We start from the raw sequence: 98,503 nt of genomic DNA on the forward strand, positions 1-98,503 counted from the left end.
CCGTACTGGGCTCCCTGCGCGGGCGAGCCGTACGCCGAAGCGCCCGATCCCTGGCCGCCCCCTCCGGGCAGGTCGGCATAGCGTGCGCCCGAACCCTCGGTGAGATAGGGACGATGCGGGTACGCGGCCAGGTCCGGCCCCGGAACCGACGCGTCGTAGGAGTGGCTGGGCGCTGAAGCCTGATCGCCGGGGGAGGTCACGCCGCGGGGGCCTCCGGCGGCTGCGGCGTCCGGAGCGGGCTGGCCCGGTGACGTGGCAACCGGCACCGCCGAAGGTGAGGGGACCGACACGTTTAAGATTCTCTGCCTTACTATCCAGTCACATCAGTATCCGCGGGCAGAGTTCACCGATATTTCCCCATATGTTGATATGAACCACCTCGGCCGCGGGAACCGGTCTGGCTGGGACGACACGCCGTGAACCTCTGCGCCGCCGGTAACCTGGGCTGCCATGACGGCACGGCCGGCCGCGGGCGGCGGCAGATGGGTATCGGTCGCGCCCGAGCGGCTCGCGGGGTGGATCAGAGGGTTCGAAGAACGGCACGGCCCCTTCGAGGCGGCCGCCACCGCTCTCGTCGTACGGCTGACCGCCGCCGACGGCTCGGCGGCCGAATGCCACGTGCCCTTCCCGCCCCTTACCCTGGCGGCGGACCCCGACGGAGGCGGTGGCTCTCCCGGCGGCGCCGTGGACGGGCTGGTCGTCCACGCGACCCGGCCGCGCACGGTCGGCGTCCTGCTCGTACGGCTCGGCGGATACGCGGCCGGGGTGTTCGAGGGGCAGCGCCTGGTGGCGTCCAAGGTGGGCTCGCGGCTGGTTCACGGGCGCAGCGCCGCCGGAGGCTGGTCGCAGCAGCGTTTCGCCAGGCGCAGGGAGAAGCAGTCGGCTGAGGCGCTGCGGGCCGCCGCCGACGTGGCGGCCCGCGTGCTCGTGCCGCGCGCCGGCGAGATGGACGCGGCCGTCTTCGGCGGGGACCGGCGGGCCGTCGACGAGCTGCGCGCCGACCGGCGGCTCGCGCCGATCTTCTCGCTGGAGGAGGGCGTGTTCCTGCCGGTGCCCGACCCCAAACTGGCCGTGCTGGAGGACGCCCCCCGGCAGTTCCGCGCGGTGCGCATCCGCGTCCTCGACGCCGGAGCCTGACACCGGCCCTGACACCGGTCCGGCACCGCCTCTGGCAGCGGCCGCGGAAGCCGCACGGGAACGCGGTGGCCGGGAGCGGCGGGCGCGGGGCGGGCGGCAGGGCGTCGCAGGGGAGGCGGCCAGCGAAAAGAGTTCGGGTTCCCCGGGGGCCCACCCCTACAATGACGGGTATGCGCGCTCCCGATTGATCGACTTCCCTGCCGATCCTGACCGTGCCTTCCCGGGAGTGTTCCCCTTAACATGATCATCGCAACTGACATCGAACTGCGCGCCGGCGCCCGCCTGCTCATCGAGAACGCCTCCTTCCGGGTCAATCCCGGGGACAAGATCGGCTTGGTCGGCAGGAACGGCGCGGGCAAGACCACTCTCACCAAGGTCCTCGCCGGGGAAGGCGTCCCGGCCGAGGGCTCGGTGACGATCACCGGCAGCGTCGGCTACCTGCCGCAGGACCCCAAGGCGGGCGACATCCAGGTGCTCGCGCGCGACCGCATCCTGTCGGCCCGCGGGCTCGACGAGGTGCTCCGTGAGCTGCGGGAGGCCGAGGCCGGGATGGCGTCGGCCGACACCCGCACGCGGGACAAGGCGGTGCGCGCCTACGGCCGGCTGGAAGATCGGCTGCACGTACTCGGGGGTTACTCCGCCGAGGCGGAGGCGGCGTCGATCGCCTCCAGCCTGGGGCTGCCCGATCGGGTGCTGGGGCAGCCCCTCGCGACGCTCTCCGGAGGACAGCGCAGGCGGGTGGAACTGGCCAGAATCCTGTTCAGCGGAGCCGAGACTCTCCTGCTTGACGAGCCCACAAACCACCTCGATGCCGACTCAATCGGATGGCTTCGTGATTTTTTGCGTTCGCACCAGGGCGGCTTGGTCGTCATCAGCCACGACGTCAACCTTCTTGATGCGACGGTAAACCGGGTTCTGCACCTCGACGCCAACCGCTGCGTGATCGACACCTACAACGTCGGCTGGAAGGCCTATCTGGCCCAGCGGGAGACCGACGAGAAGCGCCGCAAGCGCGAGCGCGCCAACGCCGAGAAGCAGGCGTCGGTGCTGCTGTCCCAGGCCGACCGCATGCGGGCCAAGGCCACCAAGGCCAAGGCCGCGCAGGACATGGAGCGCCGGGCCAAGCGCATGCTGGCCGGTGTCGAGACCGTACGGCAGAGCGACCGGGTCGCCAAGCTCCGCTTCCCCGAGCCGGCGCCCTGCGGCCGGACCCCGCTGACCGCGCAGGGCCTGTCGAAGTCCTACGGCTCGCTCGAGGTGTTCACCGACGTCGACGCGGCAGTGGACCGCGGCTCCCGCGTCGTCATCCTCGGGCTCAACGGAGCGGGCAAGACGACACTGCTGCGGCTGCTGGGGGGCATTGAGAAGCCCGACACCGGTGAGGTGCGCCCGGGGCACGGGCTGAAGCTCGGCTACTACGCCCAGGAGCACGAGACGCTCGACTCCGACCGCACCGTGCTGGAGAACATGCGCTCGGCGGGCCCCGACCTGGCCGACGTCGACCTGCGCAAGGTGCTCGGGTCGTTCCTGTTCTCCGGGGACGACGTGGACAAGCCCGCGGGGGTCCTGTCGGGCGGCGAGAAGACCCGTCTGGCCCTTGCCACGCTGGTGCTGTCGAGTGCCAACGTGCTCCTGCTGGACGAGCCGACCAACAACCTCGACCCGGCCTCGCGCGACCAGGTGCTCTCGGCTCTCAGCTCCTATGTGGGGGCGATCGTACTGGTCACCCACGATGAGGGCGCGGTCGAGGCGCTGCGCCCCGATCGGGTCATACTCCTTCCTGATGGTGTCGAAGACGCGTGGAGCGACGAATTTTCCGATCTTGTGGCACTTGCCTGATCTTAATTTGAGCGGGTAGGGATCTTTTCCCGCGGAGTAGGTAGCCGATCGCGCCGAAATGACTGATCATGGCCTAAGTAACGCTGCGGAAGTCTGGCACTACAGGAGGTACTCGTGGCTGAGACTCTGAAGAAAGGCACCCGGGTGACCGGGGCCGACCGCGAAAAGCTGGCCGGTGATCTCAAGAAGCGCTATTCCGCGGGTGAGAGCATCCGCGCCCTGGCCGCTTCGACCGGCCGGTCGTACGGGTTCATCCACCGCATCCTCAGCGAGTCCGGTGTGACTCTGCGCGGACGCGGCGGCGCCACCCGGGGCAAGACCAAGCGCTAGAGATCCGCCTCACAACGCGCGACCGCAGCCGCTCGTTCCCGCAGCCGAACGTTTGCGTCCGACCGTACAGAACCATATTCGGTAGGCTCGGGCGTGATCGTGGGACAAGAGGGTGAGCCGCGCACGGCACGGGACGCCGCACCGGACCGGCCGTGCGAGGCGCCTCGAGCGGAGGCAGGAACGGCGATGGCGGAAGCGGCAATTGGGGGGAACGAGGAGCCGGTCTCCACGGCGGGCGGCGACGAGGACGGGGTCCTCGAGGTCGGCGCCATGGGGGCGAACGACTCCTCAGCAACGGAGACGATCTCGACAGCGGAGCTGAACGAGATCGGGCTGCGCTTCGAGGTGGACGGCGAGATCGCGACGATCGTTCTGGACCGGCCCGACAAGCGGAACGCTCAGACGTCCGCGACGTGGTCGGCACTGGCCCGGATCGGGGACAACCTGCCGGAACAGGTGAGAGTCGTCGTGGTCCGAGGCGAGGGGCCGTCCTTCTCGGCGGGGCTCGACCTGAGCATGTTCAAGCCCGAGGGGGTTCCCGGGCAGGATTCGCTCGCGGCGGTCGCCACTCTCGACGACACGGCGTTCGACCAGCGGATCGCGGAGTTCCAGAGCGGTTTCACCTGGCTCCGCCGTCCGGAGATCGTGTCGATCGCCGCGGTTCAGGGTCACGCGATCGGGGCGGGCTTCCAGCTGGCGCTGGCGTGCGACCTGAGAATCGTCGCCGACGACGTGAGGTTCTGCATGAAGGAGCCGGCCCTCGGGCTGGTTCCGGATCTGACGGGCACCAAGCCCCTCGTCGATCTCGTGGGGGTCTCCCGCGCGATCGAGATCTGCCTCACCGCGCGCATCGTCGGCGCGGTCGAGGCGGTGCAGCTCGGGTTGGCCGAGATGGCGGTTCCCGCCGGTGAGCTGGCTCAGGCCGTACATGATCTGGCGACGGCCCTGCTCGCCACCGACCGCGCGGCCGCGACGGCGACCAAGCGGCTGCTGCAGGGCGCTCCGGCTCGCACGCTCGCGGAGCAGTCGGCCGCCGAGCGGGTCGAACAGGTGGCGCGGATCAGGGCGCTGTTCGCCTCCAGCTGACTCAGGAATCGGCGATATCCTCCTCGGTGCTTCAGGAGCGGGAGGATTGACGATATGGCGATGACTGGTGGCTACGGGCCTCAGGTGATGCGGTCTCTCCGGCGTGACAGCTCCGTGACGAAGGAGCGCCTCACGCCGGGGACCGTCGCCCGGATAGCCAGATATTCCAGCCCGTTCAAATGGCAGATCGCCGCGTTCCTCGCGCTGGTCGTCGTCGACGCCGTGATCGTGATCGCCAACCCGCTGCTGATGAAGGCGATCATCGATGACGGCATCGTGCCCCGGCGGGGCGACATCGTGATCGGCCTGGCCGTCGCGATCGGCGTGCTGGCCGTCCTGGACGCGGGGCTCGGCCTGGTCCAGCGGTGGTACTCCGCGCGCATCGGCGAGGGCCTGATCTACAACCTGCGCACCGAGGTCTTCGACCACGTGCAGCGCATGCCGGTAGCGTTCTTCATGCGCGCTCAGACGGGCGCCCTGGTCTCCCGGCTCAACACCGACGTCATCGGGGCGCAGCGGGCGCTCACCACCACGCTGTCGTCGGTGGTCTCCAACGTCGTGAGCCTGATCATGGTGCTCGGCACCATGCTGGTGCTGTCGTGGCAGATCACCGTGGTCGCCCTGATCCTGCTGCCGATCTTCATCCTTCCGGCCAAGTGGGTCGGGCGGCGCATGTCCAAGCTCACCCGCGAGCAGATGCAGCTGGACGCCGAGATGAGCTCGGTCATGACCGAGCGTTTCAACGTGGCAGGCGCCATGGTCGCCAAGCTGTACGGCAGGCCCGAGGACGAGGCCGTGCACTTCGCCCAGCGGGCCGGCCGGGTCCGCGACCTCGGCGTCGTCGTCGCGATGTACGGCACCGTCTTCCGGGTCGCGCTCGGCCTGATCGCGGCCCTCGCGACGGCGCTCGTCTACGGGCTCGGCGGCCAGCTCGCGGTGGCCGGCGTCTTCGAGCTCGGCACCCTGGTGGCCATGTCGTCCCTGCTCATGCGCTTGTACGGCCCGCTGACGAGCCTGTCCAACGTGCATGTGGACGTGATGACCGCGCTGGTCAGCTTCGACCGGGTCTTCGAGGTCCTCGACCTCAAGCCGATGGTGGCCGAAAAGCCCGGAGCCGAGCAGCTGCCCGCCGGACCAGTGACGATCGAGTTCGACGACGTGCGGTTCCGCTACCCGGCGGCCTCCGACGTGTCTCTGGCGTCGCTGGAGTCGGTGGCCAGGCCCGACACCGGCCCGTCGCAGGAGGTGCTCAAGGGCGTGACGTTCACGGCGCGCCCCGGCCAGATGGTGGCCCTCGTCGGGCATTCGGGAGCCGGCAAGACCACGATCACCTCGCTCGTGTCCCGCCTGTACGACGTCGACGAGGGCACGGTGCGGATCAACGGCCTGGACGTGCGCGACCTCACGCTGGCGAGCATCAGGGACACGGTCGGCGTCGTCATGCAGGACGCACACCTGTTCCACGACACGATCGGCAACAACCTCCGCTACGCCCGCCCCGGCGCGACCGACGAGGAGGTCTGGGAGGCGCTGCGCGCGGCTCAGATCGCCGACCTGGTCAAGGGCCTTCCCGAGGAGCTGGAGACGGTCGTGGGCGACCGCGGCTACCGGCTGTCCGGAGGGGAGAAGCAGCGGATCGCGCTGGCTCGGCTGCTGCTGAAGGCGCCCCAGGTGGTGGTGCTCGACGAGGCGACCGCGCATCTCGACTCCGAGTCGGAGGCCGCCGTGCAGAAGGCGCTCAAGACCGCCCTGCTCGGCCGTACGTCGCTGGTCATAGCCCACCGGCTGTCGACGATCCGCGAGGCCGACGCCATCTTGGTCATCGAGGACGGCGAGGTCGTCGAAAGCGGCGGCCACGACGAGCTGCTGGAGCGTGACGGCGCCTACGCCGAGCTCTATCGCACCCAGTTCGCGGGCGGCTCGGACTCCCCCTCAGGCGAGTCCGAGCTCGCGGCCGAGCTCCAGGCGGGGGCCGTCGTCACAGGTAGCCCAGGCGCGTGAGCTCCTCGCGGCACACCTTCTCGACGAGCTCGGCGTCGGCGGCGGCCAGCGCCTTGCGCCATCGGCCCGGTTTGGTGGCGGACGCGCCGTACATGCCGATGGTGGAGACCTTGGTCTCCAGGAACTCGGCCACGGCCTTGCTCACCGAGCCCGGTGAGTCGAGCAGGTCCTCGTAGCGCAGGGTCAGCAGCTGTTCGCCGGGGAGTTCCTGCCGCAGGGCGGCGCTGAGCCGTACGGCGCTGCGCCAGCGCAGGGCGCCCTTGCCCGCCGGAGGCATGGCCGTCCACTTGTCGCGATGCTCGGCCGACCTGACGCCGAGGAAGGGGTTGGGGAACTCCGAATCCTCGGTCAGCATGTGGGGCTTGAACCAGGCCAGCGACGCGGGATCGCCCAGCATGTCCGCGACGACGTCGCGGCCGTCCCTGACGATCTGGATGATGCGGGCGTCCGGGAACGCCTGCAGCAGCACCGGCGAGCTGAAGAGCAGGTCGGGACTCGCGTCGCCGAACCGGATCAGGTCGGCCGCGCTCACGCACGGGCCGCCGCCGGTGACGCGGCCCGCCTCCCGGCAGATCGCCGTGCACTCCGAGCACGCCCCCGGCACCACGTGCCAGGCCTCCGCCAGCACGTCGCGGATCACGGTGGGAGCGCCGTCCCTGCGCGCGATCGACGGCCTGCGCGCGAACGCGTAGACCACCCGGGCGACAGGCGCGCGGCCGATCGTCATGTGGAACCCAGGTGATCGTTTGAGGGCACGCCCGAGGAGGTCCGCGCCGGAATGCGGGGCGGCGACCACGAACACCGGCTGACGGACCTTCACGCCGTTGACCACGAGAATGTGCGTCGGAGGTCGCATAGTTACGGCTAAGTCTGACACCCTTTGGGGGGTGAAAGGACGCATCCTGGCCTGGGCGAGCCATGACGCCTCGGCAACGGTCCCGCGCCTCGGCCCGTCGTCGCCGGCCGGCCGTCGTTCGCCCGGCCGTACTCTCGCCCTCGGGAGGCGTGACGATGCCCGCGGTTAGGCCGCCCCGGCGGTTGCGGCCAGGGGACACCGTGGCGCTGGTGACGCCCTCGGGTCCCGTCGATCCCGTACGGCTGGCCCGCGGCAGGCGTGTCCTGGAGGGCCTAGGCCTCGACGTCGTCCTCAGCGGCGACCTGGACGCCCGGCAGGGCTATCTGGCCGGGCCGGACTCCGTCCGCGCGGCCGGGCTGCAGGAGGCGTGGTGCGACCCCCGGGTGTCGGCGGTGATCTGCGCACGAGGCGGCTACGGCGTGACCAGGCTGCTCGGCCTGCTCGACTGGGACGCCATGGCCGCGGCCGGTCCCAAGATCCTGCTCGGGTCGAGCGACATCACCGCGTTGCACCGGGCCTTCGCCGAGCGGCTGGGTGTGGCCACCCTGTTCGGGCCGATGCCCGCCAGCGCGACGATGGGTGACGAGGAGGGGCCGGAGCCGGCGACGCTTGCCCATCTCACCGGCACCCTGTTCGACGGCGGGGCCGTCGGCCCGGTGACGGGGACGGCCTCGCTGGGGCCTTCCGGGCGGGTCGAAGCACCCGTCACGGGCGGCAACCTCACCCTGCTCGCCGCCCTGTGCGGCACGCCGTACGCCATGCGCGCGCAGGGGCAGATCGTGTTGCTGGAGGACGTGAGCGAGGAGCCGTACCGGATCGACCGGATGCTCACCCAGCTCATCCAGGCCGGGTGCCTCGACGGGGCGCTGGGCTTCGTGCTCGGGTCGTGGGTGGACTGCGGCGACCCGCTTCCAGTGGTGGCCGAACGGCTCTCCGGGTTCGGAATGCCCGTCATAGCAGGCCTTCCCATCGGACATGGATCACCACAGTTCGGTGTGTGGCTGGGGGCGGATGGTGTTATTGATACCAAATCGTGCTCTCTGACTGGCATGTTCCGCTATCCGGACAAGGCACCCTGAAAGCCGCCTGGAATCTTCCGGGCAACGGTGGAGGGATGGTGCATTGGGACTCTTGCGGCGACTACTCGGCCGGACGCAACCCGATCGCCCCGCTCCGAGGTCCGTGGAAGACGCCGACCTCGACTCGTTGCTCGCGCTGGTCGCCGAGACCATGGGGTTCAGCTGTGCCTTCGCCCCCGACGGCACGTCGCTGACGCTCGGCTCTCCTGACGCGGCCACGGGGGAGGGGCGGGTGGTCAACCTCGTCGGGCTGCGCCGGGAGTCCGCGCGCCGCGCCCGCGAGGACTGGCCGATGCTGGTCTCCGAACACCTCGCCCATGCCGTTTCCGGTGAGCCGTTCGACGCCTGCAACCTCACCCCCATCCGGCCGCTGCTGCGCACCCGGGTGCACGCCGCCGACGACCCCGCGATCCCCGACCCCTCCCGGATCATCGGCCGCCACCTGAGCGCCGACCTGATCGAGGTGCTCACCGTCGGGGCACGCCCCGTCCGCCCGGAAGAGGCCTTCTGCTGGCCCATCCCCCCAGGTGAGGCGCTCGATGTCGCCCTGGGCAACGCCCTCGTGGACGAGCGGCCGACCACCGAGTGGCTCGACCTCGCCGGCACCCGCGTGTCGGTGCTCAGCGCGCCGAGCGCCGCCGCCCATCTGCGCCGCCTCGCCGACCACGTGCTCGTGCCGTCCGACGGCGTGCTCGCCGCGCTCCCGCATCGCGGGGCGGTCGCCGTGCACCCGGTCGCCGGCATCGGCGTGGTGCGGGCCATCGAGCGGCTGCGGCTGTTCGCCCAGCGGGAGTACGAGTCCAGCGACGACCCGGTCAGCCCCCACGTCTACTGGTGGCACAAGAACCGGCTGACCCGCATCCAGGCCGACCTGGTCACCCACGACGGGCAGACCCGCCTGGTCGTCGCCCCTCCGCCCGAATTCGCCCGCCTCCTCGCGCGGATCGCCGGAAGGTCCGACTGAAGCCGGGACGCGCACGCCCGTCATCTCGGGCCGCCGGGGACGTCGTCGTCCGGCAGAAGAGGCAGTCTCAGGACGAAACGGGCCCCTTTCGTAGAGTCCTCCACGCGTAATGTTCCGCCGTGCGCGTCCGCGACCTCACGCGAGATGGCGAGGCCGAGGCCGCTGCCTTTGGGGTCACGACGACGGGCGTCGTCCAGGCGGACGAAGCGGTCGAACACCCGCTCTCTGTCCTTCGGTGCGATGCCCGCGCCGTCGTCGGTCAGCGTCACCACCGCCTGCCCGTCCGCGGCGGTGACCGTCACGGTGATGCGCGAGGCGGCGTGCCGTTGCGCGTTGGCCAGCAGGTTCTCCACGACCCGGATCAGCTGGACGCGGCTGGCCCGTGTCCGGACTCCGGGCGAGACCTCGATGTGGACGGGGAAGCGCCCGGTGCGACTGGCCGCCACCTCCGCCACAAGGTGCCCGAGGTTGACCGGCGCGCGCGGCGGCGGATCGGCGGAGCGCAGGCGGGACAGGACCAGCAGGTCGTCGACGACCGCCTCGAGGTGGTCGGCGGTCGACAACGCGTCCTTGATGGTCTCGCGCGGATCGGTGTCCCCCGGATACAGCACCGCCTCCTCCAGGCGCGCCCGCATGCCGGCGATGGGGGTGCGCAACTCGTGTGACACGTCGGACGCGAATCGACGCTGCCGTTGCGTCATGATCTCCAGGCGGGCGAGGGTGTCGTTGACGGCGCCGGCGAGCGTGGCGACCTCGTCGTCGCCGGAGGGCACCGGGACGCGAAGGCTGAGGTCGCCGGACGTGATCTTGGCCATGGACACACGGATGGACTCCACGGGACGGAGTATCTGACCTCCCAGGTTCCATGCCACCCAGGTCTCGATGAGCAGGAGCACGGCGCCGCAGACCGCGGTGTCGATCTCCAGCCGGTTGTCGGACAGCAGATACGACTCGAGCAGTCCCGCGTACACGTACAGGGAGTCGCGGGTGGGAGCGACCCGGACGGCCGTCAGGATGAGCGGTCCACCGTTTCGCGATGTCTGAGTGAAGCTCTGCACCCGGTTGTCGGCAGGCGGACGGAACATGCTCAGCCGCCCGCCATGGGCGGCTCTGCTCGCGTCGACGACCCGGCCACGGGGGTCGAGCACCTCGATGAGGTTGACGCCGCCGGTGGCCGGGATGACCCCCGGGATACGGCCGGCTCTGATTCTGGCGCTCCACTCGGTGGCGACCTGCTGGGTCCTGCCGATCGCCTCGGCGGCGACGTTCTTTTCGATGAGCATGTCGACGGTCACGCCCAGAGTGCTCACGAAGAGGAACGAAACGGTGACGAACATGATCGCGTAGTGCCTGCGGATGGAACCGGGACGCCGTCGAAACGGGTGGAGGCGCCTGACCTGGGCGAACTTCGGCACGTGAGGCGTCCGGCTCGCGAGCGCGCCGGGTCCGTCAGCCGGTTCCCGTGCCCCCGCCTCAGGCGCCGCGCCGAATTCCGGCGTCATCAGGGTTCTCCGCCGCCCGAGGTCTTGGCCGGGCCCTTGGGACGCCGGGCCTTGTGGTCCGCGAGCCAGTAGCGGAGCAGCGCGGCCGCGCTGACGACGACCCAGAGGAACACACCGCACAACGCGATCAACAGCGTCTTCCAATGTTCGAGCTCGGCCACGCTCATGGTGCCCTCTTCCTCCCGGATCCTGGCGACGTCGTTTTACGGCTTCGCGAACGATGCGGGGCTGACAGGACGAGATTAGGCGGCGATTTGTCCGCCGGAACAGCGTGTACCGTGGGTGCGTTACTCCTCCCAAGGCCGGGTAAATCAACTTTGCGCTGATCGATGGACAGCGAAATGGCGGGCGCTCGAATAGGGGAAAGCGCGCCGCGTTTCCAGCCGGTTCGCATCGGCCGCCGCCACAGATCCGTCCCGGCCGGCCGGGCAAATGATCACGCTGACCGTCCCGAAGATCCGTCGCTTGCTCGCCACGCTCGTGCTGTCCCCGTTGCGGGCTGTCCAGCAGATCCTGCGCTGGTCACACTGGCGACGCCGCCATCAGGCCATCGCGAGACGACGCCACTACCAGCGCAGATTGCCGACTGCCGGGAAGCCTGGACGGCGGTCAGTACAGGCTGGGCCGGCGTGGGGTGGTGCGCTGCTCGTAGTGGAGGTACTCCGCTGGCAACTCAGCTGAACTGGACCCACGTGACGGACCGAATAGGGCGGCAATGGCAGTGCAAAGCAGTAGAGGCCCGCACCACGCCAGCCAGATCGCCCAGAACGGCACCGGGCCGTCCGCGAGCGGGAGCCATGTGATGACGCTGAGCACGGTGCCCCAAAACAGCAGCGGCCTGAGGCCGCCCGCTATCTCAAAATCGCTCTTGGCCTGGTCGGGCATCGTGCACGGGCCGCTGGGCTTCCGGTAAGCGGGCTGGGAGTACAGCGGTGCAGGGTGCCGTGGCGGCGGCACGACCGGCGGGGGCGCGACGGCAGCCGTCGGAAGCATGGGGGGCGACGCCTGCTGCGCCTCAGTCGGAGTGCCCGGCTGGGCCGAACGGGCCGTCATGAGCCGTGTCCACGCCTCCAGGTAGCGCGCGGACACGTCGGCTGGTTCGGTCAGCTCCGCAGTCAGGACATCGACGATCGCGGTCAACCGGCCGGGCCGACGCGGTAGCGCGTCCTGGGCGAAGAGAGCGGCGAGCGTACTCTTGGCCATCGCGTGGCGTGGCGCGACCTGGGCCATCCGCAGGGCGATGTCCCGGTAGCTCAGCCCGCTCCTGACCCGCAGCGCGCGCAGCGCATCCATGAATTCCCGCTCGGTCCGGATGACCTTGGGCGCGGCGCAATCTGTCCTGGCTGGATGCTCGTCCTGGGCTTGCATACGAGCAGTATGTGCTGCCGCCGATGGGATAGGCCAGCACTGGGATGTCCGTTCCTGTCCCGACTTGTCCGACACCGCGCGGCACTCGACGTCGGGGACTAACTGAGCGCGTGGGCCGTACGGATCAGGTGGATGTGGGTGAACGCCTGCGGGAAGTTGCCGAGCTGGCGTCCCTCGGCCACGCCGTACTCCTCGGCCAGCAGGCCGACGTCGTTGGTGAGCGCGAGCAGCCGCTCGAACAGGTCCATGGCCTCGTCCTTGCGGCCGATCAGGGTGAGGGCCTCGGCCAGCCAGAAACTGCAGGCGAGGAAGGCCCCCTCCGCCCCAGGCAGGCCGTCGACGTCGTTGCTCTCCGAGACGGGGTAGCGCAGCACGAAGCCGTCGACCTTGAGCTCGCGCTCGATCGCCTCGATCGTGCCGACGACACGAGGGTCCTCGGGGGGAAGGAAGCCCACGATGGGGATCAGGAGCAACGCCGCGTCGAGCTCGCGAGAGCCGTACGACTGGGTGAAGGTGCCGCGCACGGGGTCGAAGCCCTTGTCGCAGACCTCGGCGTGGATGCGGTCGCGCATCGCCCGCCAGCGTTCTACCGGTCCGGTGCGGCCCAGCTCCTCGACGACGCGGACGACCCGGTCGGCCGCCACCCACGCCATGACCTTGGAGTGCACGAAGTGCCGCCGGGGGCCGCGCACCTCCCACAGCCCCTCGTCCGGCTGGTTCCAGTTGTGCTCGAGGAAGTCCATGAGGCGCCGCACGATCGACCAGGCGTGGTCGTCCGGCGGCAGGCCCTTCTTGCGGGCCTGGTAGAGGCAGTTGACCACCTCGCCGTACACGTCGAGCTGGAACTGGGTGGCCGCGCCGTTGCCGATCCGCACGGGACGCGAGTCCTCGTATCCGCGCAGCCAGTCGAGCGTCATCTCGGGAAGCCGCCTCTCACCGGCCACGCCGTACATGATCTGGAGGTCTTCCGGACGTCCCGCGATGGCGCGCAGCAGCCAGTCGCGCCAGGAACCCGCCTCCTCGATGTAGCCGGAGTCGGTCAGCGCGTCGAGCGTCATCGCGGCGTCGCGCAGCCAGCAGTAGCGGTAGTCCCAGTTGCGGACCCCGCCGAGATGCTCGGGCAGCGAGGTGGTGGGGGCCGCAACGATGCCGCCTGTCGGGCTGAAGGTGAGCGCCTTCAGCGTGATGAGCGAGCGGACCACGGCGTCCCGCCAGGGACCGTCGTATTCGCAGTGGGAGACCCATTCCTCCCAGATCAGCCGGGTTTCGTCGAGCTGCTCGTCCGGGTCGACGACCTCCGGCTCCGGCTCGTGGGAGGGATGCCAGGTGAACACGAACGTCTGCCGCTCCCCGGCCGAGACCGTGAACGTGCCCGTGTGGCGGTAGCCGCCGCCCTTCAGATGGGCCGAGGAATGGATCCAGACGGAGTCGGGCCCGCCGATGGCGTGCAGGTGGCCGTCGAACCGGCGTACCCAGGGGATGATGCGGCCGTAGTCGAACCGGATGCGGATCTCCGCCGTCATCTCCACCGTGCCGGACACGCCTTCCACGATGCGCACCAGATCGGGGTTGGCGTGCCGGGGCGGCATGAAGTCGACGACCTTGACCGTTCCGGTGGGCGTCTCCCAGTAGGTCTCCAGGATCAGCGTGTCCTTGACGTACTCCCGCCGTGTGGCCATCTCATGCCCGGTGGGCGCAAGCCGCCAGAAGCCGTTGGACTCGTCGCCGAGCAGCTTGGCGAAGCACGAGGGGGAGTCGAACCTGGGGAGGCACAGCCAGTCGATCGAGCCGTCTCGGCCCACGAGGGCGGCCGACTGCATGTCCCCGATGAGGGCGTAGTCCTCGATCCGCATGCGGGCCAGGCTACCCGGCGTGCCTTCGTCCGGTGATCCGCCCGTGCTTCCGGTTCGTCTTCCCGTCAGGCGGGCTCGGCCTCCGGCGCCGTCACGACCGGCGGCGCGGGCCGCCACATGCGCATGAAAATCTGGGTCAGGGGGCCGATGGACACGGCGAAGACGATCGTCCCGATGCCGACGGTGCCTCCGAGCAGCCAGCCGGCGGCCAGGACGGTGAGCTCGACCAGCGTGCGTCCCACCCGGATGGACAGGCCGAGCCGGGCCAGGCCCGTCATGAGGCCGTCGCGGGGGCCGGGACCGAACCCGGCGTTGATGTACAGGCCCGAGGAGGCGGCGATGAGCACGATGCCGGCCACGAGGAACGCCCACTCGGCGACCGGGTGGGACTGCGCCGCCACGTGCGACATCAGGAGGTCGGCGCAGCTGCCCACGATGACGACGTTGCTGATGGTGCCGAGGCCGGGACGCTGACGCAGGGGGATCCACAGGAGCAGCACGAGGGCGCCGACGAGGTTGATGCAGAGGCCCATCGACCATCCGGTGCGGAACGACATGCCCTGATGGAAGACCTCCCAGGGGTCGAGGCCGAGCCCGGACTGGACGAGCAGTCCGATGCCGGTGCCGTAGCCGATCAATCCGATGTACAGGCGGACGAGCCGGGACGGGAGGGACCCGTACCGGGGTAGCGAGAGCTCACTCATAATGGTTTACATCTTTCAGTCCATTTGCTTGCAAAAAAAGGGCCAATCCGGAAAAGTGGCCTTATGGACCGTCATCTTAGTGCGCCTCAACTGGCACGGCTCCTGGAGGTCCCGCCCGGAGCCCGGCCGTACTACAAGGCGCTTGCGGGAGCCGTACGGGGACTGATCCTGGACGGGCGGCTGCCGGTCAAGATGCGCGTGCCGGCAGAGCGGCACCTCGCGGAGGCGCTGGGGGTGAGCCGGACGACCGTGACGACCGCCTACGACCGGCTGCGCGAGCAGGGTTACCTCGAGAGCCGCCAGGGGGCGGGCAGCTGGACGGCTCTGCCCGGGCCGGCCGCGCTCGGATCGGACAACCCGTGGATCGCCCCCGACGACGACGGGCTGCTGCCGCTGCACACCGCGGCGCCCGCCGCCACCCCCTTCCTCGCCGACGCGATCGCCGAGGCGGCGCAGAGCTACCACCGGTACGCGCTGGGCATCGGATACGACCCCGCAGGGCTGCTCACCCTCAGGGAGGCGATCGCCGAGCGGTACTGCCGGCGCGGGCTCGCCACCCGGCCCGACCAGATCATCGTGACCACGGGGGCCCAGCAGGCCATCCACCTGACGCTGACGCTGCTGGCGGGGCAGGGCGACCCCGTGCTGGTCGAGTCGCCCACCTATCCGCATGTCCTCGACGTGGCGCGCATCCGCGGCGCGCGCCTGGTGCCCGTCGGCCTCCAGGACGACGGATGGCACATGGACCTCGTCACCGGCGCGATGCGCCAGTCGGCGGCCAGGGTCGCCTACGTCATCCCGGACTTCCACAACCCGACCGGTCATCTCATGACGGACGCCGACCGGTCCGAGCTGGTGGCGGCCGCCCGGCGGAACGACACGATGCTGCTCGCCGACGAGACCTGGGCGGAGCTGGCCATCGACGAGGTCGCCCCCTGGTCTCCGCTGGCGTCCTTCGACACCGACGGGCGGGTCGTCAGCATCGGCTCGGCGTCGAAGTTGTGGTGGGGCGGCCTGCGCATCGGATGGGTGCGGGGCACGGCCGCTCTCGTCCGCCGCCTGGCCGTGCTCCGGGCCGCCGTCGACATCTCCAGCGCCGTCTTCGAACAGCTTGTGGTGGCCGAGCTGTTCGGCGGCATCGAGGACAGCCGCGCCGAGCGCCGTCGTGCGCTGGGCGAGTCCCGCGCGGCCCTCGTCGCGGCCTTAGGCGCGCATCTGCCCGCGTGGAGTTTCACGGTCACGCCGGGCGGGGGCTCCTTGTGGGTGCGGCTGGACGCGCCCGTGGCGACCTCCGTCGTGGAGGCCGCGGCCTCCCGCGGCGTACGGCTCGCGCCGGGCTCGTGGTTCGGCGCCGAGGGCGCACTGGAGCGTTACCTGCGGCTCCCGTTCACCCAGCCCCCCCAGGTGCTCGAGGAGGCGATCAGCCGCATCGCGAGCGGGCCGAGCCGGCCCGGGTATCGCCCGGCGACCCCGCTCACCCCGACGCTGTAGCCCCGACGTTGGAGCTACGTCCTGAGCTCGGCGGGGCGGGGAGTCGTCTCGCCCATGAGGGCGCGGATCTTCTTCGTGAACATCATCATGGCGACGCCGGCGAGGATGGCCGCCAGGGCCAGGCCCAGGTAGTAGGCCGGCATCGGGATCACCGTGGTCAGCCGGTAGGTCTGGCCGCCGATCGCGTCCCCCAGGGAGATCGCGAGGTACCAGACGCCCATCATCTGGTTCTCGAACGCACGCGGCGCGAGCTTGTTGGTCACCGACAGGCCGGTCGGGCTGAGGAACAGCTCGCCGATCGTCTGGATGAGGTAGACCGAGATCAGCCAAATGATCGATACGCGTACCCCGCCCGACGCGACGCCGGACGCGACCGACATGACGACGAAGCTCAGGCCGACGAGCAGGAGCGCCACGCCGAACTTCAGCGGGGTGCTGACCCGTTCGCCCGCCTTCAGGAAGAAGTCGGCGAACACCGGCGCCAGGAAGATGATCGCGAGGGAGTTGACGTTGTTGATCCACCCCGGGGGCACGTGGAAGCCCATGACGTCGAGCTGGGTGTTGTTCTGCGCGAAGAGGGTGAGGGCGCTGCCGGATTGGTCGTAGATGAACCAGAACACGGCCGCGCCGAGAAAGAGCCACACGTAGGCGGACAGGCGGACGCGCTCCTCCGGCGTGACCTCGTGTGAGCGGAAGAGGAACAGGAAGTAGGCCAGCGGGACGGCCGCCGTTCCGATCGCGAGGACCAACGAGAACCTGTCGATGGTGAACGTGCCGCTGAACGCCCACAGGGCCAGGGCCGCCACCACGACCGGGACCGTGATCGCCAGGATGGCGCGGAAACGTCGCCGCTCCTCGGGCGTCAGCCGGTGGTCGGGCTCCTCGCCCGCCCCGCCCAGGTGCCTGCGACCCAGGACGTACTGCGTGAGGCCGATCGCCATTCCGGCGGCTGCGGAGCCGAACGCGAGGTGCCAGCGGTCGCCCTGCTGGAGCCACGGTACGGCCATGATGCCGACGAAGGCTCCGAGGTTGACCCCCATGTAGAAGATCGTGTAGCCCGAGTCGCGGCGGGCGTCGTCCTCATGTCTGTAGAGCTCGCCGACCAGGGCCGCCATGTTGGGCTTCAGCATGCCGCTGCCGAGGGCGACCAGGACGAGCCCCAGCCAGACGAACACCCCCGCGGACGGCACCGACAGGCTCAGGTGGCCGCACATGATGACGATCGCGCCGTACAGGACGGTCTTGCGCGGCCCGAATAGCCGGTCGGCCATCCATCCGCCGGCCAGGGCCAGGAGGTAGACGGAGGCGATGTAGACGCCGTACACACCGACCGCGGTAGTCTCCGACAGGCCCATGCCGCCGCGGATGGCCGGAGCCGACAGGAACAGGACGAGGATGGCGCGCATGCCGTAGTAGCTGAAGCGCTCCCACATCTCCGTGCCGAACAAGGTGGCCAGGCCCCGTGGGTGGCCGAAGAAGGACTTCTCCCGTACGGGCGGCTGTGTCATTCGTTCTCCCCCGAATTACGTGCAGTAGCACGTTACCCCCAACCTGCCCATTCTTTGCTTTTGAGTGGTATTTCATACCAAATCATGGCATTTGGGGATTTACCCACATAATCCACATAATCCTCATGAGCTACTTCAACCCCACAACCCCCCCTTGCGCGTGATCATGCAGAAGTTCGGGAGAAGGGGTCGTGGCCTGCGATTCCCTCCATCGTGATCATGCAGAAGTTCGTGGGTTATGTGTTTGACCAGGGCTTTCCATCTTCGTGATCATGCAATTGGGATCGCGGTGGGCGAGTGACCTCGTGCATGATCACGATCGGCGTAAGCGCTGGTCATGGGACCTTTGGCCGAACTTCTGCATGATCACGGTGAGCGTTTGCGCAGGTCGGCCTAGCCGTACGCGAAGTTCTGCATGATCACGGCGGAGAGCTGTGCAGGTAGGCCGGGCTGTATGCGAAGTTCTGCATGATCACGATGGAGGGAATCGCAGGCCACGACCCCTTCTCCCGAACTTCTGCATGATCACGCGCAAGGGGAGTGGGGAATTGTGCGCGAAGGTGTACGCGAATTCCTGTGTGATCACACCCAAGAGGGGGGCTTTGCTTTTTGGGGTGGGTGTCAGGGGAGGGGGGATTACCTGTCGGTGCGTACGGTCATTGGCCATGACGAGACGTTTGATTGCGACTCCTATTCTCGCGATGGCGATTACGTTGGCGGCGGGTGCGGCCCCCGCGACGGCTTCCAGTGACCTGGCGATCCGGTCGATCAACGTAAAACCCGGCAGCCCCGTGGTGGGGCCCTCCGGCTCCGTCAAGGTGGTGATCGAGGTCGTCGCCCGGGGCGCGACCTCCGTCGCCGTCGTCCTCGAGCCGGGTCGCACGGGCCCGGTGAACTCCGGTGGTCCGAGGGTTCCGGCGGCTCCCGAGATCACGCCGCCGCTCGCCCCGCCCCGGCCCCCTGCTCAGCCGCCGGTTCGGCCGCCTGTTCGGCCGTCCGCTCAGGCCCCGGCCCCGCTTCCCGCCCCGGTTCCGCTCCCGATCCCGATGCAGGGGCCGGCTCCGGCGCAGAACCCGGCGCAGAATCCGGTCCAGGGCCCGGCGCAGAATCCGGCGCAGGGCCCGGCGCAGAATCCGGCGCAGGGCCCAGCGCAGAACCCGGTGAAGAGCCCAGCGCAGAACCCGGTGAAGAGCCCAGCGCAGAACCCGGTGAAGAGCCCAGCGCAGAACCCGGCGCAGCAACCGGCCCAACTTCCCGCGGCCCAGGCTCCCGCTCAGGCGCACGTGCCGCACCCCGCCCCGGCGTCGACCCCTGGGCACGCCCCCGCGCAGACTCCTGCGCAGGCTCCTGCGCCCGCGACCGCTCCGGGCGCCCCGTGGGGCACACCCGCCCCGCGTCCCGCCGGAGCGGCGGCGCCGCCCTGGACGCGCCCGGCGGTCCGCGGTCTCCCCATGTCCACGACGAGCGCGAACCGCAGCCGCTCGGAGTGGGAGACCTGGATGTTCCTGCCGGAGAAGCCGCTGTCGCGGTGGTACCCGAGCGGACAATGGACGGTCACGGCCACCGCGAGGGATGCGACGGGAGCCGTCGCCGTCTCCCGCACCATGTTCTTCCTCAAGCGGGAGACCACGCTCGAAGGGGTGAACGTCGTACGGCAGGCGGGGGGTGTCCGCGTCACGGGGACGTTGCTGCGCGTCGATCCGCTCGGCCGGGTCGACTACCGGCCGTTCCCCGGCCAGCCGGTCGTCCTGCGCTTCCGGCCCGCCGGTTCCCAGATCTGGCGCACGATGAGAACCACCGTCACCGACAGGAACGGATGGTTCGCCGGACGCCTCAACGGGCAGGGCGACGGGCTCTGGCGTGCGGAGTATGCGGGCACCAGGCACTACGCCGGTGACATCAGTGCCGATAGAAACCCATAAACCGCGATAAATCAACCCATGCGCCGATAAACCGCATAAATCGCCGCAAGGAAATGCCCGATCCCGCCAGGGGTCGGGCATTTCATCGTCTCTCTCGTGAAATTTCCAGACTTGTACGGCTTTCGCCGACGCGATTCACGATTAAAAGCCAAACATCCGGCGGTCATGGCCTCCGAATATCGATGCCCCGCGTCCATAGTGAGGTGAGCCCGGGACTCGAACCACCCGGCTCCCGAGGACGACCGTGGGGGTACCGATGATCCGCCTGCTGCTCGCCGAGGACATGCATCTGATCCGCAAGGCACTGATCGCCCTGTTGTCCTGCGAGGACGACATCGAGGTCGTCGCGGACACCGCACAAGGGGAGGAGATCGTACGGCTCGCCTGCCTGCGCCGCCCCGACGTGGCGCTGGTCGACATCGGCATGCCCGGCATCGACGGGCTCACCGCGGCCGCCGAACTGCGCCGGCGATTACCCGCCTGCAAGACGGTGATCCTCACCGGACTCGGCACCCCACTTGCCCTGCGGCGGGCTCTGGACGCGGGCGTCCGGGGATTCGTCGTCAAGGACGCCCAGCCCGCCCACCTCATCGACTGCATCCGCCGGGTGCACCGCGGCGAGCGGGTCGTCGATCCCGAACTCGCCGCCGCCGTGCTCGACGCGGACGCCAACCCGCTGACGGCCCGCGAGCTCGACATCCTGGAGACCGCCGCCGCAGGTGCCACCGTTGGCGAGATCGCCGAACGGCTCTCGTTGTCACCGGGAACCGTCCGCAACTACCTGTCCCGCATCCTGACCAAGACGGGAGCACGTTCCCGGGTCGAGGCGATCCAGATCGCCTCGGAGTCAGGCTGGCTGTGGCCGGCGCGGGAGATCGGCATCCTGCGCTACCGGCCCCGCAGATAGCGGTTGACGGCCCGCCCAGTGGCCGACCAGATCGGCGTACAGCGGCGAGGCGGCCGTCAGCTCCTCGTGCGTCCCCAGCCGGACGCGGGAGCCGTCCATCACCAGCACGCGCCGTGCCCGCGCCGCCGAGGAGATCCGGTGGGCGACCACGATGAGCGTGCCTCCGCGCGCGGCGAAGGCCGCCTCGGCCCGCGCCTCGGCGGCCGGATCAAGGTGACAGGTGGCCTCGTCGAGCACGACGAGCCGGGCGGGGGAGAGATATGTCCTGGCCAGCGCGATCAGCTGACGTTCACCGGCCGACAGCTCCGCCGGGTCGATGACCGTGTGAGAGCCGTACCTTTCCGCCACACCGGCCAGCCCGAACACGGCGACCGCCTCGTCGACCTCCGCCTCGGTCGCGTCAGGCGCGAGGTAGGTCAGGTTGTCGACGAGGACGGCGCGGAAGACGTAGGCCTCCTGCGGGATCAGCGCCCGTGAGCGCTCCTCGGCCTCCGCCGCGGGGACGCCGCCGATCGTCACCGCGCCCTCCGACGGCCGCAGCACACCGGCGACCAGCCCGGCGAGCGTCGACTTGCCGATGCCGCTCGGCCCCACGACCGCGAGGTGCTCGCCCTCCGGCACGACCAGATCGAGGCCGTCGATCACCGGCTCGGCGGCGGGGCCGTAGGCGAAGGCGACCCCGCGCAGCTCCAGTCCCGCGCCTTCGGGCGGCCGCCGCGGCCCCGCCACCTCGTACGGCACGGCGCCACCGAGGATGCGGTCGAGCGTGACCGCCAACCGTACGCCGCTGACGCCGAGGCCCTGGACGAGCCCGGCCAGGGCGGGGGTGAGCGACTGCATGACGTAGGTGAGCGAGCCGAGCACGACGCCCGCCGTCACCCCCCGGCCGAGCAGCCAGGGCGTGGCGCCCAGGAGCAGCAGGATCGGCAGCCAGCCGCCCAGGGCGAGCGCCAGCGTCCGGGCGGCCGTGACCCGGGCGAGCGCGCGGGCGGCCCGCGCCTGCGCCGCGACGTCGCGTCCCACGGCGGCGGCGACCCGCGGCTCCGCCCCGCAGGCCACGACGTCGCGCAGCCCCTCCGCCATGGCGGCGACCGACGCCGACACGTGCTCGTCGGCCACGATGAAGCCGCGCTGCCGGCGGGCCAGCGCGGGCAGGGACGCGAGGAACGACACCAGGCCGAGCAGCACCGGCGTCAGCACCAGGGGCAGGACCGCAGGAGCGAGCGTCGCCATGCCCAGTGCGACGCCGGCCAGCGTGAAGACGAACGACCTGACCACCGTGATGATCGCCGCCAGGGCGTCTCTCGCGAGCTCGACCTGGTGATTCATGCGGGCGACCGCCGACGTGTCGCCGCCCCCGAGGACACCCGACCCAGCGCCCGAGTCCACGACAGGGCCGGCCCCGAGACCGGAGACGGCGCGGGAGACCACGTGTGTCAGCAGATCGTCGCGGAAGGGCTCGACCACGGCCGCGATGCCGAGCAGGATCTGCCGCGCCGCGACGGCCGCGACCAGCCACCCGGCGGCGAGCACCCCCAGCCACGCCAGCCCGGTGACGGGCCGCCCCGCGGCGAAGCCCTCGTCGATCGCCCGCGCGACCGCGTGCCCGGCGGCGAACGCCGGCACGACCTCGGCCACCGACCAGGCGGCCAGGCGCACGATCACCCGGGGCTCCCGCAGCAGAGCCCGGCGAAGCAGGCCCCCCGCAGCCCCCCTCATGACGCCCCCTGGAAGACCGCCCGGTAATCCGGGTCGTTCCACAGCGACTCGTGCGTGCCGTGCGCCCTGACCCTGCCGCCGTCCAGCCAGACGACCTGGTCGGCCCGGGCCGCCGTCGCCACCCGGTGGGTCACGATCAGCCGGGTGCGCCCGGCCAGGGAGCCGGTGAGCGCACGGCTCACCTGACGCTCGGTCACCGTGTCGAGGCTCGACATGGCGTCGTCCAGGATGAGCACCCGCTCGGCCTGGGCGAACGCCCGGGCCAGGCCGACCCGCTGCACCTGGCCGCCCGACATCGGGGCCCCGGAGAGGGGCGTTCCGTACCCGCCGGGCATCAGCCGGATGAACGCGTCGGCGCATGCCGCCTGTGAGGCCGCCCGAACCCGTCCGGCGGCCGAGCGCCACCCCGGCCCGATGCCGCCGGAAGACGGCAGGCCGTTCCCGGGGCTCGTGCCGTCGCGGCGCTCCGGAGGCAGCCCGAACCCGATCGCGTCGCCGAGCGTCGCGCCGAGCAGCACCGGCCGTTCGAACGCGTAACCGATCGCCCGCCGCAGATGCTCGCGCCCGATCTGCGGCAGCGGGACGCCGTCGAGCAGCACCGACCCCACGTCCGGGTCGAGCAGCCTGCCCGCCACCGCCGCGAGCGACGACTTGCCCGAGCCGGACCTGCCGACCACCGCCACGCAGCATCCGCCCGGCACCACCAGATCGACGTCGCTCAACAAGGGCGAGCCGTTCACGCGCACGCTGACCCGGCGCAGTTCGAGCCGCCCGCGTCCCTCCGCCGGGCGGCGGGAGCCGTACGGCAGGGCGGGCTCGGCCAGCAGCCGGTCGATGCGCCGGGCGGCCGACCGTGCCCGCGCGAGCCTGCCGGCGTAGCCGACGGCCGACCCGAGACCGGCGCCGAGCACGGCGTAGCGGGCGCTCGCCAGCAACTCGCCCATCGAGAGGTGGCCGCCCGCGAGCCTGAGCCCGCCCACCGCCAGCACGGCCGTCTCGAGCAGCGGGATCACCACCGCGGCCTGGACACCTGCCCGCGCATGCAGCCGCCACAATGACAGCCCGTGCTCGCGCAGCCGGGGAAGCGGTGCGAGCACGCGGTGCACCTCCTGGTCCTGCGTGCCGGCCGCGATGATGGTCCGCGCCCCGGCGAGCGCGCCGACCAGCCGGGCCGCGATCTCGGCCTGGGCCTCCTGGTAGCCGGAGGCCGCGACCGTGGTCTTGTGCATGAACGCCCGCACGACCCCCAGCACGACCAGCAGACCGGCGGTCAGCGTGGCCCCCAGCAGCGGATCGATGAGCACGAGGGCCACGACGCTTCCCGCGGACGGGATGACGAGCGAGGCGGCGGTGACGACGGCCTCCGGCCCGCGAGCCGCCTCCTCCACGTTCACCCCCGCACGCGTCACCAGGTCGCCGGTCGTGAAACGCCTGGTCGTCGTGGTGCCGGCGGCGAGGACACGCGCGGTGACACGGCGGCGCAACCACTGCGCCGCCTCCGCCCCGCTCACGCCGGACGCCAGCACGCCGAGCACGTCGCACGCCACGACCAGCGCCACCAGCCAGGCCACGAACACCACGGCGGCGGGCACGCTCGCATTCGGTGCCGCACCGGACACAGGCGTACCGGTGAGAGCGTCGAGCGCCCGGCCGAGCGCCATCGGGAGCAGCAGCTCCGCCGCAGCCCCGGCGAGCGCGGTGAAGGCGAGCAGCACGAGCCAGCGTCCGCTGTGCCGTGCGGCCCTGGCGATGAGCGCGTCCGCCGTTGACACGGGTTGCCTCCCTGCGACGGGCCGCTGAACGGTCCCCGGACAGAAACTCGTGACGGAAAAGAGCCTGGGCGGCCACGGGGGCCGCCCAGGTCTGTCGTGCTAATCGTCATCAGCCTCCGCGGTCACCGCCGCTGCGGCGACCGGCCCCGCGGTCGTCAACCGCAGAGCAGGCTGAGGCTGCTGTTCTCGTGCGGGGTGCAGGCCAGCAGGCTCAGGTTGCTGCCGCCGCCACCGTGACCGTGGCCGTGACCACCGGGCGTCTCCAGGGTCTGGAGGTCGAGAAGTGCCATTACGAACACCTCCTTCCACTGCTCGTCGGGATGGTGCACCCGGCCGGCTCACGCAGGGGCCCCTGCGCCCGCAGCCATCCGGGGGGCTCGAAGAAGGGGAGATGCACCGGCTGGTCGTGCAGCACGGTGCCGAGTGCGAGCAGCACTCCTGCGCTCCCCGTGGCGAGGTCCATCGACAGCCGGAGCAACTGGGCTCCGGGGAAGGCCAGGCCGTCCCTGTAAGGCAGCTCGTGCCAGGCCAGGCGTGCGACCTGCGCCGCCGCCTCGGTGCGGTCGTGGACCGGGTCGGCACCGAGACAGGCGATCATTCCGGCGCGTCCGGCGAACAGGCCCGGCTGGATGAAGTACGGCAGCGTGCCGACCGGGCGGATCGCGTCGAGGAATTCGCGGAACGCTTCGTCGTTCCGGTGCGCGAGGAAGCGGGCCAGCACCAGGCCGATGCCCGCCGATCCCTCGTCGAGGTACGGATTGGTCCGCCAGCCCTGCTGCACCTGGAGTTGCCCGTCGTCTCTGCGCACGCACCGCCGCAGGTCCTGCCGCAGGGCGGTCGCGGCCACATCGAGCAGCCGGTCGTCGCCGGTGCGCTCGTAGACGTGCAGGAACATGAGCGCGACCCCGGCCGAGCCGTACATCAGACCGGCGTGCGGGTGCACGCCGCCGCTGATCTCGGGCACGTCGCCGGGGCCGCCGAGCCGGCCGGCCGCCGACTCCGCCATCAGCAACGCCTGCTCGAGCAGCGTCGCGTCGCCCGTCACGTCGTGGAAGTGGAGCAGGGTGAGCGCGACTCCGGCGATGCCCTGGTAGAGGCTCAGATCGAGGCGCTCCCAGCCCGCGCGGTCACGTGGCCGGGACCGTTCCAGCACGTCGAGCGCGTCGTCGCGGCGGCCCAGCCCGTCCAGAGCCCAGGCCACGCCCAGCGATCCGTTGTAGAACCCGATGCCGGCCTCGGGGTCGGCGGCATGCGCGACCAGCCAGTCCTCGTGTTCGGGGAAGCGGCCCGCGCCCGCGGCCCGCAGCGCGTGCAGCACGCCGGCGGCCCCGTTGGCGAGGCTGACGCCGCCGCCGGGCTGGAACTGCACGATGTCGCCGGGGAACAGCCGGTCGTCACGCTCGGGCGTCGCGCTCGCGAGGATCGCCACGGTGACGGATTCGCGGATGGCGGGCCAGCTCGCGGCAAGCGCGCTCGCCGGGGGCTGCTCCACCGGCCGGGGCGGCTCGTGCCCCAGGATCGTCCGTACGGCGCCGCCGATCAGGCCGGGCGGCACGGGGAAGGTCTCCTCGATCAACCGGCCGAGCTGGACCACCTTGGGCCGATGGAGCGGCAACATCATCGTGGCCATCGGGGCGAACATGCCGAGGTGGAGGCAGGCCAGCGCGTACTCGTCGGCTTCGACGCCTAATCGGTCCGGCGGCGGGACGAAACCGGGATCGGCCAGCGTCGGGCGCCTGCGCTCCTCCACCGGTGAGGCGACCTCGAAGTCGATGAGCACCACACGGTCCCCGTCGACCAGCACGTTGAACGGGTGGAGGTCGCCGAAGACCACGCCGCGTTCGTGCAGGGACGCGACCGCGCGGCGCACGCCCTCCAGCATGCCGGCGGCCCACCGCGTGTAGTCGGCGAGCATCTCATCGGTGTGGTCGGCCCTGGTCAGGGGGTGCTTCTGCGCGACGAGCCGGCTCAGTGCCGTGCCGTCCACGTGCTCCATGACCAGGAAGTGGTGCTCCCCGACCGTGACGTGGTCGAGCAGGGCGGGCACGGCGTCCAGACCGGCGAGGCGCTCCATGGCGGCGGCTTCGTGGCGCAGGCGGGTGACCGCGTCACGACCGGCCGCGTCGAGGCCCGCGTGCGGGCGCGCCTCCTTGAGCACGACCTTCTCGCCCGTGCGCACGTCATGCCCCAGGTAGACGCCGCCGCCGTTGGAGAAGTGCAACACGCCGTCCACCGCGTACGGCAGACCGTCAATGGTGACGGCTCCCCGGGCCGCCAGGTGCGGCTCGAGGAACTCCGGCAGGCGCACCCAGGCGGGCAGGGAGAAGGCGGGGCCGCGCACGTCGGGCACGAGCTCGCCTCGGTCGTTCTCGATCGCGAGGACGCGCTCGCCGCTCTCGCTCACGCAGTGCCGCTCGGCGAACCCGCCGTACCGCACGTAGAGGGGGCCGTCGCCGTACCGCAGGTCGCTCAGGATGTACGGCCCGGCCACGCCCTGGAGGATCCCGGACAGCTCCTTGAGCACCAGCTCCAGCTGCGCGTCGTCCACCGGGTAGACGGTCACGAGCTTGCCGCTCGAACCCCGGCCGGCGTATTTGGAGTTGCGGCTCACCATCACGCGGCGGCCCCGGAGGAACTTGAACGCGAGCGAATGGGCGACGCAGTAGTCCCATACGGCCGCCAGCACCTGGTCGGTCTGCTCGGCCCGGGAGGAGACGTGGATCTTCCATCCCTGCTGGGGCAGGCGCACCCCCGGCGGCGCGTAATGCAGCCAGGTGTCGGTCGCCACGTGGTCCCAGCCCTCGGGCACCGGCGTGCCGGCGATGGCGAAGTCCGGATGCTCCGCGCGTTTGCGCTCAAGGCTGTCGTAGAAGAAAGGATCCGCGAGGCAATAAATCTCATACGCGTTAATCACAAGATGTCCCCTTAGGCCGCTCGCTTCAAAGAATTCCGAAAATAGGGGGATGGGCCAAGTTACGTAAGTCAACACCTGCATATGTGTACGTCACGTAGCCGGTCGTGATTCGTGTCATGGGAGGGGCGTGATGAGGGTCATCGACAGGCCGGGAGCGTGCGGGAACTCACAGGCGGGCGTACGAGATGTCCTGGCCTCACGGTCGAGCAGCGCCGCTGGGGGGTGGGGAGGTCAGCGAGGAGCGCGGACGGGAAGCTCGGCCACCAGGCGGAACCAGCCGTCCGGGCCCGCGCTCGCGTCGAGCGTGCCGTTCAGCGCGGCGGCCCGGTCGCGCAGGTTGGCGATGCCGTGTCCGTCCTCTGACGGGGCCGCCTGCGGGTTCGCGCCGTCGTTGGCCACGGTCAGGAGGGCGGACCTGCCCTCGGACCGCACCGTGATGCGCAACGTGATGTGGCATCGGCGGGGCCGGCTGTGGCGCAGCATGTTCGCCACCGCTTCGCGCACCATCACGGCGAACGCCGCGTCCACCTCGGGGGCCAGGTCGACGTGCTCCAGGTCGAGCACGCAGTGCATGCCTCGCGCGGTCAGCACGGCCCTGGAGTCGGCCGCCTCCGCCCACAGGGAGATTCCTTGGTAGGACCGGGTGACGTTGCGGATGTCGGCCGCGGCCTGCCGTACGGACTCGATCACGCCGGCCAGCGCGGGCCGCACAGGCGAGTCCTCGTCGGCGAGCCGGTAGGCGAGTTCACCCTGCAGCGACGCCAGCCACAACCGGCTGCCGACGAGATCGTGCACGTCGCGGCCGAACTGCTCACGCGCCTGCGCCGCCGCCTGGCGCAAGGCGTCCGGGCGCCGGTTCGCACGGCAGGCGCGTAACCCTGCGAGGAACGCGAGGCCGCCGCTCAGCAGCGACCCCGTCACGACCGCGAGAGCGAGCGCGGTTGAACTGGGCAAGTGAGAATCCTCCGGTCATCCGGGCCAGAGGAGGGGGCTCGCTTTCGGGCGCACGGATTGATCCTCGCATGGAAGTCGATAAATATGCCCACTTAATTGCGAAGGAATTTCACCGCAATTCTCTGGAGCATGCCGGAATCGTCGCCGTGTGCGTAATTAGGGAAATGCTCACGCGAGCGCGTGGACGGCCGCCGCGAACAGGCCGGGCAGCCGCTGGGCCGCGGGGACGATCAGCCGGGCGGACCCCGGATGGTGGCGCGCCCGCAGGAGTGCCGCGGTCAGCAGCCGATGCCGCAGCGACAGGCGCCGCCAGGCCGCCTCGTAGGCGGCGGGGCGACCGGCCCGAAGGCAGCGCACCAGGGCCCGGGACGAGAGAAGGGCGAGCGACAGGCCCTCTCCGGTGATCGCGTCCACGTAGCCGGCGGCGTCGCCTACGAGCAGCGCACGACCGCGCACCCGTGAGCGCACCCGCTGGCGCAGCGGCCCGGCGCCGCGTACGGGCGTGACGGCCGGGCCGTTCAGCCGGGCGACGAGGTCGGGGAAGTCCGCGAGATGGTCGTGGTAGGCCTGGCGCCGGGAGCTCAGCACGGCGACGCCCACCAGGTCGTCGGCGACGGGCGTGACGTACGCCTCGCCTGCGGCCGCCCAGTGCACCTCGACGAAGTCCGTCCACGGGGTCATCCGGTAGTGACGCCGCTGGCCGTATCTCCGGGGCAGGGAAGGGGGCGGGTCCAGCCCGAGCAGCGACCTGGTGGGCGAGTGCAGGCCGTCCGCGGCGACCAGCCACCGCGCCCGGACGTCCGGCGTGCCACCCCCGGTGGCGCGGACCGCGACGTCCACCGCGCTCGGGCTCTGGCGCAGGCGCTCGACGCGGCCGGAGATGACGCGCACGCCGAGCTCGGCGGCGCGGCGGGAGAGTGCGGCGTGCAGGCAGGTGCGGCGCACGCCGATGCCGGGCCCGTCGCGGAAGACCGCCTGGGCGCGATGGCGGCCGTCGACGTAGCGGATGCCGCGGAAAGGCCGGCCGTCCGCGACGACGCCCATCGAGCGCAGCACGGCCGCGCCCGTCGGCATCAGCCCCTCGCCGCACGCCTTGTCCACGGGGCCGCCGCGCGGCTCCACCACGACCGCCTCCATCCCGGCCAGCGCGGCGTGGATGGCGGTCGCGAGCCCCGCCGGGCCGCCGCCCGCGACCAGTACGTCGATCATTCCGGTGTCCTGACAGGCGGCCTGCCCAGCGCCTCCATGGCCTCCTCCTCGCACCGGATCCTGACCACCATCAGGGCCGCGTTCAAAACGGTGAAAAGCGCGGCCGTCACCCAGGCGGTGTGCACCAGGGGCAACGCCGCGCCCTCGACCGCCACCGCAACGTAGTTGGGGTGCCGCAGCCAGGTCAGCCGGTACGGCCCGCGGGTCACGAGCGGCAGGCCGGGCACCACGACGACCTGGGTGTTCCACTGGCGGCCCAGGGCGGTGATGCACCACCAGCGCAGGCCCTGCGCGGCGACGACGAGGGCGAGCATGGGCCATCCGAGCGTCGGCACGAACGGCCGGTCGGCCGGCCACACCTCCAGCAGGCAGCCGGCCAGCAGGCCCGTGTGCAGGGCCACCATCCAGGGATAGTGGCCGCGCCCGGCGACCACCCCGCCGCGGGACAGGCTCCACCGCAGGTTGCGGCGGGCGACGACCAGCTCCGCCAGCCGTTCGGCGCCGACGACCAATACGAGCAGTGCGTACCAGAGCGACACGTCCGGAACCTCCGGGTCGGCTACCAGCGCAGCAGGACGAGCTCGGAGCAGAACCCCGGGCCCATGGCGATCATCAGGCCGGGCGTTCCCGGCGGCGGAGGTCGCAGGGAGAGGGTATCCCGCAGGACGTGGAGCACCGACGAGGACGACAGGTTCCCGATGGAGGCCAGCGAGCGCCACGTCAGGTCGAGCGCCCCGTCGGGCAGGTCCAGCGCCTCCGCGACGGCCTCGAGGACCTTCGGCCCGCCGGGATGGCAGACCCACGTGGTGATGTCGTGCGTGGTCAGGCCGTGCTCGCCGAGGAAGCGGCCGACATCTCCGGCGAGGTAGGTGCGGACCACGTCGGGCACGCTCGCGTCCAGCACGACCTTGAACCCGGTGTCGCCGACGTCCCAGCCCATCACCCGGTCGGAGGCCGGGTAGAGACGGCTGCGCGTGCCGGTGACCTCCGGTCCCGACGCCCGCGCATGCGCGTCCCCGACGGCGACGACGGCCGCCGCGCCGTCCCCGAACAGGGCGCCGGCCACCAGGTTGGCGATCGACCCGTCGTGGCGTTGCAGGGTGAGCGAGCACAGCTCCACCGAGAGCAGCACCGCCACGTGGCCGGGCCAGCCGCGCAGGTAGTCGTGCAGGCGGGCGATCCCCGCCGCGCCCGCCACGCAGCCGAGCCCGAACACGGGCACTCTCTTCACGTCGGGCCGCAGGCCGATGCGCCCGGCCAGTCGCGCGTCGACGGAGGGGGCCGCGATGCCCGTGACCGAGGTGCACATGATCATGTCGACGTCGCTGGGTGAAAGGCCCGCTGCGTCCAAGGCCGCGGTCACGGCCTCCGCTCCGAGTTCGACGGCCGCCTCGATGAAATGGTCGTTGGCCATCCCGAATCCGTCGAGCTTGCCGTACTGGTCGAGGGGCAGTACCAGATTGCGGTGCTCGACGCCGGCGTTGGCGTGGAGGCGGTCCAGGACCCGCCGGTTCGAGCCGGGCGGGAGGCAGACCCGGGCGAACGTGTCCGTGATCTCTCGCTGGGGGTACCGGTTCGGGGGAAGGACTCCGCGGACGGACACGATTCGCGTCATATGCATAATCCCCCGGGAGAGCTTTCGGCATCTTCCTTCGTGTTCCTTTTGCCCGCCCAAACCCTTCCCTATGCCCACCCTTTACCTTGGTGTTGATCGCCCCGGGGAGGCGTGATCATGCAGAAGTTCGCGCGCAGGCCATGTGACCGGCCCCGACCGTGTTGGTGATCATGCAGAAGCTCGGGGAATGTGGCCCCGACCAGCACCCCCCCGGGGCGTGATCATGCAGAAGTTCGCGTCCATGCCACTTGGCCTGTGGAGACGCCGATCGTGATCATGCAGAAGTTCGCGCGCACCCGCGCTCACCTGCGCATATCTCATCCGTGATCATGCACAGAGGGGTGCCTTGCCGTACGGCAAGGCCTTCTCGGTGCCCATGCCTATCAGGTGTGGTCGCCCATTGGATTTGGCCAACTGCATGATCACGAGCAGAGTTCGTGCAGGCCAAGGGCCACATCGGCGAACTTCTGCATGATCACGATCGGTCAAGTGCCTGGTGGCGGCGCCGCGCCCGAACTTCTGCATGATCACGCCCAAAGGGGTGATCATCACCTAAAGGTGGGGGTTAGGCTCGGGGCGTGGTGAAGGGGAGGGGTGGGCTCGTACGCGGGCTGGTCCTGGCATGCCACCCCGGCCCCACGGGAGCCGTCACCACACTGGTCACCGTGCTCGCCGTCGCCTCGGGCCGTGACGCGGCGGGATGCGTTCTCGTCGCCGCCGCCATTCTCACCGGCCAGTTGTCCATCGGCTGGTGCAACGACGCCGTGGACGCCGCCCGCGACACGGCCGCGGCCCGGGCGAGCAAGCCGATCGTCGCCGGCCTGGTGGGCGTGCGCACGGTGTGGGCGGCCGCGGCGGTCGCCCTGGCCGCCTGCGTCCCGTTGTCGTTCGCGAACGGCCTGGTGGCGGGCACGGTCCACCTCGTCGCGGTGGCGGGGGCATGGGCCTATGACCTGTGGCTGAAGGCGACCGTGCTCTCGTGGCTGCCCTATGCGGTGGGGTTCGGCAGCCTGCCGGTCTTCGTGCTGACCGGCCTGCCCGCACGGCCTTGGCCGGCATGGTGGGTGGTCGCCGCCGCGGCCCTGCTCGGCCTGGGGGCCCACCTGGCCAACGTCCTTCCCGACATCGGCGCCGACATGGTGACGGGCGTGCGGGGATGGCCGCAACGTCTCGGCGTGTCCCGGGTGCGCCTGCTGATCCCGGTGCCGCTGGTCGCCGCGTCCGTGCTTCTCGTCTTCGCGCCGCAGGGCCCTCCCGGCGCGGTGGGATGGGCGGGGCTGGCCGCGGTCGCCGTGTTCGGCGTGGCCGGGGCGGTGCTGGGCCGGGTCTCGCCACGGGTGCCGTTCGCGGCGGCGATCGCTTGCGCGGCCGTCGACGTGGGTCTGCTCGTCGAGGCCGGTATCCGGCCGTGATCGTGACTTCGTTGTGACCATCCCTGACGTAAGGCCGGAACGCACAAGGTGATCTTTCGCAGGGTGACCGCCGCGCGTCACGGGGAGGCCGATGGCGCCCCAGCCTGCTCTCCCTGCTCACCGCCGCCGAGAACGTCGAGGTGGCGCTGCACATGGAGCAGGCGATCACGTTGTCGTAGGGCAGCGACGCCGGAGTGCTGTGGCCACCCGATACCGTCGGAGGGTGACGATCGTTCGCTCCCTCCTGCTCTTCGTGCTGGCCGCGATCGCCGAGATCGGAGGCGCCTGGCTGGTCTGGCAGGGATGGCGGGAACACCGGGGGCTCTGGTGGATCGCCGCGGGTGTCATCGCACTAGGCGCATACGGATTCGTCGCGACATTTCAGCCTGATTCCCACTTCGGGCGAGTCCTTGCGGCGTACGGAGGCGTGTTCGTGGCCGGGTCACTCGCCTGGGGCGTGGTGGTGGACAAGTTCCGGCCGGGCCTGTGGGATCTGGTCGGCGCCGGTATCTGCCTGATCGGCGTGGCCGTCATCATGTACGCGCCCCGGGGCTGACCACCACAGGCACCGAGAGGCGCGTCTAGTCCTGGTCGAGGCAGAGGCAGAAGGGGTGTCCGGCCGGGTCGAGGAGCACTCGGACGTTCTCCTGCGGTTGGGCCGCGGCCGGCGAGGCTCCCAGGGCGACCGCGTCGGCGACAGCGGAATCGAGATCGCCGACCTGAAAGTCGAAGTGCATCATCGGGCGCTGTTCGCCGTCGGCGGGCGGCCAGACGGGGGCCTGATAATCGGCGGCCTGTTGGAACACCAGATAGACGCCACCCTGCGGAGCGGGGACGATCACCGTTCCCGGCTCCTCGTGGCCGATGGGCCAACCGAGCAGCTCGGAGTAGAACCGCGCCAAGGCTCCGGGGTCGGGCGCTTCGATGGCGGTGCCCCACCACATGCCGGCCGCGCGTGATCGCATGCTCGTAGCTTGCCGCAGCGGTTCGGGTATGTCTACCAGGGGCATCCATGCCGCGATGCGGCGCCGCTCCGCGAAATCGCCGGCGGCTGCCGTGCGCGGAGGACAGGGCGGGGAAGCCGGCCTGCGAGGGCGAGGGGCCGCGAAGATGACGCGCCCGCAAGGGGTGACACGGACGCTCCGGTGATCGATAGTTGCCCCAACAACTCCGGTGATCTCGCCGGCGACACCACGTGGAGACACTCATGGCGCGCGCGACTCCGGACATCACGGTTCCCGACCTCACCGGCAGGCTCGCCGTGATCACCGGGGCCAACAGCGGCCTCGGTCTCGGCCTCACCCGCAGGTTTGCGATGGCGGGCGCCGAGGTGGTCCTCGCCGTACGCGACCGGCGCAAGGGCGCCGACGCCATCGCACGGGTCCTCGCGGACGCGCCGGGCGCGCGCCTGAGCATCCGCCACCTCGACCTCACGTCGCTGGCGAGCGTCGCGGCGGTGGGCGCGGAGCTGCGCGGCGAGGGACGCCCGATCGACTTCCTGGTCAACAACGCCGGTGTCATGGCTCCGCCCATGCGCGTGGCCACGGAGGACGGGTTCGAGCTGCAGTTCGGCGGCAACCATCTCGGGCATTTCGCCCTGACCGCGCACCTGTTGCCGCTGCTCAAAGCGGCCGAGCGGGCCCGTGTGACGACGGTCAGCAGCCTCGCCGCCTGGTGGGCCCGGTTCGACTTCGGCGACCTGCAGAGCGAGCGATACTCGCCGCAGCGCGCCTACGGGCTGTCCAAGCTGGCCAACCTCATGTTCGCCCGCGAACTCGACCGGCGTAGCAGGGAGTTGGGGTGGGGGGTGCTGAGCAACGCGGCGCACCCCGGAGCGACGATCACCGGTCTCCAGGTCACCGGTCCCACGTACGGCGGCGCGGCGGTCGCCAGGACCCGGCTGCTCAACGCCTTCCTGTACCGCATTCCCGGCATGTGGCAGGAGGTGCCCACCGGCGTCCTGCCCATCCTCTATGCGGCGACCAGCCCCGACGCCGAGGGTGGCGCCTACTACGGGCCGGGCGGGTTCGGCGAGCTCACCGGCGGCCCGGCACCGGCGAGGTTCCCGCGGCGAGCGCTGAACGACGCCGACACGGCGCGGCTGTGGGACGTCTCCGAGCGGCTCACCGGGGTCGCCTATCCCGCCGTCAGGGTGTGAGAGACCCGGTCAGGGCAGGAGGGACAACTTGCGCACGATGCCGTCGACCGTCTTGCGCGGACCGATGACGCTGACGGCGTAGTACCCGAGCTCGGCGGAGGCGGAGACCTGCTCCAGGTATTCGTCGTAGACGCGTGTGGCCTGGGCGAGGTCCGGCATGTCGGCGACGAACACTCCTTCTGCCGCATCCGCCCTGGCCCTGATCTCGGCCAGCTTCGACGGCGGCGCGGCCAGAATCGTGCAGCCCGCCCACGGAAGGCCGGGGTGGACGTGCCCGCTCGCGTCCTTGGCGTCCGGGCCGAGCAGCCCCGCCACCGCCGCTCCCGTCGCCGCGGCCACGCAGACGGCCGCGTTGACGATCCGGCCTGCCGGCAATGTCTCGTCGACCACGACGACCCACTTCAACCGGGCTGACCGGGTCGGCTCGCCCGTCAGGATCTCTTCGGGTGCATACCCGACCGGCTCGCTCACGTTCGTTCCCCCTTAGCCGATGTACGGAATATTCCCTGAAGGGTAGGAGGACATACGTGCTCCAGCCAAGCAATCCGTATTTAATTCGGATAGCCTGGCGATATGGCGGAGATGGACGAACTTGATACGGCGATTCTGCGGGAGCTCCAGCACGACGCACGGCGCACCAACCGCGACGTCGCCGCCGCCGTGGGGGTGTCGCCGACGACCGCCCTCGACCGGACCCGTGCCCTGCGTCAGCGCGGCGTGATCCGCGGGGCGACCCTCGACGTCGATCTGGCGGAGATCGGCAGGCCCGTCCAGGCGCTGATCGCCGTGCGCATCCGCCCGCCGTCGCGGCGGGTCATCGAGGCGTTCCGCAACTGGGTGAGCGGGCTGCCCGAGACCATCGGCGTCTTCGTGGTCTCGGGCACGGAGGACTTCCTGGTGCACGTGGCCGTGGCCGACAACGACAGCCTGTACGCGTTCGTCATCGACAGGCTCACCGAGCGGCCCGAGGTCGCCGATGTGCGCACCAGCATCGTCTACGAGCACCTGCGCAGCCATGTCGTCGAGCCGGTGAGCCGCAAGCCCGGTGCCCGATAGGCGACTCAGCTGCCTGCCCGGGAGGCGATGACGTCGTCGGCGTCGGCCGCGTAGGCGAGCTCACGCTGGGCCTGGAGCGCCGCCAGCCGGTCGCCGAGGGCGGAGGCGATCGACTCGTAGGCTCCGGCGCCCAGAGTGAGCCGCCTGGGCGCAGGGGAGACGCCGGCCGAGTCGGCGATCGCCTCGGCGATCTTCGCGGGGTCGCCGGCCACCGCCCGGCGCACGAACTCCGGATCGGCGCCTCCGGTCAGCATGGCGCGGATCTGGCCCACGATGCCCGTGCCGTACGCGTCGATCGGGTCGGCGAGGGCGAGATTGGCGTTGAAGGAGGTCCGCGCGCCGCCCGGCTCGACGAGGGTGACCTCGATCCCGAACGGCGCGAGCTCGATGGCGATCGACTCGAAGAAGCCCTCGACGCCGAACTTGGTCGCGTTGTAGACGCTCATCCCGGGGTCGGCGACCTGCCCGCCCGAGCTGGACAGCTGGATGATCCGCCCGCCGCCCTGCGCGCGCAGGTGCGGCAGGGCCGCCCGGACCAGCTGGATCGGGCCGACGAGGTTGACCTCGATCTGGCGGTGCAGCAACTCGTCGGAGAGTTCCTCCGCGGCGCCGAGCACGCCGAACCCGGCGTTGGAGACGACGACGTCGACCCGGCCCAACGTCGCGAACGCCTCGCCGACCACGCGGTGGATCGCCGGGGTGTCGGTCATGTCCAGCGTGGCGGCCCACAGGCGGTCGCCGTACTGGTCCGCGAGCGCCGACAGGGCCTCGGGACGCCGTGAGGTCGCCGCGACGCGCTCGCCCCGGGCCAGCAGGAGTGTGGTGAGCTCGTATCCGAATCCCGACGTCGCGCCGGTGATGAGCCACGTTGCCATGATGAATGCCCCTCGATCTAGACAGTGCCTAGAATCTAGTCACTGTCTAGAAATGTAGTCAATGGCTAGACCGCGAGTAGGTTGGGGTCATGTCGGAGACGATCACGCGCTACCACCACGGCAATCTGCGGGCGGAGTTGCTCGCATGCGCTGAGCGCAAGCTGGAGTCGACCGGGGTGCAGGGGTTGTCCCTGCGGGAACTGGCCCGCGAGGTCGGGGTCAGCCACGGAGCGCCCCGGCAGCACTTCCCGGACAAGCAGGCGCTGCTGGACGCGCTCGCGGTCCTCGGCCTCCAGCGGCTCGGGAGCGAGCTGGATGCGGCGCTCGGCGCGGCGGAGGGCGACTTCGCCGACCGGCTGATCGCCTTCGCGCGCGCGTACGTCCGCTTCGCGACCACGCACCCCGCGCTGCTCGAGCTGATGTTCGCGCGCAAGGACCGCGCCGACGCCCCCGAGCTCCAGGAGGCGAACGCCCGGGCCTTCGCCGCGCCGTCGGCGCTCATCGCCGCGGGACAGGCCGACGGGGAGATCGACGGTGAGGACCCCGACCGCGTCGCGATGGCCCTGCTCGCCACCATCCAGGGCCTGGCCGCCGTCATCACCGGCGGCAAGATCGGCGATCGTCCCGTCGACTCCGTGGTCACCGGCACGATCGAGACGCTGCTGCGCGGGCTGCGCCCCCGGCCTGCCGCGTGAGCGGTGAAGCCGCAGGTCGCAGCGTCGTGGCTCCCCTCCGAGAGCGTCGGCGTCGCTTACCGTCGTAAGGCCGCACCGGTCCGCCGGTGTGGCTTTTCGATGGTGCGAACACCGATGTTGCGATCAAGGAGGGCGCCATGCGTCTGAGCGCACGGAACAAGATCCCCGCCAGGGTGACCTCGATCACCCACGGGGAGGCCACCGCCAATGTCGAGCTGGACGCGGACGGCACGCGCCTGGTGGCCGCGATCACCACGGAGGCCGCCAGAGAGCTCGGCCTGGCCGAAGGAGGCCGGGTGGTCGCCATGATCAAGGCGTCCGACGTGATCCTCGCCGTGGAGGACTGACGAGTCCGCGGGTGGCGCGGTCCCGCGCCACCCGCCACGGCCCGCGTCGCCCCGGCTCCCGCGCTCCGCCCGGCGTGCACGGCCGGTCCGGCCTGGCCGTACGGTCGGACCTGGGCGGCGTCTTCCGGGCGGAGGACCGGCCCGGCGCCGGGTATCTCAGATGCGATGCTTACAACCTGATAACCCCAGCGTCTGCACCATTTATCGACGACTCTTTCTAGTATTTTCGAAGGTATGGTGACAGCCGTGACCACGTTCCGGATCAGCGAAGCCGCCGCACTGCTCGGCGTCAGCGCCGACACCGTGCGGCGCTGGGTCGACGCGGGGCGCCTCCCGGCGCAGCGTGACGATCACGGTCACCGGATGGTCGCCGGCGCCGATCTGGCCTCGTTCGCGCGTGCTCAGATCGAGGCCGGGGACGGCTCGGGCCTGTCGTCGGCGCGCAACCGCTTCCGCGGCATCGTGACCGAGGTGATCAGGGACGCGGTCATGGCTCAGGTGGAGATCGCCGCGGGCCCGTTCCGGGTCGTCTCGCTGATGAGCCGCCAGGCGGCCGACGAGCTCGGCCTGGAGGTCGGAGCGGTGGCCATCGCCGTCATCAAGTCCACCAACGTCGTCGTGGAGATCCCCGACCACGCGCGTCCATGACCTCAATGAAGGAGTTCCTGGTGCTCAAGCGTCTTACCCGGTGGGCCGTCGCGGCCCCCGTCGCTTTAGCGCTCGTCACGGGCCTGTCGGCCTGCGGATCGGGCGATTCGGGTGCCGCGGCGACGGCCGCCCCCTCGTCGTCCGCGCCCGCGGCCCCGACCTCCCTGACGGTGTTCGCCGCGGCCTCCCTCACCGAGACCTTCACCGAACTCGGCAAGACCTTCGAAGCCGCCAACCCCGGCGTGAAGGTCACCTTCAACTTCGGATCGAGCGCCACGCTGGCCCAGCAGATCACGCAGGGCGCCCCCGCCGACGTGTTCGCCGCCGCCAGCCCGGCCACCATGAAGACGGTCACCGACGCCTCGCTGGCCGGCGCGCCCACCACCTTCGTGCGCAACAAGCTCGAGATCGCGGTCCCCGCGGACAACCCCGCCAAGGTGGACGACCTCAAGGACCTGACCGACCCCAAGGTCAAGGTGGCGCTGTGCGCCGAGCAGGTGCCGTGCGGCGCTGCGGCGACCAAGGCGCTGGACGCCGCCGGCCTGAAGGTCACGCCGGTCACCCTGGAGCAGGACGTCAAGGCCACCCTGACCAAGGTGGAGCTCGGAGAGGTCGACGCCGCCCTCGTCTACAAGACCGACGTGCTGTCCGCCGGGGGAAAGGTGACCGGCATCGACTTCCCCGAGGCCGACAAGGCGATCAACGACTACCCGATCGCGGCCCTGAGCAAGGCCCCGGCTCCCGACCTGGCCAAGAAGTTCGTCGACCTGGTGCTCTCGCAGCAGGGTAAGGACGTGCTGGTCAAGGCGGGCTTCGAAGCGGCCTGACGTGACCTCGCCCCTCCGGCGCCGAACACGGAGCCCGCGCGGCGGGAGCGTCCCCTGGGTGCTCTTCGCGCTCGCGCTGATCGGCATGGCCTTCCTGGTGCTGCCGCTCGCCGGGCTGCTGATCCGGGCTCCGTGGTCCACGCTGCCGCAGCGGCTTGGACAGCCGCAGGTGCTGGAGGCGCTGCGCCTCTCCCTGGTCACCGCCACCGTCGCCACGGCGGCCTGCCTGGTGCTGGGCGTGCCGTTGGCGTGGCTGCTCGCCCGCGTCCCGTTCCCCGGCAGGCGGCTGGTCCGCGCGCTCGTCACGATCCCGCTGGTGCTGCCGCCCGTGGTCGGAGGCGTCGCGCTGCTCCTGGTGCTCGGCAGGCGCGGGCTGGTGGGGCAGTGGCTGGACACGACGTTCGGGTTCTCCCTGCCCTTCACGACCGCGGGCGTCGTGGTCGCTGAGGCGTTCGTCGCGATGCCCTTCCTCGTCATCAGCGTGGAGGGCGCGTTACGCGCGGCCGACCTGCGCTACGAGGAGGCGGCCGCGACCTTGGGCGCCTCCCGCTGGACCGTCTTCCGCCGGGTCACCATGCCGCTCATCGCACCGGGCATCGTGGCCGGCGCCGTGTTGTGCTGGGCCCGCGCCCTGGGCGAGTTCGGCGCCACGATCACCTTCGCCGGCAACTTCCCCGGCCGCACACAGACCATGCCCCTGGCGGTCTATCTCGCACTGGAGACCGAGCCGGACGCGGCGATCGTGCTCAGCCTGCTCCTGCTCGTCGTGTCGGTCGCGATCCTGGCCGCCCTGCGCGACCGGTGGGTGACGACAGCATGAGCGATCCCCACCTGCGCGCCCGCCTGGTCGTCGAGCGGCCCCGGTTCCGCCTGGACGTCGAGTTCGCCGCCGAGGCAGGCCAGGTCATCGCGTTGCTCGGCCCGAACGGCGCGGGGAAGACCACGGCTCTTCGCGCGCTCGCCGGGCTCACCCCCCTGTCGGCCGGGGACATCACCCTGAACGGCCTCGCGCTGCACACCCTGCCGGTCGAACGGCGCCCCATCGGCATGGTGTTCCAGGACTACCTGCTCTTCCCGCACCTTTCCGCCCTCGACAACGTCGCCTTCGGCCCGCGCTGCCACGGCGCCTCGAAGCAGGAGGCCCGCCGTACGGCGGCGGCCTGGCTGGAGCGGGTCGGCCTCGCCGAGCAGGCCGCGTCCCGGCCGGGCCGGCTGTCGGGAGGGCAGGCGCAACGCGTCGCGCTCGCCCGCGCGCTGGCGGCCGAACCGGACCTGCTGCTGCTCGACGAGCCGCTCGCCGCGCTCGACGCCCACACCCGGCTGGAGATCAGATCACGGCTGCGCCGACACCTCGGCGAGTTCGGCGGCGCGACCGTCCTGGTCACCCACGACCCCCTCGACGCGATGGTGCTGGCCGACCACCTCGTCGTGGTCGAGAACGGCGCCGTCGTGCAGGAGGGCGGCCCGGCGGAGGTGGCCCGCCGCCCCCGTACGGACTACGTCGCGCGGCTGGTCGGCCTGAACCTCTATCGGGGCGAGGCCGACGAGCACCACGTCACGGTCGGCGATGTGGTCTTCAGCGTCACCGAGCGGCTGCGGGGCCCGGTGTTCATCGCCTTCCCGCCGTCGGCCGTCGCGTTGTTCCGGAGCCGCCCGGACGGCACGCCGCGCAACCTCTGGCAGGCGACGATCGAGGGCATCGAACGCCACGGCGACAACGTGCGCGTGCATCTGGCGGGCCCGCTCGCGGCGGCCGCCGACATCACCCCCGCGGCCGTCGCCGACCTCGACCTGACCGCGGGGCAGGCGATCTGGGCGGCGGTCAAGGCGACGGAGACCCACGCCTATCCCGCCTGACCGGTGGCCGCGCGCCCGTGTTCACGCGCGGCACGAGCGGCTCCCGTCCCGCGCCCCACGACGCTGAGGAGTGCGCGACCGCGGTGCGACGGCCGAGGGCGGGGGCGCGCGGTTTAGGGTGGTCGAACGTGACGACTGAACGATGGGCACTGGGCGGCGATCTGAGCGTCGCGAGGATCGGGTACGGCACGATGAAGCTGACCGGCTGGCCCAGGGGCGACCGGCCCAGCCGGGAGACCGCCCTGACCGTCCTGCGCCGGGCCGTGGAGCTCGGGGTGAACCACATCGACACCTCGCACTACTACTCGCGTGACGGTGTGGCGGCCAACGAGCTGATCCGGGAGGCGCTGCACCCCTACCCGGACGACCTGGTGATCGTGACCAAGGTGGGTGCGCTGGTCGAGGGCTCCGACATCGCCCTGCCTGCGGAGCAGAAGACCGGCCTCACGCCCGCCAACCTGCGCCGCGGCGTCGAGGCGAACCTCCGGTCGCTCGGCGTGGACCGCCTGGACGTGGTCAACCTGCGCATGGGGGACCTCGGCCCCGGCGCGGCGCCGCTGTCCGGGCCCCTGGAGACCCTGCTCGCGCTGCGCGAGGAGGGCCTGATCCGCCATCTGGGCATCTCCAACGTGAGCGCCGCCGAATTCGCGGAAGCCCGCAAGATCGCGCCGATCGCCTGCGTTCAGAATCTCTACAACCTGGCCCAGCGTGACGACGACCCCCTCGTCGACGCCTGCGCGGAGGCCGGCATCGCGTATGTCCCCTTCTTCCCGGTCGGCGGTTTCCAGCCGCTCGCGGCCGAGCGCCTGGAGGCCGTCGCCGCCCGCCACGGCGCGACCGCGCCGCAGGTGGCCCTGGCCTGGCTGCTGGCCCGGTCGCCGAACATCCTGCTGATCCCCGGCACCAGTTCGCCGGCCCACCTGGAGGAGAACATCGCCGCCGGCGCGCTGAAGCTGAGCGCCGAAGACATCGCCGAGCTCGGGTAGGCGCGAAGGCCTCTGCTGCGGGCTCAGCTCCAGAGGGGGTCGTCGGCGAAGACGCGGATCTCCACGACCTCGCTGACATGCCGCCCGCCGCAGCGGTCGCCCGGCACCACGAGGTGGGGCGCCTGATCGCCGAGGTCGCGCCCGTCCTGGTGGAGACCGAGCACGGCGGGCACATGGCCGAACTCGGGGTCGATCTCGCCCCACGACAAGACGGCGCGATGGCCGTCCCGTCCGAGCACGGACACGAGGAACCGCAGGCGGTCCTTGCGCTCGTCGGCGTCGAAGGCGGGTTCGGCCGCCCGCAGCACGTCGAGGAGCAGAGGTCCGGTGAAGGCATGCCGCCGGTGCCCGGACGTGCGGCAGAGGAAGGCCACCTCCACGTTCTAGGCGGGGAGGCTCCGCAGGTCGGCGACCGCGACCAGACGTGGAGCGCGCAGATCGCCCGCGAGCCGTACGTGCCCGGTCCGTGTGCGGGGGGCCTCTATCGGACGTGGCCGCATTCCGCCTCCTTGAAGCAGGGGCCCGGGAACGGGCGGGCCGCCCAGAAGAATCTGCCCGCCCGGTCGGTTTCTCACACGCGTAATCCCACATGGGTGCCAAGAATTCCTGGCATCTGCAATGTTAAACGCGCAGATCCCCTGGTAAACGTCGAAGCGGCAGGGTGCCCCGCGCGGGGTACCCTGCCGCTCACGCCTGACCGCCGTTCCCGGCGGTCAGCCCTTGTAGTTGAACACCTGGTGGAGCGTGTGGCGGATCTCCACAAGGTCCCTCTGGTCCTCCATCACCCGGTCGATCGGCTTGTACGCCTCAGGGTGCTCGTCGACCAGGGCCGCGGCCCGGCCCGCGTTCCACGTACGGCCGCGCATCGCCTGCGTCAGCGAGTCCGCGGTCAGCTCGCGCTTGGCCTTGCCCCGCGACATCCTGCGCCCCGCGCCGTGGGAGCACGAGTTGTAGGACGCCGGGTTGCCCCGCCCGCGCACGATGTACGACTGGGTCCCCATCGAGCCGGGGATCACGCCCTCGTCGCCGCTGTCGGCCTTGATGGCGCCCTTGCGGGTGATCCACAGCCGCTTTCCGTGGTGGGTCTCCTCCTGGGTGAAGTTGTGGTGGCAGTTGATCGTGCGCACCCGCCTCCCCCTGCCCACGACCTGGAACAACGCGTTGCTGAGCACCGTGTCCATGCGCGCCCGCGAGGCCATCGCGTAGCGCTGCGACCACAGCATGTCCTCGATGTAGGCGGTGAACTCCGGCGTGTTCTGCACCAGGTAGGCCAGGTCGGGGTCCTCCAGCCCGATCCCGTGGTGCTTCATCGCCTTCTTGGCGTCGGCGATGTGCCGGGTGGCGAGCTGGTTGCCGATGCCACGCGAACCCGAGTGCAGCACGGTCCACACCCGGGCGCGCTCGTCGAGGCAGACCTCGACGAAGTGGTTGCCGGAGCCGAGCGTGCCGAACTGGGCCGACACCGTCTTCTCCTGCTTCGGCGTCAGGTCGGTGTGCGGCAGCCCGAGTTCCCCCAGGGCGCGGTCGACCGATCGGTCCTCGTGGCCCTTGCCCACGCCCGCGGGGATGCGCCGTTCGACGAGCGGCATCAGCGCGTCGAGCGTGGCGGGCAGGTCGGCGGCCGACAGGTCCGTCTCGGTGGCGATCATGCCGCAGCCGATGTCGACTCCGACGGCGGCCGGGATGATCGCCCCCTCGGTGGGGATCACGGAGCCGACCGTGGCGCCGATGCCGATGTGCGCGTCCGGCATGAGGGCGACGTGCCCCGCCACGAACGGCAGGCGTGCGGTTCGCGCGGCCTGCTCGATCGCACCGTGGTCGATCTCACTGGCCCACGACAAAAGATTGAATGCGACCTCGTCAGGCATGGTGATCTCCTCTGCTTCGCGGTCCAGTTTGCACATTTCGCCGCGAAGATCCCATCGGTTTTCCGGGCGGCCGGAGGGCGTCTCGCCACGAGCCGGGCGCGGGCGAGCCTGCCGTACCGGGATAGGCTGAAGGCGCGTGGTGACCCGTGGTGGCGTTTCGGAACAAAGCGTGATCGGGGCGGGTTATCGCCATGCAGACCCGAGACATTTAGGCTTGGATCTTCTCTCTCCATGGAGGTCCCCTCGTGCTGGTTGACTCCTTCGGCCGGACCGCGACCGATCTGCGGGTGTCGCTGACCGATCGGTGCAACCTGCGGTGCACCTACTGCATGCCGCCCGAGGGGCTCGACTGGCTGCCGAAGCCCGAGTTGCTCACCGCCGACGAGATCGTCAGATTGGTCGGCATCGGCGTGGAACGGCTCGGCATCACCGAGGTCCGCTTCACGGGCGGCGAGCCACTGCTCAGGCGTGAGCTGGTGGAGATCGTCGCCGCGACCGCGGCCATGCGCCCGCGCCCCCAGATCTCCCTCACCACCAACGGCATCGGGCTCGCACGGCTCGCCGCGCCCCTCACGGACGCCGGGCTGGACCGCGTGAACGTCTCCCTCGACACCCTCGACCGCGACGTGTTCGTACGGCTCTCGCATCGCGACAGGCTCACGGACGTGCTCGACGGCCTGGCCGCGGCCGAAACGGCGGGGCTGAGGCCCGTCAAGATCAACACAGTGCTCATGCGCGGCGTCAACGAGGACGAGGCGGTGCCGCTGCTGCGCTTCTGCCTCGACAAGGGCTATGAGCTGCGGTTCATCGAGCAGATGCCGCTCGACGCCCAGCACGGCTGGCAGCGCGACAACATGGTGACCGCCGACGAGATCCTCGCCCACCTGGGAGACGCCTTCGACCTGACGGAGGACGACCCGGGCAAGCGGGGCAGCGCCCCCGCGGAGCTGTTCCTCGTCGACGGCGGCCCGAGCCGCGTCGGGGTGATCGGCTCGGTCACCCGGCCCTTCTGCGGCGCGTGCGACCGGGTGAGGATCACCGCCGACGGCCAGGTGCGCAACTGCCTGTTCGCCACCGAGGAGTCCGACCTGCGCGCCGCGCTCCGTTCGGGCGCCTCCGACGACGACCTCGCGGAACGATGGATCGCGGCGGTCCGGGGCAAGAAGGCGGGGCACGGCATCGACGATCCGTCGTTCCTCCAGCCGGCCCGTCCCATGTCGGCCATCGGCGGCTGAGGCCGGCCGGCATGGCACTCGTGCCCGAGACCCCTCACCGAGGTGCGGACGACCCCCGCCCGGCAGGCATGCCGTACGACGCCGTGATCCTCGCTGGAGGAAGAGCGGAGCGGCTGGGCGGTCTGGACAAGCCGGGCGCGCTCGTGGGCGGCAGGAGTCTTCTGGAGCGCGTCGCGTCGTCCGTCGCAGACGCCCGCGTGCTCGTCGTCGTCGGGCCGCCGCGTGACGCGGCCGGGGCCGAGGGCTCCCCGCTCGCCCGTGCTGTCGTCACGCGGGAGGAGCCGCCGGGAGGCGGTCCCGTGCCGGCGTTGTGCGCCGGCCTCGTGCACGTGAGCGCGCCGTGGGTCGCGCTGCTCGCCGCCGACCTGCCCTTCCTGACGGCGGCGCACGTGTCCGCCCTGCTGCGCGCCGCGCACGACGACATGCACGACGACGCCGCGGCGGCTCCGCGCACCGCGTCGGGGGCCGTGCTCGTCGACGACGGCGGCCGGGAGCAGTGGCTGACCGGGGTATGGCGTACTGCCGCGCTTACCGGCGCCCTGTCCGGCTACACAGGCGGGTCGCTGCACCGCCTGCTCGGCCCGCTCGACCCGGTGCTCGTACGGCTGCCCGCCTCCGGCGACGGCCGCGCGCCGTGGTTCGACTGCGACACCATGGACGACCTCGGCGCCGCCCGCGCCCGCGCGGGGGAGGCCGGTCCTGACAGATGAACGGGCAAGCCGCCCGTGACCGTCACCATCGAGGAGTGCGCAATGAACGTGCTTGAGGAGTGGACCGCGCTCGTCTGCAAGGAGCTCGGCATCGACCCGGCCCGGGTGGACAGGAACGCGGTGCTCGACCTGACCAGGGACGTGGCCCACGGCGTCGCGCGGCCCGCCGCGCCGCTCACGGCCTATCTGGCCGGCCTGGCCCAGGGAGCAGGCACGGCGGCGCCCGACGTGCTGGAAAGGTTGTCGGCGTTGGCACGCGAGTGGGAGAAGAAGGCCACACCGTCGTCCGGCGACGCGTGACGGGATCCGGACATGAAAAAGCCCCCGGTTCTGAAAAGCACCGGGGAAAGCGCGACGCCGGGTGGTTACGGGGGCAAACCACCCGGCGTCGCTTTCATCGGCGTTCCGACGGGGGCCCGGAACGCCGGCACCAGCGCTCCGACGGGGGACCAGAGCGCTTGGCTAAGACTCTACACCTCTGACCCATGGATTGCGTCAAGACTTTGTCACGACCCGATCTCACGCCGATGCCGTGGTATCTCGTTTTGGTTAGATTCCGTCATGTCGAGCGGCGAACTAACGTCCTGACCTCGTTGATTGGCCCCGATTACGGCAAGGTACGGCAAAAGCACGGCGCCGGCGACGAGCAGGGCCTTGACCGGCCAGGGGGCGGGCAGCGCGACGGCGAGAATGAGACAGACGAGCCGGATGCCCATCTTGATCAGATAGCTGATCTCGCGACGTCTGAGGTCGTCGGACAGTGAGGGCGGGGCGTCCGTCACGCTGTGCACGACGGGGCCCCTTCTGAGCCTGCGCCATGGGTTCACCCCTCCACCGTAGACCTCCGAGGGTCCGGTCACTCCAGCGCCGTGGCGATACGATCACGGCCGGACGGCAGGCAGAGGAGAACACGATGACGGACCGTACCTACCGGGTGACAGAGATCGTCGGAACCTCGGGGGAGAGCGTCGACAAGGCCATCCGCAATGGCATCCGCCGGGCCGGCGAGACGCTCAGGCACCTCGACTGGTTCGAGGTGACCGAGGTGCGCGGGCGCATCGAGGACGGTGAGATCGCCCACTACCAGGTCGGCCTGAAAGTCGGCTTCCGCTTGGAGGACGCGGGCTAGACGGCGATGCCGGCCGTACGTGCGGCACGCGGCGAACATGCGCACGGACGGGAGCGCGGTGCGCCCCCGGCCGCGGCATGCCGGCAGAGTGAGACCGAGTGAGACGGTGTGAGACCGAGCGGCGTCAGTTGGCCTGGCTGACGGTCGACATGTTGAAGTCGGGCACCCGGATCGGCGGCATCACGGCGCGGGTGAAGTAGTCGTTCCACTCGCGGGGCAACGTCTGCGCGCTGGCGCCCACCTCCGTGAGCCGGCCCAGCAGGTCCACCGGCGACTCGTTGAACCGGAAGTTGTTGACCTCGCCGACGACCTCGCCGTTCTCGACGAGGTAGACGCCGTCCCTGGTCAGGCCGGTGAGCAGCAACGTCTGCGGGTCGACCTCGCGGATGTACCACAGGCAGGTGAGCAGCAGCCCGCGCTCGGTGGAGGCGATCATCTCCTCCAGGGACCGCCCGCTGCCCGGAGCCGTCATGATCAGGTTGTCGATCTGGGGCGTGGCGGCCAGACCGGTCAGCTCGGCCGAGTGGCGCGTCTGCAGGAGGTTCGTGAGCGTGCCCTCGGAGATCCAGTCCGTCGCGCCGAGCGTGACGCCGTTGTCGAAGACCGACTGCTCCCGGCTGGAGGCGTGCGCCACCGTGAACGGCGCGCTCTCGATGCCCGGGTAGGCCGGGTCGCTGTAGAGCCGCACCGGGATCGGCGAGAGCCGTTCGCCGACGCGCGTGCCGCCGCCCGGCTTGGAGAAGACGGTTCGGCCGTCGGCGGCGTCCCTGGCCCCGGCCGACCAGTACAGATAGATCATCAGATCGGAGACCGCGGTCGGCGGCAGAATCGTCTCGTAACGACCGGCCTCCAGGCTGATCCGCCGCTTGGCCCATTCGAGCCGCTGGGCCAGCGTGCCGTCGAGGGCGGCCACGTCGACGTCGGCGAAGTCGCGCGTCGCCACGCCGGTCCAGGCCGACCGGGACATGTCCGGCGACTTCGCGTTCAGCTCCAGCCGTCCGGTCGGCTGGTCGTGGCGCAGCCGCAGGCCGGAGGACGAGCCCACGAACGTGGACGTCATGATGTGCTCGGCGAAGCCGTACAGCTTCCTGCCCGAGGACTCGGCGGTGGCGAAGGCCTCGCCGAGGGCGGGGGCGAAGTCGCGGAACACCTCGATGGACGTCGGCTCGACACCGCGCTCCCAGTCGCCCGACGCCGCGCCCTGGACGAGCGGGCGCGCGTCCTCCGACGGCTGCGCGTCGCGCGCGGCCTTGTCGGCCGCGGCGACCACGTCGGCGAGCTGGTCGGGCCGTACGGCGGCGCGGGAGACGACGCCCACGCCCTGCCCGACGATCGAGATCACCGTCAGCTGCGATGACCTGGCGACGCCGTTGGTCGTCAACGTGTTGCCCGCGAAACGCAGGTTGGCGGTGGACCCCTCGTCCACGATCACGATGCAGTCGTCGGCCTCGCTCAGCGCGAGCGCCCGCTCGACCGTCTCCTGTGGCGTGGTCATTACTTTCCACCTTCCTGGACGGTGTTGAGGATCCGCACGCCGCGGAACAGCGCCGACGGGGCGCCGTGGCTGACGGGCGCGACCTGGCCCGGCTGGCCCTTGCCGCAGTTGAACGCGCCACCGAGCACGTAGGTCTGCGGGCCGCCGACGGCCTCCATCGACCGCCAGAAGTCCGTGGTCGTCGCCTGGTAGGCGACGTCACGCAGCTGCCCTGCCAGCCGGCCGTTCTCGATCTTGTAGAAGCGCTGGCCGGTGAACTGGAAGTTGTACCGCTGCATGTCGATGGACCAGCTCTTGTCGCCCATGACGTAGATGCCGCGCTCGACCCGCGAGATGAGCTCGTCGGTCGAGGGGCCGCCCTCGGCGGGCTGGAGCGACACGTTGGCCATGCGCTGGATCGGCACGTGGCCGGGGGAGTCGGCGAACGCACACCCGTTGGAACGGCCGAAGCCCTTCAGCAGGGCCATGCGCCGGTCGAGCTGGTAGCCGACGAGCGTGCCGCCCTTGACGATGTCGAACGACTGCCCCGCCACGCCCTCGTCGTCCCAGCCGACCGTGGCCAGACCGTGCCCGGCCGTACGGTCGCCGACGACGTTCATGACCGGCGAGCCGTAGTGGAGGGTGCCCAGCTTGTCGAAGGTGGCGAACGAGGTGCCCGCGTAGGCCGCCTCGTAGCCCAGGGCGCGGTCGAGCTCGGTCGCGTGGCCGATCGACTCGTGGATCGTCAGCCAGAGGTTCGAGGGGTGGACGACCAGGTCGTAGGAGCCCGGGTCCACCGACGGCGCCTTGAGCTTCTCGGCGAGCAGCTCGGGGATCTCGGCCAGCTCGGCGGGGAAGTCCCATCCGGTGCCCGTGAGGTATTCGTAGCCCCGGCCGACCGGCGGGGCGAGCGTGCGCATGTCGTCGAAGCGGTCGCCGTCGGTCTTCATCGCGGTCAGCGACGGGTGCAGCCTGACCCGCTGCTGCGTCGTCACCGTTCCCGCGCTGTCGGCGTAGAACTTCTGCTCCTTGACCTGCATCAGCGAGGCCGACACGTGGTCGACGGCGCCGAGCATGCCCGAGGACCACTCGGCCAGCAGGGCCACCTTGTCGCGCAGCGGCACGTCGAACGGGTCGACGTCGTAGGCCGACACCCAGGTCACGTCGGAGTAGGCCGGTTCGGGCGACAGCTCGATCGGCTCCCGGTTGATCGGCGCGCTCACCGCGGCGACCCTGACGGCCTCTTCGGCGGCGCGGGCCGCCGCCTCGGGAGTCAGCTCGATCCCCGAGGCGAACCCCCACGTGCCATCCTTGATCACCCGTACGGCGAAGCCGAGGTCGTCGGCGTCGATGGAGCCTTCCAGGCGGGCGTCGAACAGGCGTAGCGTCTCCGCGCGGACCCGTTCCAGACGGAATGAGGTGTGCTCGGCTCCCAGGTCACGGGCGCGTTGAAGAGCCGCGTCCGCCAGTCGCCGAAGTGGCAGGGCGAGAAAGTCGGGATCGATCTGGCGCATGTCCACGATCCTAACCCTGTGATCTTGTGTCCAGCGGACAAGGGGTTTACCAGCGGGTAAGCGATACCGTCGGTCTCATGGCACGCTCTGTACTGGTCACCGGTGGAAACCGGGGCATCGGTCTTTCGGTCGCTCGTGAACTGGCCGCCGCGGGAGACGCGGTCGCCGTCACCTATCGCTCGGGAGAGCCCCCGGAGGGTCTGTTCGGAGTGCGTTGCGACGTGACCAGCACCGCCGACGTCGAGGCCGCCTTCGACAAGGTCGAGGCCGAGCACGGTCCGGTGGAGGTCGTCGTCGCCAACGCGGGCATCACCAAGGACACCCTGCTGCCGATGATGAAGGAAGAGACCTTCACCGACGTCATCGACACCAACCTGACCGGCGCCTACCGCGTGGCCAAGCGCGCGGTGCGGCCGATGCTGCGGCTGCGGCGCGGCCGGATCATCCTCATCTCCTCTGTGGTCGCCCTGTCCGGCTCGGCCGGTCAGACCAACTACGCCGCCTCCAAGGCCGGTATGGTCGGCTTCGGCAGGTCGCTGGCCCGCGAGCTCGGCTCCCGCGGCATCACGGTCAACGTCGTGGCGCCCGGCTTCGTGGAGACCGACATGACGGCCGTGCTCGACGAGGCCCAGCACGAGGCGATCCGCAAGAGCATCCCGCTCGGCCGGCAGGCGAAGGCCGAGGAGGTCGCCCGGGTGGTCAGGTTCCTGGCCAGCGAGGACGCGTCGTACATCACGGGTGCGGTCATCCCGGTCGACGGCGGCCTGGGCATGGGCCACTGAACGACCTGCACGCACTGGCCGGACCGACGAGAGACTGGAGCTGAACATGGGTTTGCTGGACGGGAAGCGGCTGCTGGTCACCGGCGTCCTCACCGACTCCTCGATCGCCTTCAACGTGGCGAAGCTGGCCCAGGAGGAAGGCGCCCAGGTCGTGCTGACCGGTTTCGGCCGCCTCAGCCTTGTGGAGCGCATCGCCAAGCGGCTGCCCGAGCCGCCGCCGGTGATCGAGCTCGACGTACAGAACAACGAGCACCTCGACACCCTGGCCGACCGGGTCGGTGAGCACGTCGGCGGGCTCGACGGGGTCGTGCACTCCATCGGGTTCGCCCCGCAGACCTGCCTCGGCGGCAACTTCCTCAACACGTCGTGGGAGGACGTTTCCACCGCCCTCCACGTCTCGACGTACTCGTTCAAGTCGCTGGCCGTCGCCTGCCTGCCGCTGATGAAGGACGGCGGCTCGATCGTCGGCCTCGACTTCGACGCGACCAAGGCGTGGCCCGTCTACGACTGGATGGGCGTGGCCAAGGCCGGCCTGGAGTCCGCCTCGCGCTACCTCGCCCGCGACCTCGGCAAGCACGGCATCCGGGTCAACCTGGTCGCCGCGGGGCCGCTGCGCACGATGGCGGCCAAGAGCATCCCCGGGTTCAGCGAGTTCGAGGAGAGCTGGCCCGGCAAGGCGCCCCTCGGCTGGGACCTCGCCGACACCACCCCCGCCGCCAAGGCGTGCGTCGCGCTGCTGTCGGACTGGTTCCCCGCCACCACGGGTGAGATCGTGCACGTCGACGGCGGCGTGCACGCGATGGGCGCCTGACCGTTCCGCTCGCACGTCCTGAGGGCCGGACCGGCCCTCAGGACGCCGGGGGGATCTCGCCCGAGCCCCGGGCGATGAGCTCCACGGGCACGGTCACCTTTCGCACCTCCGTCGACGGGTCGGCGATGCGCGCCCGCAGCATGTCGATGGCCGTGGTGCCGATCGCGGTCGTGTCCTGCGCCACCACGGTGAGGTCGGGCCGCAGCAGCGTGGCGAGTTCGGAGTCGTCGAAGCCGATCAGCGCCACGTCGACCGCGTCCGCCCCCAAGTGGCGCAACACCTCCACGCTGAGCTGCGCGTTTCCTGTGATGATCGCCGTGGCCGGGGCAGGGCCGCTGAGCGCCGCGCGCACGGCGGCGTGCACCCTGCCGTCGTCCACCCTGCCGGTGTGCAGCATCGTGTCGAGCAGCCCTCCGTGCGCGGTGACGCAGGCCCGGAAGGCGCTGGCACGTTCCTGCGCGGTGAAGATGCGCTCGTCGTCTCCGATGTAGGCGATGCGGTCGTGGCCGTGCCGTACGAGGTGCCGGTAGGCGGTCTCGATGCCGGAGCGGTTGTCCGACAGCACGCAGTCGACGTCGAGGCCGAGCACGGGGCGGTCGACGGCGACCAGAGACAGGCCGGCCTCCAGTTCGGGCACGAGATAGCCGTGGTCGTCGCCGATCGGCTCCAGGACGATGCCGTCGAACCTGCGCCGGCACATCGACTCGACGACGTGCCGCTCCAGGTTCTCGTCGTCTTCCGTCGAGGCCGCCAGCACCATCAGGTCGGCCGCCCGCGCGGCCCGCTCCACCGCCCGCAGCACCGGGTTGACGTGGGACAGCTGCCGTACGGCGGCGCCGAGCGTGCCGGTCACGCCCAGCCGCAGGTGCCGGGCCCGCTCGTCGGGGCGGTAGCCGAGGGCGGCGATGGCCTCCCGGACACGCTGGACGAGTTCGGGGCCGACCGTGGAGTCCTGGTTGACGACGCGCGAGACCGTGCGCAGCGCCACGCCGGCCTCGCGGGCGACGTCGACCATGGTCGGCCTCCTGTTGCGCCGGCCGCCGCTCACCTTTCCCCCCACGGGCTCATCATCCGCATGATCGCCACTATCGGCCATCTCTGGGGCGTTGCGCCTGTCGTGACCAATTTGTTGCAAGCCTCACTCTTTGAAACCTGGAAGTAACACCCTACCTTTCGAGATAACGTTATCTCAGCTTGGCTTCGGGGGAGCCATAACTGGCAAGGGAGGACTGTGCTGTGCGCAGATCCATGATTTTTTGCCTGGTCACCACCCTCGCGGTGGCCGGATGCGGCGTCGGTGAGCAGCCGGCGGCGACGCCGGCGTCCGGCGGGAAGGTCGAGCTGTCCTTCCTCGTCTTCGAGACGCCGAACCTGAACGCGGCCTTCTGGGACGCGGCCATCGCACGGGCCTCGGCGAAGGTCCCCGGCGTGACGATCAAGAAGCTGGTCACGCCCAACGTCGACCGCACCGGCTACGCCAAGCAGCTAGACGCCTCGGGCCACCTCCCCGACATCCTGCAGTCGGTCAACCCGGCGGGCTTCGCCGAGGCCGGCAAGCTCGCCGCGTTCACCGACGACGAGCTCAAGAACTTCATCGCCCCCAAGGCAGGCGCCGTGGGCGGCAAGGTCTACCAGCTGCCGTACAATACGCAGGTCATCCCGGTCGTCTACTACAACAAGGACGACTTCGCGAAGGCCGGCATCACCGAGACGCCGAAGACGTACAAGGACCTGCTCGACGTCAGCGCCAAGCTCAAGGCCAAGGGCATCACGCCGTTCGTCGTCGGCGGAGGCGGCGCGGACACGTGGGCGGACATGTACCCGCTGACCGCGACCGTCGCCACCGACGTGTACGCCAAGACGCCCGACTGGCTGACGCAGCGCAGGGACGGCAAGGTGAAGTTCACCGACCCCGACTTCACCAAGGCCGCGCAGAAGGTCGCCGACCTGGCCAAGCAGGGCTACATCGACCCCGCGGGCCTCAGCCGCTCCTACGCCGACACCGAGCAGGCCTTCCGCGACGGCAAGGGCGCCATGTATCCCATGGGCTCCTGGTTCGCCACCTCGGCCGACAACACCAAGCCGAACTTCGAGATCGGGGCCTTCCCCTGGCCGTCCGACGACGGCACGCCGGTCACCCCGACCTTCACCGGAGGCGGCACCTCGGTCAGCGCGTCGGCGCCGAACGTCGAGCTCGCCAAGAAGTGGGCGCTGGCCTTCGACGAGGACAAGGAGAACAACGACGCCTTCGTCAAGCTCGACGGCTCCATCCCGGCGATCAAGGGCTACACCCCGCCGGCCGACATGGGACCGGTCTACCAGGCGACGGTCGCCATCTACCAGCAGGGCATGACGGACAACTCCATCGTCAACGCCTTCTCGCAGGAGACGGGCGACGGCTCGCTGCCCCCCGGCCTCGCGGACAAGTCGGCCCTCGGCGTACAGGACCTGATCACGGGCAAGAAGTCGGCCGCGGAGTTCGCGTCCTACCTCGACGACCAGTGGGCCAAGGCGACCCAGTAGGCCAGGCTCACGTCTCATGACTGCAACCCAGCACGGTCCGCGCGGCGAGGTCGTCCCCGCCGCGCCCCGTCCCTCGCACGCCCCCGCACGCAGGGCCTCCCGCATCGGGCCCAGGCTGGGCCGGTTCGGGCTGTTCGCCCTGCCGGGCCTGCTGGCCTACGTGGTGTTCGTGCTGATCCCCATCGGCATGACGGGCTACTACAGCTTCACCAACCGCAACCCATTCAACCCGCCCACCAAGTGGGTCGGGCTGCGCAACTACGGCGAGCTGTTCGGCGACCAGGAGTTCCGCCAGGCCCTGCTCAACACGGTGATCATCACGGTGATCGTGACGCTGCTCGCCAACGTCGGCGGGCTGCTGATCGCCATGCTGCTCGACCGGCCGACCAAGCTGTACGTGGCGCTGCGCGGCATCTTCTTCACCCCTGTGGTGCTGAGCGCGGTCGTCATCAGCGTCATCTGGCAGGCCGTGCTCACCGACGACGGCCTGCTCAACTCCCTGCTGCGCGGCCTCGGCGTCGAGCGGCCCCCGGGATGGTTGTCCGACCCCGACCTCGCCCTCTACTCGATCGCGTGGATCCTCACCTGGCAGATGCTCGGCTTCTGCGTCGTGGTCTACCTGGCCGGTCTCCAGGGTGTGCCCCGCGAATTGCAGGAGGCGGCGGCCATCGACGGGGCCGGCCGGCTGGCCCGCTTCCGCAGCGTCACCTGGCCCATGCTCGCGCCGGCGCTGACGATCAACACGGTGATGCTGCTGATCACGGGGTTCAAGGCCTACGACCAGATCCAGGTCATCACCAACGGCGGCCCCGGCACCGGGACCACCTCCACCATGGCCTTCCAGATCGTGCAGACCGCCTTCACCGGCAACCACATCGGCTACTCCTCGGCGATGGCGGCGGTGATGCTCGCGCTCGTCGCGACCGTCTCGGTGATCGTCTTGAGGCTGCTGCAGCGACGCGAGGTGACGCAGTGATGGACGACCGTACCCACGCCTGGCTGCGGCCCCTGGTGGCCGTGTTCGTCGGGGCGGTGTTCTTCCTGCCGCTCTATCTCGTGCTGGTCAACGTGTTCAAGCCCGGGTCGCAGATCGTGCCCCACCCGGCCGGGCTGCCCGTGCCGCCCACGCTCGACAACGTCAGCGCCGTGCTGTCACGGCCGGACCACCTGTTCACGTTCGGCCTGATCAACAGCATCGCGGTGACCGCACTGTCGATCACCATCCTGACCGTCTTGTCGGCGATGCTCGGCCACTACCTGGCCAGGTCGCGGCACGTGCTGGCCAAGGTCGTCATGGTGACGCTCCTGTGCGGCCTGATGATCCCCGTCCCGGTGATCCTGGAGCCGATCACGGGCGTGCTCAAGGCGCTCGGGCTGATGACCAGCCTCCAGGGGCTCATCCTGGTCAACGTCGGCTACTACGTGCCGTTCGGCGTGCTGCTGTTCATGGGCTTCGTACGGACCGTCCCGCTGGAGCTGGAGGAGGCCGCCGAACTCGACGGCGCGGGCAAACTGCGCGTGTTCTGGCAGGTCGTCTTCCCGCTGCTCCGCCCGGCCTCGGCCAGCGTACTGATCTTCCTGGGCGTGTGGATCTGGAACGACTTCCTCACCCCGCTGATCATCCTCGGGCCCGACAGCGGCACCACGGTCACGGTCGGCGTGTACCGGGCGATCGGCCAGCACCAGTCGGACTTCGGCGCGGTGTTCGCCTTCATGTTCCTGGCCACCCTGCCGATCCTCGTGTTCTACCTGGCCCTGCAGAAGAACTTCGTCAAGGGCCTGACCGGGGGCGCGGTCAAGGGATGACCGTCCCGCCGCGCCCGTTTCAACCTCCTCTCTCGAGCAAAGGCCGTTCATGTTGACGATCGACGCCGTCGAGTCCACCGAGCTCTTCGTCGGTCCCGACGACGCCCCCCGCCAGGTCCTGCGCGTACGGACCTCGTCGACCTCGCCCACGGAGCGCATCGGCGTGGTCGTGTCCGGTGGCGCGGAGGGCACGTTGTCGGGCGTGCCGGGCACAGGCGTCCACGAGGTCCCCGTGACCACGACCGCGTCCCCGGGGTCCGTCGTCGAGATCACGGTCCGCGCGGCGGGAGAGGAGACGGCCTCGGCCACGGGCACGCTCACCGTGGCCGAGCCCGGCTGGACGGTCTTCCTGGTCAGCCACTTCCACTACGACCCCGTCTGGTGGAACACGCAGGCCGGCTACGCCAGCGAGTGGGACGAGCTGCCGGACGCCCAGGACGTGCGCATGTCCTTCCAGTTCACCGCGTTCCAGCTCATCGACGCGCATCTGGAGCTGGCCAGACGCGACCCCGACTACCGTTTCGTGCTGGCCGAGGTCGACTACCTCAAGCCCTACTGGGACGCCTTCCCGGAGAACCGGGAGATCTTGCGCACCCTGGTTGCCGAGGGCCGCCTGGAGATCATGGGCGGCACCTACAACGAGCCCAACACCAACCTCACCGGCGCGGAGAGCACGATCCGCAACGCCGTCTACGGCGTCGGCTTCCAGCGCGACATCCTGGGCGGCGAGCCGGCCACCGCGTGGCAGCTCGACGCGTTCGGCCACGACCCGCAGTTCCCCGGGCTCATGGCCGACGCCGGCCTCACATCGAGCGCCTGGGCCCGCGGGCCCTTCCACCAGTGGGGGCCGTCCCTGGAGATGGGCACCTACGACACCCCGCACGGCGACCCGTCCGGCATGCAGTTCCGCAGCGAGTTCGAGTGGATCTCCCCGAGCGGGCGCGGCCTGCTGACCAGCTACATGGCCGCCCACTACAGCGCGGGCTGGTCGATGGACTCGGCGCAGACGCTCGCCGACGCGGAGGAGTCGGTCTACGGGCTGTTCCTGCGGATGAAGAAGGTCGCCGCGACCCGCAACGTGCTGGTGCCCGTCGGCACCGACTACAGCCCGCCCAACAAGTGGCTGACCGAGATCCACCGCGACTGGAACGCCCGATACGCCTGGCCGCGATTCGTGTGCGCGCTGCCCCGCGACTTCTTCGGAGCCGTCTCCGCCGAGCTGGCCGCCACCGGCGCCCGGCTGTCGCCGCAGACCCGGGATATGAACCCCGTCTACACCGGCAAGGACGTCTCCTACATCGACACCAAGCAGGCGCAGCGTGCCGCCGAGAACGAGCTGCTCGACGCGGAGAAGTTCGCGGCGCTGGCGTCGCTGCTCGGGGAGGCCCGCTACCCCGAGGCCGCGCTCGACAAGGCCTGGCGCCAGCTCGTGTACGGCGCGCACCACGACGCCATCACCGGCACCGAGTCCGACCAGGTCTACCTCGACCTGCTCGCCGGCTGGCGGGAGGCCTTCGACCTGGCCAAGGGTGTGCACGAGGCGTCGCTGCGGCACCTCGCGGCCCGCGTCGACACCGGCGCCGCGTCAGACGCCGGATCCGTCGTCGTGTTCAACGCCATGGCCTGGCCGCGCACCGACGTCGTGCGCGTCACCGTGCCCGCGCCCTTCCACGGCCTGACCGACGAGAACGGCGTCGCCGTACCGGCCGTGGTCGAGCACCAGACGGCCGACCGGGCCGAGGTGGCGTTCCTGGCCGCCGATGTGCCCTCGGTCGGCTACCGCACGTATCAGCTGGCCGCCTCCGGCGCCCCCGTGGGCTGGGAGGCGATCGGCGGGCACACCATCGCCAACGAGCACCATCGGCTGGCCGTCGACCCCGCGCGCGGCGGCGCCGTGGGCAGCCTGGTCGACCTGGCGACGGGAGACGAGCTCATCACCCCCGGCGAGGTGGGCAACGAGATCGTCGTCTACGACGAATACAGCGAGCACCCGGCGTTCCGGGAGGGCCCCTGGCACCTGCTGCCGACCGGCGCCTCGGCCGGGTCCGCGTCCGCGCCCGCCCGCTCCGTCGTCGCCGAGCGTTCGCCGCTGGGGGAGCGCGTCACCGTAACCGGCTCGCTCGGCTCGCTCGCCTACACGCAGGTCGTCACGTTGTGGCGGGGCGTCGGCCGCGTCGACTGCGTCACCCACCTCGACGGCTTCGACGACGCCGACAAGCTCATACGGCTGCGCTGGCCGTGCCTGGTCGAGGGGGCCCTGCCGGTGTCGGAGGTGGGGCACGCCGTCGTCGGCCGTTCGTTCGCCCACCCCGACGTGGATGCCGCCCGCCATCCGTGGACCCTCGACAACCCCGCCTACCAGTGGTTCGGCCTGAGCTCGGCGGCCCGGGTCACGCTGCGCTCGGCGGAGGGCGAGGAGGAGTCGCACGCCGTCGGGGTCGCCGAAATCATCGTCCCGCGCGAGAGCGACGCCGCCGGCCTCGGCCGCGACCTCGCCGTACGGCTCGCCCAGTCGGGCGTGACCGCGACCGTCACGCATGCCGAGGGCAACCGGTACGGCCTGCTGTCGTTCGACTCCAACCTGCCCGACACGCGCGTCGCGATCGGCGGCCCGGACGTGAACGCCTTCACGGCGGCGGTCCTGGACGCCGCCGACCCCGGTTATCGGCGGGAACTGGAGCGCGCCCTCGCCGCGGACGGGCACGCCGTCGTGTGGGTTCCGGCCCGCAGGCCGATCGGCGAGATCTTCCACCCGGAGGCCGACCTGCGTGACCCGGCCGACCTGCCGGTTCTGGTCATCGCGTCGGCCGGCGACCTCAGGGAGGCCGTCGCGGCGGTGGCCGCCGACCTGGCCGACAGCGTGATCGAGGTGGGCCGGCCCGCCGGCCTGTCCGGGGGGCAGTCCGGCGGGGACGGCCTCGACCACCGGACGGTCGCGGTGCTCAACCGCGGCGTTCCCGGGTTCGCCGTCGACACCCGCGGCCGCCTCCACCTGTCGCTCATGCGTTCGTGCACCGGCTGGCCGTCGGGCGTGTGGATCGACCCGCCGAGGCGGACCACACCCGACGGCAGCGGGTTCCAGCTCCAGCACTGGAGCCACACCTTCGACTATGCGCTCGCCTCGGGCGCGGGCGACTGGCGCGACGCCGGAATCGTGGCCCGCGCCCACGACTTCAACCACCCGCTGCGCGCGCTGAGCGAGCCGCCGCACGACGGCCCCCTCCCGTCGTCGGCCTCGCTCCTGCACGTGCGGCCTTCGACGCAGCCCCCTTCGACGCGGCCCGGGGGCGGCGCGGGCCGGCCGTACGGCGGGGCGGTGCTGGCGGCGTTCAAGGCGGCGGGCAACCCGACCGCGCACGGCCGCTCCCGCACCGCGGATCCACGCGACGGCCTGACCGCCCGCCTGTACGAACCCCACGGGCGGGAGAGTTCGTTCACGCTCGGCTCGCACGTGCCGTTCAGGGAGGCCGCGTTCGCCGACGTACTGGAGGTGGAGGCCGGCGAGGCCAAGACCCGTGACGGCGTGTTGCACGCCGACCTCGCGCCCAGCCAGGTCGCGACGTTCGTGCTGCAGGCCGGCGACGCCGCCACACGGCCGGCGGACGAGGAGCACGCGTGCGAGCCCCTGGGTCCCGACGCCGAGACCGCGCAACCCGTCTTCTCCCGCTTCTGGCTGCACAACAGGGGGTCGGCCCCGCTCGGTTACCAGCCGATGAGCGTCTACGCCCGCGCCGTCACACCGGAGACGGGCGGCCCGGCGCGGCTGCGGGTGACGCTGGCCTGCGACCTGACCGACGCGGCCGCCGAAGGCGAGGTGTCCGTCGTCGTCCCGCCGGGCTGGGACGCCTCCCCGCAGGACCGGCCCGTACGGCTCGGCCCCGGCGACTGGACCGAGTTCGACGTCACGCTCACCCCGCCCGCCGGGGAGGAACCCGGGCCGGGCGGCTCATACGGGGAGGTGTGGCCGGTCGCGGTGCGGCTCGCCTATGGCGGCCAGGTCTACGAGGACGTCGTCTTCGTCGACGGCGAAGGCCGGCCGTCCAGGGGAGGCGAGGCCGGTCTGCTGGCCGTCGACGTGCCGGAAGAGGGGCTGGAGCTGAAGCCGGGGCAGCGGGGCTCGTGGACCGTTCGGCTGCGCAACCGGGCCGCCTTCGACATCAGGGGAGAGGCACAGCTCATCAGCCCGTGGGGCACGTGGGGCCTGGCCGGGCCCGCCGTACACGCCGTGTCGGTGGAGGCGGGCGCGGAGGGCGAGGTCACCGTCGAGGTCGACGTGCCGCCAGGGGCACGGCCGGGCACGTGGTGGCTGCTGGTCAAGTGCATGTGGTTCGGCCGGGTGTCGTATTCGCCGGCCGTGCCTCTGCGGATCAGGGCCGGGCGATGATCGCCGCCGTCGTGGAGGGCGAGCCCATCACCGTCGCGCAGGTCGAGGCCCGGGTGCGCCGCCTGCGCGCGGGCAGGCGGGGTGACCTGCTGCCCGCCGACGGCACCACCGAGGGCCGCCAGCTGCGCCGCTGGGTGACGCAGGTCATCGTGACCGAGCGGGTGGTCGCGGGCGAGGCGGCCCGGCGCGGCGTGACGGCCGCACCCGGGCGGCCCTTCCCGCTCGACGCCGTCGCCCGGCTGGAACTCGGTAGCGTCCTTGCCGCTGTGCTGGCGGCCGACCCCCTCACGCAGGCGCTCTACCGCGACATGACGGCCGGTGTCACGGTCGGCGACGCGGACGTCCGCGGCTACTTCGCGGCCAACCAGGACAGGTTCCGGACGAGGCCCGCGCGGCTGGTCACCCACTGGCGCGACGGCCGGCCGGTCAACGGCGGCCGGCCGTACACGGTGTCGGCGGGCGAACTGCCCGAGCCCGCCGCGCGCGCGGTCTTCTCCGCCTCCGAAGGCGCCCGCATCGGCCCGATCGACGGGCACGTCTTCACCGTCGGCCCGATGCAGGGCCCCGACATCGGCTTCGACAAGGTGGCTCCGGCGATCAGGGCGTCACTGCTGTCCGCGCGGCGGCGGCGGCAGTTCGCCCTGTGGGCCGGCGTCCACTGTGCCCGGGCGCTCCTCATGCCCGGTTTCGAACACCCCGGGGATATCGGCCACCCGGACCACACCCACCGCCACTGAGAGGCCCCCCATGAGAAGACCGCGAAGAGCAGTCTTAGCCGCCGCTCTCACCGTCGCCCTCACCGCCACGCTGGTGGCCGCGCAACCGGCCGGCGCGGCGACCCCGACGCCCGACCAGCAATGGGCCCAGGTCCAGCAGCTCGTCGGCGCGATCAAAGGACGCTGGACCAACCAGGCGTACACCGGCGCGGTCAGCCGCTCCATGCCCGACACCGCGCTGCTCGGCAACGGCGACGTCGGCGTCACCTCCGCGGGAGGCGATGGGTACAAGACCTTCTACATCTCCAAGGGGAACTTCTGGACCGGCAACCCCGGCCCGTCGTTCGTCGCGCTCGGCGCGGTGACGATCACCCCGGCGTCCGGCACCGGCTCCGGCTCCGGCAACCTCGCGCTCGGGGCCACGGCCACGGCGTCGAGCTCGCACCCGTCGTTCCCGCCGGCCAGGGCGGTCAACGGCGGATGGGCGTCCGGCTATGAGGGCTGGGTGTCCGACATCGGCAAGCCGCAGACCCTCACCCTCGACCTCGGCACCGCCAAGACCTTCAGCCGGTACGTCCTGCGGCACGACGCCGCGGCCCGCCCGGCCGAGACGGCCAACAACACCAAGAACTGGACTCTCCAGGTCAGCTCGAACAATTCGACGTGGACCACCGTCGACACCGTCACCGGCAACACCGCGAACGTCACCGACCGGACCTTCGCCACGCAGACCGCGCGCTACCTGCGGCTGAACGTCACCGAGCCGACCCAGGGCACCACGACCGACTCGATCAACAACCCCCGCGCCCGCATCGGCCAGTTCGAGCTGTACGACGGGACCGGGCCCACCACACCGTCGGGGCCGTTCACCGAGGAGCAGAACATCCTCAAGGGCGACGTCGAGACCTCGATGACGATCGGCGGCACCCCCGTCGCGATGACGACCTGGACAGGCGCTGACGACAACCTCGTGGTCACCCGCGTCAGGTCGCTCGGCTCGTCCGCCGTGCGGCTGAAGGTGCAGACCTCCACCGGCTCACCCGAACCCCGCTCCGGCTTCACTAGCACGTCCGGCGTCTCGGGCAACACGGTGTGGGCCACCCGCCAGACGGCGTCCGGGTCGCGATGGGTGTCCCGGGCCTCCCTCGCCAGCCGCGTCGTCGGCGGCAGTCTCGTGGGCACACCCACGGCGAGCGGTGCAGCCGGCTCCTTCACCTTCGACCTTCCCGCGGGCCAGACCGTGAACATCGTCACCGGCGTCGCCGGAGGCGGCCCCAACCCGGCCGACCCCGCCCCCGCCGCGCGCACGCTGGCCGACGGGCAGAGCGCCTCCACGCTCGACACCCTCTACAACGCGCACGTCGACTGGTGGAAGCAGTACTGGCTGAAGTCGTACGTCGACCTCGACGACGACACGCTGGAGCGCTACTACTACGGCTCGCTCTACCTGCTCGGCTCGGCCAGCCGGGCCGGCAAGACCGCCCCCGGTCTGTACGGCATCTGGGCGACCAGCGACTTCCCGCAGTTCAGCGGGGACATGCACCTCAACTACAACTGGATGGCCAACTTCTACGGCACCTACTCCAGCAACCGGCCCGAACTGGCCCTGCCGTACTTCGACCTGGTGACGGCCTACCTGCCCGAGGCCAGGCGGCGGGCGCAGCAGGACCTCACCCGCGTCAAGTCCGACTACGTCAGCAGGCGCTTCCCCAGCGGCGGCGTGCCCGGGGGCGTGCTCTTCCCGGTCGGCATCGCGCCGTTCGGCTCCACCGCCGACGACAACTACCACCAGCAGGTGGCGAACTCCCTGTTCACCGCCACGCAGTACATCTCGTACTACGACTACACGCAGGACCGGGCGTTCCTGCAGAACACCGCCTACCCCTTCATGAAGGAGGTGGCGACGTTCTTCCGGTACTACCTGGAGTACGACGCCGCCGCCCAGCGGTACGTCCTGTGGTCGGGCCCGCACGAGGGCACCTGGGGCAGGAACTCCAGCCCTGACATCGGACTGCTCAAGCACCTGCTGACCTCGCTGATCAATGCGAGCGTCGAACTCGGCGTCGACGCCGCCGACCGCGCCACCTGGCAGGACATCCTGTCCAAACTTCCGCCCACCCCCAAGACCACCTACAACGGGCAGACGGTCTACGCGCTCGCCGACCCGGGCACGATCACCGGCGGCGACACCCGCGACATCCACCCGGGCGACAACACCGTCAACCTGGAGTTCATCCACCCTGGCGAGGTGCTCGGGATCAACGGGAGCGCCGCCAACCGGCAGACCGCCATCACCACGCTCGACGTCATGAACTCCTGGGGCCAGGACAACAGCTTCCCGAAGGTCTTCACCCAGGCCGCCCGCGTCGGCTACCCCGCCCAGAGCCTCATCGACAAGCTGAAGGCCCAGATCAGCGCGAAGACGGCGCCCAACCTGCGCATCACCGACCCCTTCCACGGATTGGAGAAGACCGGGGCCGTCGAGGCGATCGACAACATGCTCCTGCAGAGCGACGGCGGCGTCATGCGGGTCTTCCCCGTCTGGCCGGCCGCCAAGAACGCCTCGTTCGTCAAGCTCCGCGACAAGGGCGGCATGCTCGTCTCCAGCGCCCGCAGCGGGGGACAGGTGTCCTACGTCGACATCACCAGCCTGGCGGGCAAGGCCGTACGGCTGCAGAACCCGTGGCCGGGACGGACCGTCACAGTGACCAGGTCGGGCGGGGGCACGGTCGCCTTCACCGTGAGCAACGACCAGATCAACTTCTCCACCCAGAGCGGCACGACCTACACGATCACCGCCGCCTGACCCTGCGAGACCCGGCCGGGGATGGTGACGCATCCCCGGCCGGGTGGTCCACGCCTCCCGGCTCAGGCGAGGCGGTGGCGGCCCGACGTGCGGGCCGTGGGCACACCGCCTTCCAGCGGGATGGAATTCCTCTGCTCCGAGCGGGCCCGCCGCGCCGAGACGACGCGCGTCGCCAGCACCGCCGACAGCAGCAGCGCCGCCGTCAGTGCGGTCCCCGCCGCGTCGTACGGCCGGGCCGGGCGCACCGCCGGATCACGCTTGACCGCCCCGACCAGTCCGGGGATGTCCTGGCCCGGCCACAACATGGGGATGTCGCCGCTCATGTCGGGATTGATCGGGGGAGTGGCGGCGATGGCATGGCCGCCCACCGGCGTGAGGCGCGGCAGCTGAACCGGGCGGGACGGGTCGACAGGAAGGGTTCCCGCAGGCGTCCTCGCCGGGGGCTTCGGCGTCGGCCGCACGCCGCCGGGGGACCCCGCCGGAGGCGTCGCAGGCTCGTCCTCCCCGCAACCCTCGCCGCCGACCAGGGGCAGACATGGACTCGGAAGGGGCACGGGCCCAACGGAGGGAGGGGGCTGGCCACCCGACCCGCCCTTCAACCCATCCGTCACCGTACCGACCGCGCCGTCCACCGCGTCGAGGGTCGAATCCACGGTGTCGTCCACGGCTCCGCCGACCTCGTCGACAGCACCGCCGACGCCACCCGTCACGGCGCCGACCACGTCGTCCACACCACCGGTCAGCTTGTCCGTCGTTCCACCCGTGACGTCGTCCACGGTGTCGGTCAGGCCGTCGACCGTCTTGCCCACGCCACCGAGGATCGAGCACAGGCCGCCCGTCACCGAGGAGACCAGGCCGTTGCCCGTGCAGTCGGCATACGCCGGTTGGGCCGCCATCAGGGGAAGCCCGCCGCCCAGAGCGATCGCCAACGCCCCGGCAGAAATCGCGGAGGCATTACGTGCGATCCCCATCTGTCCCCTTCCGTCACGTTAACTTCGTCCCTCGCTACTCTTGCTACTCTTCGCCGGAGCACCAAGTTGTGCAGCGCTAAGTTGCGATTCGGTATCGATGCGTGATACGCGAATTAGACTCTCGTTTTTATTGCGCGAGCTCCGCTCGCGCGGGCTCGGGCGCTGTGTTTGATTGCGCTCGCTCCGCTCGCGCGGCGAGGGGCGCCTTCAGTCCGCTTCTTCCCTCGTCGTTCGGGGTCGCTCGTTCCTCGCTCCCCGCTCACTCCTCAGTCCAGAAGCGGCCGCGCCCCTCGCGGCCACCTTGTGCCAGATCGGAGCTGGCCGCGCCCTCGCATTCACCTTGTGCACGGGCACAAGGCTTCGCCCCCTCGATTACGTGATGGATATCGCGAGGGGCGCTGGATTTGATTGCGAGGGGCGAGAGCCGGCCAATGGCCTTTCGCAGGGCCGTCTAGCTGGTACGGAGGGAAGGGTCTGCCGTCGCCTGAATCTCTCTGCCCACCGCGCACGCGTCGTCGGTGGGATCGGTCGAGTTGGCGCGGTCCGCGATACGGCCGAGGAACTGCCAGAACACGGCCTGCTCCTCTGCCGTCAGGTCGGCCAGCATGTGCCGTTCAACCTCGCGGAGGCGGCGTTGCACGCTCTCCCACAGTTCGCGGCCGCGATCGGTCACGACGATGACGCGGTTGCGGCGGTCGGTCGGGTCGGCGCGCCGCTCGACCAGGCCGGCCGCCTCGAGGTCGTCGACCAAATAGGTCATCACGGTCTTGTTCACGCCGTGCCGCTGAGCGAGTTGGATCTGGCTCCCGGCCCGCCCGTGCACGGCGTCGGAGATCACATGGTAGCCGCGGGTGCCGCCCGGCAGATCCTCAAGCACGGCCGTGGAGGCCTTGGCGTACCAGCGATAGACGAGCCCCAACGTGAGGCCGAGGTCGTCTGTTCCGGACATGGGGCCATCCTACTCCACGAAGACGATCCCATAAGTGAATGATCCATTCGACGGATCGTTAAGTTTGCGTATTATCTGCTTCGGAGGTGACTAGAGCATGACTAACGCCAACGAGGTGGCCGGCCGGCTGTTCCTGGAGTTCAAAGCGGTACACGACCGCATCCGGAGCGACATCGCCCGTTGCCGCCGGCTCGCCGCCGACGCAGCCGCGGGGGCCGACGCTTCCGCTCTGCGCGCGGGAGTGGATCAGCTGCGCAGCAATGGCCTGCTGTTCCAGTTACGGGTGAACTGCCTGCAGGCATGCGGGTTCGTCCACATGCACCACCGTGGTGAGGACGCCATGCTGTTCCCCTCGGTCCGCGCGGCCGCGCCCGAGCTGAGCGCCGTGGTGGACAAGCTGGAGGCCGACCACCGCGTGGTTTCCGACCTGCTCGACGAGGTGGAGAGCGCGGCGACCGGCGTGGCGCGCGACCAGAAGAGCCGACAGCGCCTTGCAGACGCGCTCGAATCCCTCAGCGGGCATCTGCTCCAGCACCTGTCCTACGAGGAGAAGATGCTGGCCCCAGTGATCAACAATTGGAAGAGGTGGCCCTTCTATGGCTGACTATGGAGCCCCGCTGCGGTTCGGGCTGTCCGTCACGCCGGACGCGGAAAATCTGTCCGACATCATCGAACTGACCCGTGCCGTGGAGGAGGCAGGGCTCGACCTCATCGCGATCCAAGACCACCCCTACCAACCTGCGTACTTCGACACCTGGACCCTCATCACCCATCTGGCCGCCCACACCAGCCGCATCCGGTTCATCCCGGACGTGCTCAACCTGGCGCTGCGCCCGCCGGCGATGCTCGCCAAGGCGGCTGTCACCCTCGATGTGCTCAGCGGCGGCCGCTTCGACCTCGCTGTCGGCGCAGGAGGGTACGCACCACTCGTCGAGGGCATGGGCGGCACGGGCCTCACGGGTGGCGCCCTCGTGGCCGCGGCCGCCGAGTCGGTGCAGATCCTGCGTCACGCCGTCGACGCCGCGCTGAACAACCGGGCCGTCACCTTCTCCGGTGCTCATCACCAGGTGCGCGGCTTCCACCTTGGTCCCGCGCCCGCGCACCGCATCCCGGTCTGGGTCGGCGGCCTACGTCCGAAGATGCTCGCCCTCACCGGTCGTTACGCCGACGGCTGGATCTGCCCGATCAACACGGGCCTGCCGCCAGAGAAGGTGCCAGAGGCCCAGCGGATCATCGACACGGCCGCGAGCGAGGTCGGACGCCAGCCCCAGGACGTCCGGCGCCTGTACAACATCCTCGGCTCGATCGGGCCTCATGTCGGCGGCCCAGGCCTCAACGGCCCAGTCGAGTTGTGGGTGGACACCCTCACCGAGTGGGTCGTCGACCTCGGTTTCGACAGCATGATCTTCTGGCCCGCCGCGCCGTCGGCCGACCAGGTCCGCCTGTTCGCCGATGAGGTGGTCCCCCAGGTCCGTCAGCGCGTCGCGGAAATCCGCCAGCGCAAATGAAGGCCGCCGCCACAAGCTGCATGCGAGGGCCGTGGCCGGTTCTGGTGGGCGCACAAGGTGGATTCGAGGGGCGCGGCCGGCTCTGGCGGGCCACAAGGTGTGAATGCGAGGGCGCGGCCGGGATCTGGACTGAGGAACGCCCGCAGCGAGGGACGAGCGAGGACGTGACGAGGGAAGACCCGGCCTCAAAGCGCCACGAGCCGCCGCGCCGGAGGCGCGGCAATTAAACACAGCGATTAAACACTCACGTCGTCGAGGGCGTCGCGTATTTCGCGAGGGAGGGTGAGGTCTTCGGCTTCGAGTACGCCGAGCAGTTGGGCGTGGGTGCGTGCGCCGACGATGGCCGACGACACGCCCGGCCGGTCGCGGACCCACGCGAGGGCGACCGACAGCGGGGAGACGCCGAGTCCTTCGGCGGCGGTGGTGACCGATTCGACGATGCTGCGGCAACGTTCGTCGAGGTAGGGCCGCACGAACTCGGAGAAGTGCGGGGTGGCGGCGCGGGAGTCGGCGGGGATTCCGGTGCGGTACTTTCCGGTGAGCACGCCACGCCCGAGGGGCGACCAGGCGAGCACTCCCGCCCCGACGTGGTCGGCTGCGGGGAACACCTCCACCTCGGCGTCGCGGGCGAGCAGGGAGTACTCGACCTGGGCGGCCACGATGGGTGCGCGGGTCTGGCCGCATCGTTGCCAGACCGCGGCGGCGGCGAGTTGCCATCCGGTGTAGTTGCAGGCCCCGGCGTATGCCGTACGGCCGCTTGAGACGGCGAGGTCGACGGCGGCGAGCGTCTCCTCCAAGGGGATGGCGGGGTCGAACGCGTGCATCTGCCACAGGTCGACCTCGTCGAGGCCGAGCCGCGCCAGGGAGGCGTCGAGGGCTCTGATGAGGTGGCGGCGGGAGCCGTCGCGGCCCCCGTCGGCGTTCAGCACGGCCTTGGTGGCGATCACGAGGTCGGAACGGGGGACGACGTCGCGGATCAACCGGCCGATGAGGCGCTCGGCGTCGCCTCCGCCGTAGACGTCGGCGGTGTCGATCAGCGTGCCCCCGGCGTCGGCGAAGGCGGTGAGTTGTGCCGTCGCCTCTTCGGCGGACGTGTCGCGGGCCCAGGTCATCGTGCCGAGCCCGATCCTTGACACCGACAGTCCGCTGCGCCCGACAAATCGCTGATCCATTGCCGGGTAAGACTAGCCGATAGGCTGTCCGGACCATGGATGTACTTCAGGCCATCGTCCTCGGCATCGTGCAGGGTTTGACCGAATTCCTGCCGATTTCGAGCTCCGCCCACCTGCTCATCGTGCCCAAGCTCGCCGGGTGGTCCGATCCTGGCGCCGCGTTCACCGCGGTGATCCAGCTCGGCACCATGCTGGCGGTGGTGATCTATTTCTGGCGCGACATCACCCGGATCTTCATCACCTGGCTGCGCAGCCTGTGGACGCCGGAGCTCCGTTCCGAGCTCGACGCCAGGATGGGCTGGTACATCGGCCTCGGCACCATCCCGATCAGCGTGGCGGGTCTGGTGTTCAAGGACGCGATCGAGGGTCCGGCGCGCAACCTGTGGCTGAACGCGGCCATGCTCATCGCGTTCGGCATCCTCCTTCTGATCGCCGACCAGTTCGGCCGCAAGAAGAAGGAGATCGGCGACCTGAACATGCGCGACGGCCTGATCATCGGCGCCTGGCAGATGCTGCCGCTGATCCCCGGCGCCTCCCGTTCGGGCTCGACGATGACCGGCGCCCTGTTCCTCGGCTACACGCGGGAGGCGGCGGCGCGGTACTCCTTCCTCCTGTCGATCCCCGCGGTCGTCCTTTCCGGGCTCTTCGAGTTCCGCCACTTCGGCGACGGCGGGGCGGTGCCGATCGCTCCCACAGTGATCGCCACCGTGGTCTCCTTCGTCGTGGGGTACGCCTCCATCGCCTGGCTGCTGCGCTACGTCGCCAAGCACTCCACGAACATCTTCGTCATCTACCGGGTGTTCGCCGGCACCTTCCTGCTCACCCTGCTCTACCTGGGCGTGATCACGTCATGACGACCGTCCTGCTCGTACGGCACGGCCTCACCGCGATGACGGGGCCCGTGCTCGCCGGATGGACCCCCGGGGTCCACCTCAACGAGCGCGGACGCGAGCAGGCCGAAGCACTCGCCCGCAGGCTGGCCCCGCTCGACCTCGACGCGATCGTCTCAAGCCCCCTGGAACGGTGCCAGGAGACCGCAGGCGCCGTCGCCAGGGGCAGGGCCGTGTCCGTGCAGACCGACGACAGGTTCGGGGAGTGCGGCTACGGCGAGTGGACGGGCCGGCCGTTGAAGGAGCTGGCCGAGGATCCGCTCTGGCGGGTCGTGCAGGCCCATCCCAGCGCGGTCGTCTTCCCCGGCGGGGAGGCGCTGGCCGACACGCAGGCCCGCGCGGTGCGTGCCGTACGGGAATGGAACGAGCGGCTGGGGGAGAAGGCGACCTACCTCGTCTGCAGCCACGGAGACGTGATCAAGGCGATCGTGGCCGACGCCCTCGGGCTGCATCTCGACCAGTTCCAGCGGATCACCGCGGACCCCGCGTCCCTCACCGTGATCCGCTACACCCCCTTGCGCCCCTTCCTGCTCAGGAGCAATGACGTGGGCGGAGACGTCGCCAATCTGGTGCCTCCGAACGAGGTTCCAGAGGAGGGAGACGGGGGAGAAAACATCACCGGGAGCGACGCCGCCGTCGGCGGCGGACCAGGGACGACATAGGGTCGGGCTATGCCGGTCTTCAACTACGATCCGCCTGACAGGTTCGTGGCCGGTGCCGTTGGGCAACCGGGCGCACGAACCTTCTTCCTGCAGGCCCGTGGCCAGGGCAGGATCACCACGGTGGCGCTGGAGAAATTCCAGGTCGCCGTGCTCGCCGATCGGCTGGACGAGCTACTCGACGAGGTGCTGCGCCGCAGTGGCGGCCGCGCCCCGGTACCCGCCATGGCACCCGCCGACCTTAACGACGAGGGTCCGCTCGACCTGCCCATCGACGAGGACTTCCGCGTGGGGACCATGGCCCTGGCCTGGGATCCCGACACCTCACAGGTCGTGATCGAGGCCCAGGAGGCGACCGAGGACGACGAGGAGGATGAGGAGCCGTTCGCCGTCGAGGACGACCGGCCGGGCCCCGCCGTCCTCCGGGTGCGCATCAGCCCCGGCGCCGCCCGCGCGTTCAGCAGGCGCGCGCTCGACGTCGTGGCGGCCGGCCGTCCCCCGTGCCCGTTGTGCGGGCAGCCGCTGGGCGCCGAAGGTCACATCTGCGTACGGCTGAACGGCCACCACCCCGGGGGTCTGTCGGCGTGATCGAGCGGGGCGGCAGGGCCATGGCGGCGGGGCAGGGGACCGGATGACGGCTGAGGGCGAGCCGACCCCGGGCGACGCCGACGGGCTGGGGCTGGACGACGAGTCCGCCATGCGGTTGCTGCGCGAGGGCAGGCTGGAGGTGGCGGGACGCCTCGTCGAGGCCACCAACATGACGTTGTACTGCTCCATACGCCTCGGCCGGCAGGTGGCCGCGTGCGTCTACAAGCCGGTGCGGGGGGAGCGCCCCCTGTGGGACTTCCCCGACGGCACGCTCGCCGCGCGTGAGGTGGCCGCCTACGAGGTCGCGGCGGCGACAGGCTGGCGGATAGTGCCGCCGACCGTCTACCGCGACGGCCCCTTCGGCCCGGGCATGGTGCAGTTGTGGATCGACACCGACCCCGAGGCCGACCTGCTGGCCCTGGTCCGCAGCCGTCACTCCGGGCTGCGGCGGATGGCGGTGTTCGACGCGGTGGTGAACAACGCCGACCGCAAGGGCGGCCACCTGTTGCCGCTGCCCGACGGGCACGTCTACGGCGTCGATCACGGGGTCTGCTTCTCCGCCGACGACAAGCTGCGGACGGTGTTGTGGCAGTGGCGGGGCAAGTCGTTGTCGCGTGAGGCGGTGACCATGCTCACCGGCCTGGAACGCGAGCTGGAGAGCGGACGGCTGGGCAGGCGGCTGCGGGAGTTGCTCGCGCCCGCGGAGGTCGAAGCCACGTGGGACCGGGTGCGGAGGCTGCTCGAGACCGGCATCCACCCCTATCCTTCAGAGGATTGGCCGGCGATTCCGTGGCCGCCGATCTGATGCTTGCGAAAGAGACATCGATTGTGCACTCTGCAGGAGTCTCTACCGCTTATGGAGGGAACGCCCGTTGTGTACGGTCATCGTGAGTGTGGAGCCGGAAGCCGATGTTCCGGTGCTCCTCGTGGGCGTGCGTGACGAGCTCGTCACGCGGCCGTGGATGTCGCCCGACCGGTACTGGCCCGCGTATCCGGGTCTGATCGGCGGTAAGGACCTTCAGGCCGGGGGAACCTGGCTGGCGGCCGACCCCGAGGCTCGCAGGGTCGGCCTGCTGCTCAACGGCGAGGGGACTCTCGCGGCGCCGGAGGCCAGGCTCTCCCGCGGCGGCCTGCCGCTTCAGGCGGCCCAGGCGGGCGAGCTCCCGGCGGCCGACCTCACGCGCTACGACCCCTTTCATCTCCTGGTCGCCGGTCTGGACGGCGTGCGGCTGTGGACCTGGAACGGCGAAAGCCTCGCCGAGGACAAGCTCCCGCAGGGCGTGCACATGCTCGTCAACAGCGGGTGGGACCGTGAGGCCGAGCACCCCCGGGTCGCGTGGTTCCTTCCGGCGTTCGCCGCCGCGGCCCGCCCCGCCTGGCAGGAGGGCGGCTCCCCCCAGCGGTTCTGGGGCGACTGGCTGACCTTGTCGTCGTCGGGCGCGGGACCCGCCCCGGAGGACCCCAGAGCGCTGATCATTCGCCGGAGGCTGGAGGACGGGCGGATCTACGCGAGCCTGTCTGTCAGCCTGCTCGCCCTGTCGGAGCACGGCCTGCGCTTCGACTTCTGCCCCACGCCGGAAGATCCCACCTCGTGGCACCGGGTGGCCACGGGATCGTCCCGCGAACGCCGGGGGCGCCTCCGCCTGAGCTGAACCCGCGGGCACGCGGATAGGCTGCACACCATGCGATCGTGGTCTGCGCCGAAAATCCCCAGGCTGCCCGGTTCGGGCGTCCCGCTCCGTCTGTACGACACCGCCGCCCGTGACGTCCGGGAGACCCAGCCGTCCGGGGAGGCCCGGATGTACGTCTGCGGCATCACCCCCTACGACGCGACCCATCTGGGGCATGCCAACACCTATCTCGCGTTCGACCTGGTCAACCGGGCCTGGCGGGACGCGGGCCACGACGTGCACTACACCCAGAACGCCACCGACGTGGACGACCCGCTCCTCGAGCGGGCCCTGGCGACCGGCGTCGACTGGCAGTCGCTCGCCGAGCGCGAGATCGACCTGTTCCGCTCCGACATGGAAGCCCTGCGGATCATCCCGCCCCGCGAATATGTGGGGGTCACCGAGGTCGTGGACGAGATCGCCGGCCTGGTCGGCAGGCTGACCGAGTGCGGCGCGACCTACCGGCTGGACGACGACGTCTACTTCTCGGTCGCCGCGGCCCCCAAGTTCGGCGCCGTGTCGGGCTACTCCGAGGAGCGCATGCTCGAACTGTTCGCTGAGCGCGGCGGAGACCCGGACAGGAAGGGCAAGCGCCACCCGCTCGACTGGCTGCTCTGGCGGGCGGAGCGGCCCGGAGAGCCGTCCTGGCCCGCGCCGTTCGGCCCCGGCCGCCCCGGCTGGCATGTGGAGTGCACGGCCATCGCCCTGCGCCACCTCGGCAGCGGGTTCGACGTGGCGGGCGGCGGATCCGACCTGATCTTCCCGCATCACGAGATGGGTGCCTGCGAGGGCCACGTCGCCACCGGTGAGTGGCCGTTCGCCCGGGCGTACGTTCACGCGGGCATGGTCGCCCTCGACGGCGAGAAGATGTCGAAGTCGAAGGGCAACCTTGTCTTCGTCTCCAAGCTCAGGCAGACCGCCGACCCCATGGCCGTACGGCTGGGCCTGCTGGCCCACCACTACCGCGACGACTGGGCGTGGACGCCGGATCAGCTCACCGCGGCCGAGGAGCGCCTCGCCCGGTGGCGGGCGGCCGTCTCCCGGCCCTCGGGCCCGGACGGCCTGGCCGTACTGGAGGGGGTGCGGCAGCGGATCGCCGACGACCTGGACGCGCCGGGCGCGCTCGCCGTCATCGACGCCTGGGCCGCCGCGGAGGGCGGCGACGCGGACGCCCCCGCGCTCGTGCGCGACGTCGCCGACGCCCTGCTCGGCGTGGCGCTGTGATCCGCTGACACCTCAGTGCTCGTGACGGTCGTACGGTCCGACCGCCGGGCCGTGATGGTAGGCCCTCAGCGGCCTGCGCAGGTGTGCCTCGCCCGCGATGATCAGACCGGGCGCGGCGAGCCGCGCCCGCTCGGGAAGGGCGAGGCGGGCCTCCGGATGATCTTCTGGATCGTCCTCGGGAGGGCGCGCCTTGTCCATCCGGCGCGCCACGTCCTCACGGAGCTGGGGGAGGTGGGCGTAGAGCCGGTCGCCCGGGCACGAGGTGGCGTTGAGGTCGCGGTGCCCGACGATCGCCTTGAACGGGTCGAGCTCGTAGACCCCGCACAACCAGGCCAGCAGCGAGGGGAGCGAGGCGAGCTGCGACTCGGTGGGCAGCTCGCTGGTGTAGGTGCCCTCCGTCTCCACGCCCAGCGTGTGCCGGTTGTGGTCGGCCACCTGGGCGCCCATGACGTGCTTGCCCTCCTCGATGGCGGGCAGCGTCCTGTTGCGGCCCTCCATGATCTGGCCGCCGCGTCCGACGGTGAACTGCTCGCCGATGTCGGCCCAGTGGTTGTGGTGCATGTGGTACCGCTGGATCGCCCGGGACAGGCGGAAGGCGGCCTCGAGGCTCGTCTCGTCGGTGTTCGCCGTGGCCGTGTGATGGATGACGAGCCGGTCGGGCATGCGGTCCAGGATCACGGCCCTGGTCTTGGGCGGGGCCGCGTTCCATTCGTCGCGGGTGTAGATGCGCGGGCGGCCCGGCAAGCCGGCGGTCAGCGCCCGCGCGGCGGCGGTCCCGAGCAGCAGCCCTCCGGCCGCACCCGCTCCCGCGAGCAGGAACGCCCGGCGGGTCAGCGAGATCTCGCGCAGGCTCGTGCGGGCTCGCGACGTCGAAGACATGGTCCTCCCCGAGTGAGCGTGGCACCTCGGGGGGCCCACGTCCGGCGGGGAGGTTGGGTCGATATCCCCGGGCCGGGCTCCGGCTATTCCTGCCGCCGGAAAACCGGTCCCATGTAGGCCGATATGTCGTGAAGGTATTCCGGGAATGCGTGGCCCGGACCCGCCGGAACGTGGGATTGATTACCGGAAAGACCCGAGCAATGGGCCTTGTCCGGTATTAAGGTGAATGGCCGAATTCTGTCAGGAAATGGCGGCCATGAATCGTTCCCGGTCCTCATCGGGCAGGGCGTCGATGAACAGGACGCCGTCCAGATGGTCGGCCTCATGCTGGAGCACCCGGGCCAGCATTCCGATCGCCCTCACCGTGATCGGCTTGCCGTACATGTCCCTGCCCCTGGCCACCACGGAGAACGCCCGCGATCTTGGCCACCAGACGCCTGGGGCCGACAGGCACGCCTCGTCGGCGACGATCGTGCGCTCGGACAGTTCGAGGCGCGGATTGACGATGTGGCCCGCCCTGCCATCGAGCTCGAAGGCGAGGACCCGCAATGGGACGCCGATCTGAGGCGCGGCGAGCCCGGCACGCCCGGTTCCCGCCCGCATGGTGGCGGTGAGTGACTTCACGAGATCCCTGAGGGATCGGTCAAAGGTGGTGACGGGCTCGGCTACGCTGCGTAGCACTGGATCTTCGAACAACCGGATCTGTCGGACAGTCATGCACGCTCCCCGCGGCGACGACGACACCACAACGAAAGTCCCCAGTTTGGCATTGTGCCAACCTTTGTTAAATCCGTATTGCATGGGCGATAGGTACATTTCCTCGCGGGCGCATTGGGCGCCCAGTCGGTCACGGAAAGTAATTGACCTGTCGGCCTGCCACGCGCTTCGACGGGCCGCCCGGAACCTTTTTTGGCTTGTAGCACAGCGGTAACAGGAGGGACCCAGTCGCGAAACCCCCTGAAAGCACCATCGGTTCATGCCGATCTCACTTCAGCCGTCAGGGCCTGTGATGCGGCGGGTCCCATGGGCGGTCGGAGGTGAGGCGCGGCGGCGTGCCCCCGGCGCCCTGCGTGCCGCCTGCGAACGCCGTCCCGGCACATCCGACTGGCGCCGACCAAAGACCCCTTCGGAGGTGAGCGTGGCATGACCGCGCTTCTGGACAATCCCCTGGTCTCGCTCGAGACCGCCCCCGACGCGCTGGCCGGGTTCACGATCGGGCTGACCGCGACCCGCCGCCGTGAGGAGTTCGCCGCGCTCCTCGAGCGGCGCGGCGCTCGCGTGGTCCAGGCGCCCGCCATCAGAACGGTGCCGCTGGCGGAGGATGCCGGCCTGCTCGCCGCCACCCGTGCTTGCCTGGAGGCGCCGGTCGACTACGTGGTGATCACCACCGGCGCGGGCTTCGCCGACTGGATGGCCGCCACCGAAGGATGGGGACTGGCGGCCGACGTCGCGTCCCACTTCGGCGACGCCCGGCTGCTCGCCCGCGGGCCGAAGGCCAGGGGCGCGGTGCGCGCGGCCGGCCTCACCGACTACTGGACCCCGGTGACCGAGTCGTGCGAGGAGATGAAGGACTACCTCCTGGCGCACGACCTGCGCGGCCGCCGCGTAGCCGTGCAACTCCACGGCGAGTCGCTCAGCTGGTTCGTCTCGGCGCTGCGTGGCGCCGGAGCCGACGTGATCGAGGTGCCCGTCTACCGTTGGTTGCCCTATCGCGACACCTCTCCGCTGCGCCGCCTGGTCAGCCAGGCCGTGACCGGTTCGGTCGACGCGGTGGCGTTCACCAGTTCGCCCGCCGTCGTCGCCATGCTGAACGCCGCCAGGGCCGACGGCCTGGAGGAGGCGCTCATCGCCGCCTTCAACTCCCACGTCGTGGCGGCCTGCATGGGGTCGGTCACCTCCGCCCCGCTGGAGGCCAAGGGCGCGCGCGTCCTCCACCCCGACCGGCCGCGGCTGGGCGCCCTGGCGCGCTCGCTCGCGTGCCACCTTCCGGTGAGCAGCGTCACCCGGCTGGTCGCGGGAGGACACGACCTGGAGATCCGCGGTCACGCGGTGGTGGTCGACGGCGACCTCAAGCCGCTGCCGCCCGCCCCGATGGCGGTGCTCAAGCGGCTCGCCGAGCGGCCGGGCCACGTGGTCGCCCGCGCCGAGCTGCGGGTCGTCCTCCCCGGGGGTCCGTCGCGGGACTCGGCCGAGCACGCCGTCGAGATGGCGATCACCCGGCTGCGCCGCGCCCTCGGCCCTGGCGGCATCGTCGAGACCGTGGTCAAGCGCGGCTACCGCCTGGCGGTCGGGCGAGACGAACGATGACGGCGACCCTGGTCCTCGCCGCGCACGGCGCGCGCAGCCGAGGTTGGGAGTCCGTCATGGGCTCCCTCGCCGACGGGGTCCGCCGTGCCCGGCCGGGCTGCCGCGTCGAGCTCGGATTCCTGGAGACGAGCAGGCCGCCGCTCGCCGACGTGCTGAGCGCGGTGCCCGGCCCCGTCGTGGTCGTCCCCCTGTTGCTCGCGGGCGGCTATCACGTGCACATCGACCTGCCGGCCGTCGTCGCGGCGACCCGCCCGGACGCTCTGGTGGCCCGGCAGCTCGGGCCGCATCCGCTGCTGACCGCCGCGCTCGCCAGACGCCTCGCCTCCGCCGGGCTGCGGGCGTGCGACGCGGTCGTGCTCGCCGCGGCCGGATCCTCCGATCCCGCCGCCGTCGAGGACGTCAGGGCCGCGGCCCGGCTCCTGTCCGTACGGCTCTCGCGTCCCGTGAGCGCCGCCTTCGGCTCGGGAACCGGCCTGTCCGTGGCGGAGGCGCTCGACCGGGTCAGGTCGGGCCCCGCTCCGCGTGTGATGATCGCGTCCTACCTGCTCGCCCCCGGGCTCTTCCACGCCCGCCTGGCCGCGAGCGGGGCCGACGCGGTGAGCGCGCCCCTCGGCACCGACCCGGACGTGGCGGCACTCGTCTGGACGAGATTCGACGAGGCCCTGGCCGCCGGCCGGTGGACGCCCCGGCCCGAAGCCGCTGCCGTGCCGAGAAGGCCGCGCGCCCGCAGGCTCGCGCTGCGCTGACGGCTCAGGGCGGGCGCCGCCCGCCCTACGATCAGGCCGGTACGGCTCAGCCGTCGGTGCCGCGGTCGCGGCGGCGCAGGTAACGCTCGAACTCGGCCGCGATGGCGTCGCCGCTGGCCTCGGGCAGGTCGGCCGCGTCCTTGCGCTCTTCCAGCTCCCTGACGTATTCGGCGACCTCGGAGTCCTGCGCGGCCAGCTCGTCGACCCCGTGCTCCCAGGCGCGGGCCTCCTCCGCCAGCTCCCCGTACGGCATGGGGATGTCGAGCATGTCCTCGATGCGCCGCAGCAGCGCCAGCGTGGCCTTGGGGTTGGGCGGCTGCGCGACGTAGTGGGGGATCGACGCCCAGAGCGACATGGCCTGCAGACCCGCGACCCCCAGCGAGTGCTGCAGGACGCCGACGATGCCCGTGGGGCCCTCGTACTTCGTCATCTCCAGGTTGAGCGCCCGCGCGAGACCGGGGTCGCTCACCGAGCCGACGATCGGCACCGGCCGCGTGTGCGGCGAGTCGTTGAGCAGGGCGCCCAGCAGGATCGCCAGGTCCACGCCCAGGTCGTGGCACAGGCCCACGATCTCGGCGCAGAACGAGCGCCAGCGCATGTTGGGCTCGATGCCGCGCAGAAGGACGACGTCACGCTTGGCGCCCGGGGGACGGGCCAGCAGCAGCCTCGTGGTCGGCCAGATGATCGACCTGGTCAGGCCTTCGCCCAGCTCCACGATCGGCCGGGTCACCTGGAAGTCGTAGTAGTCCTCGGGGTCGAGCTCGACGAGCGGGGTCGCCTTCCATTTCGCCTCAAGGTGGGCCACAACGCCACTCGACGCCTCACCGGCGTCGTTCCACCCCTCGAACGCGGCGATGAGCACCGGGTCGACGAGCTCAGGGAGCCCTTCGAACTCGATCACGCGCCGCCTCCCTAACTGGGCCACAGAATATTGGTTCAACCCAAGACTATTCGGTGAGGGTACCCGGACGTCACCCACGAGCTTCACGGGGCTGCCGCTTTCGCCGCGAGCGCAGGCGAAGCCGTCCACCATTCGAGATCTTGTGGAATCAATCAGGACACCCTGCCGATAGGCTTGCATTCATGACCAGCAGACCGTCCTTCCGCCAGGCGTTGTCCGACCGAGTCCTGGTCGCCGACGGGGCCATGGGGACGATGTTGCAGTCCTACGACCCCACCTTGGACGACTTCCAGGGCCACGAAGGCTGCAACGACGTGCTCAACGTGAGCCGTCCCGACATTGTCAGGGCCGTGCACGACGCGTATCTCGCGGTGGGCGTGGACTGCGTCGAGACCAACACCTTCAACGCCAACCACGCCGCACTCGGCGAATACGGCATCTCCGACCGGATCTTCGAGCTCTCCGAGGCGGGCGCCCGTCTGGCGAGGGAGCAGGCCGACCATTGGTCGACCCCCGACCACCCCCGGTTCGTGCTCGGCTCGATGGGTCCGGGCACCAAGCTCCCCACACTGGGGCATCTGCCGTACCTGACCCTGCGCGACGCCTACCGCGACAACGCGGCGGGCCTGATCGCCGGCGGGGCCGACGCCATCATCATCGAGACCTGCCAGGACCTTCTCCAGGTCAAGGCGGCGGTCGTCGGCGCCAAGCGGGCCGTGGAGGACTCCGGGCGCGACGTGCCGATCATCACCCAGGTCACGATCGAGACCAACGGCGCGATGCTGCTGGGGTCGGAGATCGGCGCCGCGCTCACCGTGATCGAGCCGCTCGGCGTCGACCTGATCGGACTCAACTGCGCCACCGGTCCGGCGGAGATGAGCGAGCACCTGCGCTACCTGGCCAAGCACGCGCGGCTGCCCATCTCGTGCATGCCGAACGCCGGACTGCCGCAGCTCACCTCCGAGGGCGCCCACTACCCGCTCACCCCGGACGAGCTCGCCGACGCGCACGAGGGCTTCACCCGCGACTACGGGCTCGCGCTGATCGGCGGCTGCTGCGGCACCACGCCCGAGCACCTGCAGAAGGTGGTCGAACGACTGTCGGGAAGGTCGCGCGCCGAACGGCGGCCGCGTCCCGAGGCGGGCGCGGCCTCGCTCTACCAGCACGTCCCCTTCCGCCAGGACACCTCCTACCTGGCCATCGGCGAGCGGACCAACGCCAACGGCTCCAAGGCGTTCCGCGAGGCGATGCTTGCGGGCAACTACGAGGAGTGCGTGGAGATCGCGCGCGCCCAGGCCCGCGACGGCGCCCACATGCTGGACCTCTGCGTCGACTACGTCGGCCGGGACGGCGTCGCGGACATGAAGGAGCTGGCGTTCCGCTTCGCCACCGCCTCCACGCTTCCCGTCGTCATCGACTCGACCGAGCCCGCCGTCATCGAGGCCGGCCTGGAGATGCTCGGCGGCCGCGCGGTCGTCAACTCGGTCAACTACGAGGACGGCGACGGTCCCGACTCCCGTTTCACCAAGGTGATGCGGCTGGTCAAGGAGCACGGCGCCGCCGTGGTCGCACTGACCATCGACGAGGAGGGCCAGGCGCGCACCGCCGAATGGAAGGTGCGCATCGCCGTACGGATCATCGAGGACCTGGTGCGCAACTGGGGGACGAAGGTCGAGGACATCATCGTCGACTGCCTCACCTTCCCCATCGCCACGGGCCAGGAGGAGACCCGGCGCGACGGCATCGAGACCATCGAGGCCATCCGCGAGCTGAAGCGGCGCTACCCGACGGTGCAGACGACGCTCGGCCTGTCCAACGTGTCGTTCGGCCTCAACCCGGCCGCGCGGATCGTGCTCAACTCGGTCTTCCTCAACGAGTGCGTCAACGCCGGGCTCGACTCGGCCATCGTGCATGCCTCCAAGATCCTGCCGACGGCGCGCATCCCCGACGAGCAGCGCCAGGTGGCGCTCGACCTCATCTACGACCGGCGTCGTGAGGGCTACGACCCGCTGCAGCGGTTCATGGAGCTGTTCGAGGGCGTGGACGCCGCGGCGCTCAAGGCCGACAAGGCCGCCGAGCTCGCCGGCCTGCCCCTGTGGGAGCGGCTCAAGCGGCGCATCATCGACGGGGAGCGCAAGGGCCTGGAGGCGGACCTCGACGACGCGCTCGCCCAGCGCCCCGCCCTGGAGATCATCAACGACGTCCTGCTCGACGGCATGAAGACGGTCGGCGAGCTGTTCGGGTCCGGCCAGATGCAGCTGCCGTTCGTTCTGCAGTCGGCCGAGGTCATGAAGAACGCGGTGGCCCACCTGGAGCCGTACATGGACCGCGTGGAGGGAGCCACCAAGGGCCGGATCGTGCTCGCCACCGTCAAGGGCGACGTGCACGACATCGGCAAGAACCTGGTGGACATCATCCTGTCCAACAACGGCTACGAGGTCGTGAACCTCGGCATCAAGCAGCCGGTGTCGGCCATCCTCGAGACCGCGGACGACGAGAAGGCCGACGTGATCGGCATGTCCGGACTTCTCGTGAAATCCACGGTCATCATGAAGGAGAACCTCGAGGAGATGAACTCCCGGGGCATCGCCGACAAGTATCCGGTGCTCCTGGGAGGGGCCGCCCTGACCCGGGCGTACGTGGAACAGGACCTGGCTGAGCTGTACCAGGGAGAGGTCCGCTACGCCAGGGACGCGTTCGAGGGTCTGCGGCTGATGGACGCCTTCATGGCGGTCAAGCGCGGTGAGGCGGGCGCGACGCTGCCGCCGCTGCGCGAGCGGCGGGTGAAGACGGGCGCCGTGCTGACCCGAACCGCAGTGGAGGACCTGCCGGCCCGCTCCGACGTCGCGGCCGACAACCCCGTGCCGACGGCGCCGTTCTTCGGCGACCGGGTCGTCAAGGGCATCCCCCTGGCCGAGTACGCGGCCTTCCTCGACGAGCGGGCCACGTTCATGGGCCAGTGGGGCCTCAAGGCGTCCCGCGGCGACGGGGCCTCCTACGAGGAGCTCGTGGAGACCGAGGGGCGTCCGCGGCTGCGCATGTGGCTGGACCGCCTGCAGACGGAGAACCTGCTCGAGGCGGCCGTCGTGTACGGCTACTTCCCGTGTGTCAGCCAGGGCGACGACCTCATCATCCTGGACGAGGCGGGCAACGAGCGCACCCGGTTCACCTTCCCGCGCCAGCGGCGCGACCGGCACCTGTGCCTGTCGGACTTCTTCCGGTCGCGCGACTCGGGAGAGGTCGACGTCATCGCCTTCCAGGTCGCCACGATGGGCAACCGGATCAGCGAGGCCACGGCCGAGCTGTTCGCCAAGGACGCCTACCGCGACTACCTGGAGCTCCACGGATTGTCCGTACAGCTGACCGAGGCGCTCGCCGAATACTGGCACGCGCGGGTGCGCTCGGAGCTGGGCATCGGCGGCGACGAGTCGCTCGACGACATGCTCAAGGTGAACATCGCGGGCTGCCGCTACTCCTTCGGCTACCCCGCGTGCCCCAACCTGGAGGACCAGGTGCAGCTCGTGGAGCTGCTCGATCCCTCGCGCATCGGCGTCTCCCTGTCGGAGGAGTTCCAGCTCCACCCCGAGCAGGCCACGTCCGCGCTGATCACCCACCACCCCGAGGCGAAGTACTTCAACGTCTGACCCTCCTGGCAGGCCCGGGAATGCGGCCGGGGCGGCGCGTGTTGACGCTGCCCCGGCGCCGGGCCCCCAGAACCCGGCTCCCGGGTGAAGGAAGGCTCCGGGAGGACCTCTACCATGTTGGTCCCCCCTCTTGACGAAGGCCTACGGCCGGGGGAAGGGGTCACGTGGACGCTGTTCTGTTCGACATGGACGGACTGCTCGTCGACACCGAGCGGGTGTGGTTCGAGGTCGAGGAAGAGGTGATCGGGCGTCTCGGCGGCACCTGGGGGCCGGAGCACCAGGCACAGCTGGTCGGGGGCTCCTGGGAGCGGACCGTCGCCTACATGCTGGCGCTGACCAAGACCGACGTCGACCCGGCCGTCGTGGGGGAATGGCTGATCGAGGGCATGGAGGCCCGGCTGCACGCCGGCGTCACGCTCATGCCCGGCGCCCTCGACCTGCTGCGCAGCCTCGACGACCACGGCGTGCGGACGGGTCTGGTGACCTCGTCGCTGCGGGTGATCGCCGACGCCGTCCTGAAGACCGTCGGGCGCGAGTTCTTCGAGATCATCGTGACCGCCGACGACGTGTCCCAGACCAAACCCCACCCCGAGCCCTACCTGACCGCGGCCCAGCTCCTCTCGGTGGATCCGGGCCGCTGCGCCGTCCTGGAGGACTCGCCGAACGGCGTCGCGTCCGCGACGGCCGCCGGATGCCGGGTCGTGGCCGTGCCCAGCGTCCTGCCGATCGCCCCGGCGGAGGGACGGCTGGTCATGCCGTCCCTGAGGGACGTGAACGTCGAGCTGCTGCGTTCGCTCATCGCATGATCACGCCGGCCGTACGGGCTGGTGGGGTGGGGTGGCGGCGAACTTCTGCATGATCACGAGCGGCGTTTGCGCTGGTGGGGCGGGAGTTCACCGAACTTCTGCATGATCACGAGCGGTGTGTGGGCTGGTGGGGTGGGGGTTCGCCGAGCTTCTGCATGATCACGGCGTGGGGGAGGGCAGGCGGGGAGGGGTTCCGGCGAACTTCTGCATGATCACGGGGGAGGGGGCCGGATCGGCGGGTCGCGTGCCAGGATGAAAGAAACGCCGTGATCGCACGATCGCCGCCAGATCTAGGGGGCCGCCATGACCTTCGACCAGATCGCCTGGTTGCCGCTGTGCGCCGGGCTGACCGCCGTGGGGATCGGCCTCGGCTATCTCGCCTTCCGCCGCCGGGGGATCGCCGCGGGCCTGCGCGCCGGCGCCTGGGCGTTGCTGCCCCTGGCCGCCTACCTCACCGGGGCGCTGAAGACGGTGTGGAACATCGGGACGGCCGTCGTCGGGTTCGTCACCGGCCTGGTGCTGTCGCCTCAGGTCTGGGCGGGCGTCGTGGTCGCGGGCCTGTCGGCGGTGTTGTTCTTCGTCTCGGGCGTCCTGCGCGGCCGCACCCTGTCCAAGGCCCGTACGGCGGGGCCGGGGGAGCGGCGGGCCGCCGCGCAGCCGGCCGGGGAGGCCCCGCGGCCCGTCGAGAAGGCCCCCGGGAAGGCCCCCAGGGAGGCTGCCGCCCCCGCCGACGACTTCTCCGACATCGAGGCCATCCTGAAGCGCCGCGGCATCGACTGAAGAAATCTCATACGCCGGTCGTACGGGCGGACAATGTCCGGCAATGTCACGGTTTCGCGACACTACTGATACGAGAACTCGACAAACCATACAAGATCGATACGAATGAGTTTCGCGTGAATCACAGTTGAGCCACAGGGGCTCTCAGGGTCCTGGTCACCGCAGCTCAGGGCATACATTGTCCGTTCCAGAGGCACCGTGTACCAAAGCGGACCTCATGGACAATGTCGCCTGCGATCCCAGGGGGTCCGACACCCATGGCCGCGCAAAGCAAGGTCATCGAGAAACACAGCGCCTTGGTCATGGGGCCGGACAAGGAGGTTCAATGACCGCGCCGCTGGACGCGCCCGGCTCGGATTTAGGGCCCGGCATCCTCATCGCAGAAAGGCCGGGCATCCCCATCGTGGGCCGCTCGCTCGGTCAGATCGCCTGGATGCGCCTCAAGCGTGACAAGGTCGCCCTCGCCGGCGGCTTAGTGGTGATCCTCCTGATCCTCGTGGCGATCTTCGCCCCGCTGATCGTCAAGGTCCTGGGCCAGGATCCCACGCAGTTCAACTCGGACATGATCGACCCCGCCACGCTGGTGCCCAAGGGCGGTACGGGCATCGGCCCCGACCACCTCTTCGGCGTCGAGCCCGTCAACGGCCGCGACATCTTCAGCCGGGTCGTCTACGGCGCCCGCATCTCGCTGCTGATCGCCTTCCTCGCCACGGTGTTGTCGGTCGTCATCGGCACCCTGCTCGGGGTCACGGCGGGATACTTCGGCGGCATCGTCGACTCGATCATCAGCAAGACGATGGACGTCTTCCTGGCCTTCCCGATCCTGGTTTTCGCCATCGCGCTCGCGGGCGTCATCCCCGACACCGCGTTCGGCCTGAGCGGCGACACCCTGCGCGTCTCGCTGCTGATCTTCATCATCGGCTTCTTCAACTGGCCGTACATCGGGCGCATCATCCGCGGGCAGACGTTGTCGCTGCGCGAGCGGGAGTTCGTCGACGCCGCGCGCAGCCTTGGCGCCCGCGGGCCGTACATCATCTTCCGCGAGATGCTGCCCAACCTGGTCGCGCCGATCCTCATCTACGCGACGCTGCTGATCCCGACGAACGTGCTGTTCGAGGCGGCGCTGTCGTTCCTCGGCGTCGGCGTCCGGCCGCCCACCCCGACGTGGGGCGGCATGTTGTCGGACGCGGTCCGGTTCTACACCGTCCCGCATTTCATGTTCTTCCCCGGTATGGCGATCTTCATCACCGTCCTGGCTTTCAACCTGTTCGGTGATGGCTTGAGGGATGCCCTCGATCCGAAGGCTCGATGAGCTTTCCCGATTTCCCGTAAGTCCCCGGCTCCACCAACCAAGGGGTTAGTAGATGCAGAAAACAACGAGACTGGGTGTGGCCGCCCTCGGCGCGCTCCTCACCCTCGGCCTCGCCGCCTGTGGGGGCGGTTCGGGCAGCAGCACACCCTCGTCCTCCGGCGGGGGCACGGCGGCCGGAGGGACGGGCACGTTCAACGCCGCGCTCACCGGTGTGGTCGACCCGTCCGACAAGAAGGGCGGCATCCTCAAGTTCGCGAACGCGGGTGACTGGGACTCCCTCGACCCGGGCGACACCTACTACGGCTACTCCTGGAACTTCATCCGGCTCTACGGCCGCTCGCTGGTGATGTTCAAGTCGGCTGTGGGCAAGGAGGGCAACGAGCTGACGCCCGACCTCGCGGAGGGCCTGGGCACGCCGAGCGACGACGCCAAGACCTGGACCTACAAGCTCAAGGCGGGCATCAAGTTCGAGGACGGCACCCCCGTCACGTCCAAGGACGTGAAGTACGGCGTCGAGCGCTCGTTCGACAAGGAGGTGTTCCCCGACGGGTACACCTACTTCAACGACTTCCTGAACTGGCCCAAGGACTACAAGGGCGCGTACAAGTCCAAGGGCGTCAACACCGACAGCGCGATCGAGACGCCGGACGACCAGACGATCGTCTTCCACCTGAAGCAGCCGCTGAGCAACTTCGACTACTTCGCCCAGCTTCCCGCCACCATCCCGGTCCCCGCGGACAAGGACACCGGCGCGAAGTACAAGGAACACGTCATCGCCACCGGTCCGTACATGTTCAAGACGAACGAGATCGGCAAGGGCTTCAGCCTGGTCCGCAACCCCAACTGGGACCCGGCGACCGACCCGAACCGCAAGGCCCTGCCCGACGGCTACGAGGTCTCGACCAACGTCAACGCCGACGACATCGACAACCGGATCCTCGCCGGAGACCTGGACGTCGACATCGCGGGCACCGGTGCGCAGCCGGCCGCTCTCGGCCGCATCCTGCCCGACCCGACGATCAAGGCGAACACGGACAACCCGACGGGCACCCGCCTCTGGTACACCTCGATCAACGGCAACGTCCCGCCGCTGGACAACATCGACTGCCGCAAGGCCGTCGAGTACGCCGCGGACAAGACCACCCTCCAGACCGCGTGGGGCGGCGAGTTCGCGGGCGGCCAGATCGCGACCAGCCTGCTGCCGCCGGCGATCCCCGGCCACGAGGACTTCAACACCTACCCGCCGGGCGCCGACAACAAGGGTGACCTGACCAAGGCCAAGGAGGCCCTGACCGCCTGCGGCCAGCCGAACGGCTTCGAGACCAACATCTCCTACCGGGCCGAGCGTCCGAAGGAGAAGGCGGCCGCCGAGGCGCTGCAGCAGTCTCTGGGCCGCGTCGGCATCAAGCTGACCCTCAAGCCGTTCCCGCAGGCCGACTACTTCGCCCTGTACGCCGGCAAGCCGGGCTACGCCAAGGACAACAAGCTCGGCCTGGCCATGAACGGCTGGCAGTCGGACTGGCCCGACGGCTTCGGCTTCCTCCAGCAGATCGTCGACAGCCGCGTCATCCGCGACACCGGCGGTTCGTCGAACGTCAGCGTCCGCGACCCCGAGGTCGACAAGCTGATCGACCAGGCGATGGAGCAGACCGACGCCAACGCCCGCAACGCCATCTGGACCCAGATCGACAAGAAGGTCATGGATGACGCGTACATCCTGCCGAACGTCTGGGCCAAGGCTCTGCTGATCCGCAGCAAGAACGCGTCGAACGTCTTCGTCAACGACGCGTACGGCATGTACGACTACCTCGGCATGGGCGTCAAGTAACCCCTGCCTATCCGATATCCGCACTACGCGTGAATGCGGCAAGGGGGCCGGTCCGTGAGGGCCGGCCCCCGGAGCCGGGGGGACTGTGGTCACATACATCATCCGGCGGCTGATCTGGGCGGTCGTGATGCTCTCGATCGTGAGCATCATCACGTTCGGCATCTTCTTCCTCGTCCCGCGTCTGGCCGGCGCGACGCCGGAGGACCTGGCGGCCCGCTACGTGGGCAGGACCGCCACGGAGCAGCAGGTCAAGCTCGCGGCCGAGCAATTGGGCTTCAACGACCCGCTGATCGTCCAGTACGGGCGGTTCGCGAAGGGCATCGTCGCCGGCGCCGACTACAACAACGGCCCCAGCGTCGAGCACTGCCCCGCGCCCTGCTTCGGGTACTCCTTCCGCACCCGTCTGCCGGTCTGGCCCGACCTGCTCGACCGATTGCCCGTCACGATCTCCCTGGCGATCGGGGCGGCGGTCATCTGGGTCATCGCCGGAGTCGCGACCGGTGTGGTCTCGGCGCTACGACGCGGAAGCTTCTTCGACCGAGCCGCGATGGGCGTCGCCCTGGCCGGCGTGTCGCTGCCCATCTTCTTCACCGGCATGGTGTCGCTGGTGTTGTTCAGCTACGGCCTGCACATCACGGCGCCGGGCAACGTCTACACCCCCTTCCTCACCAATCCGCTCACCTGGGCGTACGACCTGCTGTTGCCCTGGATAACCCTGGCCTTCCTCTACGCCGCCAACTACGCGCGGCTGACCCGGGCGGGCATGCTCGAGACGATGAACGAGGACTACATCCGCACGGCGCGGGCCAAGGGCCTGGCCGAGCGCACGGTGGTCCTCAAGCATGGTCTGCGCGGCGCGCTCACCCCCATCTTGACGATCTTCGGTCTCGACTTCGGCCTGCTGCTCGGCGGCGCGGTCCTCACCGAGAGCACCTACTCCCTGCCCGGCATCGGCAAGTACGCCATTGACGCGATCGGCTACCAGGACCTGCCCCAGGTCATGGGCGTGGTGCTCGTGGCGGCCTTCTTCGTGGTCTTCGCGAACCTGGTCGTCGACCTCCTGTACGCCGTGGTCGACCCGAGGGTGAGACTGGTATGAGTTTCCTTGAACTGAAGGACCTGCGGATCCACTTCCCGACCGACGACGGCCTGGTCAAGTCGGTCGACGGGCTGTCGTTCTCGCTCGAGCGCGGCAAGACCCTCGGCATCGTGGGCGAGTCGGGTTCCGGCAAGAGCGTCACCTCGCTCGGCATCCTCGGCCTGCACAAGGGCGGCCGTGCGCAGATCGGCGGCGAGATCTGGCTGGACGGCGAGGAGCTCGTCGCCGCCGACGCCGAGCACGTGCGCACGCTGCGCGGCAAGAAGATGGCGATGATCTTCCAGGATCCGCTGTCGGCGATGCACCCGTTCTACACGGTGGGCGCGCAGATCATCGAGGCGTACCGCATCCACAACGACGTCAGCAAGAAGGTCGCGCGCAAGCACGCCATCGAGATGCTGGGCCGCGTGGGCATCCCCCAGCCGGACCGCCGGGTGGACAGCTACCCGCACGAGTTCTCCGGCGGCATGCGGCAGCGCGCGATGATCGCCATGGCGCTGAGCTGCGACCCCGAGCTGCTGATCGCCGACGAGCCGACCACGGCGCTCGACGTGACCGTGCAGGCGCAGATCCTCGACCTGATGCGCGACCTGCAGCGCGACTTCAACGCCGCGCTGATCATCATCACCCACGACCTCGGCGTCGTCGCCGAGCTGTCCGACGACATCCTCGTGATGTACGGCGGCAAGTGCGTGGAGTACGGCACGGCCGAGGACATCTTCGAGCGGCCCGAGCACCCCTACACGTGGGGCCTGCTGGGTTCCATGCCGCGCCTTGACCGGGAGCGGACCGAGCGGCTGCTGCCGATCAAGGGCTCGCCGCCCTCGCTCATCAACGTGCCCTCCGGCTGCGCCTTCCACCCGCGCTGCGTCTTCGAGGACCGCACGGCGGGCAAGGGGTCGTCGCTCGTCCCCGAGCTCGTGGAAACCGAGGGCGGGCACCTGGTGCGTTGCCACCTTCCGCGCGACCAGCGGCGCTCCATCTGGGAGAACGAGATCAAGCCGAACCTGGAGGCGTCGTGAGGCGGCCGTCCGCGCGGGCAACCGCCGTCACCCGAGGAGAGTTCCATGAGTGAGCCCTTGCTGTCCGTCCAAGGGCTGGAGAAGCACTTCCCGGTCACCAAGGGGCTGCTGCAGCGCCAGGTGGCCGCGGTCAAGGCCGTCGACGGCGTCTCCTTCGAGGTCCGCAAGGGTGAGACGCTCGGCCTGGTGGGCGAGTCCGGCTGCGGCAAGACGACCACGGGCCGCCTGATCACCCGGCTGATCGAGCCGACCGGCGGGAAGATCGTCTTCGAGGGCAACGACATCACGCACATGTCCCAGGGCAAGATGCGCCCGCTGCGCAGGGACGTGCAGATGATCTTCCAGGACCCCTACAGCTCGCTCAACCCCCGGCACACGGTCGGCGCCATCGTCGGCGCGCCCTTCCGGATCCAGGGCATCAAGACCGAGCAGGGCGTGAAGAAGGCCGTCCAGGACATCCTGGAGCTGGTGGGCCTCAACCCCGAGCACTACAACCGCTACCCGCACGAGTTCTCCGGCGGTCAGCGGCAGCGCATCGGGATCGCGAGGACGCTGGCGCTCAAACCCAAGCTGATCATCGCCGACGAGCCCGTCTCCGCGCTGGACGTGTCCATCCAGGCCCAGGTGGTCAACCTCCTGGAGGACCTGCAGAACGAGCTTGACCTCACCTACGTCGTGATCGCGCACGACCTGTCGGTGGTGCGGCACATCAGTGACCGGGTCGCGGTCATGTACCTCGGCAAGCTGGTCGAGCTCGCCGACCGCAAGAGCCTGTACGAGTCGCCCATGCACCCGTACACGAACGCGCTGCTGTCGGCGGTGCCGATCCCTGACCCCAAGCGGCGTGTCGAGCGTGAGCGCATCCGCCTCCAGGGCGACGTGCCGTCCCCGCTCAACCCGCCGCCCGCGTGCAGGTTCCACACCCGCTGCTGGAAGGCACAGGAGATCTGCAAGACGGTGGAGCCGCCGCTGCAGAAGCTCGCCCCCGGACATGAGGTGGCCTGCCACTTCCCGGAGAACGCGCCCGCCGCCGCGGCCGAGGCCGCCCCCGCGGCCGTCTGAGACACCATTCCGCCGGTACGGCTCCCGCGGGAGCCGTACCGGCGGTGTTCTCGGGCCGTCATCGGGACCGTCACTGGGTGGCGATGGCCCGCAGCACGTCCATGCGGGCGGCCCGCCGCGCCGGCCAGACCGCCGCCAGCACGCCCACCAGGGCGGCGGCCGCCACATAGGCCGCGAGCTGCCCCGCCGGTACGGCCAGCACGTCGATGCCGTCGCCGGACAGGGCCCGCTGCGCCGCCCAGCCGAAGCCGACGCCGACCAGCACGCCCAGCAGCGACCCGAAGACCGAGATGAGCACGGACTCGTACCGGATCACCCGGCGCAGCTGGCGGCGTCCCATTCCGATGGCCCGGAGCAGCCCGATCTCACGCGTCCGCTCGATCACCGACAAGGCGAGCGTGTTGACGATGCCGAGGATCGCGATGAGGATCGACAACACCAGCAGCGCGCTGATCATGGCGAGGAGCTGGGAGACCCCGCTGCGGGCCTGCTCCTTCATGTCCGACTGGTCCTGCAGCGTCAGGTTGGGATAGGCCGCCAGGTAGCCGTCGAGCGCCTTGCGCACCGTCGCGGCGTCGGCCCCCGGCTCCTTGACGAGAAGCACCGAGGAGATCTGCCCGCCCGGGTAGTGGGCCGCGAAGGTGCTCTCGCCGAGGAGATACGACCCGGCCATCGGGTTGTCCTTGTACACCCCGGCGACGCGCACTGTCGCGGTGGCGCCGTCGGCGTACTGCGCGGCGATCCGGCTGCCGACGGTCCAGCCCTTGTCCGCGGCGGTCTTGGCGCCGACCAGGATCTCGTCGGTGCCCGCGGCCGCCCCGCCGGAGCTCATCTCCATCCGGAACGGCCCGGCCAGCCGCGCGGGGTCGCCCACGGTGGCGAACACCATCTCCCCGCCCAGCTTGACCTGGGCGTACGTCGTCGCGGTGGCCGACTCGACGCCCGGCACCCGGGCCAGCCCGGCCGCGACCGACGGGTCGAACGACTGCACCGGCCCGAACCCGCCGCCCGACGACACCTGGAAGTCGGCGCCCAGCGCGGTGTCAAGCGCCTTGTCGATGGATGCCGTCATGGACGACGCCAGCACCGACACCGCGGCGATCAGCGCCATGCCGATCATCAGCGCGGCCGCCGTGGCCGAGGTGCGCCGTGGGTTGCGCTGCGCGTTCCGGCTGCCCAGATTGCCCGTCGCGCCCGCCAGCCGCACCAGGGGCGTGCCCAGGGCCCTGGTGACCGGTCTGGCGAACAGCGGGCTCAGCATCGCCACGGCGAGGAAGACCAGCAGAGCCCCCGCGCCCACCAGGGCGAGCGCCTCACCCGCGCCCGACAGCCCCGCCGCGAGCACCGCGCCGCCGGTCAGGGCGAGCAGCCCGCCCGCCACGGCCCGCACGCGCAGCGACCGGGCCGGTGCGGCCAGGCCGTCCTGCAGCGCGGCCACCGGAGCGATCCGTGCCGCCCGGCGCGCCGGGAAGTAGGCCGCGAACAGGGTGACGGTCACGCCGACCGCAAGAGTCCACGCGATGGTCGACGGCTCGATCACGAGAGCGGTCGTGGGAAGGTCGGCGCCGACCGCGGAGAACAGGCCGCGCAGCCCGACCGCCAGCCCCGCCCCCGCAAGCAGGCCGGCGATCGAGCCGAGCAGCCCCACGCCGAGCGCCTCGCCCATGATCGAGCGGGTCACCTGGCGGCGCGACGCCCCGACGGCCCGCAGCAGAGCGAGCTCCCTGGTGCGCTGCGCCACCAGCATCGAGAACGTGTTGAAGATGATGAACGAGCCCACGAAGATCGAGATGACCCCGAAGGTCAGCAGGAACGTGCCGAGGAAGCCGAGCAGCTCCTTGACGTCGCCGGACGCCTCGTCGGCCGCCTGCTTGGAGGTGACGGCCTCATATCCCTTCGGCACGGCGGCGGTCACCCGCTGGGCCAGCTCGGCGGGGGTCACCCCGGCCGCGGCCTTGGCGACGATCCCCGAGTAGGCGCCGGGCCCGACCAGCAGCCGCTGCGCGGTGGCCGGATCGAAGGCGGCGTAGGTCACGCCGCCGGTGCGCCCGCTCTCGCCGACCTTGAACACCCCGACCACCTGGTACGGCTCGGCCGGACCCTTCGTCACGATCGTGATCCGGTCGCCGGTCGTGTAGCCGGTCTTGCCGGCCGTCACCGAGTCGATGGCGACCTCGCCGGGGCCCGCGGGCGCCCGGCCGTTCACGAGGCCGTAGTCGGACAGGGTCGCCGGCCAGGCGATGCCGAACTGCGGTGGGCCGTTGCCGCCAGCGATCTTGCCGTCCCTGCCGACGATCCCGGCGAAGCCCATCACGTCGCCCCGAGCCTCGGCCACGCCGTCCACCCGGCGGACCTCGTCGAGGACGGCGGCGGGGATCGGCTCGACCGTCATGCCGCCGTCGGCTCCCGTGAACGCCTGCTCGGCGCGCACGGTCACGTCGACCGTCTGCGTGCCCTCGTTGAACAGTTCGTCGAAGGCCTTGTTCGTCGTGCTGGTGAAGATCAGTGTGCCGGCCACGAACGCCGTGCCCAGGATCACCGCGATCCCCGTCAGTGCCAGGCGCAGCTTGTGCGCCTGGAGGTTCCTCAGCGTCAGCCGGGCGATCATCGGTCCAGGCCCTTCATACGCTCCAGCACCCCGTCGGGGGTGGGCTCGGGAAGCTGGTCGACGATGCGGCCGTCGGCGAGGAAGACCACCAGGTCGGCGTAGGAGGCCGCGACCGGGTCGTGAGTCACCATGACGATCGTCTGGCCCATCTCCCTGACCGAGCTCCGCAGGAACGACAGAACCTCCGCGCCCGCGCGCGAGTCGAGGTTGCCGGTCGGCTCGTCGGCGAAGACGATCTCCGGCTTGGCCGCCAGGGCCCGCGCGCACGCGACCCGCTGCTGCTGGCCGCCGGACAGCTCGGCCGGGCGGTGCCTGAGGCGGGGGCGCAGGCCCACCGTGTCGATCACCGTGTCCACCCACGCCTGGTCGGGGCGCACGCCCGCGATGTCCATCGGGAGGGTGATGTTCTCGAGCGCGGTCAGCGTCGGGATCAGGTTGAACGACTGGAACACGAAACCGATCCTGTCGCGGCGCAGCCGGGTGAGCCGCTTGTCGTCCAGGCGGGTCAGCTCGACGTCGCCGACGAAGACCTGCCCGGCCGTCACGGTGTCGAGGCCTGCCAGGCAGTGCATGAGGGTGGACTTGCCGGACCCGGAGGGGCCCATGATGGCGGTGAACCGGCCGCCCGGGATGCCGAGGGTGACGCCGTCGAGGGCGTTCACCCGGGCGTCGCCCGTGCCGTACACCTTGGTGACGCCGACCGCGCGCGCGGCGAGCGAGCCGGCGGAGCGGATCTCGTCCTCGGTCACCGGAGCGGCGCCGGCGAGCGGTGATCCCACGGAGGTCGTTCCGAATGTCATGGTTCGACGCTATGAGCGGCCCGCGGCGAAAGGATCGGTCTACGGGACCGACCCCGCCTGCCCCCGGGGCAGGAGACCTCAGGGCGACCCCTACTCCCCGAGGAGTAGCCGCTCAGGGTCTCGGGGTGGAGACGGTCAGGGCAGGGCGCCGGGGGTGATGAGCCCGGTCTCGTAGGCCAGCACCACGGCCTGCACGCGGTCGCGCAGCCCCAGCTTCGTCAGCACGTTGCCCACGTGCGTCTTGACGGTCGTCTCGCTGACCACGAGCTCGGCTGCGATCTCCGCGTTGGACATGCCTCTGGCGATCAGGCGGAGCACCTCCAGTTCGCGCTCGGTCAGGCGGTCGAGCCGGGCCGGGGTCGTCTCCCGGTGGACCGAGGGCAACCGGGTGGCGAACCGGTCGAGCAGGCGGCGGGTGACGCTGGGGGCGACGATCGCGTCCCCGGCCGCCACCACCCTGATGGCCTGCACGAGCTCGTCCGGCGGCACGTCCTTCAGCAGGAAGCCGCTCGCGCCCGCCCTGAGCGCCTCCACGATGTATTCGTCGAGGTCGAACGTGGTGAGCACGAGAACCTTCGGCACGTGGGCGCTCGGCGCGGCCTCGCGCACGATGCGCCGGGTGGACTCGATGCCGTCCATGCCCGGCATGCGGATGTCCATCAGCACGACGTCGGGCAGGAGCGCACGCGACTGGTCCATCGCGGTCGCGCCGTCCCCGGCCTCGCCGACGACGGTGACGTCGCGCTCGGCCTCCAGGATGAAGCGGAATCCCGTGCGCAGCAGCGGCTGGTCGTCCACCAGCAGGACGCGGATCGTCATCGGCGATCCGCACCCGGGCGCGCAGGCCTTCTTGGGGTGGAAGGAGACACCCTGATCGTCATGTCCTGTCCTTGAGGGGGAATCGGGCCCGGACCTCGAATCCGCCTCCGTCACGGGGGCCGATCCGCAGGACTCCACCATAAAGGGCCACACGCTCCCTGATGCCGACGAGACCGTGACCGGATCCGGCTCCGTTCTTGACGAGCTCCGCCGCGGCGCCCCGGCCGTCGTCCTCGACGTGGACCATCAGCTCGCCCGGCTCCTGCCGTACGGTGACCCACGCGCGGGCCGCCGGGCCCGCGTGCCTGAGGCTGTTGGTCAGCGCCTCCTGCACCAGGCGGTAGGCGGCCAGGTCCACGCCGGGCGGCAGGACGGGCGTCTCGCCCTCGATCCAGAGCTGGATGCTGAGGCCCGCCTCGCGCATCTGCTCGACCAGCGTCGGGAGGTCGTGCATGCCCGGCTGCGGTTCCCGCTCGGCGGGGCCGTCCGTGCGCAGCACGCCGACGATGCTGCGCATCTCCGCCATCGCGGTACGGCCCATCTCCTCGATGGCGGTGAGCGCGTCGCGAGCCACGCCCGGGTCGGTGTCGAGCATCCTGCGCGCGGCGGAGGCCTGAACCGTCATGACGCTGACGTGGTGCGCGACCACGTCGTGCAGCTCACGCGCGATACGCGAGCGCTCCTCGGCGCGGGCGGCGCGGGTGTCGGCCTCCCTGGCCCGCTCGAGCCGGTCCGCGCGCTGCGTCAGCTCGGCCAGGTAGGCCCTGCGCAGCCTGACGCTGCGCCCGACCACCCAGCACAACACGATGAGCACGGCGGTCACGACGTGGTCCATCCACGACATCGGCCGGGACGCCAAGAGGACGCCCGTGACGTATCCCACGCTGCAGACGGCCGCCGCCGCGAGGCTCAGTGCGAGTCCCCGGTAGGCCGCCACGGTGTACAGGAGCACCAGAGCGCCGGCGGCGCCGAGGCCGGCGTTGTAGCCGAGCGCGGCCGCCAGCGCCTCCGGAAGGCCGGTCAGCACGAGGACCACGAACGGCCAGCGCCTGCGCAGCGCCACCGGAAGCGTCGTCAGGGCCGCGAGCGACAGGTTGAGCCAGTCGGGGGATCGGACCGCCCCGCCCAGGATCTCGGGTCCCGCGAGCAGGATGAAGAGGAACGAGGCCGCCGTCAGCACCACCGCGAGGATCAGGTCGTTGATCGGGGGAGGGGGAATCCGGAGCCTGGACCGGAAATCGCCGGAGGTGGTGCGCACGTATTCAATCTAGGACGCGAGGGGAGCGCGCCACCCTGCGCGCGGCGGATATCCGTCTCCTTCGCACGGATGAGGGGGCGTACGCCGAGCGCGATACGACCTGCGGGGACCGGTACGCGTTCGCGGGTGTCCGAACTCCTCGCGGCGGGTGCACGTCACAGCTCGTCGGTGGCGGCCCGCCTCTGGTTCGCGCCGCGCCCGCCGCGGGGGGAGAGGCCGGGACGGTGGTCGGGCACGGGCGGCGGGGTGCCGCCGAACTCCGGGCACAACGCCTGGTGGTCGCACCAGTCGCACAGCCGCGAGGGCCGGTGTCGCCATTCCTTGGTGCGGACCGCCCGTTCGATCGCCTCCCAGAGCGCCTGCACCTTGCGCTCGGTGGCCCGCAGGTCGGCCTCGTCGGGGGCGTATCTGAGGATCTCGCCGTTGCCGAGGTACATCAGCTGGAGCACACGCGGCACCGTGCCGTTCAGCCGCCACAGGGCGAGCGCGTAGAACTTCATCTGGAACAGCGCCTTGGCCTCGAAGTCGTGCCGCGGCGCCGTGCCCGTCTTGTAGTCGACGACCCTGACCTCACCCGTGGGGGCGACGTCCAGGCGATCGATGTATCCGCGTAGCAGCAGCCCGCTGTCGAGCACGGTCTCGACGTACATCTCCCGCTCGGCCGGCTCGAGCAGCCGCGGGTCCTCCAGGGTGAAGTAGCGCTCCACCATCGACCTGGCCTGCGTGAGCCACTGGTCGCGCTCCTCGTCGGAGGAGAACAGCCCCGCGTACTCGGGTTCCCCGGTCAGCAGGCGCTCCCACTGGGGCTCCAGCAGGTCCTGGGCCGCGGCGACCGTCCTGGCCTCCGGCGGGAGGTCGTAGAGCCGTTCGAGCACGGCGTGCACGAGCGTGCCGCGCACGGCGGCGGGGGACGGCCGCTCGGGCAGCTGGTCGATCACCCTGAACCGGTAGAGCAGCGGGCAGGTCATGAAGTCACCGGCACGTGAGGGGGAGAGGGCGCCGATGATCGAGCGCTCTTCGGCGAGGGTCATGCCCCGCACTGTAGGCCACGGGGGCGACAACCACCGACGGGCGCCGCGCGGGGCCGTGCGCCGACGGGCCGGGTTCGCGGACCTGCCGCGAACTCGTAGGCTGATCTCACCTCGCGGCGCGTAGCATCGAGGTCGAGGAGATGAGGCGGCCGACATGAGTACACCTGCCAACCAGTCCCCGGGGCTGCGGATCGGGAGCCCCTTCGGCATTCCGGTGTACATCTCGCCCACCTGGCTGATCGTGGCGGCCTTCATCGCCTTCCAGTTCAAGAACGTGTTCGCCGCGAGCCTTCCCGGCTACGGCGACGCCGGCGCCATCCTCGTGGCGCTGATCTTCGCCGTGCTCCTCTACGCGTCGGTCCTGCTCCACGAGCTCGCCCACTGTGTGGTCGCCAAGCACTACGGCCTGCCGGTGCGGCGGATCGTCCTCTACATGCTCGGCGGGGTCTCCGAGATCGAGCGCGAGCCGGAGACGGCCGGCCGCGAGTTCAACGTCGCCCTCGCCGGTCCGGCGCTGTCCCTCGGGCTGGCCGTGATCGGGTATGCGGTGTCAGCGGCCCTGTTCGTCGAGGGGTCGATCAACCCGCTGCACATGGCGGCGAATCCTCCGATCGGGCTGATCCCCGTGCTGATCTGGCAGCTCTGGTTGTCCAACCTGATCGTCGGGATCTTCAATCTGCTGCCGGGCCTGCCGCTCGACGGCGGACGGCTCCTACGCGCGGGCGTGTGGAAGGCGACCAAGGACCCGGGCCGCGGCACCCTCGCCGCCGCCTGGGGCGGCCGCACCGTCGCCGTCGTCATCGTGGGCCTGGCCCTGCTGCCCTATGTGGCCGCCGGGCAGCTGCCGGACGACTTCTCCTGGCTCTGGTCGGTCGTGCTGGCGGCCTTCATCTGGCTCGGAGCCTCGCAGTCGCTGCGGGTGGCGCGGGTGCGGGCCAAGCTGCCCCAGCTGCGGGCCCGCACGCTGGCCCGCCGCGCGTTGCCGGTCACCGCAGAGGTGCCTCTGTCGGAGGCGCTGCGCCGGGCCGGAGCGGCGGGGGCCGGTGCGATCGTGGTGGTCGACCACGAGGGCAGGCCCGTCGCGATCGCCAACGAGTCGGCCATCAACGCCACCCCCGAACATCGCCGCCCCTGGGTGAACGTCGGCTCCGTGGCGCGCAGCCTGGAGCCGTCCATCGTCCTCGGGGCCGACCTCGAGGGCGAGTCGCTCCTCGACGCCATGCGCGGCAGCCCCGCGGCGGAATACCTGCTGGTCGAGCGCGGCGGCGAAGTCTTTGGAGTGCTCGTCACCTCGGATGTCAATCGTGTCTTCAGCGGGGTATGACCCTATTTCTGGGACATGGTCCGGTGGCGATGGCGCCGGATTGCCGTTCACCATGGATTTGCTACGTTCTGGGATGATCGATCCGGTGTCTGTAGCCGCCGCGTTCCGCACGTCACGACAGCGGCGCTGTGTCGGCCGGTGGCCAGATCCGGATGCCGATGGTCGGCTGGCGATTCCGGGGTGTTCGGGAGGGAGAGTTCTGTGACGGAACAGGGCGTGGGGGTGGTCCGCCCACTGCCGGGAGATGGCGTGGTCGCCCATCTGAACGGTTTGCTGCTCGTCTGCGCTCTGGAGAACCGGGCCCCGGAGAGCCCGGCCGCGGTGGACCAGCCCGTGGCGGACCTTCTGGCGGCTCTGCGGGAGACCGCCGCGACGGGCGGGGACGGCCGCGCGCTCGCGCGCCGGGTCGCCCAGGTGCTCGCCCGCGCCATGGACAGGTCGATCGCCGGAGAGCCGGTGTCCTGCGCCGTCGCCGGGCCTGCGGGAGGGGGTGTGGCCGTGCTCGTCAGCGGCAGCGCGACCGCCACCGTCTCCGGAGGACCCGACGGCGATGTCCGGCTGGCCGGACGTGAGGCGCTCACCTGGACCGACAGACTGGTCGCCGGACCGGTGGCCAAGATAGAGCTGCGCCTGCCGGGCGCCGGGCAGCCGGCGCCGTACGCCCGCCTGGACGGCGGCGTCGTCACGGGTGCGGGCGTCGAACTCGACCTCACCCGTGCCGGCGAGCCCGTCCTTCCGCCGCCGTTCGTCCGGCCCGCGCCGCCCCCGATGCCGCCGCACCAGCCGCCCGGGTACTTCGGGGCGCCCCCCGGCCCCGCCCAGCCGTTCCCTCCTTTCGAGCCGCCGGAGCCGCTCCCCGCGCGGGAGCCGGTCGTCCCGCCTCCGCTGCCGCCTCTTCCCCCCGCCGGGCCCCCGCCCGAGCCGGTGCCCGGGCCGCCCCCGCATGGTTTCGGCCTGCCCGCCCCGCTCGGGTCAGGGCCGCACGGCGCCGGCCAGCACGGCGCCGGCCAGCACGGGGCCGGCCAGCACGGGGGGAACGCGTCGAACGGGCCGGGACCCGTGCTTCCCCCGCCCCACCACGCCGATCTGCCTCTGTCCGCGCCGCCCGCGCCGTCTGGGCCGCCGCCGCATGCTCCCCACCCGCTCGACCCGGTCTCGCCCGGATCCGCCTTACCTCCGCTTCCCCCGCTGCCCGGCCCGGGAGCGCCCTTCGGAGAGCACGGAACGCCGCCGCCTTTCGGAGAGCACGGAACGCCGCCGCCTTTCGGAGAGCACGGAACGCCGCCGCCTTTCGGAG

88 protein-coding genes and 1 pseudogene are annotated in these 98,503 nt (G+C 70.6%); 53 read left to right on the plus strand and 36 right to left on the minus strand.

Annotated elements, in window-relative coordinates; all coding sequences use genetic code 11:
* Positions 1-290: pseudogene (locus Pth03_RS00455) on the minus strand (hypothetical protein); the annotation flags it as partial.
* Positions 291-450: 160 nt separating this feature from the next.
* Between Pth03_RS00455 and Pth03_RS00460 the strand changes: the two are divergent.
* From Pth03_RS00460 to Pth03_RS00480, 5 genes are all read left to right on the plus strand, one after another.
* On the plus strand, positions 451-1,137 hold the full coding sequence (locus Pth03_RS00460) for an acVLRF1 family peptidyl-tRNA hydrolase (RefSeq protein WP_203942044.1): 687 nt from the start codon (positions 451-453) through the stop codon (positions 1,135-1,137).
* A 240-nt stretch (positions 1,138-1,377) separates the two neighbouring features.
* Entirely contained in the window at positions 1,378-2,976 is a 1,599-nt protein-coding gene (locus tag Pth03_RS00465; protein ID WP_203942045.1) for an ABC-F family ATP-binding cassette domain-containing protein, read from the plus strand.
* Between the two features lie 114 nt (positions 2,977-3,090).
* The gene (locus Pth03_RS00470; RefSeq protein WP_203942046.1) at positions 3,091-3,306 is read left to right on the plus strand and encodes a helix-turn-helix domain-containing protein; all 216 of its coding nucleotides are present in this window, start codon (positions 3,091-3,093) and stop codon (positions 3,304-3,306) included.
* Positions 3,307-3,576: 270 nt separating this feature from the next.
* Entirely contained in the window at positions 3,577-4,392 is an 816-nt protein-coding gene (locus Pth03_RS00475) for an enoyl-CoA hydratase/isomerase family protein (RefSeq protein ID WP_203942124.1), read from the plus strand.
* A gap of 54 nt (positions 4,393-4,446) precedes the next feature.
* Entirely contained in the window at positions 4,447-6,393 is a 1,947-nt protein-coding gene (locus tag Pth03_RS00480; protein WP_203942047.1) for an ABC transporter ATP-binding protein, read from the plus strand.
* On the opposite strand, the gene Pth03_RS00485 is transcribed toward Pth03_RS00480, so the two are convergent.
* Positions 6,371-7,249, minus strand: coding sequence for a sulfotransferase family protein (locus tag Pth03_RS00485; protein ID WP_203942048.1), 879 nt, complete (start codon positions 7,247-7,249; stop codon positions 6,371-6,373). The two genes, Pth03_RS00480 and Pth03_RS00485, sit on opposite strands and share 23 nt — an antisense overlap.
* Positions 7,250-7,404: 155 nt before the next feature.
* On the opposite strand from Pth03_RS00485, the gene Pth03_RS00490 reads away from it, so the two are divergent.
* Together Pth03_RS00490 and Pth03_RS00495 are read left to right on the plus strand one after the other, a co-directional pair.
* Positions 7,405-8,328 (plus strand): S66 peptidase family protein, encoded by a 924-nt coding sequence (locus Pth03_RS00490; protein WP_203942049.1) that lies wholly within the window; start codon positions 7,405-7,407, stop codon positions 8,326-8,328.
* Positions 8,329-8,431: 103 nt separating this feature from the next.
* Positions 8,432-9,292 carry a hypothetical protein gene (locus Pth03_RS00495; protein WP_239118663.1) on the plus strand — a complete coding sequence of 287 codons (861 nt, stop codon included), beginning with the start codon at positions 8,432-8,434 and terminating at the stop codon, positions 9,290-9,292.
* 20 nt (positions 9,293-9,312) lie between these two features.
* Here the strand turns inward: Pth03_RS00495 and Pth03_RS00500 are convergent, their stop codons facing one another.
* The 5 genes from Pth03_RS00500 to yczE all read right to left on the minus strand — a co-directional run bounded on the left by Pth03_RS00500 (position 9,313) and on the right by yczE (position 14,719).
* Entirely contained in the window at positions 9,313-10,794 is a 1,482-nt protein-coding gene (locus tag Pth03_RS00500; RefSeq protein WP_203942050.1) for a sensor histidine kinase, read from the minus strand.
* Complete coding sequence (locus Pth03_RS00505) at positions 10,794-10,961, minus strand: hypothetical protein (RefSeq protein ID WP_203942051.1); 168 nt, start codon at positions 10,959-10,961, stop codon at positions 10,794-10,796. The genes Pth03_RS00500 and Pth03_RS00505 overlap by 1 nt, the downstream gene beginning before the upstream one ends.
* A gap of 442 nt (positions 10,962-11,403) precedes the next feature.
* Entirely contained in the window at positions 11,404-12,162 is a 759-nt protein-coding gene (locus Pth03_RS00510; RefSeq protein WP_203942052.1) for a hypothetical protein, read from the minus strand.
* 98 nt (positions 12,163-12,260) lie between these two features.
* Positions 12,261-14,015 (minus strand): glycoside hydrolase family 15 protein, encoded by a 1,755-nt coding sequence (locus Pth03_RS00515; RefSeq protein WP_203942053.1) that lies wholly within the window; start codon positions 14,013-14,015, stop codon positions 12,261-12,263.
* 65 nt (positions 14,016-14,080) lie between these two features.
* Positions 14,081-14,719, minus strand: a complete 639-nt coding sequence (gene yczE, locus Pth03_RS00520) for a membrane protein YczE (protein ID WP_203942054.1) — start codon at positions 14,717-14,719, stop codon at positions 14,081-14,083.
* A gap of 63 nt (positions 14,720-14,782) precedes the next feature.
* On the opposite strand from yczE, the gene yczR reads away from it, so the two are divergent.
* Complete coding sequence (gene yczR, locus Pth03_RS00525) at positions 14,783-16,210, plus strand: MocR-like transcription factor YczR (RefSeq protein ID WP_203942055.1); 1,428 nt, start codon at positions 14,783-14,785, stop codon at positions 16,208-16,210.
* 14 nt (positions 16,211-16,224) lie between these two features.
* Here yczR and Pth03_RS00530 read toward each other — a convergent pair whose 3' ends face one another.
* Complete coding sequence (locus Pth03_RS00530) at positions 16,225-17,718, minus strand: peptide MFS transporter (protein ID WP_203942056.1); 1,494 nt, start codon at positions 17,716-17,718, stop codon at positions 16,225-16,227.
* Positions 17,719-18,419: 701 nt separating this feature from the next.
* Between Pth03_RS00530 and Pth03_RS00535 the strand changes: the two genes are divergently transcribed.
* Entirely contained in the window at positions 18,420-19,640 is a 1,221-nt protein-coding gene (locus Pth03_RS00535) for a hypothetical protein (protein WP_203942057.1), read from the plus strand.
* Between the two features lie 244 nt (positions 19,641-19,884).
* A complete protein-coding gene (locus tag Pth03_RS00540) occupies positions 19,885-20,547 on the plus strand; it encodes a response regulator transcription factor (RefSeq protein WP_308442325.1) in 663 nt (220 codons plus the stop codon).
* On the opposite strand, the gene Pth03_RS00545 is transcribed toward Pth03_RS00540, so the two are convergent.
* The 8 genes from Pth03_RS00545 to Pth03_RS00580 all read right to left on the minus strand — a co-directional run bounded on the left by Pth03_RS00545 (position 20,488) and on the right by Pth03_RS00580 (position 30,730).
* A complete protein-coding gene (locus tag Pth03_RS00545) occupies positions 20,488-22,266 on the minus strand; it encodes an ATP-binding cassette domain-containing protein (RefSeq protein WP_203942058.1) in 1,779 nt (592 codons plus the stop codon). The genes Pth03_RS00540 and Pth03_RS00545 overlap by 60 nt on opposite strands.
* Positions 22,263-24,038, minus strand: a complete 1,776-nt coding sequence (locus Pth03_RS00550; protein WP_203942059.1) for an ATP-binding cassette domain-containing protein — start codon at positions 24,036-24,038, stop codon at positions 22,263-22,265. Before Pth03_RS00550 ends, Pth03_RS00545 begins: the two co-directional genes overlap by 4 nt.
* A 155-nt stretch (positions 24,039-24,193) precedes the next feature.
* Complete coding sequence (locus Pth03_RS00555; protein ID WP_203942060.1) at positions 24,194-24,328, minus strand: SapB/AmfS family lanthipeptide; 135 nt, start codon at positions 24,326-24,328, stop codon at positions 24,194-24,196.
* Entirely contained in the window at positions 24,328-26,952 is a 2,625-nt protein-coding gene (gene lanKC / locus Pth03_RS00560) for a class III lanthionine synthetase LanKC (RefSeq protein ID WP_203942061.1), read from the minus strand. The genes Pth03_RS00555 and lanKC overlap by 1 nt, the downstream gene beginning before the upstream one ends.
* Before the next feature lie 231 nt (positions 26,953-27,183).
* A complete protein-coding gene (locus Pth03_RS00565) occupies positions 27,184-27,906 on the minus strand; it encodes a sensor histidine kinase (protein ID WP_203942062.1) in 723 nt (240 codons plus the stop codon).
* Positions 27,907-28,074: 168 nt separating this feature from the next.
* Positions 28,075-29,115 carry an NAD(P)/FAD-dependent oxidoreductase gene (locus Pth03_RS00570; RefSeq protein ID WP_203942063.1) on the minus strand — a complete coding sequence of 347 codons (1,041 nt, stop codon included), beginning with the start codon at positions 29,113-29,115 and terminating at the stop codon, positions 28,075-28,077.
* Positions 29,112-29,654: an isoprenylcysteine carboxyl methyltransferase family protein gene (locus Pth03_RS00575; RefSeq protein WP_203942064.1), complete on the minus strand. Its 543-nt coding sequence runs from the start codon at positions 29,652-29,654 to the stop codon at positions 29,112-29,114. Before Pth03_RS00575 ends, Pth03_RS00570 begins: the two co-directional genes overlap by 4 nt.
* 20 nt (positions 29,655-29,674) lie before the next feature.
* Positions 29,675-30,730 (minus strand): type III polyketide synthase, encoded by a 1,056-nt coding sequence (locus Pth03_RS00580; RefSeq protein ID WP_203942065.1) that lies wholly within the window; start codon positions 30,728-30,730, stop codon positions 29,675-29,677.
* 578 nt (positions 30,731-31,308) lie between these two features.
* Between Pth03_RS00580 and Pth03_RS00585 the strand changes: the two genes are divergently transcribed.
* Positions 31,309-32,142 (plus strand): UbiA family prenyltransferase, encoded by an 834-nt coding sequence (locus Pth03_RS00585; RefSeq protein ID WP_203942066.1) that lies wholly within the window; start codon positions 31,309-31,311, stop codon positions 32,140-32,142.
* 223 nt (positions 32,143-32,365) lie between these two features.
* Positions 32,366-32,698, plus strand: a complete 333-nt coding sequence (locus Pth03_RS00590) for a YnfA family protein (RefSeq protein ID WP_203942067.1) — start codon at positions 32,366-32,368, stop codon at positions 32,696-32,698.
* A gap of 25 nt (positions 32,699-32,723) precedes the next feature.
* Here the strand turns inward: Pth03_RS00590 and Pth03_RS00595 are convergent, their stop codons facing one another.
* Entirely contained in the window at positions 32,724-33,107 is a 384-nt protein-coding gene (locus tag Pth03_RS00595; protein ID WP_239118664.1) for a VOC family protein, read from the minus strand.
* A 242-nt stretch (positions 33,108-33,349) separates the two neighbouring features.
* On the opposite strand from Pth03_RS00595, the gene Pth03_RS00600 reads away from it, so the two are divergent.
* The gene (locus tag Pth03_RS00600) at positions 33,350-34,300 is read left to right on the plus strand and encodes an SDR family oxidoreductase (RefSeq protein WP_203942068.1); all 951 of its coding nucleotides are present in this window, start codon (positions 33,350-33,352) and stop codon (positions 34,298-34,300) included.
* Between the two features lie 9 nt (positions 34,301-34,309).
* Here the strand turns inward: Pth03_RS00600 and Pth03_RS00605 are convergent, their stop codons facing one another.
* A complete protein-coding gene (locus tag Pth03_RS00605) occupies positions 34,310-34,771 on the minus strand; it encodes a DUF2000 domain-containing protein (protein WP_203942069.1) in 462 nt (153 codons plus the stop codon).
* Positions 34,772-34,873: 102 nt separating this feature from the next.
* Here Pth03_RS00605 and Pth03_RS00610 point away from each other — a divergent pair, with 102 nt between their 5' ends.
* Positions 34,874-35,356, plus strand: coding sequence for an Lrp/AsnC family transcriptional regulator (locus tag Pth03_RS00610; protein ID WP_203942070.1), 483 nt, complete (start codon positions 34,874-34,876; stop codon positions 35,354-35,356).
* Between the two features lie 5 nt (positions 35,357-35,361).
* Here the strand turns inward: Pth03_RS00610 and Pth03_RS00615 are convergent, their stop codons facing one another.
* On the minus strand, positions 35,362-36,231 hold the full coding sequence (locus Pth03_RS00615) for an SDR family oxidoreductase (protein ID WP_203942071.1): 870 nt from the start codon (positions 36,229-36,231) through the stop codon (positions 35,362-35,364).
* 89 nt (positions 36,232-36,320) lie between these two features.
* Here Pth03_RS00615 and Pth03_RS00620 point away from each other — a divergent pair, with 89 nt between their 5' ends.
* From Pth03_RS00620 to Pth03_RS00650, 7 genes are all read left to right on the plus strand, one after another.
* Entirely contained in the window at positions 36,321-36,926 is a 606-nt protein-coding gene (locus Pth03_RS00620; RefSeq protein WP_203942072.1) for a TetR/AcrR family transcriptional regulator, read from the plus strand.
* Positions 36,927-37,063: 137 nt separating this feature from the next.
* The gene (locus Pth03_RS00625; RefSeq protein ID WP_203942073.1) at positions 37,064-37,273 is read left to right on the plus strand and encodes a TOBE domain-containing protein; all 210 of its coding nucleotides are present in this window, start codon (positions 37,064-37,066) and stop codon (positions 37,271-37,273) included.
* Between the two features lie 246 nt (positions 37,274-37,519).
* A complete protein-coding gene (locus Pth03_RS00630) occupies positions 37,520-37,921 on the plus strand; it encodes a TOBE domain-containing protein (RefSeq protein ID WP_203942074.1) in 402 nt (133 codons plus the stop codon).
* Positions 37,922-37,941: 20 nt separating this feature from the next.
* Positions 37,942-38,748, plus strand: a complete 807-nt coding sequence (modA, locus tag Pth03_RS00635; RefSeq protein ID WP_239118665.1) for a molybdate ABC transporter substrate-binding protein — start codon at positions 37,942-37,944, stop codon at positions 38,746-38,748.
* Positions 38,749-38,833: 85 nt separating this feature from the next.
* A complete protein-coding gene (locus Pth03_RS00640) occupies positions 38,834-39,568 on the plus strand; it encodes an ABC transporter permease (protein WP_203942129.1) in 735 nt (244 codons plus the stop codon).
* Positions 39,565-40,605 (plus strand): ABC transporter ATP-binding protein, encoded by a 1,041-nt coding sequence (locus tag Pth03_RS00645; RefSeq protein ID WP_203942075.1) that lies wholly within the window; start codon positions 39,565-39,567, stop codon positions 40,603-40,605. Before Pth03_RS00640 ends, Pth03_RS00645 begins: the two co-directional genes overlap by 4 nt.
* 128 nt (positions 40,606-40,733) lie before the next feature.
* Positions 40,734-41,591 carry an oxidoreductase gene (locus Pth03_RS00650; protein WP_203942076.1) on the plus strand — a complete coding sequence of 286 codons (858 nt, stop codon included), beginning with the start codon at positions 40,734-40,736 and terminating at the stop codon, positions 41,589-41,591.
* 23 nt (positions 41,592-41,614) lie between these two features.
* Here Pth03_RS00650 and Pth03_RS00655 read toward each other — a convergent pair whose 3' ends face one another.
* Both Pth03_RS00655 and Pth03_RS00660 read right to left on the minus strand, forming a co-directional pair.
* Entirely contained in the window at positions 41,615-41,965 is a 351-nt protein-coding gene (locus Pth03_RS00655) for a hypothetical protein (protein WP_203942077.1), read from the minus strand.
* Between the two features lie 339 nt (positions 41,966-42,304).
* Positions 42,305-43,459 (minus strand): RtcB family protein, encoded by a 1,155-nt coding sequence (locus Pth03_RS00660; RefSeq protein WP_203942078.1) that lies wholly within the window; start codon positions 43,457-43,459, stop codon positions 42,305-42,307.
* Positions 43,460-43,704: 245 nt separating this feature from the next.
* On the opposite strand from Pth03_RS00660, the gene moaA reads away from it, so the two are divergent.
* The 3 genes from moaA to Pth03_RS00675 are packed head-to-tail and all read left to right on the plus strand — an operon-like array spanning position 43,705 to position 45,704.
* A complete protein-coding gene (gene moaA, locus Pth03_RS00665; RefSeq protein WP_203942079.1) occupies positions 43,705-44,694 on the plus strand; it encodes a GTP 3',8-cyclase MoaA in 990 nt (329 codons plus the stop codon).
* Between the two features lie 11 nt (positions 44,695-44,705).
* Complete coding sequence (mobA, locus tag Pth03_RS00670) at positions 44,706-45,404, plus strand: molybdenum cofactor guanylyltransferase (RefSeq protein ID WP_373318471.1); 699 nt, start codon at positions 44,706-44,708, stop codon at positions 45,402-45,404.
* A gap of 42 nt (positions 45,405-45,446) precedes the next feature.
* Positions 45,447-45,704: a DUF6457 domain-containing protein gene (locus tag Pth03_RS00675; protein WP_203942080.1), complete on the plus strand. Its 258-nt coding sequence runs from the start codon at positions 45,447-45,449 to the stop codon at positions 45,702-45,704.
* Positions 45,705-45,910: 206 nt separating this feature from the next.
* Here Pth03_RS00675 and Pth03_RS00680 read toward each other — a convergent pair whose 3' ends face one another.
* A complete protein-coding gene (locus Pth03_RS00680; RefSeq protein ID WP_239118666.1) occupies positions 45,911-46,195 on the minus strand; it encodes a DUF3099 domain-containing protein in 285 nt (94 codons plus the stop codon).
* A 122-nt stretch (positions 46,196-46,317) separates the two neighbouring features.
* Between Pth03_RS00680 and Pth03_RS00685 the strand changes: the two genes are divergently transcribed.
* Complete coding sequence (locus tag Pth03_RS00685) at positions 46,318-46,533, plus strand: dodecin (protein ID WP_203942082.1); 216 nt, start codon at positions 46,318-46,320, stop codon at positions 46,531-46,533.
* A gap of 124 nt (positions 46,534-46,657) precedes the next feature.
* Here Pth03_RS00685 and Pth03_RS00690 read toward each other — a convergent pair whose 3' ends face one another.
* Entirely contained in the window at positions 46,658-48,028 is a 1,371-nt protein-coding gene (locus Pth03_RS00690; RefSeq protein WP_203942083.1) for a metallopeptidase TldD-related protein, read from the minus strand.
* Positions 48,028-49,521, minus strand: coding sequence for a TldD/PmbA family protein (locus Pth03_RS00695; protein WP_203942084.1), 1,494 nt, complete (start codon positions 49,519-49,521; stop codon positions 48,028-48,030). The genes Pth03_RS00690 and Pth03_RS00695 overlap by 1 nt, the downstream gene beginning before the upstream one ends.
* Before the next feature lie 77 nt (positions 49,522-49,598).
* Here Pth03_RS00695 and Pth03_RS00700 point away from each other — a divergent pair, with 77 nt between their 5' ends.
* Together Pth03_RS00700 and fabI are read left to right on the plus strand one after the other, a co-directional pair.
* Positions 49,599-50,303 carry a beta-ketoacyl-ACP reductase gene (locus Pth03_RS00700; protein WP_203942085.1) on the plus strand — a complete coding sequence of 235 codons (705 nt, stop codon included), beginning with the start codon at positions 49,599-49,601 and terminating at the stop codon, positions 50,301-50,303.
* Positions 50,304-50,349: 46 nt separating this feature from the next.
* Positions 50,350-51,114 carry an enoyl-ACP reductase FabI gene (gene fabI / locus Pth03_RS00705; RefSeq protein WP_203942086.1) on the plus strand — a complete coding sequence of 255 codons (765 nt, stop codon included), beginning with the start codon at positions 50,350-50,352 and terminating at the stop codon, positions 51,112-51,114.
* A gap of 37 nt (positions 51,115-51,151) precedes the next feature.
* Here fabI and Pth03_RS00710 read toward each other — a convergent pair whose 3' ends face one another.
* Positions 51,152-52,174 carry a LacI family DNA-binding transcriptional regulator gene (locus Pth03_RS00710; RefSeq protein WP_203942087.1) on the minus strand — a complete coding sequence of 341 codons (1,023 nt, stop codon included), beginning with the start codon at positions 52,172-52,174 and terminating at the stop codon, positions 51,152-51,154.
* A gap of 176 nt (positions 52,175-52,350) precedes the next feature.
* Here Pth03_RS00710 and Pth03_RS00715 point away from each other — a divergent pair, with 176 nt between their 5' ends.
* Genes Pth03_RS00715 through Pth03_RS00740 form a run of 6 tightly spaced genes read left to right on the plus strand, consistent with a single transcriptional unit; the run spans position 52,351 to position 63,349 of the window.
* Entirely contained in the window at positions 52,351-53,637 is a 1,287-nt protein-coding gene (locus tag Pth03_RS00715; RefSeq protein WP_203942088.1) for an ABC transporter substrate-binding protein, read from the plus strand.
* Positions 53,638-53,653: 16 nt separating this feature from the next.
* Positions 53,654-54,613, plus strand: a complete 960-nt coding sequence (locus Pth03_RS00720) for a carbohydrate ABC transporter permease (RefSeq protein ID WP_203942089.1) — start codon at positions 53,654-53,656, stop codon at positions 54,611-54,613.
* Positions 54,613-55,443, plus strand: a complete 831-nt coding sequence (locus Pth03_RS00725; RefSeq protein ID WP_203942090.1) for a carbohydrate ABC transporter permease — start codon at positions 54,613-54,615, stop codon at positions 55,441-55,443. Before Pth03_RS00720 ends, Pth03_RS00725 begins: the two co-directional genes overlap by 1 nt.
* A 49-nt stretch (positions 55,444-55,492) precedes the next feature.
* Positions 55,493-59,827, plus strand: coding sequence for a glycoside hydrolase family 38 N-terminal domain-containing protein (locus tag Pth03_RS00730; protein ID WP_203942091.1), 4,335 nt, complete (start codon positions 55,493-55,495; stop codon positions 59,825-59,827).
* Positions 59,824-60,564, plus strand: a complete 741-nt coding sequence (locus Pth03_RS00735; RefSeq protein WP_203942092.1) for a DUF7158 domain-containing protein — start codon at positions 59,824-59,826, stop codon at positions 60,562-60,564. Before Pth03_RS00730 ends, Pth03_RS00735 begins: the two co-directional genes overlap by 4 nt.
* Before the next feature lie 10 nt (positions 60,565-60,574).
* A complete protein-coding gene (locus Pth03_RS00740; RefSeq protein ID WP_203942093.1) occupies positions 60,575-63,349 on the plus strand; it encodes a discoidin domain-containing protein in 2,775 nt (924 codons plus the stop codon).
* 62 nt (positions 63,350-63,411) lie between these two features.
* Here the strand turns inward: Pth03_RS00740 and Pth03_RS00745 are convergent, their stop codons facing one another.
* Together Pth03_RS00745 and Pth03_RS00750 are read right to left on the minus strand one after the other, a co-directional pair.
* Entirely contained in the window at positions 63,412-64,320 is a 909-nt protein-coding gene (locus tag Pth03_RS00745) for a hypothetical protein (RefSeq protein WP_203942094.1), read from the minus strand.
* 451 nt (positions 64,321-64,771) lie between these two features.
* Positions 64,772-65,269, minus strand: coding sequence for a MarR family winged helix-turn-helix transcriptional regulator (locus Pth03_RS00750; RefSeq protein ID WP_203942095.1), 498 nt, complete (start codon positions 65,267-65,269; stop codon positions 64,772-64,774).
* A gap of 97 nt (positions 65,270-65,366) precedes the next feature.
* Here Pth03_RS00750 and Pth03_RS00755 point away from each other — a divergent pair, with 97 nt between their 5' ends.
* Positions 65,367-65,873, plus strand: coding sequence for a hemerythrin domain-containing protein (locus Pth03_RS00755; protein ID WP_203942096.1), 507 nt, complete (start codon positions 65,367-65,369; stop codon positions 65,871-65,873).
* A complete protein-coding gene (locus tag Pth03_RS00760) occupies positions 65,866-66,777 on the plus strand; it encodes an LLM class flavin-dependent oxidoreductase (protein WP_203942097.1) in 912 nt (303 codons plus the stop codon). Before Pth03_RS00755 ends, Pth03_RS00760 begins: the two co-directional genes overlap by 8 nt.
* Before the next feature lie 236 nt (positions 66,778-67,013).
* Here Pth03_RS00760 and Pth03_RS00765 read toward each other — a convergent pair whose 3' ends face one another.
* Positions 67,014-67,949 carry an aldo/keto reductase gene (locus Pth03_RS00765; protein ID WP_203942098.1) on the minus strand — a complete coding sequence of 312 codons (936 nt, stop codon included), beginning with the start codon at positions 67,947-67,949 and terminating at the stop codon, positions 67,014-67,016.
* A gap of 35 nt (positions 67,950-67,984) precedes the next feature.
* On the opposite strand from Pth03_RS00765, the gene Pth03_RS00770 reads away from it, so the two are divergent.
* The 6 genes from Pth03_RS00770 to mshC all read left to right on the plus strand — a co-directional run bounded on the left by Pth03_RS00770 (position 67,985) and on the right by mshC (position 72,980).
* The gene (locus Pth03_RS00770) at positions 67,985-68,803 is read left to right on the plus strand and encodes an undecaprenyl-diphosphate phosphatase (protein ID WP_203942099.1); all 819 of its coding nucleotides are present in this window, start codon (positions 67,985-67,987) and stop codon (positions 68,801-68,803) included.
* Positions 68,800-69,501 (plus strand): histidine phosphatase family protein, encoded by a 702-nt coding sequence (locus Pth03_RS00775; protein ID WP_203942100.1) that lies wholly within the window; start codon positions 68,800-68,802, stop codon positions 69,499-69,501. The genes Pth03_RS00770 and Pth03_RS00775 overlap by 4 nt, the downstream gene beginning before the upstream one ends.
* A gap of 9 nt (positions 69,502-69,510) precedes the next feature.
* Positions 69,511-70,086 carry a DUF3090 domain-containing protein gene (locus tag Pth03_RS00780; protein ID WP_203942101.1) on the plus strand — a complete coding sequence of 192 codons (576 nt, stop codon included), beginning with the start codon at positions 69,511-69,513 and terminating at the stop codon, positions 70,084-70,086.
* A gap of 43 nt (positions 70,087-70,129) precedes the next feature.
* Positions 70,130-70,891 (plus strand): SCO1664 family protein, encoded by a 762-nt coding sequence (locus Pth03_RS00785; protein WP_203942102.1) that lies wholly within the window; start codon positions 70,130-70,132, stop codon positions 70,889-70,891.
* Positions 70,892-70,973: 82 nt separating this feature from the next.
* Positions 70,974-71,738 carry an NRDE family protein gene (locus Pth03_RS00790; RefSeq protein ID WP_275413001.1) on the plus strand — a complete coding sequence of 255 codons (765 nt, stop codon included), beginning with the start codon at positions 70,974-70,976 and terminating at the stop codon, positions 71,736-71,738.
* Positions 71,739-71,768: 30 nt separating this feature from the next.
* Entirely contained in the window at positions 71,769-72,980 is a 1,212-nt protein-coding gene (mshC, locus tag Pth03_RS00795) for a cysteine--1-D-myo-inosityl 2-amino-2-deoxy-alpha-D-glucopyranoside ligase (RefSeq protein ID WP_203942104.1), read from the plus strand.
* 12 nt (positions 72,981-72,992) lie between these two features.
* Here mshC and Pth03_RS00800 read toward each other — a convergent pair whose 3' ends face one another.
* Positions 72,993-73,859 (minus strand): peptidoglycan recognition protein family protein, encoded by an 867-nt coding sequence (locus Pth03_RS00800; protein WP_239118667.1) that lies wholly within the window; start codon positions 73,857-73,859, stop codon positions 72,993-72,995.
* A 240-nt stretch (positions 73,860-74,099) separates the two neighbouring features.
* A complete protein-coding gene (locus Pth03_RS00805; protein WP_203942105.1) occupies positions 74,100-74,576 on the minus strand; it encodes a peptide deformylase in 477 nt (158 codons plus the stop codon).
* A gap of 426 nt (positions 74,577-75,002) precedes the next feature.
* On the opposite strand from Pth03_RS00805, the gene Pth03_RS00810 reads away from it, so the two are divergent.
* Positions 75,003-76,166, plus strand: a complete 1,164-nt coding sequence (locus Pth03_RS00810; protein ID WP_203942106.1) for a uroporphyrinogen-III synthase — start codon at positions 75,003-75,005, stop codon at positions 76,164-76,166.
* Positions 76,163-76,912, plus strand: a complete 750-nt coding sequence (locus Pth03_RS00815) for a sirohydrochlorin chelatase (RefSeq protein ID WP_203942107.1) — start codon at positions 76,163-76,165, stop codon at positions 76,910-76,912. The genes Pth03_RS00810 and Pth03_RS00815 overlap by 4 nt, the downstream gene beginning before the upstream one ends.
* A 46-nt stretch (positions 76,913-76,958) precedes the next feature.
* On the opposite strand, the gene Pth03_RS00820 is transcribed toward Pth03_RS00815, so the two are convergent.
* Complete coding sequence (locus Pth03_RS00820) at positions 76,959-77,813, minus strand: PAC2 family protein (protein WP_203942108.1); 855 nt, start codon at positions 77,811-77,813, stop codon at positions 76,959-76,961.
* Between the two features lie 182 nt (positions 77,814-77,995).
* On the opposite strand from Pth03_RS00820, the gene metH reads away from it, so the two are divergent.
* The 8 genes from metH to Pth03_RS00860 all read left to right on the plus strand — a co-directional run bounded on the left by metH (position 77,996) and on the right by Pth03_RS00860 (position 89,366).
* A complete protein-coding gene (metH, locus tag Pth03_RS00825) occupies positions 77,996-81,457 on the plus strand; it encodes a methionine synthase (RefSeq protein ID WP_203942109.1) in 3,462 nt (1,153 codons plus the stop codon).
* Between the two features lie 164 nt (positions 81,458-81,621).
* The gene (locus tag Pth03_RS00830) at positions 81,622-82,263 is read left to right on the plus strand and encodes an HAD family hydrolase (protein WP_203942110.1); all 642 of its coding nucleotides are present in this window, start codon (positions 81,622-81,624) and stop codon (positions 82,261-82,263) included.
* Positions 82,264-82,566: 303 nt separating this feature from the next.
* On the plus strand, positions 82,567-83,043 hold the full coding sequence (locus tag Pth03_RS00835; protein WP_203942111.1) for a cellulose synthase: 477 nt from the start codon (positions 82,567-82,569) through the stop codon (positions 83,041-83,043).
* 325 nt (positions 83,044-83,368) lie between these two features.
* On the plus strand, positions 83,369-84,355 hold the full coding sequence (locus tag Pth03_RS00840; protein ID WP_203942112.1) for an ABC transporter permease: 987 nt from the start codon (positions 83,369-83,371) through the stop codon (positions 84,353-84,355).
* A 52-nt stretch (positions 84,356-84,407) separates the two neighbouring features.
* Positions 84,408-86,183, plus strand: coding sequence for an ABC transporter substrate-binding protein (locus Pth03_RS00845; RefSeq protein ID WP_203942113.1), 1,776 nt, complete (start codon positions 84,408-84,410; stop codon positions 86,181-86,183).
* A gap of 85 nt (positions 86,184-86,268) precedes the next feature.
* Complete coding sequence (locus Pth03_RS00850) at positions 86,269-87,282, plus strand: ABC transporter permease (protein ID WP_203942114.1); 1,014 nt, start codon at positions 86,269-86,271, stop codon at positions 87,280-87,282.
* Positions 87,279-88,304 carry an ABC transporter ATP-binding protein gene (locus tag Pth03_RS00855; RefSeq protein WP_203942115.1) on the plus strand — a complete coding sequence of 342 codons (1,026 nt, stop codon included), beginning with the start codon at positions 87,279-87,281 and terminating at the stop codon, positions 88,302-88,304. Before Pth03_RS00850 ends, Pth03_RS00855 begins: the two co-directional genes overlap by 4 nt.
* A 45-nt stretch (positions 88,305-88,349) precedes the next feature.
* Complete coding sequence (locus tag Pth03_RS00860) at positions 88,350-89,366, plus strand: ABC transporter ATP-binding protein (RefSeq protein ID WP_203942116.1); 1,017 nt, start codon at positions 88,350-88,352, stop codon at positions 89,364-89,366.
* A gap of 70 nt (positions 89,367-89,436) precedes the next feature.
* On the opposite strand, the gene Pth03_RS00865 is transcribed toward Pth03_RS00860, so the two are convergent.
* From Pth03_RS00865 to Pth03_RS00885, 5 genes are all read right to left on the minus strand, one after another.
* Positions 89,437-91,974 carry an ABC transporter permease gene (locus tag Pth03_RS00865; RefSeq protein ID WP_203942117.1) on the minus strand — a complete coding sequence of 846 codons (2,538 nt, stop codon included), beginning with the start codon at positions 91,972-91,974 and terminating at the stop codon, positions 89,437-89,439.
* Positions 91,971-92,774 (minus strand): ABC transporter ATP-binding protein, encoded by an 804-nt coding sequence (locus Pth03_RS00870; protein WP_203942118.1) that lies wholly within the window; start codon positions 92,772-92,774, stop codon positions 91,971-91,973. The genes Pth03_RS00865 and Pth03_RS00870 overlap by 4 nt, the downstream gene beginning before the upstream one ends.
* Before the next feature lie 135 nt (positions 92,775-92,909).
* Positions 92,910-93,593, minus strand: coding sequence for a response regulator (locus Pth03_RS00875; RefSeq protein WP_203942119.1), 684 nt, complete (start codon positions 93,591-93,593; stop codon positions 92,910-92,912).
* A gap of 58 nt (positions 93,594-93,651) precedes the next feature.
* Positions 93,652-94,851 (minus strand): sensor histidine kinase, encoded by a 1,200-nt coding sequence (locus Pth03_RS00880; RefSeq protein WP_203942120.1) that lies wholly within the window; start codon positions 94,849-94,851, stop codon positions 93,652-93,654.
* A gap of 155 nt (positions 94,852-95,006) precedes the next feature.
* Positions 95,007-95,882 carry a RecB family exonuclease gene (locus Pth03_RS00885; protein WP_203942121.1) on the minus strand — a complete coding sequence of 292 codons (876 nt, stop codon included), beginning with the start codon at positions 95,880-95,882 and terminating at the stop codon, positions 95,007-95,009.
* Positions 95,883-96,036: 154 nt separating this feature from the next.
* Here Pth03_RS00885 and Pth03_RS00890 point away from each other — a divergent pair, with 154 nt between their 5' ends.
* Together Pth03_RS00890 and Pth03_RS00895 are read left to right on the plus strand one after the other, a co-directional pair.
* Positions 96,037-97,206, plus strand: coding sequence for a site-2 protease family protein (locus Pth03_RS00890; RefSeq protein ID WP_203942122.1), 1,170 nt, complete (start codon positions 96,037-96,039; stop codon positions 97,204-97,206).
* A gap of 201 nt (positions 97,207-97,407) precedes the next feature.
* A partial coding sequence (locus Pth03_RS00895; protein ID WP_203942123.1) for a hypothetical protein occupies positions 97,408-98,503 on the plus strand: 1,096 nt, incomplete at its 3' end.

Origin of the sequence: Planotetraspora thailandica (genome assembly GCF_016863335.1) — a bacterium.
In the GTDB taxonomy this organism is placed as follows: Bacteria; Actinomycetota; Actinomycetes; order Streptosporangiales; family Streptosporangiaceae; genus Planotetraspora; species Planotetraspora thailandica.

Bases quoted from the DNA above. Each gene is read 5' to 3' on its own strand.
- Pth03_RS00725 (WP_203942090.1), top strand. From the start codon at position 54,613: ATGGACGACCGTACCCACGCCTGGCTGCGGCCCCTGGTGGCCGTGTTC.
- Pth03_RS00775 (WP_203942100.1), top strand. From the start codon at position 68,800: ATGACGACCGTCCTGCTCGTACGGCACGGCCTCACCGCGATGACGGGG.
- Pth03_RS00695 (WP_203942084.1), bottom strand. From the start codon at position 49,521: ATGCGCCAGATCGATCCCGACTTTCTCGCCCTGCCACTTCGGCGACTG.
- Pth03_RS00555 (WP_203942060.1), bottom strand. From the start codon at position 24,328: ATGGCACTTCTCGACCTCCAGACCCTGGAGACGCCCGGTGGTCACGGC.
- Pth03_RS00615 (WP_203942071.1), bottom strand. From the start codon at position 36,231: ATGGCAACGTGGCTCATCACCGGCGCGACGTCGGGATTCGGATACGAG.
- Pth03_RS00800 (WP_239118667.1), bottom strand. From the start codon at position 73,859: ATGTCTTCGACGTCGCGAGCCCGCACGAGCCTGCGCGAGATCTCGCTG.
- Pth03_RS00740 (WP_203942093.1), top strand. From the start codon at position 60,575: ATGAGAAGACCGCGAAGAGCAGTCTTAGCCGCCGCTCTCACCGTCGCC.
- Pth03_RS00610 (WP_203942070.1), top strand. From the start codon at position 34,874: ATGGCGGAGATGGACGAACTTGATACGGCGATTCTGCGGGAGCTCCAG.
- Pth03_RS00510 (WP_203942052.1), bottom strand. From the start codon at position 12,162: ATGCAAGCCCAGGACGAGCATCCAGCCAGGACAGATTGCGCCGCGCCC.
- Pth03_RS00885 (WP_203942121.1), bottom strand. From the start codon at position 95,882: ATGACCCTCGCCGAAGAGCGCTCGATCATCGGCGCCCTCTCCCCCTCA.
- Pth03_RS00675 (WP_203942080.1), top strand. From the start codon at position 45,447: ATGAACGTGCTTGAGGAGTGGACCGCGCTCGTCTGCAAGGAGCTCGGC.
- Pth03_RS00890 (WP_203942122.1), top strand. From the start codon at position 96,037: ATGAGTACACCTGCCAACCAGTCCCCGGGGCTGCGGATCGGGAGCCCC.
- Pth03_RS00535 (WP_203942057.1), top strand. From the start codon at position 18,420: ATGGCGATTACGTTGGCGGCGGGTGCGGCCCCCGCGACGGCTTCCAGT.
- Pth03_RS00620 (WP_203942072.1), top strand. From the start codon at position 36,321: ATGTCGGAGACGATCACGCGCTACCACCACGGCAATCTGCGGGCGGAG.
- Pth03_RS00690 (WP_203942083.1), bottom strand. From the start codon at position 48,028: ATGACCACGCCACAGGAGACGGTCGAGCGGGCGCTCGCGCTGAGCGAG.
- Pth03_RS00505 (WP_203942051.1), bottom strand. From the start codon at position 10,961: ATGAGCGTGGCCGAGCTCGAACATTGGAAGACGCTGTTGATCGCGTTG.
- Pth03_RS00835 (WP_203942111.1), top strand. From the start codon at position 82,567: ATGACCTTCGACCAGATCGCCTGGTTGCCGCTGTGCGCCGGGCTGACC.
- Pth03_RS00660 (WP_203942078.1), bottom strand. From the start codon at position 43,459: ATGCCTGACGAGGTCGCATTCAATCTTTTGTCGTGGGCCAGTGAGATC.
- fabI (WP_203942086.1), top strand. From the start codon at position 50,350: ATGGGTTTGCTGGACGGGAAGCGGCTGCTGGTCACCGGCGTCCTCACC.
- Pth03_RS00645 (WP_203942075.1), top strand. From the start codon at position 39,565: ATGAGCGATCCCCACCTGCGCGCCCGCCTGGTCGTCGAGCGGCCCCGG.
- Pth03_RS00785 (WP_203942102.1), top strand. From the start codon at position 70,130: ATGACGGCTGAGGGCGAGCCGACCCCGGGCGACGCCGACGGGCTGGGG.
- Pth03_RS00855 (WP_203942115.1), top strand. From the start codon at position 87,279: ATGAGTTTCCTTGAACTGAAGGACCTGCGGATCCACTTCCCGACCGAC.
- Pth03_RS00720 (WP_203942089.1), top strand. From the start codon at position 53,654: ATGACTGCAACCCAGCACGGTCCGCGCGGCGAGGTCGTCCCCGCCGCG.
- Pth03_RS00475 (WP_203942124.1), top strand. From the start codon at position 3,577: ATGGGGGCGAACGACTCCTCAGCAACGGAGACGATCTCGACAGCGGAG.
- Pth03_RS00730 (WP_203942091.1), top strand. From the start codon at position 55,493: ATGTTGACGATCGACGCCGTCGAGTCCACCGAGCTCTTCGTCGGTCCC.
- Pth03_RS00700 (WP_203942085.1), top strand. From the start codon at position 49,599: ATGGCACGCTCTGTACTGGTCACCGGTGGAAACCGGGGCATCGGTCTT.
- metH (WP_203942109.1), top strand. From the start codon at position 77,996: ATGACCAGCAGACCGTCCTTCCGCCAGGCGTTGTCCGACCGAGTCCTG.
- Pth03_RS00765 (WP_203942098.1), bottom strand. From the start codon at position 67,949: ATGGATCAGCGATTTGTCGGGCGCAGCGGACTGTCGGTGTCAAGGATC.
- Pth03_RS00625 (WP_203942073.1), top strand. From the start codon at position 37,064: ATGCGTCTGAGCGCACGGAACAAGATCCCCGCCAGGGTGACCTCGATC.
- Pth03_RS00460 (WP_203942044.1), top strand. From the start codon at position 451: ATGACGGCACGGCCGGCCGCGGGCGGCGGCAGATGGGTATCGGTCGCG.
- Pth03_RS00845 (WP_203942113.1), top strand. From the start codon at position 84,408: ATGCAGAAAACAACGAGACTGGGTGTGGCCGCCCTCGGCGCGCTCCTC.
- Pth03_RS00485 (WP_203942048.1), bottom strand. From the start codon at position 7,249: ATGCGACCTCCGACGCACATTCTCGTGGTCAACGGCGTGAAGGTCCGT.
- Pth03_RS00530 (WP_203942056.1), bottom strand. From the start codon at position 17,718: ATGACACAGCCGCCCGTACGGGAGAAGTCCTTCTTCGGCCACCCACGG.
- Pth03_RS00600 (WP_203942068.1), top strand. From the start codon at position 33,350: ATGGCGCGCGCGACTCCGGACATCACGGTTCCCGACCTCACCGGCAGG.
- Pth03_RS00640 (WP_203942129.1), top strand. From the start codon at position 38,834: ATGGCCTTCCTGGTGCTGCCGCTCGCCGGGCTGCTGATCCGGGCTCCG.
- Pth03_RS00480 (WP_203942047.1), top strand. From the start codon at position 4,447: ATGGCGATGACTGGTGGCTACGGGCCTCAGGTGATGCGGTCTCTCCGG.
- Pth03_RS00760 (WP_203942097.1), top strand. From the start codon at position 65,866: ATGGCTGACTATGGAGCCCCGCTGCGGTTCGGGCTGTCCGTCACGCCG.
- Pth03_RS00570 (WP_203942063.1), bottom strand. From the start codon at position 29,115: ATGATCGACGTACTGGTCGCGGGCGGCGGCCCGGCGGGGCTCGCGACC.
- Pth03_RS00490 (WP_203942049.1), top strand. From the start codon at position 7,405: ATGCCCGCGGTTAGGCCGCCCCGGCGGTTGCGGCCAGGGGACACCGTG.
- Pth03_RS00745 (WP_203942094.1), bottom strand. From the start codon at position 64,320: ATGGGGATCGCACGTAATGCCTCCGCGATTTCTGCCGGGGCGTTGGCG.
- Pth03_RS00840 (WP_203942112.1), top strand. From the start codon at position 83,369: ATGACCGCGCCGCTGGACGCGCCCGGCTCGGATTTAGGGCCCGGCATC.
- yczE (WP_203942054.1), bottom strand. From the start codon at position 14,719: ATGAGTGAGCTCTCGCTACCCCGGTACGGGTCCCTCCCGTCCCGGCTC.
- yczR (WP_203942055.1), top strand. From the start codon at position 14,783: ATGGACCGTCATCTTAGTGCGCCTCAACTGGCACGGCTCCTGGAGGTC.
- Pth03_RS00875 (WP_203942119.1), bottom strand. From the start codon at position 93,593: ATGACGATCCGCGTCCTGCTGGTGGACGACCAGCCGCTGCTGCGCACG.
- Pth03_RS00810 (WP_203942106.1), top strand. From the start codon at position 75,003: ATGACCGCGCTTCTGGACAATCCCCTGGTCTCGCTCGAGACCGCCCCC.
- Pth03_RS00750 (WP_203942095.1), bottom strand. From the start codon at position 65,269: ATGTCCGGAACAGACGACCTCGGCCTCACGTTGGGGCTCGTCTATCGC.
- Pth03_RS00595 (WP_239118664.1), bottom strand. From the start codon at position 33,107: ATGCGATCACGCGCGGCCGGCATGTGGTGGGGCACCGCCATCGAAGCG.
- Pth03_RS00735 (WP_203942092.1), top strand. From the start codon at position 59,824: ATGATCGCCGCCGTCGTGGAGGGCGAGCCCATCACCGTCGCGCAGGTC.
- Pth03_RS00865 (WP_203942117.1), bottom strand. From the start codon at position 91,974: ATGATCGCCCGGCTGACGCTGAGGAACCTCCAGGCGCACAAGCTGCGC.
- Pth03_RS00815 (WP_203942107.1), top strand. From the start codon at position 76,163: ATGACGGCGACCCTGGTCCTCGCCGCGCACGGCGCGCGCAGCCGAGGT.
- Pth03_RS00780 (WP_203942101.1), top strand. From the start codon at position 69,511: ATGCCGGTCTTCAACTACGATCCGCCTGACAGGTTCGTGGCCGGTGCC.
- Pth03_RS00545 (WP_203942058.1), bottom strand. From the start codon at position 22,266: ATGAGGGGGGCTGCGGGGGGCCTGCTTCGCCGGGCTCTGCTGCGGGAG.
- Pth03_RS00685 (WP_203942082.1), top strand. From the start codon at position 46,318: ATGACGGACCGTACCTACCGGGTGACAGAGATCGTCGGAACCTCGGGG.
- Pth03_RS00755 (WP_203942096.1), top strand. From the start codon at position 65,367: ATGACTAACGCCAACGAGGTGGCCGGCCGGCTGTTCCTGGAGTTCAAA.
- mobA (WP_373318471.1), top strand. From the start codon at position 44,706: ATGGCACTCGTGCCCGAGACCCCTCACCGAGGTGCGGACGACCCCCGC.
- Pth03_RS00500 (WP_203942050.1), bottom strand. From the start codon at position 10,794: ATGACGCCGGAATTCGGCGCGGCGCCTGAGGCGGGGGCACGGGAACCG.
- Pth03_RS00770 (WP_203942099.1), top strand. From the start codon at position 67,985: ATGGATGTACTTCAGGCCATCGTCCTCGGCATCGTGCAGGGTTTGACC.
- Pth03_RS00860 (WP_203942116.1), top strand. From the start codon at position 88,350: ATGAGTGAGCCCTTGCTGTCCGTCCAAGGGCTGGAGAAGCACTTCCCG.
- Pth03_RS00805 (WP_203942105.1), bottom strand. From the start codon at position 74,576: ATGACTGTCCGACAGATCCGGTTGTTCGAAGATCCAGTGCTACGCAGC.
- Pth03_RS00465 (WP_203942045.1), top strand. From the start codon at position 1,378: ATGATCATCGCAACTGACATCGAACTGCGCGCCGGCGCCCGCCTGCTC.
- mshC (WP_203942104.1), top strand. From the start codon at position 71,769: ATGCGATCGTGGTCTGCGCCGAAAATCCCCAGGCTGCCCGGTTCGGGC.
- Pth03_RS00580 (WP_203942065.1), bottom strand. From the start codon at position 30,730: ATGACGCGAATCGTGTCCGTCCGCGGAGTCCTTCCCCCGAACCGGTAC.
- Pth03_RS00870 (WP_203942118.1), bottom strand. From the start codon at position 92,774: ATGACATTCGGAACGACCTCCGTGGGATCACCGCTCGCCGGCGCCGCT.
- Pth03_RS00515 (WP_203942053.1), bottom strand. From the start codon at position 14,015: ATGCGGATCGAGGACTACGCCCTCATCGGGGACATGCAGTCGGCCGCC.